Source organism: Pseudomonas sp. GNP013 (assembly GCF_054343995.1).
The window spans coordinates 1,372,870-1,485,649 of the sequence record NZ_JBTGUT010000001.1 but is presented as its reverse complement, the minus strand read 5'-3'; the positions used below and the strand labels follow the sequence as shown (position 1 = coordinate 1,485,649).

107 protein-coding genes, 9 tRNA genes and 5 pseudogenes (2 of these 121 running past the window's edge) are annotated in these 112,780 nt (G+C 60.6%); 42 read left to right on the top strand and 79 right to left on the bottom strand.

The genetic code is table 11. The features are described 5' to 3' along the window. On the bottom strand, positions 1–808 hold the beginning of the coding sequence (gene thrS / locus ACXX81_RS06835) for a threonine--tRNA ligase (RefSeq protein WP_209983090.1). Its footprint begins 1,115 nt before the window's first position; 808 of the gene's 1,923 nt are visible here — the first part of the coding sequence; the start codon lies at positions 806–808; its stop codon lies beyond the left edge, outside the window. Positions 809–1,174: 366 nt separating this feature from the next. Here thrS and ACXX81_RS06830 point away from each other — a divergent pair, with 366 nt between their 5' ends. Together ACXX81_RS06830 and ACXX81_RS06825 are read left to right on the top strand one after the other, a co-directional pair. Next, a complete protein-coding gene (locus tag ACXX81_RS06830; protein WP_209983093.1) occupies positions 1,175–1,489 on the top strand; it encodes a hypothetical protein in 315 nt (104 codons plus the stop codon). A gap of 289 nt (positions 1,490–1,778) precedes the next feature. After that, the gene (locus tag ACXX81_RS06825) at positions 1,779–1,991 is read left to right on the top strand and encodes a cold-shock protein (protein ID WP_003234260.1); all 213 of its coding nucleotides are present in this window, start codon (positions 1,779–1,781) and stop codon (positions 1,989–1,991) included. A 73-nt stretch (positions 1,992–2,064) separates the two neighbouring features. On the opposite strand, the gene ACXX81_RS06820 is transcribed toward ACXX81_RS06825, so the two are convergent. Continuing rightward, entirely contained in the window at positions 2,065–2,385 is a 321-nt protein-coding gene (locus ACXX81_RS06820) for an I78 family peptidase inhibitor (RefSeq protein WP_231423051.1), read from the bottom strand. 143 nt (positions 2,386–2,528) lie between these two features. Further along, positions 2,529–2,837, bottom strand: a complete 309-nt coding sequence (locus ACXX81_RS06815) for a hypothetical protein (protein WP_209983096.1) — start codon at positions 2,835–2,837, stop codon at positions 2,529–2,531. A gap of 171 nt (positions 2,838–3,008) precedes the next feature. Between ACXX81_RS06815 and ACXX81_RS06810 the strand changes: the two genes are divergently transcribed. After that, the gene (locus ACXX81_RS06810) at positions 3,009–3,221 is read left to right on the top strand and encodes a hypothetical protein (protein WP_209983098.1); all 213 of its coding nucleotides are present in this window, start codon (positions 3,009–3,011) and stop codon (positions 3,219–3,221) included. A gap of 31 nt (positions 3,222–3,252) precedes the next feature. On the opposite strand, the gene ACXX81_RS06805 is transcribed toward ACXX81_RS06810, so the two are convergent. From ACXX81_RS06805 to ACXX81_RS06775, 7 genes are read right to left on the bottom strand one after another with little or no spacing between them, the layout of a single operon-like run. Then, complete coding sequence (locus ACXX81_RS06805; RefSeq protein WP_209983100.1) at positions 3,253–4,281, bottom strand: nucleoside hydrolase; 1,029 nt, start codon at positions 4,279–4,281, stop codon at positions 3,253–3,255. Between the two features lie 26 nt (positions 4,282–4,307). After that, positions 4,308–4,712 carry a D-ribose pyranase gene (gene rbsD, locus ACXX81_RS06800; protein ID WP_209983102.1) on the bottom strand — a complete coding sequence of 135 codons (405 nt, stop codon included), beginning with the start codon at positions 4,710–4,712 and terminating at the stop codon, positions 4,308–4,310. Then, positions 4,709–5,626 carry a ribokinase gene (gene rbsK / locus ACXX81_RS06795; RefSeq protein WP_209983104.1) on the bottom strand — a complete coding sequence of 306 codons (918 nt, stop codon included), beginning with the start codon at positions 5,624–5,626 and terminating at the stop codon, positions 4,709–4,711. Before rbsK ends, rbsD begins: the two co-directional genes overlap by 4 nt. A gap of 23 nt (positions 5,627–5,649) precedes the next feature. Next, on the bottom strand, positions 5,650–6,672 hold the full coding sequence (locus tag ACXX81_RS06790) for a LacI family DNA-binding transcriptional regulator (RefSeq protein WP_209983106.1): 1,023 nt from the start codon (positions 6,670–6,672) through the stop codon (positions 5,650–5,652). Positions 6,673–6,675: 3 nt separating this feature from the next. Further along, entirely contained in the window at positions 6,676–7,653 is a 978-nt protein-coding gene (locus ACXX81_RS06785) for an ABC transporter permease (protein WP_003234269.1), read from the bottom strand. Then, positions 7,650–9,203 carry a sugar ABC transporter ATP-binding protein gene (locus ACXX81_RS06780; protein WP_209983109.1) on the bottom strand — a complete coding sequence of 518 codons (1,554 nt, stop codon included), beginning with the start codon at positions 9,201–9,203 and terminating at the stop codon, positions 7,650–7,652. The genes ACXX81_RS06785 and ACXX81_RS06780 overlap by 4 nt, the downstream gene beginning before the upstream one ends. A gap of 57 nt (positions 9,204–9,260) precedes the next feature. After that, complete coding sequence (locus tag ACXX81_RS06775) at positions 9,261–10,220, bottom strand: sugar ABC transporter substrate-binding protein (RefSeq protein WP_209983111.1); 960 nt, start codon at positions 10,218–10,220, stop codon at positions 9,261–9,263. A 492-nt stretch (positions 10,221–10,712) separates the two neighbouring features. Here ACXX81_RS06775 and ACXX81_RS06770 point away from each other — a divergent pair, with 492 nt between their 5' ends. The 3 genes from ACXX81_RS06770 to ACXX81_RS06760 all read left to right on the top strand — a co-directional run bounded on the left by ACXX81_RS06770 (position 10,713) and on the right by ACXX81_RS06760 (position 12,897). Then, a complete protein-coding gene (locus tag ACXX81_RS06770; RefSeq protein ID WP_458571394.1) occupies positions 10,713–11,801 on the top strand; it encodes an asparaginase in 1,089 nt (362 codons plus the stop codon). Between the two features lie 150 nt (positions 11,802–11,951). After that, positions 11,952–12,203 (top strand): DUF1654 domain-containing protein, encoded by a 252-nt coding sequence (locus ACXX81_RS06765; RefSeq protein WP_209983113.1) that lies wholly within the window; start codon positions 11,952–11,954, stop codon positions 12,201–12,203. A 4-nt stretch (positions 12,204–12,207) separates the two neighbouring features. Beyond that, the gene (locus ACXX81_RS06760; RefSeq protein WP_209983115.1) at positions 12,208–12,897 is read left to right on the top strand and encodes an endonuclease; all 690 of its coding nucleotides are present in this window, start codon (positions 12,208–12,210) and stop codon (positions 12,895–12,897) included. 28 nt (positions 12,898–12,925) lie between these two features. On the opposite strand, the gene ACXX81_RS06755 is transcribed toward ACXX81_RS06760, so the two are convergent. Beyond that, positions 12,926–13,306: an SPOR domain-containing protein gene (locus ACXX81_RS06755; RefSeq protein WP_209983117.1), complete on the bottom strand. Its 381-nt coding sequence runs from the start codon at positions 13,304–13,306 to the stop codon at positions 12,926–12,928. A gap of 246 nt (positions 13,307–13,552) precedes the next feature. Between ACXX81_RS06755 and csrA the strand changes: the two genes are divergently transcribed. From csrA to ACXX81_RS06740, 3 genes are all read left to right on the top strand, one after another. Beyond that, positions 13,553–13,747 carry a carbon storage regulator CsrA gene (csrA, locus tag ACXX81_RS06750; protein WP_209983119.1) on the top strand — a complete coding sequence of 65 codons (195 nt, stop codon included), beginning with the start codon at positions 13,553–13,555 and terminating at the stop codon, positions 13,745–13,747. Positions 13,748–13,945: 198 nt separating this feature from the next. Beyond that, complete coding sequence (locus ACXX81_RS06745) at positions 13,946–14,200, top strand: hypothetical protein (protein WP_209983121.1); 255 nt, start codon at positions 13,946–13,948, stop codon at positions 14,198–14,200. Positions 14,201–14,283: 83 nt separating this feature from the next. Further along, positions 14,284–14,580 carry a DUF1652 domain-containing protein gene (locus ACXX81_RS06740; RefSeq protein ID WP_322214058.1) on the top strand — a complete coding sequence of 99 codons (297 nt, stop codon included), beginning with the start codon at positions 14,284–14,286 and terminating at the stop codon, positions 14,578–14,580. Between the two features lie 19 nt (positions 14,581–14,599). On the opposite strand, the gene ACXX81_RS06735 is transcribed toward ACXX81_RS06740, so the two are convergent. After that, positions 14,600–15,277, bottom strand: a complete 678-nt coding sequence (locus ACXX81_RS06735; protein WP_209983125.1) for an HAD family hydrolase — start codon at positions 15,275–15,277, stop codon at positions 14,600–14,602. Between the two features lie 198 nt (positions 15,278–15,475). Here ACXX81_RS06735 and ACXX81_RS06730 point away from each other — a divergent pair, with 198 nt between their 5' ends. The 4 genes from ACXX81_RS06730 (at position 15,476) to ACXX81_RS06715 (ending at position 18,304) form a co-directional block, all read left to right on the top strand. Then, a complete protein-coding gene (locus ACXX81_RS06730) occupies positions 15,476–15,736 on the top strand; it encodes a DUF2790 domain-containing protein (RefSeq protein ID WP_209983127.1) in 261 nt (86 codons plus the stop codon). A 42-nt stretch (positions 15,737–15,778) separates the two neighbouring features. Beyond that, a complete protein-coding gene (locus ACXX81_RS06725; protein WP_209983129.1) occupies positions 15,779–16,450 on the top strand; it encodes a heavy metal response regulator transcription factor in 672 nt (223 codons plus the stop codon). Continuing rightward, positions 16,447–17,844 carry a heavy metal sensor histidine kinase gene (locus ACXX81_RS06720; RefSeq protein ID WP_458571393.1) on the top strand — a complete coding sequence of 466 codons (1,398 nt, stop codon included), beginning with the start codon at positions 16,447–16,449 and terminating at the stop codon, positions 17,842–17,844. Before ACXX81_RS06725 ends, ACXX81_RS06720 begins: the two co-directional genes overlap by 4 nt. Positions 17,845–18,058: 214 nt before the next feature. Beyond that, a complete protein-coding gene (locus tag ACXX81_RS06715; RefSeq protein ID WP_209983132.1) occupies positions 18,059–18,304 on the top strand; it encodes a hypothetical protein in 246 nt (81 codons plus the stop codon). 62 nt (positions 18,305–18,366) lie between these two features. Here the strand turns inward: ACXX81_RS06715 and ACXX81_RS06710 are convergent, their stop codons facing one another. Further along, positions 18,367–18,792, bottom strand: a complete 426-nt coding sequence (locus tag ACXX81_RS06710) for a GNAT family N-acetyltransferase (protein WP_458571392.1) — start codon at positions 18,790–18,792, stop codon at positions 18,367–18,369. Between the two features lie 492 nt (positions 18,793–19,284). On the opposite strand from ACXX81_RS06710, the gene ACXX81_RS06705 reads away from it, so the two are divergent. Next, on the top strand, positions 19,285–19,707 hold the full coding sequence (locus ACXX81_RS06705) for a hypothetical protein (RefSeq protein WP_458571391.1): 423 nt from the start codon (positions 19,285–19,287) through the stop codon (positions 19,705–19,707). Positions 19,708–19,825: 118 nt separating this feature from the next. Here ACXX81_RS06705 and ACXX81_RS06700 read toward each other — a convergent pair. After that, positions 19,826–19,902 (bottom strand) — tRNA-Val (locus ACXX81_RS06700). A gap of 184 nt (positions 19,903–20,086) precedes the next feature. Between ACXX81_RS06700 and ACXX81_RS06695 the strand changes: the two genes are divergently transcribed. Then, on the top strand, positions 20,087–21,370 hold the full coding sequence (locus ACXX81_RS06695) for an NAD(P)/FAD-dependent oxidoreductase (RefSeq protein ID WP_209983159.1): 1,284 nt from the start codon (positions 20,087–20,089) through the stop codon (positions 21,368–21,370). Between the two features lie 232 nt (positions 21,371–21,602). Here ACXX81_RS06695 and ACXX81_RS06690 read toward each other — a convergent pair. From ACXX81_RS06690 to leuC, 19 genes are all read right to left on the bottom strand, one after another. Further along, positions 21,603–21,679 (bottom strand) — tRNA-Asp (locus ACXX81_RS06690). Positions 21,680–21,785: 106 nt separating this feature from the next. After that, positions 21,786–21,862 (bottom strand) — tRNA-Asp (locus ACXX81_RS06685). Positions 21,863–21,917: 55 nt separating this feature from the next. Continuing rightward, positions 21,918–21,993 (bottom strand) — tRNA-Val (locus ACXX81_RS06680). Between the two features lie 106 nt (positions 21,994–22,099). Continuing rightward, the gene (locus ACXX81_RS06675; RefSeq protein ID WP_373460628.1) at positions 22,100–22,852 is read right to left on the bottom strand and encodes an SDR family oxidoreductase; all 753 of its coding nucleotides are present in this window, start codon (positions 22,850–22,852) and stop codon (positions 22,100–22,102) included. A 23-nt stretch (positions 22,853–22,875) separates the two neighbouring features. Continuing rightward, positions 22,876–24,087: an O-succinylhomoserine sulfhydrylase gene (locus tag ACXX81_RS06670; RefSeq protein ID WP_231423059.1), complete on the bottom strand. Its 1,212-nt coding sequence runs from the start codon at positions 24,085–24,087 to the stop codon at positions 22,876–22,878. A 69-nt stretch (positions 24,088–24,156) separates the two neighbouring features. After that, positions 24,157–25,662 carry an amidophosphoribosyltransferase gene (purF, locus tag ACXX81_RS06665; RefSeq protein ID WP_003234313.1) on the bottom strand — a complete coding sequence of 502 codons (1,506 nt, stop codon included), beginning with the start codon at positions 25,660–25,662 and terminating at the stop codon, positions 24,157–24,159. A gap of 41 nt (positions 25,663–25,703) precedes the next feature. Continuing rightward, positions 25,704–26,261 (bottom strand): CvpA family protein, encoded by a 558-nt coding sequence (locus tag ACXX81_RS06660; RefSeq protein ID WP_003234314.1) that lies wholly within the window; start codon positions 26,259–26,261, stop codon positions 25,704–25,706. A 248-nt stretch (positions 26,262–26,509) separates the two neighbouring features. Next, the gene (locus ACXX81_RS06655; RefSeq protein WP_231423060.1) at positions 26,510–27,163 is read right to left on the bottom strand and encodes an SPOR domain-containing protein; all 654 of its coding nucleotides are present in this window, start codon (positions 27,161–27,163) and stop codon (positions 26,510–26,512) included. Next, entirely contained in the window at positions 27,147–28,454 is a 1,308-nt protein-coding gene (folC, locus tag ACXX81_RS06650) for a bifunctional tetrahydrofolate synthase/dihydrofolate synthase (protein WP_231423061.1), read from the bottom strand. Before folC ends, ACXX81_RS06655 begins: the two co-directional genes overlap by 17 nt. Then, positions 28,451–29,371 (bottom strand): acetyl-CoA carboxylase, carboxyltransferase subunit beta, encoded by a 921-nt coding sequence (accD, locus tag ACXX81_RS06645; protein ID WP_003234319.1) that lies wholly within the window; start codon positions 29,369–29,371, stop codon positions 28,451–28,453. The genes folC and accD overlap by 4 nt, the downstream gene beginning before the upstream one ends. 245 nt (positions 29,372–29,616) lie before the next feature. Beyond that, positions 29,617–30,237 (bottom strand): phosphoribosylanthranilate isomerase, encoded by a 621-nt coding sequence (locus ACXX81_RS06640; protein WP_209983169.1) that lies wholly within the window; start codon positions 30,235–30,237, stop codon positions 29,617–29,619. Between the two features lie 64 nt (positions 30,238–30,301). Continuing rightward, positions 30,302–31,126 carry a tRNA pseudouridine(38-40) synthase TruA gene (gene truA / locus ACXX81_RS06635; protein WP_209990423.1) on the bottom strand — a complete coding sequence of 275 codons (825 nt, stop codon included), beginning with the start codon at positions 31,124–31,126 and terminating at the stop codon, positions 30,302–30,304. A 168-nt stretch (positions 31,127–31,294) separates the two neighbouring features. Then, a complete protein-coding gene (locus tag ACXX81_RS06630; protein WP_458571390.1) occupies positions 31,295–33,853 on the bottom strand; it encodes a FimV/HubP family polar landmark protein in 2,559 nt (852 codons plus the stop codon). A 161-nt stretch (positions 33,854–34,014) separates the two neighbouring features. Beyond that, complete coding sequence (locus ACXX81_RS06625; protein WP_209983176.1) at positions 34,015–35,025, bottom strand: aspartate-semialdehyde dehydrogenase; 1,011 nt, start codon at positions 35,023–35,025, stop codon at positions 34,015–34,017. A 239-nt stretch (positions 35,026–35,264) separates the two neighbouring features. Further along, complete coding sequence (gene asd, locus ACXX81_RS06620) at positions 35,265–36,377, bottom strand: aspartate-semialdehyde dehydrogenase (protein ID WP_458571389.1); 1,113 nt, start codon at positions 36,375–36,377, stop codon at positions 35,265–35,267. 64 nt (positions 36,378–36,441) lie between these two features. Then, positions 36,442–37,524: a 3-isopropylmalate dehydrogenase gene (leuB, locus tag ACXX81_RS06615; protein ID WP_209983178.1), complete on the bottom strand. Its 1,083-nt coding sequence runs from the start codon at positions 37,522–37,524 to the stop codon at positions 36,442–36,444. Between the two features lie 52 nt (positions 37,525–37,576). Next, positions 37,577–38,341 carry a class I SAM-dependent methyltransferase gene (locus ACXX81_RS06610; RefSeq protein WP_209983180.1) on the bottom strand — a complete coding sequence of 255 codons (765 nt, stop codon included), beginning with the start codon at positions 38,339–38,341 and terminating at the stop codon, positions 37,577–37,579. A gap of 129 nt (positions 38,342–38,470) precedes the next feature. Next, positions 38,471–39,115: a 3-isopropylmalate dehydratase small subunit gene (gene leuD / locus ACXX81_RS06605; RefSeq protein WP_209983181.1), complete on the bottom strand. Its 645-nt coding sequence runs from the start codon at positions 39,113–39,115 to the stop codon at positions 38,471–38,473. Between the two features lie 10 nt (positions 39,116–39,125). Beyond that, positions 39,126–40,544, bottom strand: coding sequence for a 3-isopropylmalate dehydratase large subunit (gene leuC, locus ACXX81_RS06600; RefSeq protein ID WP_209983183.1), 1,419 nt, complete (start codon positions 40,542–40,544; stop codon positions 39,126–39,128). Between the two features lie 140 nt (positions 40,545–40,684). Here leuC and ACXX81_RS06595 point away from each other — a divergent pair, with 140 nt between their 5' ends. Then, a complete protein-coding gene (locus ACXX81_RS06595; RefSeq protein ID WP_209983185.1) occupies positions 40,685–41,575 on the top strand; it encodes a LysR family transcriptional regulator in 891 nt (296 codons plus the stop codon). Between the two features lie 66 nt (positions 41,576–41,641). Continuing rightward, a complete protein-coding gene (locus ACXX81_RS06590; protein ID WP_458571388.1) occupies positions 41,642–43,759 on the top strand; it encodes a putative bifunctional diguanylate cyclase/phosphodiesterase in 2,118 nt (705 codons plus the stop codon). 10 nt (positions 43,760–43,769) lie between these two features. On the opposite strand, the gene ACXX81_RS06585 is transcribed toward ACXX81_RS06590, so the two are convergent. From ACXX81_RS06585 to uvrB, 11 genes are all read right to left on the bottom strand, one after another. Next, positions 43,770–44,618: a hypothetical protein gene (locus ACXX81_RS06585; protein WP_458571387.1), complete on the bottom strand. Its 849-nt coding sequence runs from the start codon at positions 44,616–44,618 to the stop codon at positions 43,770–43,772. Positions 44,619–44,730: 112 nt separating this feature from the next. Next, positions 44,731–45,876, bottom strand: coding sequence for a hypothetical protein (locus ACXX81_RS06580; RefSeq protein WP_458571386.1), 1,146 nt, complete (start codon positions 45,874–45,876; stop codon positions 44,731–44,733). 436 nt (positions 45,877–46,312) lie between these two features. Next, entirely contained in the window at positions 46,313–47,272 is a 960-nt protein-coding gene (locus ACXX81_RS06575; RefSeq protein ID WP_209983192.1) for a tRNA dihydrouridine synthase, read from the bottom strand. Positions 47,273–47,327: 55 nt separating this feature from the next. Beyond that, positions 47,328–47,762: an acyl-CoA thioesterase gene (locus ACXX81_RS06570; RefSeq protein ID WP_231423067.1), complete on the bottom strand. Its 435-nt coding sequence runs from the start codon at positions 47,760–47,762 to the stop codon at positions 47,328–47,330. A 38-nt stretch (positions 47,763–47,800) separates the two neighbouring features. Next, entirely contained in the window at positions 47,801–48,340 is a 540-nt protein-coding gene (locus tag ACXX81_RS06565) for a TetR/AcrR family transcriptional regulator (RefSeq protein ID WP_209983197.1), read from the bottom strand. A 180-nt stretch (positions 48,341–48,520) separates the two neighbouring features. Next, positions 48,521–48,596 (bottom strand) — tRNA-Glu (locus tag ACXX81_RS06560). A 79-nt stretch (positions 48,597–48,675) separates the two neighbouring features. Continuing rightward, a tRNA-Ala gene (locus ACXX81_RS06555) sits at positions 48,676–48,751 on the bottom strand. A 49-nt stretch (positions 48,752–48,800) separates the two neighbouring features. Beyond that, positions 48,801–48,876 (bottom strand) — tRNA-Glu (locus tag ACXX81_RS06550). A 78-nt stretch (positions 48,877–48,954) separates the two neighbouring features. Continuing rightward, positions 48,955–49,030: transfer RNA gene (locus ACXX81_RS06545), tRNA-Ala, on the bottom strand. Positions 49,031–49,177: 147 nt separating this feature from the next. Continuing rightward, positions 49,178–50,659, bottom strand: coding sequence for a glutamate--tRNA ligase (gene gltX / locus ACXX81_RS06540; RefSeq protein ID WP_231423068.1), 1,482 nt, complete (start codon positions 50,657–50,659; stop codon positions 49,178–49,180). 395 nt (positions 50,660–51,054) lie between these two features. Next, the gene (gene uvrB, locus ACXX81_RS06535; protein ID WP_003234351.1) at positions 51,055–53,070 is read right to left on the bottom strand and encodes an excinuclease ABC subunit UvrB; all 2,016 of its coding nucleotides are present in this window, start codon (positions 53,068–53,070) and stop codon (positions 51,055–51,057) included. A 364-nt stretch (positions 53,071–53,434) separates the two neighbouring features. Here uvrB and ACXX81_RS06530 point away from each other — a divergent pair, with 364 nt between their 5' ends. Together ACXX81_RS06530 and ACXX81_RS06525 are read left to right on the top strand one after the other, a co-directional pair. Then, positions 53,435–54,631 carry an amino acid aminotransferase gene (locus tag ACXX81_RS06530; RefSeq protein WP_209983201.1) on the top strand — a complete coding sequence of 399 codons (1,197 nt, stop codon included), beginning with the start codon at positions 53,435–53,437 and terminating at the stop codon, positions 54,629–54,631. Between the two features lie 99 nt (positions 54,632–54,730). Further along, positions 54,731–54,946, top strand: coding sequence for a hypothetical protein (locus tag ACXX81_RS06525; RefSeq protein WP_015372505.1), 216 nt, complete (start codon positions 54,731–54,733; stop codon positions 54,944–54,946). 203 nt (positions 54,947–55,149) lie between these two features. Here the strand turns inward: ACXX81_RS06525 and ptrR are convergent, their stop codons facing one another. Further along, positions 55,150–56,013, bottom strand: coding sequence for a putrescine utilization regulator PtrR (ptrR, locus tag ACXX81_RS06520; RefSeq protein ID WP_209983203.1), 864 nt, complete (start codon positions 56,011–56,013; stop codon positions 55,150–55,152). Positions 56,014–56,115: 102 nt separating this feature from the next. Between ptrR and ACXX81_RS06515 the strand changes: the two genes are divergently transcribed. Next, positions 56,116–57,507, top strand: coding sequence for an aldehyde dehydrogenase family protein (locus ACXX81_RS06515; RefSeq protein WP_458571385.1), 1,392 nt, complete (start codon positions 56,116–56,118; stop codon positions 57,505–57,507). Between the two features lie 12 nt (positions 57,508–57,519). On the opposite strand, the gene ACXX81_RS06510 is transcribed toward ACXX81_RS06515, so the two are convergent. Together ACXX81_RS06510 and ACXX81_RS06505 are read right to left on the bottom strand one after the other, a co-directional pair. Further along, on the bottom strand, positions 57,520–57,825 hold the full coding sequence (locus ACXX81_RS06510) for a protealysin inhibitor emfourin (RefSeq protein ID WP_209983207.1): 306 nt from the start codon (positions 57,823–57,825) through the stop codon (positions 57,520–57,522). Between the two features lie 28 nt (positions 57,826–57,853). Beyond that, positions 57,854–58,915: a M4 family metallopeptidase gene (locus tag ACXX81_RS06505; protein WP_209983210.1), complete on the bottom strand. Its 1,062-nt coding sequence runs from the start codon at positions 58,913–58,915 to the stop codon at positions 57,854–57,856. 133 nt (positions 58,916–59,048) lie between these two features. On the opposite strand from ACXX81_RS06505, the gene ACXX81_RS06500 reads away from it, so the two are divergent. From ACXX81_RS06500 to ACXX81_RS06485, 4 genes are all read left to right on the top strand, one after another. Then, positions 59,049–59,978 carry a DNA/RNA non-specific endonuclease gene (locus tag ACXX81_RS06500; protein ID WP_458571384.1) on the top strand — a complete coding sequence of 310 codons (930 nt, stop codon included), beginning with the start codon at positions 59,049–59,051 and terminating at the stop codon, positions 59,976–59,978. Positions 59,979–60,308: 330 nt separating this feature from the next. Then, positions 60,309–61,322, top strand: coding sequence for an ABC transporter substrate-binding protein (locus ACXX81_RS06495; RefSeq protein ID WP_458571383.1), 1,014 nt, complete (start codon positions 60,309–60,311; stop codon positions 61,320–61,322). Further along, the gene (locus tag ACXX81_RS06490) at positions 61,319–62,323 is read left to right on the top strand and encodes a FecCD family ABC transporter permease (protein ID WP_057008049.1); all 1,005 of its coding nucleotides are present in this window, start codon (positions 61,319–61,321) and stop codon (positions 62,321–62,323) included. Before ACXX81_RS06495 ends, ACXX81_RS06490 begins: the two co-directional genes overlap by 4 nt. Further along, positions 62,320–63,084 carry an ABC transporter ATP-binding protein gene (locus tag ACXX81_RS06485; RefSeq protein ID WP_458571382.1) on the top strand — a complete coding sequence of 255 codons (765 nt, stop codon included), beginning with the start codon at positions 62,320–62,322 and terminating at the stop codon, positions 63,082–63,084. The genes ACXX81_RS06490 and ACXX81_RS06485 overlap by 4 nt, the downstream gene beginning before the upstream one ends. Here ACXX81_RS06485 and ACXX81_RS06480 read toward each other — a convergent pair. The 5 genes and pseudogenes from ACXX81_RS06480 to ACXX81_RS06460 all read right to left on the bottom strand — a co-directional run. Beyond that, complete coding sequence (locus ACXX81_RS06480) at positions 63,076–66,900, bottom strand: response regulator (protein WP_458571381.1); 3,825 nt, start codon at positions 66,898–66,900, stop codon at positions 63,076–63,078. The genes ACXX81_RS06485 and ACXX81_RS06480 overlap by 9 nt on opposite strands. A gap of 196 nt (positions 66,901–67,096) precedes the next feature. Beyond that, a complete protein-coding gene (locus ACXX81_RS06475) occupies positions 67,097–67,321 on the bottom strand; it encodes a hypothetical protein (protein WP_209983223.1) in 225 nt (74 codons plus the stop codon). 208 nt (positions 67,322–67,529) lie between these two features. After that, positions 67,530–68,456 (bottom strand): alpha/beta hydrolase, encoded by a 927-nt coding sequence (locus ACXX81_RS06470; protein ID WP_458571380.1) that lies wholly within the window; start codon positions 68,454–68,456, stop codon positions 67,530–67,532. Then, the gene (gene tspO, locus ACXX81_RS06465) at positions 68,456–68,896 is read right to left on the bottom strand and encodes a tryptophan-rich sensory protein TspO (protein ID WP_003234380.1); all 441 of its coding nucleotides are present in this window, start codon (positions 68,894–68,896) and stop codon (positions 68,456–68,458) included. Before tspO ends, ACXX81_RS06470 begins: the two co-directional genes overlap by 1 nt. Before the next feature lie 153 nt (positions 68,897–69,049). Further along, positions 69,050–69,193 (bottom strand): annotated as a pseudogene (locus ACXX81_RS06460) (GFA family protein); the annotation flags it as partial. A 206-nt stretch (positions 69,194–69,399) separates the two neighbouring features. On the opposite strand from ACXX81_RS06460, the gene ACXX81_RS06455 reads away from it, so the two are divergent. After that, positions 69,400–69,843: a GNAT family N-acetyltransferase gene (locus ACXX81_RS06455; protein ID WP_458571379.1), complete on the top strand. Its 444-nt coding sequence runs from the start codon at positions 69,400–69,402 to the stop codon at positions 69,841–69,843. An 84-nt stretch (positions 69,844–69,927) separates the two neighbouring features. Beyond that, a pseudogene (locus ACXX81_RS06450) lies at positions 69,928–70,014 on the top strand (magnesium chelatase subunit ChlI family protein); the annotation flags it as partial. Between the two features lie 24 nt (positions 70,015–70,038). Here ACXX81_RS06450 and ACXX81_RS06445 read toward each other — a convergent pair. The 3 genes and pseudogenes from ACXX81_RS06445 to ACXX81_RS06435 all read right to left on the bottom strand — a co-directional run bounded on the left by ACXX81_RS06445 (position 70,039) and on the right by ACXX81_RS06435 (position 72,825). Next, positions 70,039–71,253, bottom strand: coding sequence for an aldose 1-epimerase family protein (locus ACXX81_RS06445; protein WP_458571378.1), 1,215 nt, complete (start codon positions 71,251–71,253; stop codon positions 70,039–70,041). Between the two features lie 224 nt (positions 71,254–71,477). Next, positions 71,478–71,816 (bottom strand): annotated as a pseudogene (locus ACXX81_RS06440) (isochorismatase family protein); the annotation flags it as partial. Between the two features lie 58 nt (positions 71,817–71,874). Continuing rightward, positions 71,875–72,825 carry an AraC family transcriptional regulator gene (locus ACXX81_RS06435; RefSeq protein ID WP_458571377.1) on the bottom strand — a complete coding sequence of 317 codons (951 nt, stop codon included), beginning with the start codon at positions 72,823–72,825 and terminating at the stop codon, positions 71,875–71,877. 257 nt (positions 72,826–73,082) lie between these two features. Between ACXX81_RS06435 and ACXX81_RS06430 the strand changes: the two genes are divergently transcribed. Then, the gene (locus ACXX81_RS06430) at positions 73,083–73,466 is read left to right on the top strand and encodes a RidA family protein (RefSeq protein WP_458571376.1); all 384 of its coding nucleotides are present in this window, start codon (positions 73,083–73,085) and stop codon (positions 73,464–73,466) included. Between the two features lie 211 nt (positions 73,467–73,677). On the opposite strand, the gene ACXX81_RS06425 is transcribed toward ACXX81_RS06430, so the two are convergent. Next, positions 73,678–74,196 (bottom strand): nucleotidyltransferase family protein, encoded by a 519-nt coding sequence (locus ACXX81_RS06425; RefSeq protein WP_458572568.1) that lies wholly within the window; start codon positions 74,194–74,196, stop codon positions 73,678–73,680. Between the two features lie 375 nt (positions 74,197–74,571). Here ACXX81_RS06425 and ACXX81_RS06420 point away from each other — a divergent pair, with 375 nt between their 5' ends. Beyond that, complete coding sequence (locus ACXX81_RS06420; RefSeq protein WP_338477923.1) at positions 74,572–74,808, top strand: DUF6124 family protein; 237 nt, start codon at positions 74,572–74,574, stop codon at positions 74,806–74,808. Positions 74,809–74,861: 53 nt separating this feature from the next. Here ACXX81_RS06420 and ACXX81_RS06415 read toward each other — a convergent pair whose 3' ends face one another. The 3 genes from ACXX81_RS06415 to ACXX81_RS06405 all read right to left on the bottom strand — a co-directional run bounded on the left by ACXX81_RS06415 (position 74,862) and on the right by ACXX81_RS06405 (position 75,885). Beyond that, positions 74,862–75,161, bottom strand: coding sequence for a 7(1) septoil knot domain-containing protein (locus ACXX81_RS06415; RefSeq protein ID WP_209983238.1), 300 nt, complete (start codon positions 75,159–75,161; stop codon positions 74,862–74,864). 70 nt (positions 75,162–75,231) lie between these two features. Further along, complete coding sequence (locus tag ACXX81_RS06410; RefSeq protein WP_057008200.1) at positions 75,232–75,465, bottom strand: hypothetical protein; 234 nt, start codon at positions 75,463–75,465, stop codon at positions 75,232–75,234. 120 nt (positions 75,466–75,585) lie between these two features. Continuing rightward, entirely contained in the window at positions 75,586–75,885 is a 300-nt protein-coding gene (locus ACXX81_RS06405) for a hypothetical protein (protein ID WP_003234402.1), read from the bottom strand. A 405-nt stretch (positions 75,886–76,290) separates the two neighbouring features. On the opposite strand from ACXX81_RS06405, the gene ACXX81_RS06400 reads away from it, so the two are divergent. The 6 genes from ACXX81_RS06400 (at position 76,291) to ACXX81_RS06375 (ending at position 81,628) form a co-directional block, all read left to right on the top strand. Continuing rightward, positions 76,291–76,575 carry a DUF3892 domain-containing protein gene (locus ACXX81_RS06400; RefSeq protein ID WP_458571375.1) on the top strand — a complete coding sequence of 95 codons (285 nt, stop codon included), beginning with the start codon at positions 76,291–76,293 and terminating at the stop codon, positions 76,573–76,575. 695 nt (positions 76,576–77,270) lie between these two features. Next, positions 77,271–77,867 carry a hypothetical protein gene (locus tag ACXX81_RS06395; protein WP_458571374.1) on the top strand — a complete coding sequence of 199 codons (597 nt, stop codon included), beginning with the start codon at positions 77,271–77,273 and terminating at the stop codon, positions 77,865–77,867. Between the two features lie 199 nt (positions 77,868–78,066). Then, positions 78,067–78,444 carry an Ltp family lipoprotein gene (locus ACXX81_RS06390; RefSeq protein ID WP_458571373.1) on the top strand — a complete coding sequence of 126 codons (378 nt, stop codon included), beginning with the start codon at positions 78,067–78,069 and terminating at the stop codon, positions 78,442–78,444. A gap of 542 nt (positions 78,445–78,986) precedes the next feature. Beyond that, positions 78,987–79,703: a hypothetical protein gene (locus tag ACXX81_RS06385; protein ID WP_458571372.1), complete on the top strand. Its 717-nt coding sequence runs from the start codon at positions 78,987–78,989 to the stop codon at positions 79,701–79,703. A 216-nt stretch (positions 79,704–79,919) separates the two neighbouring features. Further along, positions 79,920–80,804 (top strand): hypothetical protein, encoded by an 885-nt coding sequence (locus tag ACXX81_RS06380; protein WP_458571371.1) that lies wholly within the window; start codon positions 79,920–79,922, stop codon positions 80,802–80,804. Between the two features lie 182 nt (positions 80,805–80,986). After that, complete coding sequence (locus ACXX81_RS06375) at positions 80,987–81,628, top strand: GIY-YIG nuclease family protein (RefSeq protein ID WP_245229003.1); 642 nt, start codon at positions 80,987–80,989, stop codon at positions 81,626–81,628. Positions 81,629–81,716: 88 nt separating this feature from the next. Here ACXX81_RS06375 and ACXX81_RS06370 read toward each other — a convergent pair whose 3' ends face one another. After that, positions 81,717–82,862: a PDDEXK-like family protein gene (locus ACXX81_RS06370; RefSeq protein ID WP_458571370.1), complete on the bottom strand. Its 1,146-nt coding sequence runs from the start codon at positions 82,860–82,862 to the stop codon at positions 81,717–81,719. A 537-nt stretch (positions 82,863–83,399) separates the two neighbouring features. Continuing rightward, positions 83,400–83,906, bottom strand: a complete 507-nt coding sequence (msrA, locus tag ACXX81_RS06365) for a peptide-methionine (S)-S-oxide reductase MsrA (RefSeq protein WP_458571369.1) — start codon at positions 83,904–83,906, stop codon at positions 83,400–83,402. A gap of 180 nt (positions 83,907–84,086) precedes the next feature. Here msrA and ACXX81_RS06360 point away from each other — a divergent pair. The 3 genes and pseudogenes from ACXX81_RS06360 to ACXX81_RS06350 all read left to right on the top strand — a co-directional run. After that, positions 84,087–85,097, top strand: a pseudogene (locus ACXX81_RS06360) (PAS domain-containing protein); the annotation flags it as partial. Between the two features lie 78 nt (positions 85,098–85,175). Continuing rightward, positions 85,176–85,382: pseudogene (locus tag ACXX81_RS06355) on the top strand (methyl-accepting chemotaxis protein); the annotation flags it as partial. A gap of 239 nt (positions 85,383–85,621) precedes the next feature. Continuing rightward, positions 85,622–87,244 carry a methyl-accepting chemotaxis protein gene (locus tag ACXX81_RS06350; RefSeq protein WP_231423088.1) on the top strand — a complete coding sequence of 541 codons (1,623 nt, stop codon included), beginning with the start codon at positions 85,622–85,624 and terminating at the stop codon, positions 87,242–87,244. A 506-nt stretch (positions 87,245–87,750) separates the two neighbouring features. On the opposite strand, the gene gbdR is transcribed toward ACXX81_RS06350, so the two are convergent. The 3 genes from gbdR to ACXX81_RS06335 all read right to left on the bottom strand — a co-directional run bounded on the left by gbdR (position 87,751) and on the right by ACXX81_RS06335 (position 91,134). Beyond that, positions 87,751–88,836, bottom strand: coding sequence for a choline metabolism transcriptional regulator GbdR (gbdR, locus tag ACXX81_RS06345; RefSeq protein WP_458571368.1), 1,086 nt, complete (start codon positions 88,834–88,836; stop codon positions 87,751–87,753). Positions 88,837–88,859: 23 nt separating this feature from the next. Further along, the gene (locus ACXX81_RS06340) at positions 88,860–90,266 is read right to left on the bottom strand and encodes an amino acid permease (protein ID WP_231423094.1); all 1,407 of its coding nucleotides are present in this window, start codon (positions 90,264–90,266) and stop codon (positions 88,860–88,862) included. 136 nt (positions 90,267–90,402) lie between these two features. Next, positions 90,403–91,134, bottom strand: coding sequence for a BPL-N domain-containing protein (locus ACXX81_RS06335; RefSeq protein ID WP_209983260.1), 732 nt, complete (start codon positions 91,132–91,134; stop codon positions 90,403–90,405). Positions 91,135–91,290: 156 nt separating this feature from the next. Here ACXX81_RS06335 and ACXX81_RS06330 point away from each other — a divergent pair, with 156 nt between their 5' ends. Next, complete coding sequence (locus ACXX81_RS06330; protein WP_209983262.1) at positions 91,291–91,917, top strand: glutathione S-transferase family protein; 627 nt, start codon at positions 91,291–91,293, stop codon at positions 91,915–91,917. A 307-nt stretch (positions 91,918–92,224) separates the two neighbouring features. On the opposite strand, the gene ACXX81_RS06325 is transcribed toward ACXX81_RS06330, so the two are convergent. The 4 genes from ACXX81_RS06325 to ACXX81_RS06310 all read right to left on the bottom strand — a co-directional run bounded on the left by ACXX81_RS06325 (position 92,225) and on the right by ACXX81_RS06310 (position 97,463). Continuing rightward, on the bottom strand, positions 92,225–93,961 hold the full coding sequence (locus ACXX81_RS06325; protein ID WP_458571367.1) for an OPT family oligopeptide transporter: 1,737 nt from the start codon (positions 93,959–93,961) through the stop codon (positions 92,225–92,227). A 75-nt stretch (positions 93,962–94,036) separates the two neighbouring features. Next, positions 94,037–96,094 (bottom strand): methyl-accepting chemotaxis protein, encoded by a 2,058-nt coding sequence (locus ACXX81_RS06320; protein WP_209983266.1) that lies wholly within the window; start codon positions 96,092–96,094, stop codon positions 94,037–94,039. Between the two features lie 267 nt (positions 96,095–96,361). After that, on the bottom strand, positions 96,362–97,057 hold the full coding sequence (locus ACXX81_RS06315) for a tRNA (adenine(22)-N(1))-methyltransferase (protein ID WP_458571366.1): 696 nt from the start codon (positions 97,055–97,057) through the stop codon (positions 96,362–96,364). 16 nt (positions 97,058–97,073) lie between these two features. Then, a complete protein-coding gene (locus ACXX81_RS06310; RefSeq protein WP_322214115.1) occupies positions 97,074–97,463 on the bottom strand; it encodes an addiction module antidote protein in 390 nt (129 codons plus the stop codon). 340 nt (positions 97,464–97,803) lie between these two features. Between ACXX81_RS06310 and ACXX81_RS06305 the strand changes: the two genes are divergently transcribed. Then, on the top strand, positions 97,804–97,965 hold the full coding sequence (locus ACXX81_RS06305; RefSeq protein ID WP_209983274.1) for a DUF2986 domain-containing protein: 162 nt from the start codon (positions 97,804–97,806) through the stop codon (positions 97,963–97,965). A gap of 1 nt (position 97,966) precedes the next feature. Here the strand turns inward: ACXX81_RS06305 and ACXX81_RS06300 are convergent, their stop codons facing one another. The 4 genes from ACXX81_RS06300 to ACXX81_RS06285 all read right to left on the bottom strand — a co-directional run bounded on the left by ACXX81_RS06300 (position 97,967) and on the right by ACXX81_RS06285 (position 101,223). Continuing rightward, complete coding sequence (locus ACXX81_RS06300) at positions 97,967–99,178, bottom strand: YeeE/YedE family protein (protein WP_458571365.1); 1,212 nt, start codon at positions 99,176–99,178, stop codon at positions 97,967–97,969. A gap of 90 nt (positions 99,179–99,268) precedes the next feature. After that, on the bottom strand, positions 99,269–100,063 hold the full coding sequence (locus ACXX81_RS06295; protein ID WP_458571364.1) for a DNA/RNA non-specific endonuclease: 795 nt from the start codon (positions 100,061–100,063) through the stop codon (positions 99,269–99,271). Positions 100,064–100,190: 127 nt separating this feature from the next. Continuing rightward, positions 100,191–100,266: transfer RNA gene (locus tag ACXX81_RS06290), tRNA-Asn, on the bottom strand. A gap of 60 nt (positions 100,267–100,326) precedes the next feature. Beyond that, positions 100,327–101,223, bottom strand: coding sequence for a LysR family transcriptional regulator (locus ACXX81_RS06285; protein ID WP_209983280.1), 897 nt, complete (start codon positions 101,221–101,223; stop codon positions 100,327–100,329). Between the two features lie 98 nt (positions 101,224–101,321). Here ACXX81_RS06285 and lldD point away from each other — a divergent pair, with 98 nt between their 5' ends. Both lldD and ACXX81_RS06275 read left to right on the top strand, forming a co-directional pair. Beyond that, the gene (lldD, locus tag ACXX81_RS06280; protein WP_458571363.1) at positions 101,322–102,479 is read left to right on the top strand and encodes an FMN-dependent L-lactate dehydrogenase LldD; all 1,158 of its coding nucleotides are present in this window, start codon (positions 101,322–101,324) and stop codon (positions 102,477–102,479) included. A 167-nt stretch (positions 102,480–102,646) separates the two neighbouring features. Further along, positions 102,647–103,573 (top strand): GGDEF domain-containing protein, encoded by a 927-nt coding sequence (locus ACXX81_RS06275; protein ID WP_231423100.1) that lies wholly within the window; start codon positions 102,647–102,649, stop codon positions 103,571–103,573. Between the two features lie 21 nt (positions 103,574–103,594). On the opposite strand, the gene ACXX81_RS06270 is transcribed toward ACXX81_RS06275, so the two are convergent. From ACXX81_RS06270 to ACXX81_RS06240, 7 genes are all read right to left on the bottom strand, one after another. Then, complete coding sequence (locus ACXX81_RS06270; RefSeq protein ID WP_422396112.1) at positions 103,595–104,362, bottom strand: iron-containing redox enzyme family protein; 768 nt, start codon at positions 104,360–104,362, stop codon at positions 103,595–103,597. A gap of 78 nt (positions 104,363–104,440) precedes the next feature. After that, positions 104,441–106,903 (bottom strand): EAL domain-containing protein, encoded by a 2,463-nt coding sequence (locus tag ACXX81_RS06265; RefSeq protein ID WP_209983290.1) that lies wholly within the window; start codon positions 106,901–106,903, stop codon positions 104,441–104,443. A 71-nt stretch (positions 106,904–106,974) separates the two neighbouring features. After that, positions 106,975–108,768, bottom strand: a complete 1,794-nt coding sequence (locus tag ACXX81_RS06260; RefSeq protein WP_458572567.1) for an ABC transporter ATP-binding protein — start codon at positions 108,766–108,768, stop codon at positions 106,975–106,977. 1 nt (position 108,769) lies between these two features. Then, positions 108,770–109,405: a DsbA family protein gene (locus ACXX81_RS06255; protein WP_209983292.1), complete on the bottom strand. Its 636-nt coding sequence runs from the start codon at positions 109,403–109,405 to the stop codon at positions 108,770–108,772. 3 nt (positions 109,406–109,408) lie between these two features. Then, on the bottom strand, positions 109,409–110,350 hold the full coding sequence (trhO, locus tag ACXX81_RS06250) for an oxygen-dependent tRNA uridine(34) hydroxylase TrhO (RefSeq protein WP_209983293.1): 942 nt from the start codon (positions 110,348–110,350) through the stop codon (positions 109,409–109,411). Positions 110,351–110,538: 188 nt separating this feature from the next. After that, positions 110,539–110,832, bottom strand: a complete 294-nt coding sequence (locus tag ACXX81_RS06245) for a BolA family protein (protein ID WP_209983295.1) — start codon at positions 110,830–110,832, stop codon at positions 110,539–110,541. A 6-nt stretch (positions 110,833–110,838) separates the two neighbouring features. After that, entirely contained in the window at positions 110,839–111,357 is a 519-nt protein-coding gene (locus tag ACXX81_RS06240; RefSeq protein ID WP_003236690.1) for a DUF2059 domain-containing protein, read from the bottom strand. Between the two features lie 192 nt (positions 111,358–111,549). On the opposite strand from ACXX81_RS06240, the gene ACXX81_RS06235 reads away from it, so the two are divergent. Beyond that, positions 111,550–112,780, top strand: the 5' portion of a protein-coding gene (locus ACXX81_RS06235; RefSeq protein ID WP_209983297.1) for a class II fumarate hydratase. Its footprint extends 158 nt past the window's final position; 1,231 of the gene's 1,389 nt are visible here — the first part of the coding sequence; it begins with the start codon at positions 111,550–111,552; the stop codon falls past the right edge of the window.

Sequence of the window (112,780 nt, the reverse complement as noted above, 5' to 3'; positions counted from 1 at the left end):
AGCCGTTCGGATGCCAGAACACCATGCCCGGTGCTTCTTCCTGCAGGTGGAACAGGTTCAGGCGCTTGCCGATCTTGCGGTGATCGCGCTTCTCGGCTTCCTCGATGCGCTGGATGTAGGCGGCCAGCTGCTTCTTGTCAGCCCAGGCCGTGCCGTAGATCCGCTGCAACTGCTCATTTTTTGCGTCGCCGCGCCAGTAGGCACCGGACAGCTTGGTCAACTTGAACGACTTGAGAAAGCGCGTGTTCGGCACGTGCGGGCCACGGCACATGTCGACATATTCTTCGTGGTAATACAGGCCCATGGCCTGCTCGTCCGGCATGTCTTCCACCAGACGCAGCTTGTAGTCTTCGCCGCGGGCGGTGAACACATCGATCACTTCAGCGCGCGGCGTGACCTTCTTGATCACGTCGTAGTCCTTCTCGATCAGCGCGTGCATGCGCTGCTCGATGGCCGCCAGGTCATCCGGCGTAAAAGGACGCTCGTAGGCGATATCGTAATAGAAGCCTTCATCGATGACCGGCCCGATCACCATCTTCGCGGTTGGATACAGTTGCTTGACCGCATGGCCAATCAAATGCGCGCAGGAGTGGCGAATAATCTCCAGCCCCTCCTGGTCCTTGGGCGTGATGATCTGCAGGCTCGCGTCGCCAGTGATCAGGTCACTGGCGTCCACGAGTTTGCCGTCGACCTTGCCGGCCACGGTGGCCTTGGCCAGGCCCGCGCCGATGGATGCGGCGACCTCGGCTACGGAAACCGAATGATCGAATGAACGTTGACTGCCGTCGGGTAGAGTAATAGTTGGCATGGCGCCTCCTCTCCTAGTGGTGACCCCTACCAAAGGTCACGTGGGTTGGGATGAGCCAGTACAAGATCCAATACCAGGCCGTTCAGTGATGAACGCCTGCCTTACAGCGGCAGGAGCCTTTCGGCCAACCGATAATCGAACCAGAGTGACTGGATTGAGCTGAAAAGAAACATGGCAAGGCGGCCAATGGCACACCCCGAAATAGCCAGGCGACAGATGCTAGCACAGATGAACGGTCATCGCGCCGGCGACGTGTCTGTTAAGGCAGTTTCCAGCCTTTATGGTCGCCAAAGTGAACTTGGGCTATACGACAGGCCTCAAACCCACCGAGAATCGCCGTTCGTCCTCGACCCAAAGGAGCATCCCATGATGCGTTTTACTTCGACCCTCGCTATCGCTGCCACCCTGAGCCTGCTGTCCCTCGGTGCTCAGGCTGCCGCCCCATCAAACTGGCCAGCCGGTGCCCGCGAAGCCTTCGTTCAAGACTGCAGCGCCGCCGCCAGCCAGAACGTGGACGCCAAGACCGCCAAAGATCACTGCGATTGTGGCGCCAACAAGATCAACGCCGAGTTGAGCACTGCCGAAATCAAAGAGCTCATGACCAACCAGAACGCCAGCCCGGAGCTTAAAAACAAAGCCGTGGCCGCTATTTCGTCCTGCAAAGTCGTGAAGAAAAAGTAACAACGAAACGCCTTCAGGCGCCTGTTTTGCTGAAAAAACAGCCTGAAAACTGCCTTTTCTCACAAATTACGCAGCTTTTACGGCTTTTTTTATCAGCTGATATTACTGGCGCAAGCCCCGTAGATCGGGGCTTTCAGCCGATCATTGCGCTAAACGCAACGCTATTGATTAGCAAACAATGCCTTGGGGGGGCTCCCAAGCCGAACATTTCGACTATGATAGCCCGGTGTGCCCAGTTGGCCTGAGCAGCACAGCACTACTGAAAATATAAGTTTCTTGGAGATACACCATGTCTAATCGCCAAACCGGCACCGTTAAATGGTTCAACGATGAAAAAGGCTTCGGCTTCATCACTCCTCAAGGTGGCGGTGACGACCTGTTCGTACACTTCAAAGCTATCGAAAGCGACGGTTTCAAAAGCCTGAAAGAAGGCCAAACCGTTTCCTTCGTGGCTGAGAAAGGCCAAAAGGGTATGCAAGCTGCACAGGTTCGCGGCGAGTAATTCTCCGCTGAGCTAAAAAAACCCCGTCCATGTGACGGGGTTTTTTATGGGCGCTGCAAAAGCCTGGTGAACCTCAGCCGCAATTGACGCGCGTGATGACCAGATTGTCATCGGTATTCAGGTTCAGGCGGTCGGAGCGGTATTCCAGCGTGATCATATCGCTGGGCTTGAGGATTCGAGCGTTCTGCGCACCGGCGCGGGTGCGGGCCTGATCCAGCAACTGCGGCGAGGCTTTCTGGCCAACTGCAAATTCAGCAGCCTTCGACTCACAGCGGGTATGACCGGAATCGGCTACTGCGGCGTCTTTGCCTGGCTCAGAGGCACCCGGGGTGCTGCAACCCGCCAGTGCGAGTGCCGCCAACAAAGAACCGAATGATGCGAGCTTCCAAGGCATGAAGCCTCCTATGAAAAAAGTGGACAGAGATTGTGCGACAGCCGTCAGACCGATTGGTTTCAAGACGTAAAACGTGCGCAGACAAGTCTGCCTGACTCAGCACCGGCATTCGCTCCGTCAATCGTCACCAGATATGAATGCGCTCAGTAGATATCGATGTAGTCAAACGCCGGCACCGGCCAGTTCTGTTTCAACGCGTTGAAAATCTGCATGACCCAGACCTCATCACTGGCGGCCACGTTGCCCACATAACCAGAGCCTTTGGCCCAGGTTTCCAGGCGAAACAGCAGGCCCTCGATCTCGACACCGCCCACAGCCTTGCCGGAGGAAATGTACGCGATCCCTTCTTTGCTCACGCGCAATTGCGTGTGTTCGTCATCGCTGGCACTGGCGAGCAATTGGCGCACCGCCGCCGGCGTCAGGTTATCGGGACTGTTCAAGTCGATCTGCACGCGGTGTTCCCCGTTGATTCAAAGGGAGGACAGTGTCGCACAGCCTTACCTTTTGCCAAGCGCTTCATGCCTAAGTCGCAGTGCCAAATGCTGCGCAAAATGGTTAACTGCGTCCGCAAGAGCCGCGTTCCAGCGCACTGCCCCCGTTTTTCCGACCCGTGAGCCCCGACCATGAGCACCGTTATTCTCCAAGCCGACATCAAAGCCAAATGGCCTCAGGGACAAAGCTCCTACAGCCCCGGAAGCCCGGAAGAATTGGCGATCATTGGTATCGACCTGCTGGTCAAGGAACTGGGCACACAAGCCGCGCAGGCCTTCATCAGCCAGGTATTCGAGAAATACCCGGCTGATCACACAGGGGCGCACGACCCCGAGCGCGAATAAGGCCCGGCCGGCGGGCGCCGACCGGCAAACCTTATTTCAGACGAGACAGACGTTCAGTCAGTAAGTCGAAAAAGCCCTGGGCGTCGCCGTTTTCAACCCAGAATGCATTTTTCGGTTGTTTCAGGCCGTCATACCAATCGACGACTGTCTGGCCGAAGGTCGGACCCTCGCGGCTGTCCACGACCACATTCACCTCACGGCCACTGAACAGCGAAGGCTTGAGCAGGTAGGCAACGACAGTGGCGTCGTGCACCGGACCACCCGGAATACCGTAGTGCTCCATATCGCCCTTGACGTATTCATTGAGAATGTCGCTCACGATTTTGCTGGCGTTGTTGTTGATGTCGGCGATCTTTTTCAGGCGAGCCTCACTGGTCAGCACCTTGTGAGTCACGTCCAGGGGCAGATAGGTCAGCTTGACGCCACTTTTGAGCACGATCTCTGCCGCTATCGGGTCGGCAAACAGGTTGAATTCGGCCACCGGTGTGATGTTGCCACCATTGAAGTGCGCGCCGCCCATCACCACCACTTCCTTGATGCCCTGGGTGATTTCCGGGTCCTGGGTCAATGCCAGCGCCAGGTTGGTCTGCGGGCCGAGCATGGCGATCGTGATGCTGTGTGGCTTGGCAGCACGCAGGGTCTTGATCAGGTAATCCACGGCGTCGCCTTCTGCGAGGCCCTTTTTCGGCTCATGCACGGTGACGCCGGAAATACCTTCCTTACCATGGATGTTCTCGGCATAGATCGGCGTGCGCAGCAGCGGCTTTGGCGCACCGGCATACACCGGGATATCCTCGCGCCCTGCCCACTCACGCGCCAGACGCGCGTTGCGGGAGGTCTTGTCCAGACGCACGTTGCCGGCCACGGTGGTCAGCGCACGAATGCTCAACTCATCCGGCGACGCCATGGCGAACAGCAAGGCCACGACATCGTCGGCACCCGGGTCGGTGTCGATGATCAGGTCGATTTTTTCCGCCGCCTGGGCGCTTGCAGCAGTGAGCGCGGACAAAAGCAGAACACTCCGGAACAGGTTTTTCAGGGTCGGGAGACTACGTTGCATAAAACACTCCTTGTCGTTGGGAAACTCTAGAACGTGACGCCGGACACCAGCGCGATATTGCAATAAGGCTGGCACTCACCGGTGCGCACCACCGCGCGCGCCGAGCGGCTCAGTTGCTTGAACTGATCATGGCTGAGCAGGCGTCGCTCACCCAGCGCGGCCTGCGCGGTCAGGCTGTCGAGGTCGGCCAGCGCAGCCGGCTGCTTGAGCAGAATTTCTTCGGCCAGCACATGGCTCTCCACCTGCATCTCGCTCAGCACGATGCGCAGGGTACTGATGAAATCGGGGATGCCCTGGGTCAGCGCAAGGTCGATCAACTCGACGCCCGGCGGCACCGGCAAACCCGCATCACCGATGACCAGAATGTCACCGTGGCCAAGGGAGGCGATCACACGGGACAGGGCAATATTGAGCAAAGGGGTCTTTTTCATGAGGGCACAAAACCTTGAACGTCGTTTAGCGTGGGAATGGAAGGTTGCGCACCGTCACGCGTGACCGACAACGCCGCAGCAACCTGGCCAAAGCGAATGGCCTGGGTTTCGGTTTTGCCATTGACCAGCGCCGCAGCAAAACCACCGACAAAGGTGTCGCCGGCCGCAGTGGTGTCGACCGCCTTGACCTTCGGCGCCGCCAAGTGCTCGAAGCGCTCGCCATCGGCGAACAATGCCCCCTCGGCGCCCAGGGTAATGATGACCTTGCCTGCACCGGCCTTGATCAGTTGCGTCGCCGCCAGTCTGGCGCTGTCGAGGGAGTCAACGGTCACACCGCTCAGTGCGCTGGCTTCGCTTTCGTTGGGGATCAGGTAATCGATCGAGGCGTACCACTCGGTCGGCAGCGGGCCGCTGGCCGGCGCCGGGTTGAGAATCACTGTCTTGCCCAGCTCGCGGCCACGTTTGAGCGTGTAGCCCACCGTGTCCATCGGCACTTCAAGCTGGCAGACAATCACTTCGCCAGCCTGCAACACGGCATCCACCGCCTGCATCGCGGCAGGCGTCAACTCACCGTTGCTGCCTGCGACAATGACGATCGCGTTCTGGCTGCTGTCATCCACCACGATCAACGCCACCCCGCTGGAGCCGTCCACCGTGCTGACGGCCTGGCAGTCGATACCCTCGACCAGCAGCGCATCGCGCAATTGATCGCCATAGGCGTCAGTGCCCACGCAGCCAATCATGGCCACCTCCGCCCCAAGGCGCGCGGACGCGACGGCCTGGTTGGCGCCCTTGCCGCCCGGCACAGTCGAAAATGACTGACCGATCAGCGTTTCGCCGGCACGCGGCAAGCGACTGGCGCGGGTGACCAGGTCCATGTTCAAACTGCCTACTACCACTACTTTTGCTGGCATACATCAGTACTCGTCAATTCGGTTCAGCGGTATTGCGCGAACGCACCAGCGACCGGCGCCGTCGACTCACGCAACACAATGCTCGGCGTCACGATACGTTGATCGATCGGCAGTTGGGGGGTAGCAATTCGTCGCAGTAACAGTTCGGCCGCCGTTTCGCCCAGCTGCACGATCGATTGCCCGACCGTGGTCAATGCCGGGTAGACGTAGCGGCCCATTTGTATGTCATCAAAACCGATCACCGAGAGCTCGGCCGGCACCCGAATATTGCGTTCCGCGGCTGCACGCAACACGCCGAAACCAATCATGTCGTTGCTGGCGAAAATCGCGCTGGGCGGGTTTCCGGACAACAACTTCACGGCGGCGGCGTAACCGCCGGTGCTGGTGAAATCGCTTTCCTCTGTGCGGCCCGGCGCAACGTCCACCCCTGCCTCGTCGAGCGCACGGTGATAGCCCGCCAGGCGCATTTGCGCGACGCGGGTGTGACTGGGCCCGCCAATGCAGGCGATGTCGCGATGGCCCAGTTCAAGCAAATGCCGAGTCGCGAGGTAAGCGCCCTCTTCGTGGTCAATGCGCACCAGGTCGACATCTATGCCGTCCAGCGCGCGGTCGACAATGACCATGGGGGTGCGCACCGCACTCAGGCCAGCCGCCAGGCCACTGTCGTCGCCGCCTACCGAGGTGACGATCAAGCCGTCGATGCGCTTTTCCAGCAGCACCCGCAGGTAGCTGCGTTGCTTGGCAGCGTTGTCATCGGAGTTGCACAGAATCACGCAATAACCGTTACGTTCGCAGTAATCCTCGATACCGCGGGCCAGCTCGGCGAAGTACGGGTTGAGGCTGTTGGGCACCAGCAGACCGATGGTGGCGGTCGTCTTGGCCTTGAGCGAGCGCGCGACGGCGCTCGGTACGTAGTCGAGCTGTTTGATCGCCGCCTCGACCTTGATGCGCACAGGCTCGCTGACCGGGCGTGTCTTGTTCACCACATGGGACACCGTGGTGTAGGAAATACCCGCAAGCGCTGCCACATCCTTGATCGTTGCCATGGTTCAGCCTCGCCGACTGGCGCGCTGGCTGCGGTAAGTGTCGAGGACCACCGCAATCACGATCACGGCACCGGTGATGATACGTTTGGTGGGTTCCGTGGCACCGATCTGCGCCAGGCCTGCGGCCAGCACCGAAATAATCAACACGCCAAAGAACGTACTGATCACCGAACCGCGCCCGCCCATCAGGCTGGTGCCGCCGATCACTACCGCCGCGATCACTTGCAGCTCCAGGCCGGAACCGGCGTTCGGGTCGGCCGCTTCCAGACGCGATATCTGAAACAACGCCGCCACACCGGCGAGCAGGCCCATCAGGCTGAACACCAGGATCTTATAGGGCTTGGGATTGATACCGGCCAGGCGCACGGCTTCTTCGTTGGTGCCGATGCCGATCAGGTAGCGACCGAAGACCGTGCGGGTCAGCACCAGTTGGGCAACGATGATCACCAGCAAGGCAATGATGAACGACGGCGAAATACCGAAGGCAATCGGGTTCGACAGCCAGGCGAACGAGTCACCAATGTAGGCCGTACGCGAACCGGTCATCTGGTACGCCACGCCGCGTGCCATTTCCAGCACGCCGAGCGACACAATAAAGGACGGAATGCGCCAGGCCACGGTGATCGAACCGGTGATGGTGCCGGCCAATGCGGCACAGCCCATGCCCAGCACAGCGGCCGGCAACACGCTCCAGCCCCAGCTCAGGATAGCCACGCTGACCGCCGACGCGGCCAATGCCAGCACCGAGCCCACCGACAGGTCGATGCCGCCGATGATCAGGATGAAGGTCATGCCCACTGCCAGCACCATCAGGTCGGGGATCTGGTTGGCCAGGGTGCTGAAGGTGTCGTAGGACAGGAAGTGATCGCTGAGTACCGAGAACAGCGCGATCATCGCCAGCAAGGCACCCGCCAGTCCGAGGTAAGTGCCCAGGCCGTAGAAGTTGCCGCCAGTCTTGCCGGGGGAAGTTGTGGTTTTCATGGGGTATCCCTAAGCACTGCGTCGTTGAGCAGCGCATCACGTTTCTGATAGCCGGCAAACGCGGCGGCGAGCAATTCGTCCTGGGTCCAGCTGTCGCGCTCGAAGGTCTCGATCAGGCGACCGGCGGACAGTACGCCGATGCGGTCGCAGATCAGCATCAGCTCGCGCAGGTCACTGGACACCACCACCAGCGCTTTGCCCTGACGGGTCAACTCGCCGAGCAAGGCATAAATGTCGAACTTGGCACCGACGTCGATACCGCGGGTGGGCTCATCGAACAGCATCACCTGGCAGTCGCGCTCCAGCCAGCGGCCGATCACGACTTTCTGCTGATTGCCGCCGGACAGTTCCGAGACCAATTGCGCCGGGCTGGAACTGCGAATTCGCATGGCGTCGATCTGACGCTTGGCCAGGGCGGTTTCATCGCGGCTGTTGACCACCCCGCCGCCGGAAATTTCCGGCATATTGCCCAAGGCGATATTCGCGCTGATCGACTGGGTCAGCAGCAGGCCCTCGCCTTTGCGGTCTTCGGTGATCAGGGCGATACCGTGCCCCACTGCGTCGACCGGCGAGCGAATGCTCACCACCTTTGCCGGCGAACCCAGGGCGACGGTACCGCTGTCGGCCAGGTCTGCACCGAAGATAAGACGCAGCAGTTCAGTGCGGCCGGCGCCGATCAGGCCGGAAATGCCATAGATCTCGCCGGCGCGTACCTCAAAGGACACATCGCGAACCTTGTCCGACCGTGTCAGGCCTTTGACCGTCAAGGCCGGGCCGCCAATGGTGCGCGGGCCCAGGTCAATCTGTTCGCCCAGCTCCCGGCCGACCATCAAGGTGACCAGTTGCTCGCTGTTGTAATTGGCCATCGGTTCGGCACACACCAGCTTGCCATCGCGCAATACCGCAATGCGCTGGGCGACGCGGGCCAGCTCTTCGAGCCGGTGTGAAATATAAATGATCGCCACGCCCCGAGCCTGCAGACGGGTGATCTGTTCAAACAGCATCTCGACTTCTCGGGCCGTGAGCATCGCCGTGGGTTCGTCGAGAATCAGTACGTGGCAGTCGCCGATCAGGTTGCGGGCAATCTCGACCATCTGCTGATGGCCAATACCCAGACTGCCGACCAGCGTGTCCGGGTCGATCGCGTCCAGGCCGACCTGCGCCATGGCTTCAATTGCGGCTTTACGCAGTTGCTTGCGGTTGATCCAGCCACCGTGGCTGGGCAGGTTATGCAGGAACAGGTTCTCGGCCACGGTCAGGGTCGGCAGCAGGTTGAGCTCCTGCATGACCATGCGCACACCCAGCGCCTCGGCCTGGGTACGGCTGCCTGGTTGGTAATCCTGGCCGTTGAACTGCATCTGCCCGGTGGTGGGCGTGACCAGCCCGCCGATGATCTTCGACAAGGTGCTTTTGCCTGCGCCGTTCTCGCCGGTAAGCGCCAGCACTTCCCCGCGATTGAGCGTCAGCGTGATGTCGGACAGCACCGGTTGGGCATAGGTCTTGCCGATACCGCTGACCGAAAGGACAGCCGCCTGGGCGGAAGGTGACATAGGAAAATCTCCAGGCGCCCGCTCAGGACAAGCGGGCGCTGTTGGGTGCTGCCGGGATTACTTCTTGAGGACGAGTTCGACCGGGGTTTCGATCACGCCGTCCTTGGCATCGACTGTTTCACCCTTGACCAGCTTGAGCGCGTTCTGCAGACCGAAAACGGCTTGCTGAGCGGCAGCCTGGTCGGCCGTTGCGAGGACGCGGCCATCCTGCAGCATCGGCTTGATGGCTTCGATATTGTCATAGCCCACCACCAGCACCTTGCCGGCCTTGCCTGCCGCACGAACTGCGGACACAGCACCGAGGGCCATGTTGTCGTTACCGGCCAGCAGCGCCTTGAGGTCCGGGTATTCGCTCAACATGGCCGATGCCACTTTCTGGCCCTGGTCGATTTCCCAGTTGCCCGATTGTGTGGAAACGATCTTCATGCCGGCAGCGTCCATCGCGTCCTTGAAGCCTGCGGTGCGCTGCTGGGCATTGGTGGTGGTCGGTACGCCTTCGATAATGCCGACCTTGTCACCCGAAGCCAGTTGCTTGGCCAGGTAATCACCCACCAGCTTGGCGCCCTTGCGGTTGTCCGGGCCTACGAATGGAATGTTCAGGTTTTTGCTTTTCAGTACGTCCGGGTCGAGACGGTTGTCGATGTTGACGATCTTGATGCCGGCATCGGAGGCTTTCTTCAGCACGGTGACCAGCGCCTTGGAGTCGGCGGGGGCGATAACGATGGCGTTGACCTTGGCGAGGATCATCTGGTTGACGATATCGATCTGGGCGCTGGTGTCGGTCTCGTTCTTGATACCGTTGGTGATCATGTCAAAGTCGGCGGCATGCTCTTTCTGATAGGCCTTGGCGCCCTCCTGCATGGTCACGAAAAATTCGTTGGCGAGAGACTTCATCACCAGGCCGACCTTGGGTTTGGCGGCGGCGTCATCGGCGAATGCAGAGGAGAGAGGCAGAGCAGCGGATGCGGCAGCAAGCACAGCGACAGCGAGAAGACGTGCAGCGAATGGCAGCTTCATGGGTTCACTCCGATCTTATGATTATTGTAAGCAACGCTTGCAACGAAATATCTCGCAAACGTTTGCGTTAATCGAACTATGAGAACCTTGTCGAGATTTGTCAACGCCGGAAAAGTGCCTTTCATTCAACCCTCCAGCACGCGACGTTGCGGTTCGTCTGCTCTGCCCTTTAAACCTCGCCTGCGCCAGCTCGTTCTTTAACACGACAGGCTGCTGCTTGCCCGTCGCTCAGCACACGGCAGCAGACGCCGGGTATTGTCGGACAACCGAACGCGCTATCGCCCAATTGTTCGGAAAGCCGGACAGACGCGCTGTTCCCCAACCCAAAAAGTCAAAAATAGTTGTTTTAAATCAAAAAGTTAATTTATGTCGCCTGGCAAAATCAGGCTGGTACAAATCCTGCTCTTCCCCTGCACCTCGACGCGTTCAGAGACGTCCGAGGGTTCTAGATGAACCTGCAACAGCACTCATCAAAAACCAGAGAGAAAAATAATGAAATCTGCATTGAAAACTTTTGTCCCGGGCGCTTTGGCCCTCCTGCTGCTGTTCCCCGTTGCCGCCCAGGCAAGGGAAGTCGAGACCAACACCAAACTCTCCAACGTAGTGATTCTCGCCACCGGCGGCACCATTGCTGGCGCCGGCGCCAGTGCCGCCAACAGTGCCACCTACCAGGCGGCCAAAGTCGGCATCGAACAACTGATCGCAGGCGTTCCTGAGCTTAGTCAGATTGCCAATGTTCGCGGCGAACAAGTGATGCAAATTGCATCTGAGAGCATCAACAACGACAACCTGTTGCAGCTGGGCCGACGCGTCGCGGAACTGGCCGACAGCAAGGACGTCGACGGCATCGTGATCACCCATGGCACCGACACCCTGGAAGAGACCGCCTACTTCCTCAATCTGGTCGAAAAGACCGACAAACCTATCGTGGTGGTCGGTTCGATGCGTCCAGGCACTGCCATGTCGGCCGATGGCATGCTCAATCTGTACAACGCCGTTGCCGTGGCAAGCAGCAAAGAAGCACGCGGCAAAGGTGTGCTGGTGACGATGAACGACGAAATTCAGTCGGGGCGCGATGTCAGCAAGATGATCAACATCAAGACTGAAGCGTTCAAGAGTCCGTGGGGCCCGCTGGGCATGGTGGTTGAAGGCAAATCCTACTGGTTCCGCCTGCCTGCCAAGCGCCACACCATGGATTCGGAATTCGATATCAAGACCATCAAAAGCCTGCCGGATGTGGAAATTGCCTACGGCTACGGCAACGTGAGCGATACCGCCTACAAGGCCCTGGCTCAGGCCGGCGCCAAAGCCATCATCCACGCTGGCACTGGCAATGGCTCGGTGTCGTCCAAAGTGGTTCCCGCGCTGGTGGAATTGCGCAAGCAGGGCGTGCAGATCATCCGCTCCTCCCACGTCAACGCCGGCGGCATGGTGCTGCGCAACGCCGAACAGCCTGACGACAAATACGATTGGGTTGCCGCCCTGGACCTGAACCCGCAGAAAGCGCGGATTCTGGCGATGGTGGCGCTGACCCGGACCCAGGACAGCAAGGAACTGCAACGGATATTCTGGGAATACTGATTCCTGACACTACCCTGCAGGAGCGAGTTTGCTCGCTCCTGCACCAAGCACCGCAAATTACCGTCAGACGGACCTCTCGGATTTTAAGCAGTTGCGAAATTGCCTACAGTTAAATACTGTATGTGCGTACAGCTTATTAAGGAATACTCCGTGGCAAAGTCCTCTCCCGCCGTTGCAACAGCGCCGGACGCCTATCAGCAACTGGCCGTTCGCGTGCAAAAAATCATCAATTCGACCAATGCGCAAAGAGCCAAGGCAGCTTTGATCTTCCGCCTGCCGGAAGAACCTGAGGATGAATGGGCACGTTTGCTGGAGGAAATCGCGGAAAACGACAACGTCACCCTCGCCTATCGGGATGATGGCGGTGTGCAGATTTTCTGGGTTGTGCCGAAGGAAGATTGATTCAATGAGTGTCCGTTTTATTGCTGTCTGTTGCCTTTTATTCGCTATCACCGCCCACGCCCAGGCACCCCGAACGTTCAGTGAAGCCAAGAAAGTCGCCTGGAAACTCTACGCTCCGCAATCCACCGAGTTCTATTGCGGCTGCAAATACACCGGCAACCGTGTCGACCTGAAAGCCTGCGGTTACATCCCGCGCAAAAATGCCAGTCGCGCCGCACGTATCGAGTGGGAGCACATCGTTCCTGCCTGGCAGATCGGGCATCAGCGCCAGTGCTGGCAAAACGGCGGGCGCAAGAACTGTACGCGCCATGACGCTGTGTTCCAACGCGCCGAGGCGGACCTGCATAACCTGGTGCCGAGTATCGGTGAGGTCAATGGTGATCGTAACAACTTCAGTTTTGGCTGGTTGCCGGTGCAGAACGGGCAATACGGCTCATGCCTGACCCAGGTCGACTTCAAGGCGAAGAAGGTCATGCCACGACCGTCGATTCGCGGCATGATTGCTCGAACCTATTTTTATATGAGTAAACAATACGGGTTGCGCCTGTCGAAGCAGGACCGGCAGCTGTATGAAGCCTGGAACAAGACCTATCCGGTACAAACCTGGGAGCGCCAGCGTAACCAGACCGTTGCCTGTGTAATGGGGCGCGGCAATGCGTTTGTCGGCCCGGTGAACCTGAAAGCCTGCGGCTGAAACTGGGCGGGAGCCCGCCCAATTGGCGTTACTGCGCCGCCTTGTGCTCGATGATTTCCGACACGGTATCGGTTTTCTTGGCGCGGGCCATTTTCTCCGCGAGCAATGCCTGCCTGGCTTCAGCTTCAGCCTTGCTGGCGAACGGCCCGAGCAGCACCTCGTCCTTGCCGTCCACCTTGACGATATAAAAACTGAAACCATGCTCCAGCAACCAGGCTGTCAGGTCGGTGATCGCCTGTAACTTGTGGTCTGGCGGGCCTACGCGCAGGTCCCATTCCTGGGCGGCAATCGCACCGCTCTGCGGTTGGCTCTGGCTCGCGGCAGCTCTGGCCTTGGGCGCCTCGACAGGCTTACCCTCTCCGCAACCGGCCAATGCCACCACCGCCATTGCCATCGCTACTTTACGCACTGCCCTGCTCCTTTAAGGAAAAGAGGCAACTTTATCATCCACTGTCTATTCTGGCCTTCATAAACCTTGGCTTAAACAATGCGAATGATGTATCGCAGACCTGTATGATGCCGCCATGGGAATTAATGTCGCCTCTATGCGTCCTAAAAGAGGCAGTCACAGGGAAGCGCTTAGCAGTAAGCTACACACATCCGACACCTGCCCTGTCTGAAACATGTGTCCTTAAAAGTAATCAAGGAGAAGTCCATGCTGATACTCACCCGCAAAGTTGGTGAAAGCATAAACATCGGTGATGACATTACGATCACCATTCTGGGCGTCAGCGGCCAGCAAGTAAGAATCGGCATCAATGCTCCCAAAGACGTTGCCGTGCATCGTGAAGAGATCTATAAGCGCATCCAGGAAGGCCTTACCGCTCCGGAAAAAAACCAGACGCCTTGAAGCGCACTCAGTAGCCAGCCTTTTCGTTCACTGTCACGGCTGGCGAAGACCCATTCGATTCAATCGCGCTTTTTTCATGCTCCTGCTCTCGTCTTCGCCGAAGATGAAACTGTTCCCATGCCCGGAACTTGTTGCGCGATCCCCAGCCCAACTCCTGATAGTACTCACTACTGCCCAAGCAAACTCGGGAGCCTGTCGATGAGGTATTCCTCAACGAAACGCTTTGCCCTCCATTCCTGGATGATTGTCCTGCTGATCGGACTGGTCTTCGTGGGTGTGGAATTTGGCTTGAGGTTCGAAGTGGCTGGCGCCGATGCCCCTTCGTGGCTGGATCTGGCATTGCTGCTGGGCGCTTATCTATTCGTGTTTTGCCTCAAGCCACTTCAGAAGACAGTGCAACGCAAGTTGTGCCAGCACGCCATTCAACGTGCGCGGCAAAAATCTGCAGGTTGAGAGCTATCTGATCGCCGGTATTTACAGCCATGCAACAGCGCCTATGCTTGGGTTTGCACGGTCAGTAAAGGGCGCTGAAACAGATGGAAACGCTCAATAAATCCCAAATCGAAGCCGCACTGGCAGCCCGTCTGCCCAGCTATCGGATCACCTGCACGCTGCATGCCGATGGCACGCTTTCAGCCATGCTCAGCAGTCCCGAAACCGACCACTTCGCGATTACCGGCATCGTCCGCGCTCACTACAATGGCGAGCAAGCCATTGCCCGTCTTGCCAATGAGATACTCAGAGAAATGGTGCTTTCGCGTCAGGGCATGAAAAACAGCCGGCTGCACACGCCACCCGATCATTCCGACAGTGTGAAAGGCCTAGACCGATAACCGGCTCGACCTTTTCGTATCAACTCGCCAGGCTCCGCAGGTAAAGCAAACCCTCACTGTCACGTTGAACATGAATGTGCTCATAGCCATCGATGCAGGCGTGCGCCGTCACCATTGGCGTGAGGTGGGTCGAGGTCACGACCATCACGTCCGCTCCCGCTGCCTCCCCGGCTCGAATTCCGACCGTCGCATCCTCGAAAACCAGGCAATCCTGGACGGTTACGCCAAGTCGTTGCGCTCCCAATACGTAGCAAGCAGGGTCCGGTTTACCTCGGGCGACATCCTCCGCCGTCACCAGCACAGCCGGCGGGGCAATGCCTGCGGCGTGCAGGCGCCGCAATGCCAACGCTCTGGGCGCGGACGTGACCAGCGCCCATTGATCACCCGGCAGGCCATTGAGGAACTCAACTGCGCCAGGTATCGCCACAACACCGTCGACATCATCGAGTTCGGCCTGGGTTATCCATTGTGCCTCCACGTCGGGATCCACACCGGGCAGCGCCTGGCGCGTGATCGTATCGATTGCACGCGCGCCATGGATCGTCTTCAGGAACGCCGCCACATCCAGACCGTGACGTTCGGCCCAGGTACTCCACACCCGCTCTGCGGCGGCGATGGAGTTAAGCAAGGTCCCGTCCATATCGAACAGAAAGGCGCGGTACGGTCGTGCAGGTAAAGCTGAACCTTGGATGGACACTGCGTGGCTTCCTCTTGAGCTGTAGGCGTAATCGGCCCGATGCAATCTACGGCCCAGCCTGACGCTTGTAAACGTCATCGGCACTGCGGGCCTTTCATTACGAACTTGTCATCGTCCTGTTGGCCGTCTGTTCGGATCGCCTGGTTACTGTGAACTCACTGCCAGGCCCGGCAGCCGACTTCTGAGAGAGGAACCAACATGAAACGATTTGCCGCAGGTTTTGCCGCTTTGCTCGTCACCGCTTCGGTGTTCGCAGCCGAGCCCGCCTCAGATACAAGGGTAATCCACGATAAAACCGGCTTCTTCGTGCATCTGGATATCGCCAGGCAACTGTCGAGCAGCGACACGTATGGCCAGTGCGGCATCGTGCCCGCGCAATTGCGCTACCTCGATCACCAGAACCGCGAACACGTGCTGGACTATAAGGTGCAAGCCATCGGTTGCCCCAGTGAGAATTGATCACGCTAAACTGGCGCCACCTACTGAAACAGGGCAACTCCCATGAACATCCTCGTCGTCGAAGACGAACCCAAGGCCGGTAATTATCTGCTCAACGGCTTGCAGGAACTGGGTTATTCCGTGAGCCTCGCGCGCGATGGTGTGGACGGCTTGCACCAGGCGCTGGAAACGCCGTTCGACGTCATAGTGCTGGATGTGATGATGCCGAAAATGAATGGCTGGGAGGTACTGCGGCGCCTGCGCACGGAAGCGGACACGCCCGTGCTGTTTCTCACCGCCCGCGACGACATCGCAGACCGCATCAAAGGGCTGGAACTGGGCGCCGATGACTACCTGATCAAGCCTTTCTCGTTCGCCGAACTGGTCGCGCGCCTGCGCACGCTGACCCGGCGAGGCCCGAGCCGCGAAGAAGAACAGCTGAACATCGCCGATCTGCAGATAGACGTGCTAAAACGCCGCGTCACCCGCGCCGGCACGCGGATCACCCTGACCAATAAGGAGTTCGCCCTGCTGCACCTGTTTGCCACCCACCCCGGCCAGGTACTGTCGCGCTCGCTGATCGCCTCGCGGGTGTGGGACATGAATTTCGACAGCGACACCAATGTGGTCGACGTGGCCGTGCGGCGCCTGCGTTTGAAAATCGACGACCCTTTCCAGCTCAAACTGATTCACAGCGTGCGTGGCATTGGCTACCGCTTCGATACCCAGCCATGAGCCGCCGCCCTTACTCCCTCACGCTACGCCTGGCGTTGATCTTTGCCCTGCTCGCCTTCGCCCTGTTGACCTCCCTTGGCGTAGCACTTTACCGCGAGCTGGAACAGGAACTGGTGCGCCGCGACGACGCTGCGCTGATATCGCGGGTCGATCAACTGCGCAACCTGCTCAACGACAGCAACACCCTGGACCTGATCCGCACCAAACCGGAGTTGTTCCAGAATATGCTGGGCAATCGCGAATCGGTGCTGAGCATTGCCGCACCAGGGCAAAAACCGCTGCTGCTGGTAAACCCCGCGAACATCGAGCTGCCTCCCGTCAATCCGGTGCCCAAAGACCACATCCTCGCATTGAGCGACGTACAACACCTCCCGGGAATCAATGGCGTACCCTTTTCAACCGTCGCCGCCTCCATCGACTCCGGCGACCTGGGCAGCCTGCAAGTGACCAGCGGGCGCCTGATGACCGAGCGCACCGCCGTGCTCGCCAGTTACCGGTTGAGTGTCTATATCCTGGCCAGTATCGCGGCGCTCATCCTCGCCGTGGTGGGCTACATACTGGTGCGCCGTGGGCTGCTGCCCTTGCGGCGTCTGGCCCGGCATGCGCACGGCATCGGCGTGAGCAACCTGGCCGAACGCCTCGACGGTCGTGGTGCCCCCAGGGAATTGCTGCCAATGATCGAGTCGTTCAATACCATGCTGGAGCGTCTGGCCAAGGGCTTCGTGCAACTGGGCCAGGTGTCCACCGACATGGCCCATGAACTGCGCACACCGATCAACAACCTGCTGGGAGAAACCCAGGTCGCCCTGCAACAGGACCGCAGCATCGAGAGCTACCAGCAACTGCTCGCATCCAATGTCGAAGAGCTGGAACGCCTGGCGCGGATGCTCGACAACATGCTGTTCCTGGCCCGCACCGATCCCGCCAGTGCCCTGCGCCAACGACAGGAATTGAGCGCAGCCGATGAAGTACAGCGCATGGCCGATTACTTCGAGGGCCTGGCCGGTGATGCGGGCATGCGCATTCTGGCCAAGGGCGAAGGCGTGATCTGGGCGGAACCGATGCTGCTGCGACGTGCGCTGGCCAACCTGTGCGCCAACGCCATCAAATATGGCGCGCCCGACTGCGACCTGCTGATCCAGGCGATACCCGACACAGAGGGCGTTCATCTGAAAGTCAGCAACCAGGGCGCGACCATTCCAGCCGAGCATTTGCCACGCTTGTTCGAGCGGTTCTATCGGGTGGACGCGTCTCGAGAACGCTCGGCCCAGTCCAACGGGCTTGGGCTGTCAATTGTGGCGACCATCATGCAGTTGCATAACGGCCGATACAGCGTAAGCAGCGAAGCCGGAGTGACGTCTTTCGAGTTGGTGTTCCCTCGGCGGGAAGACTGAGCGCGACACCGAAACCTCGGTGGTATTTTGCAAAACACTTGCGGTCACCGACCGGTCAAACACCCACTATTCTGATCTCCCAAACGCTATCTCACATTGTTCAAAACACAGGTGTCCGGCTTTGGAGAAGAAACAGTATCAATTCGCAGCAGTAAACACGCTGAACATCCCGGCTCAAGGCGGAGACGGTGGAGGTCATGACGGAGGCTCAGGCATGGAAAAACGCATGGGCCTACTGGAAAAAGGGCTGGCTGAGATGAAAGAAAAACTATTCGCCGTTTCGAGCAGGACTGACGCCATGGAGCAACACTCCACCGCCATCGAAAAGCACTTCGCGACCAAGGCGGACCTGGCAACCACGGAGCTGAATCTCATCAAATGGTACGTCGCGACAGCGTTCGCGATGACGTCACTGGCCTGCGCCATCACCTTCGGCCTTGGCCGGGTTTTGATCACCTGACGCAACCGGCGGCCAGTCAGCTGATTTGACGCGCACGGCGCCGCACGAAGCGGTGCGGCGTTTCAGCGCAGGCGCTTCTGGAAAAAGTGGCGCCGGTGACCCGGCGGGTAATCAATGATCTGGCCCACCTCAGTGAACCCCAACTTGCGATAAAACCCGGGCGCCTGAAAGCTGAACGTGTCCAGCCAGATCCCGGTACAGCCTTTCTGCTGGGCAAGGTCTTCGGCAATACGCATCAAGCGCGTGCCGGTGCCCTGGGTGCGCATCTGATCGGGGATGCTCAGCAGCTCGATGAACAGCCATCCGTAGGAAATTTTTCCGTAGAGCCCGCCCACCACCTCATCAGTGGCAGGATCGCGTAGCAGGATGCCCACGGTTTCAAATGGCATACTGCCTGTGTGACTGAGGTTGTAAGCCCTCAGCGGCTTGAGAATCGCCTCACGCTCCTGCTCCGTTACGTCGAACGACACCTCCATCGCCAGCTCCATTGCCCTCTCCTGCATTCAGTGCAAACACCATTATTACGACTTTAATTTCAAGGCCTATACTCAGCGCAGTAGCGACGCGTTCCCACGCCGGGCTCACGGTGATTCAGCCAAAAAGGTAGCGATCATGTATGCCGGACAAATGAGTGGCATGGCAACAACAAATGGCGAAATACGGTGCCAATTGGTTGCGCAAATTATCTGCCTGTTAGCGGTGGCTTCGCTTTTCTGCTGATTGGGGTTGCCACCTCTACACAGCACTCTAAGCGGCCTGGCAACGCATAGCCCGGTTCAGGGGCCATGCACGAGCTTGCGCCTTCAGTTCGGTCCCTTGTCGACGCCGGTAAAAGCATCAACATCCCTCTCCCGCCATCAAATCGCGACACAAAGACTGTCACGTTAATGCAGGACCCTCCTGGGGCGGGACAGGAGTCGCGCTGAAGTAAGTCGGCCACGGGTCGATTTAATCGGACACCTCATAACCGGGTACTTTTCATGCTGATCAATCTTAATATTCCAGCCTCGGTCCCCACCCCTCCGGCGTCCAAAGACACGACTGATGCCGCGAAAGCTGACAGCCCAGGCAGCCTGACGGTCAGCCTTGACCATGACGCTAAAGGTTCGGCCGGCGTGGGCGGTAGCGATGCGCCGCCGGCCAAGCAAGAGTCGGAAACGATCAAGGAACTGAAAAAACAAATCGAACAGTTGCAAAAGCAGCTCCTGCAGCAACAGCAGGCGCTGCAAAAGGCGCAGTCCAGTAACGAAAACGCAGAGGCAAAGGCCGTCACGATCGCAGCAGCGCAAGTGCAGGTGGCAAGCACATCAGCTGCTTTGCAGACCGTGAGCGCAGCCTTGTTGCAGGCTGTTACCAGTGAGGGCAAGAGCAGTTCGGGCTCGATGGTCAGCACCACCGCTTGATACACAACACGCCCGAGACGACTCTTCGGGCGTTTTGATTGACCCAAATGCAAGACAACAAAAAAGGGCCCACCTCTCGGTGAGCCCTTCCAGACCGCCCAGCAGAGCGGATTTTGTTTGGTAGGCGCGATTGGACTCGAACCAACGACCCCCACCATGTCAAGGTGGTGCTCTAACCAACTGAGCTACGTGCCTGCTGTGAGGCGGCATTCTACGGAATTCCGAAGGTGTGTCAACCTCTTTTTCGCAGCTAACCCCATGAATATGCGAATTTTTTATTTTCGGAACGCACGCCCGTGTTTTCCCGGTGGCTGGCGGGCAATTTTCAACTCAGGTAGGATCGCGGCACTCGTAAAAAATATAAAACAGAGGTTCCAGGATGGCGAACACCCCCTATCCCCAGTCATATTACGCCGCATCCGCCAATGCGGTTCCGCCTCGTCCGATGCTGCAAGGTGAAGTCGAAACCGATGTCTGTGTGATCGGCGCCGGCTATACCGGCCTTTCCAGCGCGCTGTTTCTGCTGGAGAACGGTTTTCGCGTCACGGTGCTGGAGGCCGCCAGAGTGGGATTCGGTGCATCGGGCCGCAATGGTGGGCAGATCGTCAACAGCTACAGCCGCGATATCGACGTGATCGAGCGCAGCGTCGGCCCCAAGCAGGCGCAGTTGCTGGGCGAGATGGCATTCGAGGGCGGCAGGATCATTCGTGAGCGCGTGGCCAAGTATCAGATCCAGTGCGACCTGAAGAACGGCGGCGTATTCGCTGCACTCAACAGCAAGCACATGAGCCACCTCGAGTCGCAGAAACGCCTGTGGGAGCGCTACGGTCATACGCAACTGGAGTTGCTGGACGAGCGCCGCATCCGCGAAGTGGTGGGCTGCGACAACTATGTCGGCGGCCTGCTGGACATGAGCGGCGGGCACATCCATCCGCTCAACCTGGCCCTGGGTGAAGCGGCCGCCGTTGAGTCCCTGGGCGGTACGATCCACGAACAATCTGCCGCTCTGCGTATCGAGCGCGGCGCCAATCCGGTGGTGCATACAGCCGAAGGCAAGGTCAGGGCCAAGTTCATTATTGTCGCGGGCAACGCCTACCTGGGCAACCTGGTGCCGGAGTTGGCCGCCAAGTCGATGCCCTGCGGCACGCAAGTGATCACCACCGCCCCCCTGGGCGATGAATTGGCCAGGAGCCTGTTGCCACAGGACTACTGCGTCGAAGACTGCAACTACCTGCTCGACTACTACCGTCTCACCAGTGACAAGCGTCTGATCTTCGGCGGCGGCGTGGTCTATGGCGCGCGCGACCCGGCGAATATCGAAGCGATCATTCGTCCGAAAATGCTCAAGGCGTTTCCGCAACTCAAGGACGTAAAGATCGACTACGCCTGGACCGGCAACTTCCTGCTGACCCTGTCGCGCCTGCCTCAGGTGGGCCGCCTGGGCGACAACATCTATTACTCCCAAGGCTGCAGCGGCCACGGCGTGACCTACACGCACCTGGCAGGCAAAGTGCTGGCCGAAGCCCTGCGCGGTCAGGCGGAACGCTTTGATGCGTTCGCCGACCTGCCGCACTACCCCTTCCCCGGTGGGCAGATGCTGCGTACACCGTTCGCCGCGCTGGGTGCCTGGTACTACGGGCTGCGGGATAAGCTGGGGTTCTGACATAAAGCGGGAGCCGGTTTACGGCTCCCTCGGCCGACCCGAGTACGCCTTGCAGCCACCTCAGCCCAACTACACGTTTCATCAGGTTGCGCTGTGAGCCCCGCCCGCCGCTCATAACCAAATCGCAGACACAAAAAACCCCGGTCTCTCGACCAGGGTCTTTGCTATCGGATCAAAGCAGCCAATGGCTTTCTTTGCGCTTGAAGGCGTTCAGCGGGCCTTGAAGCAGATATGGCGCAGCGGACGGGACTCGAACCCGCGACCCCCGGCGTGACAGGCCGGTATTCTAACCGACTGAACTACCGCTGCGTATCGCTTGACCGGTTAAGCGTGAAGCCCTCAACCGTCTTTAAACATCTGATCGATCAGCCTAGGCTGTTCAATCTCAAGCCCGACCATTCGAACCTGGAAAATATGGCGCAGCGGACGGGACTCGAACCCGCGACCCCCGGCGTGACAGGCCGGTATTCTAACCGACTGAACTACCGCTGCGCGTCGGTGCAACCTTTAACGTTGCGTCTTGCCCGTAAGCAAAACTCTCAAGAAGTGGTGGGTGATGACGGGATCGAACCGCCGACCCTCTGCTTGTAAGGCAGATGCTCTCCCAGCTGAGCTAATCACCCTTTGCTTCGTTGAGGCCGCGAAATTTACGCAGATAGCAGACCTAAGTCAATAGCCCGCTTGAAGTTTTCCTGAAAAAGACAAAATTGCTTCAAGCGCCAGCTCGCCTCACTCGCTGTAAATCATCTTCTTGCTCATGCCACCATCCACCACGAACTCTTGCCCGGTCACAAACCCGGCCTGACGTGACAGCAACCACGCAACCATCGCCGCTACATCCTCCACAGTGCCCACCCTGCCCCCCGGATGCTGGGCATGATCAGCATCGCTCAGCGGCTCGGCACGCCGCGCCGAGGGATCCCGCGCATCGATCCAGCCGGGGCTCACCGCATTGACCCGCACCTCCGGCCCCAGACTCATCGCCAGGGCGTGGGTCAAGGCCAGCAGGCCGCCCTTGCTCGCCGCATAGGCTTCGGTGTCCGGCTCCGATTGACGGGCGCGGGTGGACGCCAGATTGACGATGGCGCCCCCATGGGCACGCAGGTAAGGCGCGCAATGTTTGGCCAGCAGCATCGGCCCGCTGAGGTTCACCGCCAGCACGCGGTTCCAGTAGGCCAGGTCCAGGCTTTCCAGGGTGATATTGTGCGGATCGGCCACCGCGGCGTTGCACACCAACGCATCCAGACGCCCGAACTGCCCCAGCACTTGCGCAACACCCTGAACCACCTGCTTCTCGTCAGCCACGTCCATGGTGATAAACCAGGCATTGTCGCCGAGCACCCTGGACACCTTGGAGCCACGCTCGCGATCCAGGTCGGCCAACACCACCTGCCAGCCTTCGCTGATCAGCCATGCAGAGATGCCCAGACCAATCCCGCGAGCTGCGCCGGTTACCAGCGCGACACGCCCATTACTGGCCACTGCGACCTCGGTGGACCACTCGATCACAAGGCAGCCAACCCGCGGGCCAGGTCTGCCTGCAAATCAGCCACGTCTTCCAGGCCTACCGCAACACGGATCAGGCTGTCACGAATGCCCGCCGCTTCACGCTCCTGCGGGGCCAGACGGCCGTGGGACGTGGTACCCGGGTGGGTAATGGTGGTCTTGCTGTCACCCAGGTTCGCGGTGATCGAGATCAGACGCGTTGCATCGATAAAGCGCCAGGCGCCCTCTTTGCCGCCCCTCACTTCAAAACTCACCACCGCCCCGAAACCGCGCTGCTGGCGCTGGGCCAATGCGTGTTGCGGGTGGCTCTTGAGGCCGGCGTAGTGCACCTTTTCGATGCCGTCCTGTTGCTCCAGCCACTCGGCCAGGGCCTGGGCATTGGCACAATGGGCCTTCATGCGCAGGCCGAGGGTTTCCAGGCCCTTGAGGAAAATCCACGCGTTGAACGGGCTGAGGGTCGGCCCGGCAGTGCGCAGGAAGCCGACGACTTCCTTCATCTGCTCGCCACGACCGGCCACCACTCCGCCCATGCAGCGGCCCTGGCCGTCAATGAACTTGGTCGCCGAGTGCACGACGATATCGGCACCCAGCTTCAGCGGCTGTTGCAGCGCCGGCGTGCAGAAGCAGTTGTCGACCACCAGCATCGCGCCCTTGGCATGAGCCACTTCGGCCAACGCGGCGATATCCACCAGTTCGGCAAGGGGGTTGGACGGTGACTCGACAAACAGCAACCGGGTATTGGCCTTGATCGCCGCATCCCAGCCGGACACGTCCGCCAGCGGCACGTAGTCCACCTCAATGCCGAAGCGCTTGAAATACTTTTCGAACAGGCTGATGGTCGAACCGAACACACTGCGCGACACCAGCACATGATCGCCGGCGCTGCACAGGCTCATCACCACCGCCAGGATCGCCGCCATGCCGGTGGCCGTGGCCACGGCCTGCTCGGCGCCTTCCAGCGCGGCAATACGCTCTTCGAATGCACGCACGGTCGGGTTGGTGTAGCGCGAATAAACGTTGCCCGGCACTTCGCCGGCAAAACGCGCGGCAGCGTCGGCGGCCGTGCGGAATACGTAGCTGGAGGTGAAGAACATCGGATCACCGTGCTCACCTTCCGGGGTACGGTGCTGGCCGGCGCGCACAGCCAGGGTATCGAAAGCTACGCCGTCGAGGTCGCTGTCCAGCCGACCGGCATCCCATTCCTGACTCATGCTGCGACTCCTTACTCTCGAAATTCTTTATTTAAGATACAAAACCGGCCCCTCAGGGCCGGTGTTTACTCAGTTGTTATACAGATCGATGATCGCGCTGACCGCCTGGGTCTTGACCTTCGACGAGTCGTTACGCGCCTGCTCGATCTTGTTCAGGTAGGCATCGTCGACGTCGCCGGTCACGTACTTGCCGTCAAACACGGCACAGTCGAACTGATCGATCTTGATCTTGCCACCGCCGACGGCCTCGATCAGGTCCGGCAGGTCCTGGTAGATCAGCCAGTCGGCGCCGATCAGATCGGCCACGTCCTGGGTCGAACGGTTGTGAGCGATCAGCTCATGGGCGCTCGGCATGTCGATACCATACACGTTCGGGTAACGCACGGCAGGCGCGGCGGAGCAGAAGTACACGTTCTTCGCACCGGCTTCGCGGGCCATCTGGATGATCTGCTTGCACGTGGTGCCGCGCACGATGGAATCGTCCACCAGCATTACGTTCTTGCCGCGAAACTCCAGCTCGATGGCGTTGAGCTTCTGGCGCACCGATTTCTTGCGCGCAGCCTGGCCGGGCATGATGAAGGTGCGGCCGATGTAGCGGTTCTTCACAAAGCCTTCGCGAAACTTGACGCCCAGGTGGTTGGCCAGCTCCAGGGCGGCGGTGCGGCTGGTGTCCGGAATCGGGATCACCACATCGATATCGTGCTCGGGACGCTCGCGCAGGATCTTGTCGGCCAGCTTCTCGCCCATGCGCAGGCGCGCCTTGTAGACCGAAACGCCATCGATGATTGAGTCCGGACGGGCCAGGTAGACGTGTTCGAAGATGCACGGGGTCAGCTTCGGCGCCACTGCACACTGACGGGTGTGCAGCTTGCCATCTTCGGTGATGTACACCGCTTCGCCCGGCGCGAGGTCGCGTATCAGGGTGAAGCCCAGCACGTCCAGCGACACGCTTTCGGATGCGATCATGTACTCGACGCCTTCGTCGGTGTGACGCTGACCGAACACGATCGGACGGATGCCGTGGGGGTCGCGGAAACCGACGATGCCGTAACCGGTGATCATCGCCACCACGGCGTAACCGCCGACGCAACGGTTGTGCACGTCGATCACAGCGGCAAACACGTCTTCTTCGGTAGGCTGCAGCTTGCCGCGCTGGGCCAGCTCATGGGCGAACACGTTGAGCAGCACTTCCGAATCGGAACTGGTGTTGACGTGGCGCAGGTCGGATTCGTAAATCTCCTTGGCCAACTGTTCAACGTTGGTCAGGTTGCCGTTGTGCGCCAGGGTGATGCCGTACGGCGAGTTGACGTAGAACGGCTGAGCTTCGGCCGACGTCGAGCTGCCGGCAGTCGGGTAGCGCACATGGCCAATGCCCATGTGCCCGACGAGGCGCTGCATGTGACGCTGGTGGAACACGTCACGCACCAGGCCATTGTCCTTGCGCAGGAATAACCGGCCGTCGTGGCTGGTCACAATACCGGCAGCGTCCTGGCCGCGGTGCTGGAGGACGGTTAGCGCGTCATACAGCGCCTGATTCACGTTCGACTTACCGACGATACCGACGATGCCACACATGCGACGCAACCCCTACTTAATGAATCTTGACTGAACCCTGCTTACTGAGGCGTTTTGGCCGGTAAGAGGTGTTCCTTGAACGGAAGATCAGCGGGTACGCTGATTCCGCTGGCCAGCCACTGACTGCTCCACCCCAATATGAGGTTCTTGGACCAGTCTGCAACCAAAAGAAATTTTGGCACGAGCACCGACTCCTGCCACCACGCATCCTGCTGAACCGGTCCCAGGCTCAACAGCCCGACCGCCACCACCACCAACAACGCGCCACGCGCCGCGCCAAAAGCCATGCCGAGAAATCGATCGGTCCCGGAAAGGCCGGTGACGCGTATCAATTCGCCAATAAGGTAATTGACCATTGCCCCCACCAGCAGCGTGGCGATGAACATGATGGCGCAGCCCGCGATGACGCGGGCCGAAGGTGTCTCGATGTAGCCGGCCAGATAAACCGACAGTGAACCCCCGAACATCCAGGCTACGACTCCTGCGATGATCCAGGTCAGCAACGACAGCGCTTCTTTTACGAAGCCGCGGCTCAGACTGATCAAAGCAGAGATGGCGACGATGGCAACAATCGCCCAATCAACCCAGGTAAATGGCACGTTAGAGCCTACGGACGGATAAGGCGGCGAATTTTAGCAGAGCGCCGGGCTGTCGGTAAGCGGTGTTTGCGAGCGCTTTGCAAATCAATGATGTGTAGCGGGCAAAGCCCCTTTCAAGGCCACCGTAAAAAACAATGTGGGAGGGGGCTTGCTCCCGATGGCGGTGTATCAGTCACTGAACAGGCTGACTGCTACATCGTCATCGGGAGCAGGCCCCCTCCCACAGTTGATTGCACTCCAGGCTGAAATCAGCCGCGCTCAGGCTGGAAGCGGGTCACGAACCCCTTCAGGTTCTGCTGACGATCCAGCAAGTCCCGCAGGCGATCCGCCTCGGCGCGCTCGATCAGCGGCCCGATAAACACGCGGTTCTTGCCATCGGCACTGCGGATATAGGCGTTGTAACCCTGGCTACGCAGTTTTTTCTGCAACGCGTCGGCACCTTCGCGATTGCCAAGGCTGGCCACCTGGATCGACCAACTGATCGGCAGGCCATTGGGGTCGATACGACTCTGCCCCACATCCGGCTTGCCCGGCGCTGCCGGTTGCGGTGTGACCGGCTTGGGCGCAGGTGTCGGCGCGGCGGGCTTGGCCGCCACCGCAGGCGCTGGCTTGACCACCGGCACGCTCTGTTGCACGGGCGCGGAAGGCGCTGACGGCGCAGCAGCAGGCTCTTCGACAGGCACCGGCTCGTCTTCGGGCAATGCCTGCGGCTCGGGCACCACCACCGGCTCGACCTGCACCTGAGGCACGGCGGGCGCCTGGGGCGCTGCCGGGGCTTCGACGACTACCTGGCGCTGTTCGTCCTGACGGGAAAACAGCATCGGCAGGAAAATCACCGCCAACGCCACCAGCACCAGAGCTCCGACCATTCGCTGCTTGTATGCGCTATCCAGTAATGCCATGTGCAGCTTCCTCCGTGGGACGCCGGGCCAACCACTCAAGCGCCTCGGCAACACAATAAAATGATCCGAACAACAGAATCTCGTCCTCGGTCGTTGCCACCGCACACTGGGCCTCGAGGGCTGCGGTCAGGCTTGCATACGACGCCACGCGCGCACCAAGGTTCTGCAAGGCCAGTTCCAACTCCGCCGCCGGTCGACTGCGCGGCGTATCCAGCGGCGCAACCGCCCACGCCTGGACACTGTCGAGCAACGGCGCAACCACGCCATCGAGGTCCTTGTCAGCCAACAGACCGAATACGGCGAGTCGTCGCCCCTGCGGCGGCGTGCGCGCCAGGCGCTGCGCCAGGTACTGCGCCGCATGGGGATTGTGCCCCACATCCAGCAGCAGGTTCAGACGCTTGCCCTGCCACTCGACTGCACGACGATCCAGACGCCCCACGACCCTGGTCGCCAATAATGTCGCGGCAATCTGCGCAGCATCCCATGGCAGGTCCAGCAACAGATAGGCCTGCAGCGCAAGCGCGGCATTTTCCATCGGCAGGTTCAACAGCGGCAAATCGTGCAGCTCAACCGTTTTTCCGCGCGCATCGCGCCCGCGCCACTGCCAGTGCTGCTCGCCGATGTCGAGGCTGAATTCGCGACCACGCAGGAAGAACGGGCATTCCAGCTCACGCACCTTGTCGAGCAGGGGTTGCGGCGGATCCAGATCACCGCACAACGCAGGCTTGCCCGCACGGAAGATACCGGCCTTTTCATAGGCCACCGATTCGCGGGTATCGCCCAGGTAGTCGACATGGTCAACGCCAATGCTGGTCACCAGCGCCAGGTCGGCATCCACCACGTTGACCGTGTCCAGACGACCGCCCAGGCCCACTTCCAGCACGACCACATCCAGTTGCGCACGCTCGAACAGCCAGAACGCCGCCAGGGTGCCCATCTCGAAGTAGGTCAGGGAGATTTCGCCACGTCCGGCATCAAGTGCGGCGAACGCTTCACAGAGTTGCTCATCGGTGGCTTCGACCCCGTTGAGCTGCACCCGCTCGTTGTAACGCAGCAGGTGCGGAGAACTGTAGACGCCGACGCTCAGGCCTTGAGCCTGAAGCAGCGCCGCGACAAAGGCGCAGGTCGAGCCTTTGCCGTTGGTGCCGGTCACCGTGATCACACGCGGCGCCGGCCGGCCCAACCCGAGGCGGGTCGCTACCTGTTGCGAGCGCTCCAGGCCCATGTCGATGGCGGACGGATGCAACTGCTCAAGGTAGGCGAGCCATTCGCCCAGGGTACGTTGGGTCATAGGTTTGCAGGCACCGGCGGCACGACGATCGGTTCGATTTTAGGCGCGACGTACACCGGTGTCGGCAGCCCCATCATTTGTGCCAGCAGGTTGCCCAGGCGTGGACGCAGCTCGCCGCGCGGGATAATCAGATCGATTGCACCGTGCTCCAGCAGGAATTCGCTACGCTGGAAGCCTTCCGGCAGCTTTTCGCGCACGGTCTGCTCGATCACGCGCGGGCCGGCAAAGCCGATCAGGGCCTTGGGCTCGCCGACGATCACGTCGCCGAGCATGGCCAGGCTGGCGGAAACACCGCCGTAGACCGGGTCGGTCAGCACGGAGATAAACGGAATGCCTTCTTCACGCAGACGCGCCAGCACCGCGGAGGTCTTGGCCATTTGCATCAGGGAAATCAGGGCTTCCTGCATGCGCGCCCCCCCGGAGGCGGCGAAGCAGATCATCGGGCAACGGTTTTCCAGCGCGTAATTGGCGGCGCGCACAAAACGCTCACCGACGATGGCACCCATGGAACCGCCCATGAAGGAAAATTCAAAGGCCGAGACCACCACCGGCATGCCCAGCAGCTTGCCACTGACGGAAATCAGTGCGTCTTTCTCGCCGGTCTGCTTCTGCGCAGCAGTGAGGCGGTCCTTGTACTTCTTGCCGTCGCGGAACTTGAGACGGTCGACCGGCTCCAGATCAGCGCCCAGTTCGTTACGACCGTCGGCGTCGAGGAAGATGTCGATGCGCGCGCGCGCGCCGATGCGCATGTGGTGATTGCACTTGGGGCAAACGTCCAGGGTCTTTTCCAGCTCCGGGCGGTACAGCACCGCGTCGCAGGAAGGGCACTTGTGCCACAGACCTTCAGGAACCGAGCTTTTCTTCACCTCGGAACGCATGATCGAAGGGATCAGTTTGTCTACTAACCAGTTGCTCATGCTTTCTTTCTCCAGTACCGGTGGCTTGAACACAGCCCCGCGTATGCCCTTGAGCTAAATTCATGTGTGGCGATGACGCGGGCGGGTCGGGGTCAGACGTTCGACCAGCCATTTCCCGTCCGCATCCTCAGCCTTCCAGACAACCTGCCTGTGCAGGGTTGTCACTTCGTTCCCGGCCCTCCCGCAGGCGGCGCCGATGCTGCGTTACACAGTGGTAGTTACTGACGGCGGCAGACTGCCAGCCGTCACATCGCGCGCACGGCCTGCATGAATGCGCGAATCTTGTGGTGATCCTTGATGCCCTTGCTCTGCTCTACTCCGCCGCTCACATCCACGGCATACGGCCGAACCTGTTCGATGGCCGCCGCGACATTGGCGCAGTTCAAGCCACCGGCAAGGATGATCGGCTTGCTCAACCCTCCAGGGATCAGAGACCAGTCGAACGCTTCACCCGTGCCGCCCGGGACGCCTTCGACGTAGGTGTCCAGCAGGATCCCGCGAGCGCCCGCATAAGTGGCACAGGCGGCGGCAATGTCATCACCGGCCTTGACCCGCAGCGCTTTGATATACGGGCGTTGATAGCTTTCGCATTCGTCGGGGCTTTCGTCGCCGTGAAACTGCAGCATATCCAGAGGCACCGCATCGAGGGTCTCGTCAAGCTCGCAGCGGCTGGCATTCACGAACAGCCCCACGGTGGTGACAAACGGTGGCAGCCCGGCAATGATCGCCCGCGCCTGCAACACGTTCACCGCCCGCGGGCTTTTGGCATAGAACACCAGACCAATGGCATCCGCCCCCGCTTCGACTGCCGCCAGCGCGTCTTCCATGCGGGTAATCCCGCAAATCTTGCTGCGAACGGCTGACATGTCTTGGAAACCTCAGGGATTGCACCGAGAAAGTCCCGGATGGTAACAAAAGCTTTTCCGGGCGTCAGCCGCCAAGTTCGCTGAAACCTGTGAGGAAGTGTGGCCCGATGAAGCGCTCCGGCAGCTCGAACTCGTCGCGGTACTCCACGCCCACCAGATATAGACCAAACGGATGGGCCGTCACGCCGCCCGTGCGGCGAACACGGCTTTCCAGCACCTCGCGGGCCCATTCCACCGGACGCTCGCCGGTGCCGATGGTCATCAGAACGCCCGCAATGTTGCGCACCATATGGTGCAGGAACGCCCCGGCGCGAATATCCAGCACGATCATCTTGCCGTGCCGGGTGACGCGCAGGTGGTGGACTTCCTTGATCGGTGACTTGGCCTGGCACTGGCCGGCGCGGAATGCGCTGAAATCATGCACGCCCACCAGATGCTGCGCAGCTTGGGCCATGCGCTCGGCATCCAGCGGACGATGGTTCCAGGTGATTTCCTGATTGAGGTGCGCCGGGCGGATCTGGTCGTTATAGATCACATAGCGGTAACGCCGGGCGATGGCCTTGAAACGCGCATGAAAATGCGCAGGCATGACCTTGGCCCAGGTCACACTGACGTCGTGGGGCAGATTGATATTGGCGCCCATCACCCAAGCCTTCATGGTGCGCTCGGCCTGAGTATCGAAGTGCACCACCTGACCACAGGCGTGCACACCGGCGTCGGTACGCCCGGCGCACATCAGCGACACCGGCGAGTCGGCGACCTTGGACAGGGCATTTTCCAGGGTTTCCTGCACCGTCAACACACCCGACGCCTGACGCTGCCAGCCGCGGTAGCGCGAGCCCTTGTATTCGACGCCGAGGGCGATGCGGTAAAAGCCTGCGGCCGCCATTTCGGCGGCCGCGTTATCTATGTTTGCCAAGAACTGAGAGCCCGATGAGTTGCGCAAAGGCGCGCATTATAAAGGCGACGGACGAAGCCGGGGCGCTTTTGTTCGCAATGGACGCTGATACAAATGTGGGAGGGAGCCCCCACTCCCACACGTCCCCTGCAGCGGGCTTCAGATTCTGCCGAGCATTTCCTTGGCCTCGCTGCGCTGCTCTTCGCTGCCTTCGGTCAGCACTTCGGACAGGATGTCACGTGCGCCATCGGCATCGCCCATGTCGATGTAGGCCTGGGCCAGGTCCAGCTTGGTGGAGACCTCATCGGTGCCCGAGAGGAAGTCGAACTCCGGCTCGTCATCGCCCAGCGCCGCGTCTTCAGCGGTAAAGGTAGGCTCGATCGGCGGATGTTCCAGGCTCTGGGACAGACGATCGAGCTCGGCGTTGACATCATTCAGTTCCGAGGCGAATGCATCCGGCTTGGACGCCGCTGGCGCTTCAGGCTCATCGGCCAGGGACAGGTCGAAGTCTTCCGGCAGCTCGAAGTCATCCACGGCAGTGGGTTTGAGGGGCGGCGGTTCAACGTTCATCGGGTCTTCAAGACCGGAAAGAAAGTCGTCATCGGCCTGGGAGGACGGCGGATCCAGTTGCAGATCGAAGTCCGAGCCTTCATTCGACGTGGCTTGGTCGTTGGTCTGTTGCTTCAACAGCGATTCAAACGTCGGCTGATCGGCGGTCACTACCGCGGGCGAAGCAGCTTCCAGCTCATCCAGGCTAAGGTCGAAATCGTCGGCTGATGCATCGGGCGCGGGCTTTTCTTCGAGCAGGTCCTTGACGTACTGGGCATCGAGCGCCGCAGCCGCAACGGCGGCACTCACGCCCGCCGCGAGGACGGCCATGGCCGGGAAGCGCGATTTGAGCTGTTCGACCTGGGCGTGGTTTTCACCGGTGGCTACCAACTGACGCTCCTGCGTAACGAACCCGTCCTTGTCGTTCTGCAGGCCGTAGACTTCCATCAGCTTCAGGCGCAGGTCGCTGCGCTTGGGATCGCGCTTGATCGCCTGCTCCAGCACATCGGCCGCCTGGTTCAAGTGACCACGGTCGATGTGGGACTGGGCTTGTACCAGCGCACCACTGGCATTGGTCGGGTTTACCGCGGCGGCCAACGGCGAAAGCACCGAAGCCACCGTTGGTACGGCTACCGGCTCGACCACGGGTGCAGGCGCGGGGGCCAGCTTGACACTTGGCGGTGCGACTTCCAGGCCTTCGAAACTGTCCGAGGGCAGGTCACGGTCGATGCTCGACGTGAATTCCGCCTCCTCGGCCAGCGCGCGGGCCATGCGCAGGTGCTTTTCTTCTTCAAGCCGGGCATTGCGATGGCGCGCCCACAGCAGCAGCAACAACAGCACCAGCAAGCCGGCCGCACCGCCAATGACGCCGAGCACGATGGGATTGGTGAGCAGGTCGTTGAACTTGCCTTCGGTGCTGGCAGGTGTTGCCGCCGGCGTGTCCACCTCTGGTGCAGGCGTTGCAGACGCGGGGGCCGCTGGCATGGCAGGGGTTTGAGTCGCAGGCGCTTCAGGCGCTTCAGCCGCTGAATCCGCAGCCGCCGGGTCAGCAGCAGGATCAGCCGCCAACTGCGCCGGCATCGCCGCCGTCGCCGTGGCCGGCTGGCCTTTTTCAGCCTGCAGCCTGGCCAGTTGATCATTCTTCAGTTGAATCAGCTTTTGCAGCTTGTCGAGCTGGCTTTGCAGGTCGGCCGCGCGGCTCTTGAGTTCTTCGTTGTCGCGACGGGTGGTGTCCAGCTGTTCCTGGGTCACGGCCAGTTTCTCGCCCAGGGCCTGGCTGTCGCCGGCGTTGCCCTTGGCGCCCTTGCGCGCGGCTTCGGCGGAGACCAGGCTCAAGGTGTCCTTGGCGTCGGTGGTCGCGGCGGCATTGCCCGCCTGGGTGCGGCGGGTGGCGTCCAGTTGCTGGCGGCCGGCGGGCTGATTGGTCGCACTGCGGCGGCCCTGGCGCCAGGCTTCGTTCTGCGCACGCACCTCGGCAATCGCCTGGGGTTGCGGCAGCGCGGTGCTTTGCGTGGCATCGGGCAGGCGCAGGACCTGACCGGTCTTCAAACGGTTGATGTTGCCATCGATGAAGGCGTCAGGATTCAACGCCTGAATGGCCAGCATGGTCTGCTGCACCGAGCCGCCATTGCGGCTCTTCTGCGCGATTTCCCACAGGGTGTCGCGGGACGTGGTGGTGTGCTGGGCCGAGGAGCGTGCCGCAGCCGGAGCGCTGCCGGCGGGCGCCGACAGACGCGGCGCGGGCGCAGCGGCCGGCGTTGCCTGATCGAACTTGGCCGGGTCGAGCAATACGCTGTAGTCACGCATCAGGCGGCCATTGGGCCACTGCACCTGCAGCAGAAAACGTACGTAGGAATCGGGCAACGGCTTGCTGGAGGTGACCCGCACCACGCTGCGGCCGTTGGGGTTGATCACCGGGGTGAACGTCAGGTCATCGAGAAACGCCTGACGATCCACGCCCGCATCGACAAAGGCCTGGGAGGACGCCAGGCTCGGCGTGATTTCGGCGGCGTTAAGGCCACCGACATCGAGCAATTCGATGTCCACCGACAGCGGCTGGTTCAGCTTGGACTTGAGGGTCATCTCCCCCAGCTGCAGCGCTTGCGCCATACCGGAAGACAGCGCCGAGGCGGCCGCTATTGCTAACACCAGTTTGCGAACTTGAACCATAGCCTCATCCTTTGTCTGAACACTCCCCGGCCTGCGAGAAGGTTGGTAACCGCTGCCATTAGGCATGGCGAGCCGATAGGTTACCGACGCGCTTCTGTGCCGCTTCCGACCAAGCATAGCGCCTGGTTAGAATCAATCTACAAATTGCCGCCAAGTATCTTTTACACAAGGCGTTTTATCAACAACTGCGCCAACTGCACTGCATTCAGGGCTGCGCCCTTGCGTACGTTATCTGACGTCAGCCACATATTTAGTTCCGCAGGGTCGTCCACACCTGCGCGAACGCGCCCTGCATACACCACGTCCTGACCCACCGCATCGCCCACGGCGGTGGGGTAATCCCCCTCCTCCACAAGCTCGATACCCGGCGCGGCTTCGAGTGCGCGGTTGACGGCGGCAAGATCCACCGGCGCCGCCAGTTGCAACGACACCGTGAGGCTGTCGCCAAAGAACACCGGGGCTTGAACGCAGGTGGCGGAAATTTTCAGCGCCGGAGTGTCCAGCACTGCGCGCAGTTCGTGTATCAGACGTTTCTCAAGGTCTGTATGACCTTTCGCATCTGGCTTGCCGACTTGTGCCAACAGGTTGAAGGCCATTTGCCGGTCAAAGAAAGCCGGCTCCAGTGGACGCACGTTCAGCAATTCTGCGGTTTGCCGGGCGAGTTCGCTGACGGCTTCGCGGCCCAGGGCCGACACCGCCAGGTTGGCGGTGACGCTGACGCGCAGGATATCCACCAGGCCGCGCAACGGCGCCAGCACCACGGCGAGGTTAGTCGCCGATGGGCTGGGGCTGCTGACCTGGAACGGTTTTTTCAAGCCTTCCAGCACGTGGGCATTGGCTTCCGGCACCACAGGCGGCGCCTGTTCGGCCGGCAACGCGCCGGAAAGATCGATCACCGCACACCCGGCTGCGATGGCGCGCGGGGCGAAACCCAGGGTCACCGCCGGCCCTGCGGCGAAGAACGCCAACTGCGCCTTGCTGAAATCGAACTCATCGACTTCCCGCACCCGCACGTTCTTGCCACGAAACGGCACCGACGCACCGGCGGAATTGCTGCCCGCCAGCAGATACAGAGTGCCGACCGGGAATGACAGCTCTTCGAGAATCTGCACCAGGGTCTCGCCGACGGTGCCGGTGGCGCCGATCACGGCGATTTCAAAGGTCTGGGTCATGGAGGCTGCCTCGGGCATTGCGGGGGGAGCGGCACTTTACCGGGTGGTTGGGGGTGAGGCAATTGGGCTGGGTCTGGTGGTGAAGCTGATGGCCCTACCGGGAGCAAGCCCCCTCCCCCATTTCGATGTGTGAACACTATTAAATGTGGGAGGGGGCTTGCTCCCGATGAGGCCCGCAAAGCCAATAAAAAACCCCGCGCCTGTCACCAGAGCACGGGGTTTTCAACATCCGACAGCCATCAACGCTCCAGCAGAATCCGCAGCATCCGACGCAGCGGCTCGGCCGCGCCCCACAGCAGTTGGTCGCCCACGGTGAACGCGCCAAGGAACTGGCTGCCCATGTTCAGCTTGCGCAGACGGCCCACCGGTACATTCAGGGTGCCGGTGACCTTGGTCGGGCTCAGCTCCTGCATGCTGATATCACGGTTGTTCGGCACCAGCTTGACCCACGGGTTGTGCTGGCTGATCAGCCCTTCGATATCGGCAATCGGCACGTCCTTGTTCAGCTTGATGGTAAGCGCCTGGCTGTGGCAGCGCATGGCGCCAATGCGCACGCAGATGCCATCCACCGGGATCGGGCTCTTGAAGCGACCGAGGATCTTGTTGGTCTCGGCCTGGGCCTTCCACTCTTCGCGGCTCTGACCGTTCGGCAGCTCCTTGTCGATCCACGGGATCAGGCTGCCGGCCAATGGCACACCGAAGTTCTCGGTCGGGTAAGCCTCGCTGCGCATGGCGTCAGCCACACGGCGGTCAATATCGAGGATCGCGCTGGCCGGGTCGGCCAGTTGATCGGCAACGGCAGCGTGGGTCGCGCCCATCTGCTTGATCAGCTCACGCATGTTCTGCGCGCCGGCGCCGGACGCCGCCTGATAGGTCATGGCACTCATCCATTCGACCAGACCGGCTTCGAACAGGCCACCCAGACCCATCAGCATCAGGCTGACGGTGCAGTTGCCGCCGACGTAGTTTTTGGTGCCGGCGTCCAGTTGCTGGTCGATGACCTTGCGATTGACCGGGTCGAGGATGATCACTGCGTCATCCTGCATCCGCAGGCTCGAGGCGGCGTCGATCCAGTAACCCTGCCAGCCGGCTTCACGCAGCTTGGGGAAGACTTCACTGGTGTAGTCGCCGCCCTGGCAGGTCAGAATCACGTCGAGGGTTTTCAGCTCTTCAATGCTGTAGGCGTCCTTGAGCGGAGCAATATCCTTGTCCACAGACGGCCCTTGGCCACCCACGTTCGAAGTGGTGAAAAACACCGGCTCAATAAGATCGAAATCCTGCTCTTCCAGCATCCGCTGCATGAGCACGGAACCGACCATACCGCGCCAACCGATCAGACCTACACGTTTCATCGCAACTACACCTTGTTCAAAAGTGGGCCGCCTGGCAGCAACAACTGCAAACGGGCCCGAGAGATTACAGATTCCGCAGCGCGGCGACTACTGCGTCGCCCATTTCTTGCGTCCCGACCCGGGTGCAACCCTGCGACCAGATGTCGCCGGTGCGCAAACCCTGGTCCAGCACCAGGCTGACGGCGTTCTCGATAGCGTCCGCCGCGTCGCCCAGGTTGAAGCTGTAACGCAGCATCATCGAAACGGACAAAATGGTCGCCAGCGGGTTGGCAATGCCCTGCCCCGCGATGTCCGGCGCCGAACCGTGACACGGCTCGTACATGCCTTTGTTATTGGTGTCCAGGGACGCTGACGGCAGCATGCCAATGGAGCCGGTGAGCATCGAGGCCTGGTCGGACAGGATGTCGCCGAACAGGTTGTCGGTGACAATCACATCAAACTGCTTGGGCGCGCGCACCAGTTGCATGGCGGCATTGTCGACGTACATGTGGCTCAGTTCGACGTCGGGGTAGTCCTTGGCGACTTCTTCGACGATTTCGCGCCACAGTTGGCTGGAGGCCAGCACGTTGGCCTTGTCCACCGAGCAGACCTTCTTGCCACGCACGCGAGCCATGTCGAACCCGACACGGGCGATACGGCGGATTTCGCTCTCGCTGTATGGCAGCGTGTCGTAGGCCTGGCGCTCGCCATTTTCCAGCTCACGCACGCCCCGTGGCGAGCCGAAGTAAATGCCGCCGGTCAGCTCACGCACGATGAGGATATCCAGGCCCGCCACCACTTCCGGCTTGAGGCTCGAAGCGTCGGCCAGTTGCGGATAGAGGATCGCCGGGCGCAGGTTGCCGAACAGGCCCAGTTGCGCGCGGATCTTCAGCAGGCCGCGCTCGGGGCGGATGTCGCGTTCGATCTTGTCCCACTTGGGCCCACCCACGGCGCCGAGCAGCACGGCGTCGGCCGCACGGGCGCGGTCCAGGGTTTCGTCGGCCAGCGGCACGCCGTGCTTGTCGATGGCCGCGCCGCCGATCACGTCGTGGCTCAGTTCGAAGCCCAGGCTGTACTTGCTGTTGGCCAATTCCAGCACCTTGACCGCTTCGGCCATGATTTCCGGACCGATACCGTCGCCAGGGAGAATCAGAATCTGCTTGCTCATGGGTTCCTCATTTCATCAAGCGACCCGCCCGCAGGCAGGTCGGGAAAATTGATCAGCGTTCGGCCCACACCACCAGCACATCGGTGCTGAAGGTGCCATCGGCCTGAATCTCGAAGTAATCGCGCACTTCCTGGCCCATCGCCTGTTGCAGCTCAAGGATGGCCGCACGCAAGGCCGGCGGCGTGCGCATGCGCTCCACCCAGGAGGTGTATTCCAGGCGCAGACGCTGACGGCTGCTGCTGCGTACATGCAAACCGGCTTCGCTGAGCTGGCGCATCCACTCGGCGGCCGAGTAATCACGCACATGGCTGGTGTCGCGCAGCACTTCGACGGTTTGCAGGTAAGTGTCCAGCAACGGACTGCCCGGCGACAACACGTCGACGAACGCCGCTACCCCGCCCGGCTTGAGTACGCGGCGCACTTCGCGCAGGGCCAGGCCGAGGTCGCTCCAGTGGTGAGCCGAATAGCGGCTGAACACGAAGTCGAACTCGCCATCGGCGAAGGACAGACGTTCGGCGGCGCCATGGACGGTGCTGATATTGGTAAAACCACGGTCCTGCGCGGCGGCGGCCACCACGTCGAGCATCTGCTGGGACAGGTCGTAGGCCACCACGTCTTTAACCAGCGGCGCAACGTGAAAGCTCACATGCCCGGCGCCGCAGCCCAGGTCCAGCAGGCGTGCATCGCCTTGCCCAGCCAGTTCGGCCTGCAGCAGTGCAAATTCGCTGCCCTGGGCGTGCACGGCACTGCTCAGGTAGGCCGAGGCCTGCTCGCCGAATTGTTTTTGCACGACTTGGGTGTGGGCGGTCTGGGTCATGGGGACTGTCCTTGGGTGTTGTGGTGTTAACACTGGCCTCATCGGGAGCAAGCCCCCTCCCACAGGGGAACACATTCCACCTGTGGGAGGGGGCTTGCTCCCGATGACGGCGGCCCTGCCTACATCAATTCAGGCATCACGAAACAACCAGGGCTGGCTCGCCCGATGCTTGCTCTCAAATGCCGCAATCGCATCGCCGTCCTGCAAGGTCAGGCCGATATCGTCCAGGCCATTGATCAGGCAGTGCTTGCGGAACGCGTCCACCTCAAAGTGGTACACCTTGCCATCCGGACGAGTCACCGTCTGTGCCGCCAGGTCGACAGTCAACTGGTAACCCTCTTCGGCTTCCACCTGCTTGAACAGCTCGTCCACTTCGGCATCGGTGAGGATGATCGGCAGCAGCCCGTTCTTGAAGCTGTTGTTGAAGAAGATGTCGGCGTAGCTCGGCGCGATGATGCTGCGAAAGCCATATTCTTCCAGGGCCCACGGCGCGTGTTCACGGCTGGAGCCGCAACCGAAATTTTCCCGCGCCAGCAACACGCTGGCGCCCTGGTAACGCTCGGCGTTGAGCACGAAATCCTTGTTCAGCGGGCGCTTGGAGTTGTCCTGATAGGCATAGCCCACATCCAGGTAGCGCCACTCGTCGAACAGGTTGGGGCCGAAACCGGTGCGTTTGATCGACTTCAGGAACTGCTTGGGAATGATCTGGTCGGTGTCCACGTTGGCACGGTCCAACGGCGCGACCAGACCGGTGTGTTGGGTAAAAGCTCTCATCAGGAATTCCTCAGATCAATTCGCGAACGTCGATGAAACGACCGTTGACGGCGGCCGCAGCGGCCATGGCCGGGCTGACCAGGTGAGTACGCCCGCCGGCGCCCTGACGGCCTTCGAAGTTACGGTTGGAGGTGGACGCGCAATGCTCGCCCGACTCAAGACGGTCCGGGTTCATCGCCAGGCACATCGAGCAGCCCGGCTCACGCCATTCGAAACCGGCTTCGAGGAAGATCTTGTCGAGGCCTTCGGCTTCGGCTTGCGCCTTGACCAGCCCCGAGCCCGGCACCACGATCGCTTGCTTGATGGTCGAAGCCACCTTGCGGCCCTTGGCGATCACCGCCGCCGCGCGCAGGTCTTCGATGCGCGAGTTGGTGCAGGAGCCGATGAATACGCGATCCAATTGAATGTCGGTAATCGCCTGGTTGGCTTTGAGGCCCATGTACTTCAAGGCGCGCTCGATGGAACCGCGCTTGACCAGGTCGGTTTCCTGCGCCGGGTCCGGCACGTTCTGGTCGACGGCCAGGACCATTTCCGGCGAGGTGCCCCAACTGACTTGCGGCTTGATCTGCGTGGCGTCCAGCTCGACCACGGTGTCGAACACCGCATCGGCGTCGGAGACCAGATCTTTCCAGGCCTCGACCGCAGCGTCCCAATCGGCGCCTTGTGGCGCAAACGGACGTCCCTTGACGTACTCGACGGTTTTCTCATCCGCCGCCACCATGCCTACACGGGCACCGGCTTCGATGGACATGTTGCAGATGGTCATGCGGCCTTCGATGGACAGGTCGCGAATCGCGCTGCCGGCGAACTCGATGGCGTGGCCGTTACCGCCGGCGGTGCCGATCTTGCCGATCACGGCGAGCACGATGTCCTTGGCAGTCACGCCGAACGGCAACGTGCCTTCGACGCGCACCAGCATGTTCTTCATTTTTTTGGCGACCAGGCACTGAGTGGCGAACACGTGCTCCACCTCGGACGTGCCGATGCCATGGGCCAGGGCACCGAACGCGCCGTGGGTGGACGTGTGGGAGTCACCGCAGACCACGGTCATGCCCGGCAAGGTCGCGCCCTGCTCCGGGCCGATCACGTGGACGATGCCCTGGCGCACGTCATTCATCTTGAATTCGGTGATGCCGTATTCGTCGCAATAGTCGTCGAGGGTCTGCACCTGCAGGCGCGACACGGTGTCGGCAATTGCGTCGATGCCACCCTTGCGTTCCGGGGTGGTCGGCACGTTGTGGTCGGGAGTGGCGATGATCGAGTCGACGCGCCAGGGCTTGCGCCCGGCCAGTCGCAGGCCTTCGAACGCTTGGGGCGAGGTCACTTCATGGATGATGTGACGGTCGATGTAGATCAGCGACGATCCATCATCGCGACGTTTCACTTCATGGGAATCCCAAAGCTTGTCGTACAGCGTTTTGCCGGCCATCAGTCGGTCCTCATCAGCGGTGCATCTTTATGCCGGGCTTTTCAATAACCCTTTGGCTTGTGAGGCTGATGGTATGGCGCTACATTAAATAACTCAAATTCATAATTTTTATGCTTTGGATTACCAACTGGAATACCATTATGGACCTGGCCAACCTCAATGCCTTTATTGCCATCGCCGAGAGCGGCAGCTTTTCCGGTGCCGGCGAACGCCTGCACCTGACCCAACCGGCCATCAGCAAACGCATTGCCGGCCTGGAACAGCAATTGAACGTACGGCTGTTCGACCGCCTGGGCCGCGAGGTAGGCCTCACCGAGGCGGGCCGGGCCTTGCTGCCGCGCGCCTATCAGATCCTCAATGTGCTGGATGACACCCGCCGCGCGCTCACCAACCTCACCGGCGAAGTCAGCGGGCGCCTCACCCTGGCCACCAGTCACCACATCGGCCTGCATCGCCTGCCACCGATCCTGCGCGCCTTTACCCGGGAATACCCCCACGTCGCGCTGGATATTCAGTTCCTCGATTCGGAAGTGGCCTACGAAGAAATCCTCCACGGCCGCGCCGAAGTGGCCGTGATCACCCTGGCGCCCGCGCCCCATCACCTGGTGCGCGCCACGCCGGTGTGGGATGACCCGCTGGACTTTGTGGTGGCGCCGGAACACAGCCTGACCGGCAACGCCCGCGTGAGCCTGGCCGATATCGCACGGCATCCGGCGGTTTTTCCCGGCGGCAATACCTTTACCCATCATATTGTCAGCAAGCTGTTCGGCGCCCAGGGCCTCACGCCCAACATCGCGATGAGCACCAATTACCTGGAAACCATCAAGATGATGGTCTCCATCGGCCTGGCCTGGAGCGTGCTGCCGCGTACCATGCTCGATGATCAGGTGACAAGCATCGCTTTGCCGGGCATACAGCTCAGTCGCCAGCTAGGCTATATCGTGCACACCGAAAGGACGCTGTCGAACGCTGCACGAGCCTTCATGAGCCTGCTGGATGCACAGGTCGATCTGCCAGGGATACCGGCATAACACCGTGCGGCCGTGGGCCTTGAACAAAACCGCGCTGTCTGCCCATCGAGCCAAGGCCCTTTGATAATGCACACCCCTGTCAACCCCGAGCACAACACTGCCGAGCAGGCGCTCAAGGACAGCCAGGAGCGCCTCGACCTGGCGCTGGAATCGGCGCAACTGGGCACCTGGGACTGGCACATTCCCACCGGCATGCTCTACGGCTCGGCCCGCGCCGCTCAACTGCATGGCTTGCCGCCCGAACCCTTCCATGAGCCTTTCGAGGCATTTTTCGAGGGCATGCCCGATTCCGATCGCGACAACATGCGCAGCGCCTACCGCACTCTGCGCAAGGGCCCGGCCGGCAATTACCAGCTGATTTACCGCGTGCCTCTGGAAGACGGCAGCGTGCGCTACCTGGAAAGCCGCGCCCGGCTGTATCGCGACGAACACGGCGCCCCGCTGCGCATGGCCGGCACCCTGCTGGACATCACCGACCAGGTCGAGCGCGAACAACGGCTCATTGCCTCCGAAGAAAAATTCGCCAGCGTATTTCATGCCAGTCCCAACGCGATTTCCATCACCGAACGCGACACGGGCCGGTATGTCGAGGTCAATGACGGCTTTTGCCGCCTGACCGGCTATCGCGCCGAGGAGGCCATCGGCCTCACGCTGTACCAGATCGGCATCTGGGCAGATGAAAACCAGCGCTCGGCGTTATTGGCCGAACTCGCGATCAAGGGCCGCATTCATCACCTGGAAATGCTCTGGCACAACCGGCGTGGCGAAGTGCTGTCGGTGGAGGTCTCGGTAGAACCGATTACCCTCAATGAAACCCCGTGCCTGCTGTTGACCGCGCGGGACGTGAGCCTGCTGAAAAACGCCCAGGCGCAGATCCGCCACCTGGCCTACCACGACCCACTCACCAACCTGCCCAACCGCGCGCTGCTGATGGACCGTCTGAGCCAGCAGATTGCCCTGCTCAAGCGCCATGACCTGCGTGGCGCCCTGCTGTTTCTCGACCTCGACCATTTCAAGCACATCAATGATTCCCTAGGACACCCGGTGGGCGACACCGTGCTGAAAATGATCACCGCGCGCCTGGAAGCCAGCGTGCGCATGGAGGACACCGTCGCGCGCCTGGGTGGCGATGAGTTCGTGGTGCTGCTCAGTGGCCTGCAAGGTTCACGCACAGAGGTCAGCCGGCAGGTGCAGGACCTCGCCGAGACGTTGCGCCACTTGCTCTCGGAGCCGATGTTCCTGGACGGCCACCGCCTGCAGGTCACACCGAGCATTGGCGTGGCGTTGATTCCCGACCATGGCTCGACCCCGACCGACCTGCTCAAGCGCGCCGACATTGCGCTGTACCGCGCCAAGGACTCGGGGCGCAACACCACGCAGATGTTTCACGACAGCATGCAGAAAGCCGCCAGCGAACGCCTGCGCATGGAAACCGACCTGCGCCTGGCGCTCTCGCGCGGCGAGTTCAGCGTGCATTACCAGCCCCAGGTGGATGCGCGCGGCAGCCACATCGTCGGTGCCGAGGCCCTGGTGCGCTGGCAGCATCCGCAACTGGGCGCGCAGTCGCCGGCCGAATTTATCAAGGTACTGGAAGACAGCGGTCTGATCCTGGAGGTGGGCACCTGGATTCTTGATGAGGCCTGCGCAGGTTTTGCGCAATTGATCGCCGACGGCCTGGTGGACCCGCTGAATTTCAGCCTGTGCGTGAACATCAGCCCACGGCAGTTTCGCCAGAACGACTTTGTGGAACGGGTGGAGCACAGCCTCAAACAGCATGCATTGCCGTTCAGCCTGCTGAAACTGGAAATCACCGAAGGCATCGTGATCCAGAACCTGGACGACACGGTGCTGAAGATGCGCCGCCTGAAAAAGCTCGGCGTGAGCTTTGCCATGGATGACTTCGGCACCGGCTATTCGTCATTGACCTACCTCAAGCGCCTGCCGGTGGATGCGCTGAAAATCGACCAGTCGTTCGTGCGCGATGCAACCCACGACCCCAACGACGCCGAGATCATCCGCGCGATCGTGGCGATGGCGCGCAGCCTGAACCTGGAGGTGATCGCCGAGGGCGTGGAAACCCTGGAACAGCTGGCGTTCCTGCAAGGCCTGGGCTGTCACCTGTATCAGGGTTACCTGCACAGCCGGCCGCTGCCCATCGAGCGGTTCAGGACGCTGCTGATGTAGCGCGCGGCGCTCACACCAGGGCGACCGCTTCGCCCTCCCTCGGCCCGCCGCCCCTGCGGCCCCACAGTTCTTCATGTCCGCCAATCACCGCAACCGAATGGGCGTCGGTGTTGATCATGCCCAACTGGCCGCAGGCCAAGGCCGCGACTGAGGTTTTTCTCACATAACGGCTCAAACCCAGGCGTTTGAGCGCCTCGCCGGTTTCCTGCTCGTCTTCGCCATCGTTGAGGCTGTTGATGGCCGCGCTGAAGCTGGCGCCCGCCGTGCCGTCGTTGTTTTGCTCCTGCGCGCGCTTGGCGCTGACGGCAAACAGAAAGTTGGCATCCTTGAGCATTCCGGCATCCGCGCCTTTGAAACGTGCTTCGCGAGCGGCTTGTGACAACTCCTGATTGGACACACTGAGCGTATGGCCGTCCCGCAGCGTCACGTCATAGCCGCGCGGCGCTCTCTGAACCCTTTCGAAAATACTTACGGGGCTCTGACCGAACCGGGCCATGGCCACCTTGATCGCTGCCACCGTGACGCAGTTGCCCTGATTGCTCTGGCGAAAACCGCGCCATATATCATCGGGCTGTTCGCCAACGGCTTTTGTGGACACGTGCAGGGGGCTTTCCACGCTTGCGCTGACACCCCGCCATTGGTTCACCACCGTCCTGAAGAGGCTCGCCAGGTGCAGGCCGTTACCGGCAAGCCGGCAACACTCGCGGTGGCGTTGTACGAACGCCCATGAAGGCTCGGGATAAACGTAACGCTGATGGACGTGCTCAGGCGTGTGGCGCACAGCGCTGCACACGCCCGTAACCGCCCGGTAATACTCATCCCTGAAACCTGCTGCACATGTATTGAAGATTGAAAACATGACCCCCCCTTGAACGCGTCTCCCCGACTGCATGGGCAGTCGGGGAGTCTTGGTCAGCCATTAGCTAGTGAAGATGTCTGCGAGGCTGTATCGACATAGCCCGCCGACGGTCTCAGCCAAAACGTCCAAAGATCGGATGTCCAGCGGCTGGAGCAGGCGACCTGATACCTGGGCGGACCTTGATCTCGCTGTCAGCCTCTGCGGTGGTCTCCCGCTCAGCGTCCTTGTGCACGGCCGTTGTGTGCTCATGCTCATGCCCTTGCACCGCCTTTGCTGCGGTCGTCGTTTGCGCCCCTGCGTCCAGCGCGGTATCGACCTTTCCTTCTGCGTCCGCCTTCATCTCGGCCTCCGTTTTGAACGCACTCGGCGTCGCTGCAAGGGTTTTCGCCTCAGCGCGTAACGGGTTCGCGGCCCTGGTTTCGGTGATCAAGGCAGCGCCATCGGGCTCACCGACCTTTGCCTCGTCGATAATCAATCGTGGCTTGATCGACGAGGCTGTACTCGACCCGTCATGGGAAGTCACCTTGACCTGAATGCCGGCAGCCAGGCTGATTCTGTACTGTTTGCCGCTCTCGGGCGTCAAGTTCACTTGGGTGCTGCCATCGGGCATGACCGTCACCTTCGCATCACCATCGGCCGAAACATCCAGCGACGCGTCTTTTTCAATGCCTTGCGCTACCGGTGCAGGGCTGTCAGTACGTGCGCTTAGCTGCACGCCTTGCTCGGCGCCAAGCTTGACTTTTACCGCTTGCTCTTGGTTCTTGGGCAGCACTTGGGTGTCAGCATCTTTCAGGTCGATCTGTAAACCGCCATCAGCGCCAAGCTTCACCTGAGCGCCAGTCTCGGCCCTTGCAGGCTTGGATTGGGTGTCAGCATCTTTCAAGCTCACTTGCACATTACCTTCAGCACCCGCTTTCATCTGGACATCGGATTTCACCAACGTTACCGGCGGACTCTGCACATCAACCGGCAACTTGGAACTGCCGCCCCAGCCCGATAGAAAGTTGCGCATTGCTTTCAGGACCAGTTCGAACATTTCCAACATTTTTTCCAGGGCATCGGCACTCACGGTCACTTGCTTGGCGCCGCCCTCGACAGTGTCGAGACGCGGCGCCATGTTGCTTTTTGGAACAAACCCGAGGTTATTGACCGGCTTTTCCATCGCTTGCGTTATCTGCGCAGCCGTGTCGCCTTTCGCATTAACATCCGACTTGAAACCCGCAACATTATTCATCGATATAGTAGACATCTGATTCATCTCATTCCTGGGGTGACGCCGCCGGCGCAGTCATCATTTAACACCGGCAACGATAGATTGGGCTGCAAGTAAACATCATCACTTCGCAGTCCCTACTTTCGTGGGGCGCGGCGATATTGAGTTCCAGAAATCCGCGATCACATAAGGAAAACAAAATCAAAAATCAGACTTTACCCCGTTTTGTCCCAGGAAAATCAGAGTGTTGGCCGGTGCAAACGGCGCTTGCACAGATATATAAAGTAATAAGCAGACCACACTTTAAACTCATGAAATCATTAAGCCCTTCCCTCGGCTGACGCCCATGTTAATACGCGCGCGCGATTCCCGCCGCCGCGCCAACATCAATCAACTGCCGAACACTACGTTTAGACGATCAAAAAAAAGGAGCGCCCATGGCACCCCTGATTTAGTGTTTAAAAACGTTATGAATATGAACTTAATCGTTCAGTGCAGGTTGCACACCGATCAACTCCGCGACCTTGTCCAATGCGGTCTCGCGGCGCAAGGCGTGGAACAACTCCACCGCCTGCGGATAGTTGCGCGTCAGCATCGCCAGCCACTGCTTCAAGCGACCGGGTGCCTGCTTTTCCGTCAACTGCGCCACCGACTGCCTCCAGAAGTCATGGAGCATCGGCTGCATCTGCGCCCATGTCATCTCCACCACGTCCTCACCGGCACGTGCGGCCGCAATCTGCCGCGCCAGGTCGGGCCGTGCGACCAGACCACGGCCCAGCATGATGTGTTCGGCGCCACTGATTTCGCGGCAACGCTTCCAGTCTTCAACGCTCCAGATATCGCCATTGGCAAACACCGGCACCTTGACCACGTCCTGCACTCGCGGGATCCACTCCCAATGGGCCGGCGGCTTGTAGCCGTCGGTCTTGGTGCGCGCATGCACCACGATATGCGCCGCGCCGCCCTCGGCCAGCGCGGTGGCACACACCAGCGCGCCATCCGGGCTGTCGAAGCCCAGGCGCATCTTGGCGGTCACCGGGATATGCGCCGGGACGGCGCGGCGCACGTGCTCGACAATCCGGTTGAGCAGCTCCGGCTCCTTGAGCAGCACCGCACCACCGCGTGACTTGTTGACCGTCTTGGCCGGGCAGCCGAAGTTCAAGTCGATCACCTGCGAGCCCAGCTCACAGGCCAAGACGGCGTTTTCCGCGAGGCACACCGGGTCCGAACCGAGCAACTGCACACGCAGCGGCACACCCGCAGCGGTCCGGGCACCTTGCAGCAGTTCAGGGGCGAGCTTGTGGAAATAGGCCGGGGTGAGCAGGCGGTCGTTGACGCGGATGAACTCGGTCACGCACCAGTCGATCCCGCCGACGCGGGTCAGCACGTCACGCAGGATGTTGTCGACCAACCCCTCCATGGGCGCCAGGGCAATTTGCATGGAAAACACTCAACAAAAATCGTGGCGCAGTTTACTGGGTTTCCTGCGGGAAACGTTAACCCCCGGTCAGCGCAGGGCCGTAACCGTCGAGAAACTCACTGGGCATGCGCTTTGGCTTGCCGCTGGACAGCTCGATACACACGAAGGTGGTTTGCGCGCGCAACAGGGTGACACCGTCACGCGGGCGCATCAGTTGAAAGCGGCGAGTCATCTTCAGGCGCTGGTCCCAGTCGACGATCCAGGTGGCCAGTTGCAGCTCATCGCCTTCGTAGCCGGCCGCCAGGTAGTCGATCTCATGGCGCACCACGGCCATGGCACGGTCCAGGCGGCGATACTCGGTGAGGTCCAGCCCCAGACGCTGTGAGTGCCGCCAGGCGCAGCGTTCCAGCCAGGATACGTACACCGCGTTATTGGCGTGCCCCAGGCCGTCGATGTCCTCGGGACCGACCTGCAGATCGATGATGAACGGCGTTGCCAGATCCCAGCCCATGCCTTGCTCCTGTCGTTTGATGTCGGCGCGGCAGTGTATCAACGCACCGCCGACTTCGCTGCGCGCAACACGCGATCCGACAATTCGCCAGGTCCAAGGGCGCGCGCAAGTGACAAGCCGCCGATCATCAAGGCCATGCCCGCCAGGGCCTTGTCGGTGTCTTCGGGGCTGGCGGCCAGTTGAGCGGCCATCAGCTCCGTGTGCTCATTGAGCGCCTGACGGAATTCATCCGGCAGGCGGCCCATCTCGCCCACGGTGGCCGGTAGCGGGCAGGCTTGCGTGGTGGAGTCGCGATGCTTGCGCGACAGGTAGAAGGCCGCCGCCAGGCCGCGACGCTCTTCGCCACTGAGTTGGGCATCGATGTCCTGAATCGCCGCGCGACGCCTGGCCAGCAACGCGGTAAAGGCCTCCAGCATCAACGCGTCCTTGCTTTCGAAGTGCGCGTAGAAACCACCGACGGTCAGCCCCGCCGCCGCCATGACTTCGCCCACACTCGGCTCGGCCGGGCCGCGCTGGATCAGCGCGGCGCTGGCGGCCTGCAGAATGCGTTCGCGGGTTTGCGCTTTTTTATCGCTCATCAAAGGGCTCCGTCGTTCATGGGCCGGATATTATTATCATGATAATACTTGGCAGGCGAGCGATGCGACGGCAGGTTGGAATGGGAGAAGGGATCAGCAGCGATTGGCCAAACGCCAGACAAACAAAAGGGCCATTCAATAATTGAATGACCCTTAAAAATCCCGCAGAGCGGGTAATCGTGGCGTCCCCTAGGGGACTCGAACCCCTGTTACCGCCGTGAAAGGGCGGTGTCCTAGGCCACTAGACGAAGGGGACACAAACCTTCTGTACAACTGATCAGCGCTGAGTGCTGATCGATTCAAGGCCGGTGTGGCCAGACCTTGAACCTGTAGATTGGTGGAGCTAAACGGGATCGAACCGTTGACCTCTTGCATGCCATGCAAGCGCTCTCCCAGCTGAGCTATAGCCCCGATTTTTCGCCTGGCGGCGCAGCAGATCTTGCGAACTGCTTGTTGAAACTGGCGTCCCCTAGGGGACTCGAACCCCTGTTACCGCCGTGAAAGGGCGGTGTCCTAGGCCACTAGACGAAGGGGACAAAACCTTCTGTACAACTGATCAGCGCTGAGAGCTGATCGACTCAAGGCCGGTGTGGCCAGACCTTGAACCTGTAAATTGGTGGAGCTAAACGGGATCGAACCGTTGACCTCTTGCATGCCATGCAAGCGCTCTCCCAGCTGAGCTATAGCCCCTCATCGGTGAGGACGGGGCGAATCTTAATGGCGGTTTGGAAGTGTGTCAAATTTATTTTCAACAATTTCCAAAGTTTTTTGCCGGGATAACAATCACTTACCAACGAAACCCCGGAAAGCCGGGGTTTCGTCACTGCCACAGAGGACTTAGCCGATAGCGCCCAGCAGCTTTTCCCATTCCTTGTTTTCTTTCTTGGAAACACCACCCAGCAAATCAAGCGCTTGGCGCAGGCGGAAGCGGGTGAGATCCGGTCCGAGAATTTCCATCGCATCGAGCACCGACACCGAGCTGGCCTGCCCGGTGATCGCAGCGAACATCAGCGGCATGGCATCGCGCAGCTTCAATTCCAGGGACTCGACCACCGCCTGAATCGTCGCAGTGATCGCGTCCTTCTCCCACTGGCGCAGGCTTTCGAGCTTCCACAGAATCAGCTGCATCAACTGGCGCACCTGGTCGCCCGACAGCTTCTTGGATTCGAACAGCTTCGCGTCCGGGTTCACGCCTCCGGCAAAGAAGAAGCTGGCCAACGGAGCGACCTGGCTGAAGGTCTCCACCCTGCCCTGCACCAGCGGCGCGATCTTCATCAGGTACTCAGGGTTCAACGCCCACTGCTGCACGCGGCTGGCGAATGCTTCCACCGGCAAGTCACGCAGCCACTGGCCGTTGAGCCAGGACAGTTTTTCGATATCGAAGATCGGCCCGCCCAGCGATACGCGGGACAGGTCGAAGTTGTCGACCATTTCCTGCAGCGAGAACTTCTCGCGCTCGTCCGGCATCGACCAGCCCATGCGGCCCAGGTAGTTGAGCATCGCTTCAGGCATGAAGCCCATGCGCTCGTAGAACGTCACCGAGGTCGGGTTCTTGCGCTTGGACAGCTTGCTCTTGTCCGGGTTACGCAGCAGCGGCATGTAGCACAACTGCGGCTGCTCCCAGCCGAAGTATTCATAAAGCAGGATCAGTTTCGGCGCCGACGGCAGCCATTCTTCGCCGCGCAGCACGTGGGTGATGCCCATCAGGTGGTCATCGACCACGTTGGCGAGGAAGTACGTCGGCAGACCGTCGGTCTTCATCAGCACCTGCATGTCCATGCGGTCCCACGGGATCTCGACGTCACCGCGCAGCATGTCCGGCACCACGCACACGCCTTCGCTCGGCACCTTCATGCGGATCACGTGCGGCTCACCGGCGGCCAGGCGGCGGGCCACTTCTTCTTTCGAAAGCAACAACGCGCGGCCGTCGTAGCGCGGGGTTTCGCCACGGGCCTGTTGCTCGGCGCGCATCTGGTCCAACTCTTCAGCGGTGCAGAAGCATGGGAACGCATGGCCCATGTCGACCAGCTGCTGAGTGTATTGCTGGTAAATATCGCTACGCTCGCTCTGCCGATACGGGCCGTGCGGGCCCCCAACGTCCGGACCTTCGGCCCAGGTGATACCGAGCCAGCGCAAGGCATCGAAAATCTGCTGTTCCGACTCGCGGGTGGAGCGCAGTTGGTCGGTGTCTTCGATCCGCAGGATGAATTCACCGCCGTGCTGCTTGGCAAAGCAGTAATTGAACAAGGCGATGTAAGCAGTGCCGACGTGGGGATCGCCGGTAGGCGATGGCGCGATGCGCGTGCGGACGGTGGTCATGGCAGGTCTCGAATGGGCGATATAACTGAAAATTGAAACAAGGGGCGAATGGTAACAGCCTGGGTGATATCTGGAAAACCGAGGCGCGGCTATCGGGGGCAAGCCCCCTCCCACATTTGACCGTGTTCACACATCAAGGTGGGAGGGGGGCTTGCCCTAATGCCGTTCAGTTAAGGAAAATGTGTGGGCTAATTGTGGCGAGCGGGCTTGCCCCGCGTTGGGGTGCGAAGCGCCCCCCATCGAGCAAAACGCGGTGTACCTGATACGGCTCAGCGCCTGGCTTTGGGGCTGCTGCGCAGCCCAACGCCGGACAAGCCTGCTCGCCACAGGGAATCTGCGCTTAACTGAACGGCATTAGGGCAAGCCCCCGATGAGGCCGGCACAACCACTACAAATCAAACAGCCAGCAACCGCTCGCGCAACTTGCCAATCTCATCGCGCGTCTGCGCCGCCGCTTCGAACTCAAGATCGCGCGCCAACTGGTACATCTTCTCTTCCAACTGGCGAATCCGCTTGGTGATCTCACTCGGCGAGCGCAATTCGTTCTCGTACTTGGCGCTTTCCTCGGCGGCCTTGGCCATGCCCTTGCGCTTCTTGCTGCGCGAGCCCGGCACGGTGGCGCCTTCCATGATGTCGGCGACGTCCTTGAACACGCCTTTGGGGGTAATGCCGTGCTCGAGGTTGAAGGCAATCTGCTTTTCACGGCGCCGCTCGGTCTCGCCAATCGCGCGCTCCATGGAACCGGTGATGCGGTCCGCATAGAGGATCGCCCGGCCATTGAGGTTACGCGCCGCGCGGCCGATGGTCTGGATCAGCGAACGTTCGGAGCGCAGGAAGCCCTCCTTGTCCGCATCCAGAATCGCCACCAGCGACACTTCCGGCATGTCCAGGCCTTCGCGCAGCAGGTTGATGCCCACCAGCACATCAAAGGTACCCAGGCGCAGGTCGCGGATGATCTCCACCCGCTCCACCGTGTCGATGTCCGAGTGCAGGTATCGCACGCGCACGCCGTGGTCGGCCAGGTAGTCGGTGAGGTCCTCGGACATGCGCTTGGTCAGCGTGGTCACCAGCACCCGCTCTTCCAGCGCCACGCGCTTGTTGATCTCCGACAGCAGGTCATCGACCTGGGTCAGCGCCGGGCGGATTTCGATCTGCGGGTCGACCAGGCCGGTCGGTCGCACCACCTGCTCGATCACCCGGCCCGCATGCTCGGCCTCATAATTGCCCGGCGTGGCCGACACAAAAATGGTCTGCGGGCTGATCGCCTCCCACTCGTCAAACCGCATCGGCCGGTTGTCCAGCGCCGATGGCAGGCGGAAACCGTACTCCACCAGGGTTTCCTTGCGCGAGCGGTCGCCCTTATACATCGCGCCCACCTGCGGCACGCTGACGTGGGACTCGTCGATCACCAGCAAAGCGTCCGGCGGCAGGTAGTCGTACAGCGTCGGCGGCGGCGCGCCGGAGTCACGGCCCGACAGGTAGCGTGAGTAGTTTTCGATGCCGTTGCAGTAGCCCAGCTCCAGGATCATCTCCAGGTCGAAGCGGGTGCGCTGCTCCAGGCGCTGGGCTTCCACCAGCTTGTTGTTGGCACGCAGGTATTCCAGGCGCTCGGCCAGCTCGACCTTGATGCCTTCGATGGCGCCCATCAGGGTTTCCCGGGGCGTTACATAGTGGCTCTTGGGGTAAAAGGTGAAGCGCGGCAGCTTGCGGATCACCTCGCCGGTCAACGGGTCGAAGGCCGACAGGCTTTCGACTTCATCGTCGAACAGCTCGATGCGGATGGCTTCCAGGTCCGATTCGGCCGGGTAGATGTCGATCACATCGCCACGCACGCGGAAGGTGGCGCGGGCAAAATCCATGTCGTTGCGGGTGTACTGCAGGCTTGCCAGGCGACGCAGCAATTCGCGCTGGTCGAGTTTGTCGCCACGGTCGACGTGCAGCACCATCTTCAGATAGGTTTCCGGGCTGCCCAGGCCGTAGATGCACGACACGGTGGTGACGATGATCGCGTCCTTGCGCTCCAGCAACGCCTTGGTCGCCGACAGGCGCATCTGCTCGATATGGTCGTTGATCGACGCATCCTTCTCGATGAAGGTGTCGGACGAGGGCACATAAGCCTCGGGCTGGTAGTAGTCGTAGTAGGAGACGAAATACTCCACCGCGTTGTTCGGGAAGAACGCCTTGAACTCACCGTACAGCTGCGCGGCCAGGGTCTTGTTCGGCGCCAGCACCAGGGTCGGGCGGTTGATCTGCGCGATCACGTTGGCAATGCTGAAGGTCTTGCCCGAACCGGTCACCCCGAGCAGCGTCTGGTGCGCCAGGCCGGCCTCGATGCCTTCGACCATCTGGCGAATGGCTTCAGGCTGGTCGCCGGCCGGTTCAAAGCGGGTGACGAGCTGGAAATCAGACATAACGTACCTCTTTCAGTCACCCCGGGCCTGTGGCCGCCAAGGACGAATAGCTCAGCAACCCGCGAATACGCTTCGCTGGTTGCAGGAAAAAATCATGATAGCTGTAGAAGTGGTGGCGAAGGCGATGGGTTTCAAGGCACTTGTCCTACATAGCGCCTGTATGGCCCCTGCACAGCCCCGGCCTGTTGAATGCCAATAAGACTAACGGTCGGCGCCTCAACCGAAAAACTTGGCCGAAAAGCCGTTTCAACGGTCGCCCTCGGCCGTGCGGGCCTCTATACTAGCTCCCCGTTTGTGCACCGCTCTAGTGCCTCCGGCCGGAGCGCGACACGTCCCTCCCTTCCCCCCATAGAGCTGCCGCAAAATGAGCCTGTTCTCCGCTGTCGAAATGGCACCACGCGATCCAATCCTGGGCCTCAACGAAGCATTCAACGCCGACACACGAACCACCAAGGTCAACCTTGGCGTGGGCGTTTACTGCAACGAGGAGGGGAAGATTCCACTCTTGCGTGCCGTTGCCGAAGCGGAAGCAATACGCGTGGCGCAACACGCGGCCCGTGGCTACTTGCCGATTGACGGGATCGCTGCCTATGACAAGGCCGTGCAAACCCTGTTGTTCGGTGACGCGTCGCCCCTGCTGAGCGCCGGCCGCGTGGTCACAGTGCAGGCCGTCGGCGGTACCGGCGCGCTGAAAATCGGCGCTGACTTCCTCAAGCAGTTGCTGCCAGACGCCGTCGTCGCCATCAGCGACCCGAGCTGGGAAAACCACCGCGCGCTGTTCGAAACCGCCGGTTTCCCGGTCCACAACTATCGCTACTACGACGCAGCCACCCACGACGTCAACCGCGCCGGCCTGCTCGAAGACCTCAACGCCCTGCCGCCACAATCCATCGTGGTGCTGCACGCCTGCTGCCACAACCCGACCGGGGTCGACCTCAGCCCGGCCGACTGGCAGGACGTGCTGGACGTGGTCAAGGCTAAAAACCTCGTGCCGTTCCTCGACATGGCGTACCAGGGTTTCGGCGACGGCATCCACGAAGACGCGGCTGCGGTGCGCCTGTTCGCCGAATCGGGGCTGACCTTCTTTGTGTCCAGCTCGTTCTCCAAGTCGTTCTCCCTGTACGGCGAACGGGTGGGCGCGCTGTCGATCGTCAGCGAATCCGCGGAAGAAAGCGCGCGCATCCTGTCCCAGGTCAAGCGCGTGATCCGCACCAACTACTCCAACCCGCCGACCCACGGCGCCGCCATCGTCGCAGCCGTGCTGAACAACCCTGAGCTGCGCGCCCAGTGGGAAGCCGAGCTGGCTGAAATGCGCCTGCGCATCCGTGGCATGCGCGAGCAGATGGTCGCCGAACTGGCCAAAGCTGCACCGGGCCACGACTTCAGCTTCGTCGGCCGCCAGCGCGGGATGTTCTCCTACTCCGGCCTGAGCGTGGCGCAAGTCACGCGCCTGCGCAGCGAGTTTGGCATCTACGCGCTGGACACCGGGCGCATCTGCGTAGCGGCGTTGAACCAATCGAACATTGGCGCCGTCACAAAAGCGATCGTCCAGGTGCTGTAAGCCGGCGGTCGTGATGAAAAAGGGGAAACCGATGGTTTCCCCTTTTTCGTGTGCAGCCCCTAGACTGAACCCCGACTGCCCTTTTGCTGTGAGAGCCCTATGAGAAACGACGACCTGGACCTTGACCTGCGCGCCGACCGCGACGAACTGCACGACTTCACCCCGCGCGCGCCGCACGCCAAGCGCCAGAAGAGCCTGGTGCTGCAAGTGGCGCTCGGCGTGTTCCTCGGTGGCCTGGCGCTGTGGCTGGTGCAACTGGGCGCAACGGCGATCATGGCCAAACTGGCCATGGGCACCTTTCAATTCGGCGGCTGATCACCAGCCCAGGCGAACTGGACCCTCTGTGGCGAGCGGGCTTGTCGTGGCGAGCGGGCTTGCCCCGCGTTGGGGTGCGAAGCGCCCCCAATCAAGCAAAACGCGGTGTACCTGATACGGCTCAGCGCCTGGCTTTGGGGCTGCTGCGCAGCCCAACGCAGGACAAGCCTGCTCGCCACAGGGATGGGCTTGCCTGAAATAGCTCAGATTGCGCGTTCCTCCAGTAACCGCACGAAGCTGTTCAGGCTCTGAGACACGGTGCCGCGTCGCCAGATCAGCCAGGTGTTGAGCATGCGAAACCCGTCTGCCAGTGGCCATACGCTCACCGCCGCAAACCCCGGCATGCTTTCCAGCATGCTGCGCGGCATCAGCGCCAGGCCCGCACCGGCGCTGACGCAGGCCAGCATGCCGTGGTACGACTCCATCTCGAAGATCTTGCCCGGCACCGCGCCATCGTGTGAGAACCAGCGCTCAAAGTGGTGCCGGTAGGAACAGTTCGAACGAAACGTATAGATATTCTCGCCATTCACGTCCCGCCCCCGGCTGATCGGCGCATGGTGCAGCGGCGCGATCACCACCATTTCCTCTTCGAACACCGCCACGCCTTCAAGGGTCGCGTGCAGCACCGGCCCATCGACGAACGCCGCCGCCAGCCGGCCGGACAGCACCCCTTCGATCATCGTGCCCGACGGCCCGGTGCTCAGGTCCAGCTCGACCTTGGCGTACTTCTGGTTATAGGCCGCAAGCAACGCCGGGATACGCACCGCCGCCGTGCTTTCCAGCGAGCCCAGCGCAAACGCACCCTGGGGCTCCTCCCCCGCCACCGTCGCCCGGGCCTCCTGCACCAGATCAAGGATGCGCCGCGCGTAGCCAAGGAAATTCCAGCCGGCCGGCGACAGGCGCAGGCGGCTCTTCTCGCGGATAAACAACGCCACGCCCAGGTCCTGCTCCAGTTGCTTGATGCGGGTGGTCAGGTTCGACGGCACGCGATGAATCAACTGCGCGGCCGCGCTGATACTGCCCTGCTCGGCCACGGCCTTGAAAATTTCCAGCTGCACCAGATCCACACCATTCTCCAATCGTGAACGTATTGCTTAATATTATTCACTTTCAAGAAAACATACAGCCCCGTAGGCTGGCGTCATTCACTCATTCAGCCGGACGGTGCCATGAACGCGATTTCCTCCAACACTCACGCCCTGTCGATCAATCCCGCCAATGGCGAAACCATCGGCAGCTACCCGTACGAAACCCAGGCGCAACTGGATGCCGCGCTCGACCGTGCTACTGCCGCCTTCCGCACCTGGCGCCGCCAGCCTGTGAGCCAGCGCGCCGAATTGCTGCTGGCCCTGGCCCGCGCCCTGCGTGAGCAAGCCGAAACCATGGCGCAGATGATCACCCGGGAAATGGGCAAACCCATCGCCCAGGCCCGCGCCGAAATCGAAAAATGTGCGCTGATGACCGAGTGGTACGCCGCCCACGGCCCGGCCATGCTCGCCGCGGAACCGACCCTGGTCGACAACGGCAGCGCGCGCATCGAGTACCGCCCGCTGGGCCCTATCCTTGCGGTGATGCCGTGGAACTTCCCGGTGTGGCAAGTGCTGCGCGGCGCCGTGCCGAGCCTGCTGGCCGGCAATACCTACGTGCTCAAACACGCACCGAACGTCACGGGCAGCGCCTACCTGATCCAGCAGGCGTTGCGCACAGCCGGCTTCGCCGAGGGCTTGTTCGAAGTGATTAACGTAACCCAGGACGGCGTGTCCAAGGCCATTGCCGACCCGCGCATCGCTGCTGTCACCCTCACCGGCAGCGTGCGCGCCGGCATGGCCATCGGCTCCCAGGCCGGTGCTGCGCTGAAAAAATGCGTGCTGGAACTGGGCGGCTCCGACCCTTTCATCGTGCTCAACGACGCCGACCTCGACGCCGCCGTGCAAGCCGCCCTCATCGGCCGCTTCCAGAACAGCGGCCAGGTTTGCGCCGCCGCCAAGCGCCTGATCATCGAAGAGGGCGTGGTTCAGGCCTTCACCGAAAAATTCCTCGACGCCAGCCGTGCACTGGTGATGGGCGACCCGACATCCGCCACCACCTACATCGGCCCCATGGCACGCTTCGACCTGCGCGACGAGCTGCACGGCCAGGTCCAGGCCACGCTCGCACAAGGTGCAACCCTGCTGCTGGGCGGCCATAAAATCGACGGCGCCGGCAACTACTACGCGCCGACCGTCCTGGCCGACGTCACCGACCAGATGACCTCATTCAAACAGGAACTGTTCGGCCCGGTGGCCTCGATCATCACAGCCCGCGACGCCGAGCATGCCGTGGCGCTGGCCAACGACAGCGAGTTCGGCCTCACAGCCAGCATCTTCACCCGCGACGCGGTCAAGGCACAGGCGATCACCGACGAGCTGGAAACCGGCGGCGTGTTCGTCAACGCGTTCAGCGTCTCCGACCCCCGCGTAGCGTTTGGCGGGGTGAAGAAAAGCGGGTTCGGCCGCGAGCTGTCGCACTTTGGCGTGCGCGAGTTCTGCAACGCACAGACCGTGTGGCTGGATCGCAAGTAACCGCACATCACCTCAAGATCGGCTGTGGCGCCTCACACACTGCACCAGCCCATCCAGCGCCTGGGACTTGACCGGCGCGAGCACGCACACCGTGTGCTCGCGCTCGCCCTCCGTGACGGTCAGGGTGTAATGCACCTGGCCCGGCTTGCCGGGCTCCGGCGCATTGCTTTGCGGCAACTTGAAGAAGTCCGACGCCTGGATCAGTTGGCGCAGCTCCTGCTGATCCGGCTCGGGCAGCGCATCCAGCTCGACGCTGCGAGGTTTGGCCAGGCCCGGAAAAAATGCCGGGCCGCCGTTTTCCTTGATCGAAATTCGCATGGCTGTTCCTCACCGCCCAGGCGGTTTGTCAGACGTTGATACCCACCGCTTTCCAGCCTGCCTTGACGGCCTTCTGCTCGTCCTTGTTGGCGCCGTACAGGCGACCGGCCACATCATAGGTGATGCGCGCAAAACGCAGAAACCCCGAGTTCGGCCGCAGCCGTGCGTCGCGCAAGGCGTCGTACCAGATGCGACCGGCACGCTCCCAGGCAAACCCGCCGATCTTCGTCGCGACCTGATAGAACGCATGGTTGGGAATACCGGAATTGATGTGCACGCCGCCGTTGTCATCATAGGTATGCACAAAGTCATCCATATGCCCGGGCTGCGGGTCCTTGCCCAACAGGGCGTCATCAAACGCGGTGCCCGGCGCTTTCATCGAGCGCAGCGCCGTGCCCTTGATCTTTTTGGTGAACAGCCCCTTGCCGATCAACCAGTCGGCGTCCTCGGCCTTCTGCTTCAACGCGTACTGCTTGATCAGCGAGCCGAACACGTCCGACAGCGACTCGTTCAACGCACCGGACTGGTTGAAGTACATCAGCTTGGCTTCGTCCTCGGTGACGCCGTGGGCCAACTCATGGCCGATCACGTCGAGCGCAATGGTGAAGCGGTTGAACAACTGCTGATCGCCATCGCCGAACACCATCTGGGTCGAGTTCCAGAATGCATTGTTATAGGCCTGGCCAAAGTGAACCGTGGCGTCCAGCGCCATGCCGGAATCGTCGATGGAGTTGCGGTCGAACACCTCGTCGAAAAAATCGAAGGTCGCGCCCAGGCCGTCGTAGGCCTCGTCCACTGCCGCATCGCCGCTGGCGGGCTGCCCTTCACTGCGGATCAGCTTGCCCGGCAGGGTGTCGGTGCCATCGGCGCTGTAGATGGAACGGCGTTTTTCTGCGGCCATGGCCAGGGCCATGTGCGCGGTGCCCTTGGCGGGCACGGCAAGCATGCGCAGCGAGCGGAACGTGCTGTCCTTGGCGCGCGTGCGCAGTGCGATTTCGCGTTGGGCTTTATCGCCGTGGCGCGCGATCTGATCGAGCATGTACGGCGGGATCAGGCAGAAGATCGGGTTGCGGGGATGGCGAATACACATAAGCTGGCTCCCTTTTGACGTGTGATGAACTCCGAATAACCGTTTCAGGATAGTCCCGCCGACGGAAACTGGCCTAAATTGTCATGAACCTGTGTTGCAGTAATGTTTATTCCAGGCCCGCAAGGAGCAGTCCATGCCACCCCGCACCCGCAAAATCGACCTGTCACACCGTCCCCGCCTTGGCGATCTGCGCCCGCTGGTCACGGCCAGCCCTTCCCTGCTGCAGGCGCGGGCGGCAACACCGCGCATCACTGCCGCCAAGGACCTGAAAAACCGCACCGGCTATGCCGAGGACTTTCTTGGCGGCTTCGAAGTGCCCTGGCCCACGGTTGACCAGGCCCTGGCCGATGATCTGCAGCCAAAGCGCCTGGACTACACGCATTTTTCCATCACGATGTCGCGCTCCAGGCGCCTGGCCTTCTACGTCGGCGTCAATATCGACGGCGCGCAACACGTGGACATCGTGCGCAGCAACGACACCTGGGCCTACGACGGCCGCTTGCCCGTCGACGCCCAGGTCGGTGAGGAGCTCTACGCCGGCAATGGCCTGGACCGTGGCCACCTGGTGCGACGCCAGGATCCCAACTGGGGCGCCGAGGCCGCCACCGCCAACGTCGACACCTTCCATTTCACCAACTGCTCGCCGCAGATGAGCGGCTTCAACCAGAAGACCTGGCTGGAACTCGAAGACTATATCCTCGACAACACCCAGCGCTGGAAAGCCCGGGCCACGGTGTTTACCGGCCCGGTGTTCGGCGAAGACGACCGCCTTTACCGGGGCATCCGGATTCCCAAGGCCTTCTGGAAAGTCGTCGCCTACCTCAGCGACGATGGCAAGCCCTCAGCCAGCGCGTACATGATCGACCAGAGCCGCGAACTGGGCCAGCTCGACCTGGTGTTCGGCCAGTTGCGGACCTACCAGCGCAGCGTGCTTCAGATAGAACAGCTGACCGGCGTTCGCTTCGGCAACCTGGCCGATTACGACGGCTTCAGCAACGAAGAGCGCGCCACAGGCACGCGCATTGAAGCGCTGATTCGCGGCCCGGAAGATATTCGTTTGTGATGCACCGCCGATAGCGCACCTGCCCTGTGGCCAGCAGGCTTGCCCCGTGGCGAGCAGGCTTGCCCTGCGTTGGGCTGCGCAGCAGCCCCAAAACCAGGCGCTGAGCCGTATCAGGTACACCGCGTTTTGCTTGATTGGGGGCGCTTCGCACCCCAACGCAGGGCAAGCCTGCTCGCCACAGGGCAAGCCTGCTGGCCACAATGGAAGCGGTCTGCTGTTGAGAGCAGCCCCGCATCTTCCCGCCCACCCCGCCATGCACTACCATACCGCGCCGTTTCCCGGACGGGACTCATTGGGGTTTCGCCAACGGTTCAAACGGAGATTGCCCCCATGCTGCCACGCGTTACCGCCTTGATGATCGGCCTCGGGCTGTCCGTTGCAGAGGCCCACGCCGCGCCGACCCACTACCCGCTGACCCTGGAAAACTGCGGCAGCCACATCAGCTTCGCCCAGGCCCCCGCACGCAGCGTGACCATCGGCCAGGCCGCCACCGAAATGCTTTATGCCCTGGGCGTCGGTGACAAAGTAGTCGGCACCTCGCTGTGGTTCAACAACGTGCTGGCGCAGTACAAAACCCTCAACGATGGCATCGAGCGCCTGGCCAACAACGAGCCGAGCTTCGAATCCGTCATCGCCAAGCGCCCGCAGCTGGTGGCCGCCGAGCTGGAATGGGTGGTCGGCGCACAAGGCGTGGTAGGCACCCGCGAGCAGTTTCATGAACTGAACATCCCCACCTACCTGCTGCCGTCGGACTGCGAAGGCAAGGACAACCTGGTGGGCGCCGACGGCACGCGGCTGGAGCCGTTTCGCATCGACACGATCTACAAGAGCATCAGTCAGTTGGCCGAGATCTTCGACGTGCAGGCGCGCGGTCAACAGCTCAACGACGAACTCAAGGCACGCCTGGACAAATCCGTCGCCACCGCGCAAGGCAAGGGCTTGAAGCAGGCCAGCGCGCTGGTGTGGTTCTCCAGCGCCGAGATGGCCAGCGATCCCTACGTGGCCGGCCACAAGGGCATCCCCGAATTCATGCTGCACACCCTGGGCCTGTCCAACGTGGTGCAGTCCGATGAAGAGTGGCCCGCCGTCGGCTGGGAAACCATCGCCAAGGCCAACCCGACCTTTCTGGTGATCGCACGCATGGACCGGCGCCGCTACCCCGCCGACGACCATCAACAGAAACTTGCCTTCCTGCGCAGCGACCCGGTGACCCGCAACATGGACGCCGTCAAACACAACCGTATCATCGTCCTCGACGCCCTGGCGCTGCAGGCCAGCATTCGCATGTTCGACGGCCTGGAACAACTGGCCGGCGCCATCGACGGCTACGACCTGCCCCAATGATGCGCACCCTGCTCGCCCTCACGTTGCTGCTGATCGCCCTGCTCGCCGGGGTGGCCATCGGCGAAACCGCCATCGCACCGCAGGTGGTGCTCAAGGTGTTGGCCAATAAACTGTGGGCGGCCGGCTACGTGCTCGACCCCATCGACGAGGGCGTGGTGTGGAACTACCGCCTCACCCGCGCGCTGGTGGCCGCCGCCTGCGGGGCCGGGCTGGCGACCTGCGGGGTGATCCTGCAGTCGTTGCTGCGCAACCCGTTGGCCGACCCGTACCTGCTAGGCATCAGCGCCGGCGCCTCCACCGGCGCGGTGCTGGTCGCCCTGATCGGCGTGGGCGGCGGGCTGATTTCACTGTCGGCGGGGGCATTCGTCGGCGCCATGGCCGCCTTCGCGCTGGTGACCCTGCTCGCGCGGGCCAGTGGCTCGGCGCGCGGCACTGGGCAGATCATCCTCGCGGGCATCGCCGGTTCCCAGCTGTTCAATGCGCTCACCGCGTTCCTGATCACTAAATCGGCCAGCTCCGAACAGGCGCGCGGCATCATGTTCTGGCTGCTCGGCAACCTCAGTGGCGTGCGCTGGCCATCGGTGTGGCTGGCCGTGCCGGTGGCGGTCGCCGGCCTGATCGTGTGCCTGTGGCACCGCCGCGCGCTGGATGCGTTTACCTTCGGCAGCGACTCGGCGGCCTCCCTCGGCATTCCGGTGCGCCGCGTGCAATGCGTGCTGGTGGGCTGCGCCGCGCTGGTGACGGCGGTGATGGTATCGATTGTCGGCGCCATCGGCTTTGTCGGCCTGGTGATTCCCCACGCCGTGCGCCTGCTGCTCGGCACCGCGCATTCGCGGCTGCTGCCGGCCAGCGCTCTGGGCGGCGCGCTGTTTCTGATCGCGGCGGACGTGCTCTCGCGCAGCCTGATCAAGGGCCAGGTGATTCCGGTCGGAGTAGTCACCGCACTGGTCGGCGCACCGGTGTTCGCGTTGATCCTGATCGGCCGGAGAAACGCGCGATGAGCGTATTGAGTTGCAGCGGCCTGGGCTTCAGGGTGCGCGATGCGCAGTTGCTGCACGATATTCACCTGGAGGTGCAGGCGGGGGAAACCCTGGGCATCGTCGGGCCGAACGGCTCCGGCAAATCCACCCTGCTCAAGCTGCTGGCCGGCCTGCGCACGCCCGCCAGCGGCGACGTGCGCCTGGGCGGCAAGCGTCTGGGCAGCTTGTCGCGCCGCGTCATTGCGCAACAACTGGCGGTGGTGGAACAACAGGCCGACACCGACGACGCCATCGGCGTGTTCGACGCCGTGGCCCTGGGCCGCACGCCCTGGCTGTCGGCGCTGAGCCCCTGGTCCCACGAGGACGAGGCCATCGTGCACCAGGCCCTGCACGACGTGGACGCCACCCACCTCAGCCAGCGTGCCTGGCGCAGCCTCTCCGGCGGCGAGCGCCAGCGCGTGCATATCGCCCGTGCGCTGGCGCAACGGCCACAGATTCTGCTGCTGGATGAGCCGACCAATCACCTCGACATCCAGCACCAACTGACGATCCTCAAAGGCGTGCAGGCGTTACCGGTGACCACCCTGATTGCCTTGCACGACCTCAACCAGGCGCTGACCTGCGACCGCCTCGCCGTGCTGGATCGCGGACGGCTGGTAGCGCTGGGCAAACCGCTGGAGGTGCTCATGCCACAGCGGTTGCAGGACACCTTCGGCGTGCAGGGCCATTACCTGACCGACCCGTTCGACGGCGCGCAGATCCTGCGCCTGCGCTCAAGCTGAACCCTGCTTGACACAGGCCTTGCGCAAAATCTGCAGCAATTGGTGAATGGAATACGGCTTGTGCAGCAAGTCGAAGCCGTGGGTGCCTTGCTGCGCCAGCACATGGCTGTAGCCACTGGTAAGCACAATCGGCAACGCCGGCCACAACTGCTGGATCTCCTTGGCCAGTTCCAGGCCATTCATGCCCGGCATCATCACGTCCGAAAACACCACGTCGAAATCCTCGGCGGCGTCGGTCAGACACTTGAGTGCCTGCTCGGCATTCACCGCCCAGGTCGCCTGATAGCCCAGCTCCTCCAGCGCCTGGGTGGCGAAGGTGCCGACTTCGATATTGTCTTCCACCACCAGCACGCGGCCGCCCTGCCCGTCGGTGAGGAGCGCCGGCTCCAGCGGCACATCGGGCTCCAGTGGTTGCGCGGTGACCCGGGGCAGATACAGGGTAAAGGTCGAGCCCTGACCGAGTTCAGTACTCACCCGCACTTCGCCGCCCGATTGCTTGGCAAAGCCGAACACCTGGCTGAGGCCAAGCCCGGTGCCCTGCCCCACATTCTTGGTGGTGAAGAACGGCTCGAAAATCCGCTCCAGATGCTCCGGCCGAATGCCGCTGCCGGTGTCGCGCATGGCGATTGCAACAAAGTCGCCTTGCACCTGCGGCTGGCCGCGCAGCGCAGGGAGGGTGTCGACTGCCGCCACGGCGATGGTCAAACGGCCAACGCCCTTCATCGCATCCCGCGCGTTGACCGCCACATTCACCAGCGCCGAGTCGAACTGGCTGGAGTCGGCGTACACACAACAGTCCTGGGGCGCCAGGTCGGTGCTGATCTGGATATGGGCGCCGCACAAAGATTCCATCATTTCCACCAGCGAGGTCACGCTCTGGCTGACGTCGAAGGTCTGCGGCTTCAACGCCTGTCGGCGTGCGAAGGCGAGCAGTTGCCCGGTAAGACGCGCCGCGCGATTGACCGTGTCGGAGATGGCCGCCAGGTAACGGCTGCGCCGCACCTCGGGCAATTCCGGGCGTTCCAGCAGGTCAAGGGACGAGCGAATCACCGTCAACAGGTTGTTGAAGTCGTGGGCCACGCCGCCGGTGAGCTGGCCCAGCGCCTCGAGCTTCTGCGCCTGGCGCAGTTGTTCTTCAGCCTTGCTGCGCTCTTCCATGGCCTCGGTGATGCGCTGCTCCAGGGTTTCGTTGAGCGCCTGCATGCCCAGCTCGACGCGTTTTTGATCGGTGATGTCCTGCACCAGGCCGAACAGTTTCAGGGTGCGGCCCTGAGCATCGAGCTGCGGCGTGCTGCGCGCGAGGATCCAGCGCACCTGCTGGTCCTCGGCGCGGCGGATACGGCACTGGAAATCCCAGCCGGTGCCCTGCTCGGCCGCCCGCTTGAACGACGCCTCCACATCGGGCCGGTCCTCGGGCAACACGTGAGACATGAAGGTGTCGATGCCCCAGTGCTCGACCCGCGCGCTGTGGCCGAAAATCTGGTCATGCCGGGCAGCGCGCACCGAGCTGTCGGCACCAATGTCCAGCTCCCATTCACCGATCTGCCCAGCGTCGATGGCCAGGCGCAGCCGCGCTTCACTTTCGCGCAACGCGGCCTCGCGCCGATTGCGCGCACGGGCCAACTGCGAGGTGACGCGCGCGATCAGGTCGCGCGCTGAAAACGGTTTGATCAGGTAGTCATCGGCGCCCGCCGCCAGGCCTTCGGCGCGAGCCTCTTCGCCGGCGCGGGCCGACAGCAGAATCACCGGGGTCGCCTGCAGGCGCGCGTCCTCACGCACCGCGCGCAACAGGCCAAAGCCATCGAGCACCGGCATCATCACGTCGGTAAGAATCAACTGCGGCAAGCGCTCGCGCGCAACCTCCAGTGCCGCCTGGCCATCGGTCGCCGTCTCCACGCGCAGGCCTTCGGCTTGCAGCAGGCGGGCGACATAGGCGCGCATGTCGGCGTTGTCATCGGCCAGCAGCACGCATTCTTCAAACGGTTCGGCGTCAGGCTCATCCTGCACCTGCGGCGCCGGCGCGTCGGGCAACCAGCCCATAGCTTCCTCGACAAAGGCGCTGACGTTGGTAGTGGAACCGTGCAGCAGCGCCGGGCTGTGCAGCGGTTTGGGCACATGGCGGCGGCCCAGCGGCAAGGTGATGGTGAAGGTGCTGCCCACTCCGACTTCACTGTTCACCGAAAGCCTGCCGCCCTGCAGGCGCACCAGCTCATCCACCAGCGCCAGGCCAATACCCGAACCTTCGAACGAGCGGCCGGCGGGGTTGTCGATCCGGTGGAAACGCTCGAACAGGCGCGGCAGTTCATCGGCCGCAATGCCGGTGCCGGTGTCAGTGACACAAACCTGGGCACTCGCGCCATCGGCGCCGGGTTCGACGCTGACCCGAATCTGCCCGGCCAGGGTGAACTTGAAGGCGTTGGAAATCAGGTTCAGCACCACCTTTTCCCACATGTCCCGGTCGACGTAGGCCGTGTCTGGCAATGGCGTGGTATCGATGATCAGCGCCAGACCCGCACGCTCGCAGGCCGAGCGAAAATTGGAGGCGAGGTCGGCGGTCAATTCGGGCAGGTCCACCGGTTCGTAGGATGCCTGGGCGCGACCGGCCTCGATGCGCGAAAACTCCAGTAGCGAATTGACCAGCTTGAGCAGGCGCTGGCCGTTGCGATAGGCCAGAGTCACGCGCTCGCGCTCATCGGCAGGCAACGCGTCGCCCAGGGCCAGCGATTGCTCCAGCGGCCCGAGCATCAGGGTCAGCGGCGTGCGGAATTCATGACTGATATTGGTAAAGAAGGTGGTCTTGGCCTGGTCGATGGCAGCCAGGGCATCGGCGCGCTGACGTTCGTAGGCCCGCGCCCGCACGGTGGCCAGCGCCGCCGAGAGCGCGGCGCCCAACAGCTCGAAAAAGCCGCGGTAAATATCATTCATCGGCAGGCGCGGCGAGGCACCGGCCACCAGCAACAGCGGCGTCTGCGTATCGTCGGGCACCACCAGCGGCAACACGAAAGCCGTGAGCGGCGATTCCGGGTACGGCCCGCAGTCAATGCCGGCGAACAATGCCTCAATGTCGTCCATCTGCAGCGTGCGCTTTTGCGCGCACGCCGCGCCCAGCGGCCATGGCGCGGTGTCATCCAGGCTGATCCAGGCCGGGGATGCGGCGGTATCTGCGCCAATGCCGACGTGCTGCACCAGGCGGTAGCCGTCGGCTTCCCGCGCGTAAAACAGCAGGAAGGGAATATCGAAGTTGAACGTCGCCAGTGTCTCGACCGTCAGCGCGATCAGCTGAGGCAAATCCTCGGCAACCGCCAGCCGGCCAGTCAGGTCACGCAGCGCACGGGTGCGGCGCTCGGCCAGGATGGTCACGGTGGTTTCGGTCACCGGGTGAAACAGCCCGCCGATACCGCCGGTTTCATCGCGGATGGGCGAGGTGGAAAAGGTGAAGAAGGTCTCTTCCAGGTAACCGTTGCGCGTGAGGAACATGCGCTGGTTTTCGAGAAAACTGGTTTCCCCTGCCAGCGCCCGCGTGAACGGCTCGCCGATGGCCGGCCAGGCGCTGGCCCAGGTCACGTGGTAACCCTCGCCCAGCGCGCGCGGGTGCGACTCGCCACACAACACCTTGTAGCCGTCGTTGTAGATCTGCGTGTTCTCCGGACCCCAGATGATATTGATCGGGAAGTTCGACGCCAGGCACAGGCTGACGGTGGTGCGCAGGCTCTGCGGCCAGTGCTCGATCGGACCCAGCGGCGTTGCCGACCAATCCCTGGACTGGATCAGGGAGGCCAGCTCGCCGCCCCCCGACAAGAAGGAATGCGTAATCACGGGATTGAACCACCAGCAGATTTAAGGGCGCGTAGTAGTCAGTCTGACCGCCGCCGACAGAAATCCTCCCATGGCCAGGTCAAGCATTTATTGGCCGCTGCACGTGCGTGGTTTGCCACAGCGGATCGTCTTCGATATCAACGACTGCAAAGCCCTGGCGCAGCCAGAAATCACTCACCGGCTTGGATGCGCGGACTCATGCCACCTGGATCCGGGTGATGCCGACGATGGCGGCTTGCGCGAGGATCTGTTCAGGCGTGGCATCGGCGGGCGGCAGGATCAGGCTGTTCTCGGCGTCGCCCAGGTGCAGGGCCAGCAGGTGCAGGGCAGCGTCGTGATCGGGGAGTTCGGGTTGGTTGAGTTCGAAGGTGTGGGTGCGGGACTGGTTGTTGAAGAGGTAGGTGACGGTGTATTCGCGCATCGCAGTGTCCTTTGGCGGGTGGAGGGCGGTATGAATGTGGGAGGGGGCTTGCTCCCGATGGCTGAATGTCAGTCAGTTTATTTGCAGCTGCCCCACTGCCATCGGGAGCAAGCCCCCTCCCACCGTTTGATCTCCATTTATCTGATAGATATCACACTGGTTTTGATCTATTTGCTTTGCTCTGGCTTTTGATTCTTGGGCGCTCCTTTCAACCACGCTCGTCGTGAATGCAGGTGGTAATCCACCGCCGGCTATAAACCAACACACCCTCCGCCATCGCCACCGGAAAATGGATAAACCCATGGGCAGATTCCGGCAGAAGATGGGTCTCAGCCCCCGGCCAACGTTCAGCCATCTGCAGCGTGTCATCCTTCAGCGGATCCAGTTCCCCGACGAACATCAACACCGGCGGCATCCCGTCGAAGTCACCATACAGCGGCGACAATGGCGCCTGCCGGCGTTCTTCATCATTCAATCCCGGCGTCAGCAGGCGCAGCGCGTCGACCATTCCCGGGCCGTCCAGCAGCAAGGTGTCCGGCCCGGCGGTGCGCACGCTCGGCGTGCCGGTCAAATCGTAAACCCCGTAATACAACACCGCCGCGCTTACACGCTTGAGCAGATCAGGCCATTGCTTGAGCGTCAGCAAGGTCGCGGCCGCCAAATGCCCACCGGCCGACTCACCGACGACAAACACCGGCAAGCCTGCAAACTCATCGGCCGTCAGCAGCCACCGCGCGGCGGCGAGGCAGTCGTCCATCAGCCCCTCAACCGGCGTGTCGACCGCCAGCCGATAATCCACCGACACCACCGTCACATCGCACGCCCGCACCATGCCCAGGTTCAGCGCGTCGTCCATCTGCGCATTGCCGATCACCCAGCCGCCACCGTGGATATCCAGCACCACTCCCTTGGGCGTGCCGGATGGCCGCAAAATGCGCACCGGCACGCCATTCACAACCCTGCTCTCAGCCGGCGTTGCGCGCTTGATCTTCTGACTGACGCGCAACAGCGCCTGAATCAGACGCGGGGTGACGCGGTTGCGGATCTTGAAGCGCGGCATCCACGCGAGCTTTTGGTTGAAGCGGCGCATCTGGGCGAGTTCGGCCTCGGAGGCGGGCCAGTGTTTATGGGCCATTAACGGTTATTCCGCAAAATCGAAAAATTCAACGCCGCCGCCACACACAGCCACGCCAGGTAAGGGAACAGCATCAAGCCGGTGATCAAGTCCAGGCGTACCGCGAACACCACCATCGCCGCCACGGTGAGCCACAGCAACACAATAATCACCATGCCCGCAAACAACCGATGGGCGCCGAAAAACACCGGCGTCCACAGCGTATTCAACGCAATCTGCGCCGCCCACAGCGCCAGCACCAGCTCACTGCCCGGGATCAGGCTGAGGCGATAACCGGCCCAGGCGAGCAATAGATAGATAATCGTCCAGGCGACCGGGAACAGCCAATTGGGAGGGGTAAAACTGGGTTTGACGAGGGATTCGTACCAGGCACCCGGCTTGAAAATCACACCGGTACTGGCCGCAGCGGCGCAGGCGAGCAGGAAGATAAAAAAGGTCATGGACGATCCTTGATCTGGAAGGGTTCCCACCTTGGACGGGCAGTACGGGGTTAAAAGTTCATCGCCGAGACAAGGATCATTCCTACACGTCGTGCGGGAATGAAGCGCGAAAACACATCGCCATAGAGAAGGGGCTCGCTTGAGCCTACCTTATATTCGCAGCGCGCTACGCGGAACGCTGCCGTACGAAGCAAATGCGGCGCCATGAGCTTTGCGACACTGGCTGCAATGACAATGACTGACGGCTTCAGGTGTGGTGGATAGCTCATAACTGACGGCCGAAGATTCCTGGCCGATTCGTAAGCTTGAATCCCTTTAATGATGGCTGCCTTGCCAGCCCTCCAAACCTCTGCGACGTCGTTGTTACGCACCGTCCAATCGCGCTTGAACGATCTACTAGTTCACCTGTGATATCCAGCAGTCGCTTAGCGGCGTGGTTCGCGAGTTTGCGAAAGACCAAGCGCGCCATATCATGCAGTTTCGTTCAATCACGGACTAATGGAATGGCAATACGACTAAGGCAAGCAAGTGTGACTGATATCCCGGCTATCTACCGAGGCGAGGAAAGCTATATTCGGTGTTGGGAACCTGAGCATGAAATTACGTGGCGCTTGCAACTGGAGCGGCACCTGACGCGCTGGGTGGAAAATTTCGAACGGTTTACAATCGCGCTCATGGGTGACCACTTCGCGGGATACTCGCTTTGGACGCCTGATCAAGACCACGCAGAACTTAGCACTATCCACGTAGTGGCAGACCATAGGCGTAGCGGCGTAGGAATGGCACTTCTGGGGGCGTATGCGCTGGACGCGGCAGCGCAGGGATTCAGTCAATTGCGTTTAAGTGTACGGCCTGATAACCCTGCAAAATTGATGTACCAAAAAGCGGGTTTTCTGTGTACCGGGACAGGGGCACACGACTACCTTACCTATGAGCGCCACGCTTGATAGTCACGCCGATGAAGCCAGCTTCTGGCCGTTTTCTGCCTGAGGTGATCGGCTGAAAACGACCAAGAGCGGACAGTGACCGAATCTTTGCGAGCAGCCCATCGATTGCTCAAGGTCGCGCGCTCACTGGCGGATCTTGAACACGCCGACGTGATCAGACGCGACTATTTACGGCCGAAAATGCTCCATCTGGTGTCACTCCTTGGTCAGATCAACCAACGGCGTCTGCCGCACCTCAGTCTCCCGCCCATCCTGAATCTCGCTCACCTGCTTCAAGGCCTTATCCACCGCCGCCTTGTCCGCCAACAAGCTGTAGCTGATGCGGAACTGCTTGTGTTCCTTGGGCCCAATTGTCGGTACCAGGTTCAGTGGCCGCTGATAACGGCGGTTGTAGGAAAAACTCGTCCCCGGCTCCAGCCCCGTGACATAGCCCTGGCCTTGGGTATCGGTGTTTTTCCACAGGGAAAACACGGGCAGTGTCTGAGTATTGAAGCCCACCGAAACGCCCAGGCTGCCAGCCTTGTTATGCAACACGGTCAACGTATCGCCCTTGGCGTCAGCATACGGCACCACGTTGTAAACCGTTTCGTCGTAGTCCCTGGTCGGTGCGCGGTAGGTTTGCCAGTCGGGCAGCTCGCCCTTGGCCTTGTCGTTGAAAGGCGACACCTGTTTCACCGGCGCGGCGAAACGAGCGCCCTGCTCCAGGAACGGGGTGCTGAAGTTGCTGTGATACAGCGCCTGGTATTCCTTCGGATAGTCGCCGTTGTTGGTCAGGGTGTCGTTGAGGGCAAACGCGACGCTGCCGGGTTCGGTGACCAGTTCGGTCGCGACCGAGAAGTCGACCTTCTTGAACGCCTGTTCTTTCAGTTCACCGCGCAGGGTGATGGCGTACGGTGGTTTTTCATCGATGTGCAGCGTGACTTTATTCGCAGGAATGTTGGCGGCCCGACCGTGCAGGGTCAGCAGTTCGCCGTTGTCGACACCGGGATGGCCGACCCATTCGTATCCGCAGCGGGTGACCAGCTCATTGAAACCTTCCAGCCAGCCCAGGCCACCGCGGCCATTGAGTTCGATGAAGGACGGATTGACCACTTCCTTGACCGGCGAATCCCAGCCCATGCGTACATTGCCAACCGAGGCCTGCAAGACGTTCATTCCGCGAGTCGGCACTACCGAGAGTTTCATCGTGCCGTTATCGATGTCGACAATGCTGACGCCCTCCTGCCGACCGCCGTGCAAGGTGCGCAGGGTAACGCTGAAGGGTTTGTCGGTTTTTAGTCCGAGTTGCTGACTGGTGATCTGCCAGCTCTGGGCGGCTTTGTCGGTGTCGAGCAGAACGTAATCCCAGGCCATGGCGTGGGAGGCAGCGGACAGCGTGCTGATGGCAACAAAAAGTTTGAGCGGGGTCATGGCGGCGGCCTTTCTTGGAGTTGTGCCATTTTTATAAACCGGGTGAAACGTTTCAGCAAGCTTAAAAAGAAATCCAGCGCCGGCCAACGTCAGGTAGATTTGAGACAAATCGGAAACTTGAGTCCATGCCATCGCTGATTGGCCGATTACAGTCTGTCGCGAAGGACTCGATTGACCCACTGTTGAAAGATCGACCCAATCTCGAGCCGATCTATCTATGCCGATTAGAAACACCAGTCCTCAGCGTGAATGACACGGCAGAACGGTCCCGCCAAGGTTGCATTGTGATGAGCGACAATATTTTCGGCCGTCAATGCAGGGGTGTCAGTGCAGGTGTGACCATCGGCGATCAGCACTGTATCGAATCCAAGATCTCGTGCGGCGCGACAGGTGCTGTCGACACAGTACTGGGTCTTCATTCCGGCAATAACTACGCCCAGTGATCCACAAGCCTTTAACCGATCGGCCAAGTCAGTAGAAGCGAATGCATTGGGTCGGCTTTTTTCGAAGATCACTTCGTCGCCTTGCAACAGCAGTTCCTGCACCAAGTGCGTCAGTGGGCTTCGTTAGGGGAAGCGTAGATAGGCTCGCGAGGCACTGGCTGTCGCGGGAGCGGTTGATTTATGAGCGCGAGGATCGCCCCACCCCCGTTTCGAGTGACGACTGCCTACCCGTCCTTATTGTTACGACATTCTTTCTAGGCGGTTCACCAAACAGCCGTTTATATTCTCGACTGAATTGATTGGCACTTTCGTAACCCACCATTAACGCCGCTTGAATGACATCGCAATTTTCAACCAGCATCAAGCGCTGCGCCTCATCTAGACGCAAACGTTTCTGATATTGAAGGGGACTGAGCGTTGTGACTTCTTTAAAGTGTTTATATAAGGTCGAAGACGCCATATTCAGTGTTGCAGCCAATTTATCTACCTGCAACGCTTCCCGGTAATTCTCCCGCAACCACAGGATAGCTTGATTAATTTTATTACTTTGAGAACCCACTGAATTCAGTAGGCGAAGCTGGTGCCCAAAGGGCGTTGCGAGCAATCGATAGTGAATTTCTTGATATATCAACGCGCCCAGTGTCTTCGCCTGCTCTGGTTGGTCGAGTAATTCAATCATTCGTAAAAAGGCATCGAGCAATTCCTGGGTGAGTTCTTGCACTGCGGCGCCAACTGCAGTGTCGGTGTTATATTCAATTGGCGGTGGAGTTTTAGCGGCCAACGCGGCCATCAAATGCCTGTCAAGGTCCAAGGACATCGACAGGTAAGGCATTTCCGGGGTTGCTTCCAAGAGGCAACTGGTGACTGGCATGTTCACGCCGGCGATAAAGCACGTGTGTTCTCCGAATGATATATCGTTGATACCAATACGAACCCATTTCTTCCCCTGTACAGCGACGATCAGTATCGGATTGTAGAAATGGGGCTTTGCCGTGTCTGAATGGTCATAGCGATGCAGCGCAAACCCCTCTATAGGCGTTGGGAACCGGCCCGCCTCAGGAAGAAAGCCAAGTAATATTTCCCTGAGCGCCACGCGACCCTCTTCAGCGGCATAACGATAATTCTTCACCTACTAATACCTCCTGCGCAAGAATATCGGGGCGCGACCTATCTTTACACGCTGCCAAAGGGATTATGACATACGTACGCGAGCCTGAAATATTGCGAGATTCAACACATAGAGAAACAGGCATTAACCGTAGAGAAACGTGACTACTGTCTGTTGCCGGTTTTTGAGAGCATAGCCAACTCGGAAAAATCCTGAGTAATCACTTGATTTTAGGCACCTCAAGATCAACCACGCACTAAACATTCGGACGCGCAACTATGCCAAGCAATAAAATCGAACGTAAAATTTATGATGCACTTCCTCCCGTCGTGGGCCCCTATTCGCATTCGGTGAAAAATGGCAATACCCTGTACCTGTCAGGCTTCACAGCGTTTGGAACTGATGCTCAAGGGCTGAGCCTTGAAAAACAGGCCAATGCTATTTTGGAGCAGATTAAAGCGGTTGCCGCCGAAGAGGGCTCCGGTATGTCTTCACTCTTGAAAGTGACTATATTCATCACCGACTTCAGCCAAGCCGGGGAGCTGCGTAAGGTGTTGGGTCAGCATTATGAAGGGCACTTCCCTGCCAGCTCTCTGGTCGAAGTTTCAAAGTTGTTTTCCCCGGAACTGAATATCGAAATTGAAGCCATTTTCGGGGTGTAACGGGCTATTAGAGCAGTGTGCAAACCTCCCAAAAAACGGCCATGGAAAAGACGGCGGAAATGGCGAGCAGGCTTGTCCTGCGTTGGGCTGCGCAGCAGCCCCAAAGCCAGGCGCTGAGCCGTATCAGGTACACCGCGTTTTGCTCGATTGGGGGCGCTTCGCACCCCAACGCGGGGCAAGCCCGCTCGCCACAACATAATAGAGATCGGCATCAAACAATCCTCAGCCAGGGCCACCGCGCCTGATAACTCTGCGCCTTAGCCTCAAACAACGCCCGCTCCGGATGCAGCGGGTTGATCCGCAAAATCCCCTGCTCCACATCCGCCAACCCATACGGCGCATACACCTCGCCCGTCGCCACCTCCAGCGCCACGCACGTGCCGGCCACCAGATACCGATCAACCCCCTGCCGCGCCGAGTGCAGTTGCAAATACGGCCGGCCAAACCGCTGGGCATACCAGAGATGAACCCGCGCCTGATTGCGTACCTCGACATTCACCCCCAGGTCCGCGAACAGCGCGTTCGCCTTCTGGATCACCACGTCCTCAGCCTCGTAGGACAGGTCCGTATCGAAGTAAAAAACGTCGTAGTCCTTCACCCCATGATCCGCCGGCAGATTCGCCTGATGATTCCACACCGCCTGAAACAGGCACCCCGCCGTCAGCAGGCATTGGTCCACCCCAAGCGCCGGCAGGCGCGCGGTGATTTCAGCGTTGAGCGGGTTGGCCATGGCCAGTGTGATAAATGCGTCAGTGCTCAACGTCACGGTTAACGCTCCTGAAGGCAAAATCCGAATCCCCCGCAACGCCTTGCTCCCTTGCCTACACGTGCGTCAGAATCCGCCGGCTTGTGCACTGGGTAGGCCGTCTCTAAGGTGGCTCGGTCGCTGAATCTCTCGGTGATCGGGTTTAGTAGCCTGAATTGTGGGTATCTTCAAGTGCATAAGTTTCATCAGCAAGACATTGCGTCTTTGCTTGATGGTAGCTGTGCGTAGGGCGCTTTCGGGCGCGCCGGCTTTGGATATCCACCGGTCTACTAACCTGCGTACAGCTGCCCCCCTTTCGTTTAGTAGCGGCAAGGTGGCGGCCCAATCCAGGATATCCATATGTTTAAAATCACTCCGGATTCAAACCTCTTCACCGTCGCCCCCAACGCCAGCACCGAAACCCTCATCACCAACAGTTACGAAACCTTCACCTCAGTCAGCACCCTGCTGCTCGACCTGTCCGAAGACCTGAACGGCAAACACCGCGACATCGCCCTGGCGATCCACCAACTGAGCGAACTGGGCGTACTCCTCACCGCCAAGCTGCTCGACCGTGAAGCGCCCTGCCCTGGCTGATCAGCAACCCGCCCGACAAGCCGTCGCAGGCGACCTGCAACGGCTTGCCGCGATCAATTGACCCCAGGCCAGCTCTCGACATATTCAATAGTGAAGTCCGGATAGGAATCGACAATCTGGATCTTGTAGTCGGGGTAGCTGTCGACGGTTTGCCATTTGCCGACAGAGTCCGGCCAGGAAACCACCTTCTTCACCTTAAGGTCGGGGTATTGATTCACCACCTTCACCTTGTAGTCGGGATAGCTGTCCACGAACTGGATCTTGCCGTAAATCTTCGACACATCGACCGTCGTACCGGCGTGAGCGCAAAAAGTGCAGGTCAACAACAGCGAAGCAAGGGCAGCTTTGAACATGAGCATTTCATCCTGAAAAATTGAGGCATCCAGTCTATCTAAAGCCGCGCGGGCCGTGCCGCGAAAACGCCTATCCCTTCAACTCACCCGCCCGATTGCTGGCGGCGTCGTCATACGCCACATACAACGACTCGGCGATCTGGCTTTTGATCGCTTTGGTCGACTCCAGCCCCAAAACAAACCCTTCAGCCTTGCCGCCTGCGCGGTTGAGTTCTTCGTGGGTGGAGGCGCCAGTGATAGCGTCGAGCAGCTTGGCCGCGTGAGGGCCTACGCCTTTGGGGAGGGAGATTTGGTCGATGGTCATCGCAATGCCTTTATAGAAAATGAACGGAAGCGCAGTGAACCACTGCCAGGCCGCCATGGTAGACCGGTTTGCACCGTTGAGGGCTGCTTTCGCCCCCTATCGCCCGCAGCGCCACAGCGACTATTGACGAGTGTCCGCCTCCTCGGCCGGATAAAACTCGCCCTCCTTGCCCATTTTTTCCAGCCGCTCGCGCACGATCACCTCAACGTGGGCCACTGCGGCCTGATCATCAGGGTCGACCAACTGCAGGCACAGGCGTCGAACATTCTGATCGTGAGTACCCTCGCTTAGCATTTCGTGAGTGAAAACCGCCTCGCCACGCCACAGGCACAGCTCGGTATGCGTACCGCCGAGCCATATTTCGTTGATTGATCTGAGGTCGGTGGTCGCCAGTTGGTCCACGGTGATTGTCTTGTCCATTGCGCTGTACCTTACCGATGATTGGGTGTCGGTAGACTTGCGGGGGTAGCGGGTCGTTCCCGCGGTTGGGGGTTTGAGTGTGGCGGTGGTGGTGAGTCATGGGGCGTATGACGTCCAAGCGAACGTCATTCTGGATGGCGTTGAATCTGGAGAATGGCCGTGACGGATTCCTTTTCAGGCAGAGCTAGGGGCTACAAAGGCTGAGAGGGGCGCTGGGAAGGGGGCTCTAATCGGCCGATTACAGCCCTTCGTGAGAGGCAGCAATCGGCCAGGAGCTGACACTCCATTTGTCGGTGAAACTAACGGCGATCCAAAGGATTATTGACTAAGGCATCATCGGGCCAGTACAAAGGTGGGGGGCTGTCAGTTCTTTTTATAAAGTTCAACCATGAAAAGGAAATCAAAATGACCGACGTTCAAGTAACGTGCATTAACAAACCCAATGTAAATAGTTCCCATGAACACATCACTCATCTAGGCAATCCAGCAAATCAATGGCGCTGGACTCGCGAGCAAGTGATTGCCAGTATTGATGCTGGTACAAACACTTTCTATGTGATCGATCCGGTTAGTCGTGCCCGTGTAAATATTGGTGTCGTACGAGAATCTGGTCGTGCTCCGTATTTGCGTACTTATGCAGATAGCAAATGGAATAATAACTTGTTGTCGCTCAATCAGTGCCCCATCTGATTCAGCGCTGAGCTGTCACTATTTTTTTAGATATATTTTATTAACAGCTTTTGGCCGATTGCTGCCCTTCAGGTGTTTTAATATTGCCCATCAAGAAGCTCGCTTGGGCCTAGCTTGAGGCGTCCATGGCCGGGGACTTATGAACGTTTTATCAATGCAGCAACGAGTTCGAGGAAAAGATCATGAGCAGTGAAAAAAACGAGCACAAAATTACTCTGCCCCCCCGGCTCTCGATTTCGGCGACAGGCTGGTCCGTATGACTTAGATACCGGCCGTCCGTGTTACGCCGTCCAGGTAATCGCGCCGGATGAGCAGGCGAGACGCCAGGTCGAGGACAACTCACAGATCATGGGCACTCCAGGCAAGCACTTTTATGTGTGGGATATCAAGAACGGCTCGACTTGGCCTATTTTCCTGACCCTGACAGTGGATGGAGTGACGGTAGGCAAGGACAACGACTGACAAACTGTTCGAGGAAACCGAAGCATGGAGCCCCATCATACGTTGATAGCTTTAGGTTTGATTATCGCCGCGATAATTGCGGCGAATACTTCAGCCTGCAATCCACCGGCACATACAGCATCCTCGACTCAGCAAGCGAAGCAGATCTGCGATGAAGTTTACGATGACAGCGAGGACGCTAGCGGATACGGCGATTGCGTCAACTCAGCAAAGCGAAACCTCGAGAATACTAATTGACGGAAAAAGGAAACTCCGCATTGAGATATCTCATCGTTTTTAGCGTCACCGTGCTCTTGGCCGGCTGTGGTCAGGAATCCAACCCAGCAGCTGTACTTCGCCTTGCTCCGATCACACCCGGTGCCATTCCCGAAAAGATCGGCGGCTGCGGGGAAGGTTGTAAGAAACTGGACAAGTTTGCTAAGTGGCAACCGCTGCTCGCTCCGCTGGTTGAAATGCACCGCAGGCAGGAGAAGTGCTCTTCAGTTGAGTATGCGATGCCCGATACCGACTCTGACCCAGTGGATCCGAAGTTTTATGTACAGTGCAAAGAAGTGAGAAGCGGCCAGCTTTACAACACCTTCTACACTCGGACACAGATCGAGATGGGCACGCCGGCTACGAGTGAGCCGGTTTCCCGTGCGTATGCTGAACCTCTTTGTGCAGGCCAATTGGCTGAGAAACTGCCCGGCGCTACAATTGCCAACCAAGGCTTTTACGAAGCTCCGAACGGCTCAGTACGTCTAACCTATGACTTAACGGTAAATGGCGTCGACAAGAAGGCGGCTTGTCTAGTTAGCCACGAGTCTGTTGAGTTCAACGTCGTCCGATAGCTCAGTAATTAAGGAAAAAATGACTCTCGCAATAAACGTGATTCTTGGCTTATCGCCGCAGCTGCAGGCACTTATTGACCAGGTGAAAGCCGAGGAAATTAGCTCAGTCCCCTCAAAGGGACGTGTCATGTAAAGTTGAGCCGTAAGACAAGAATTTTAAGGCCGTTAGAGACGCTACATGGGTTCTGGAGATATTCCGATGAATTTTTTGAAAGTAATATTGGCTGTCACTTTTTTTGCTGCTGCTCCCTCATGGGCTGGAGATTTGACTGGACCTCAAAATAATGCAGTCAGATCAGCGAAGCAGTATCTCAGCATGACGGGCTTCTCACGGAATGGGCTTATTCATCAGCTTTCATCTGATGCTGGAGAGGGTTTCGACGTCTCTGACGCTACGATAGCAGTGGACAGCATGAACATTGATTGGAACCAGCAGGCGGTGAAGTCTGCGAAGCAGTATCTCAATATGATGGGCTTCTCGTGCAAAGGCCTCATTAAGCAACTTTCCTCGAGTGCTGGAGAAAAATACACTGTGGACCAAGCAACCTACGGGGCAAAACATGCAGATGGTTGCTGAAAAACGGCGTGCTTTAAATCGCCCCTAGTTTCGTAGACGCCATCAAGCTACAAGGAAGGGTTGCTAACCCTGCATAATTGTCCGCTTCTGGCCGAAAGCAGCCGTTTACGACCGACAGCTAACAACCCATAGCAGCCTCTAACTTTCATGCTTCCCCCTATTCAGTGACTAACTTAGCATTCCAATCAAGGCTCAATTAGGTAGATCACACCCTATTGCAAGTCTCTCAGAGTGCCTTCTGATTTGTCGGACCTATGAAGGAGCGCGGCACCAACAAGGGAGCCTCATCCCACTCAACAATCGATCCCAGCGGCAACTGGCCAGCCTATGCCGAGTGCGCGAATGGCACCTCAATCAAGCGGCTCGTGCGCTCTATAAGAGTCAGGAAGCAGGAAGCCGATTCCTACGTCCGGTGGTCGACCGGTATATATGGCCCATCGGAAAGTCGTTCAGTAATGTCAGAAATCCTAGGTAAAATGATCCGAGTCTTGTGTATGATACAATGTTATATACCGTCAGCGCTTCGCCTAATGAGGGAATGTATGTCTGAGCCTGGAAAGCAGTTTGTTCACGTGCTGATGAGGCTAGTGAATGAGTGTGGATGTATACATGGCGATCAAGATCGGGGAATCGAGCATCTTGCGAGCCCCTTTTTTTCGATAGATTCTGATCCACGGTTGGAGACAGAAGACAATAAAATTGCGCTGTACGGTATGCAAAGTGCGCTCATGAAAGGTGCTGAGAAGCGCTACGGGAAATTTGAAGGAAACAGAATTTTCCCTCGACCGTTCTATATGCAAGATGAGCGGGAAAGGAACTCTAGGATCATGGGCCTATTGGAAGACCATGATTTCGGCATTAAAATTGGAATGATGTTTGATACCTGGGAACGTGCCTTTTATCAGGTGTGCCACGAGACGATTCATCTTCTAAACCCAGTAACAGCCCCTATTGGTCAGCCTATTATTGCCGCCACGCTGGATGAAGGCGTTGCAGTAAAGTTTGCCGAGGAGATGTACGCTGAATATATTGCGGGCTATTGCTCTATGCGTTATTTGGATAGTCCGCTACAGACGCCCGGCAACAAATATGAGCAGGCTTACAATGCTACCAGAAAGATTCCAGATGCTACCTTAAGAACTATTCGGTCGGAATTTGGTGGTTTTCCCCAAGCGCATGATGCAAAAAAATTGCTAGACATGGCAGGCGAATACATTACCGAGAATGAAGCAAAGTTGCTGAGTTCAAACTTTCAGTAGGTCATGTTTGAGAATCGGCGGTCGCGAAACATTCTGATAGTTTGAAACTTAACATTTATAGTCCAAGCTTAACCGGCGCCTCGCCTGTGAGCATTGCTGTTCCCCATGCGGTGCTTAACGGGTTATGGCACCAGTTTGGCGATCTCCGCTCGGATATCACACTTTAATGCCAGCGTCTTCGATGATAATATTGTTTTTGTCAGGCCTAGAGGAAATATGAAAAATAAATTACCAACGGCGCTAGAGTTAAAAGGCAGTTACTTGCTATTTGCTGAGTTTGTTTTTGATACTCTAAAGGATATTGACATTAAAAAAGGGAATCTGGTTCTCGCGGCGGTGAACTCTCAGATTGCCCTTGAGCTTTTCTTGAAGTACTTGTTTACGGCGAAAGGTAAGGTGCTAGAGATTCAGAAGCATAAAGCGGGTAAGCCCATTGAGGATTTTAAAGGTTTTAATGAGATCTTAAATTATTTCTACTCTTCTAAGTCTTGGTCTTTTGGAAATAAAAAAGAGTTTATAGAGTTGATGCAGGCTAGAAACTCTATAGTTCACAGAGGGCAGAGATCTGAATGGGATCCTGAGCTGGCGAAAATAATCGTTAAAACCAATTTTTTTATCCATGTTACTGCGTATGAGGAGTTGGGGGAGATACTGATGAGGCAACATCTGATTCCGCCGAAAGTATCGAGTGTCGACGTTTGGCGAAGTGGGGCTGAGGCATTTTGCTCTGAGCTTTCTGAGGTTTGGGATGTTTATCCGATTATTTGCAGTCGTTGCCATTCTCGCTCTGTCATAAGTAGTGAGCTGTTTGTGCTAGAAGAGGGGCAGGACGTTGATTGTATTGTCTGCTTATGTTGTCTTAGCTCTATAAATATCGAGCATGAAGCGAGGTTGATGGAGTGTAATGTGTGCTTCGAGAAAACATATCTGATTGATGCCTGGAATCAGCAACACCACCAATTGCATCCCGCCAAATGCACTGAATGCGACGCGGACGCTTGGGTTCGGAAGTGCGCGAGCTGTGAAGACTTTTATCATCCTGCGGAAGAAGATTTTATAAAGGATGGCAAATACTATTGCTCGGAGTTGTGTCAAAGCTGATGATCCACAGATTAATTGCCAAGATTGTTAGTTCCTATCGAATGACCGCTTCTGGCCGATTGCTGCCCTTGACCTACGTCAACTCCGGTTCAGAACACGCCATTCTGCGGTCTCACAGGCTATGCTCCCTACCTCAACACCACTAGCACATCAACGGAACGCAACATTATTTAGGATTGAAGATGCAGACCGAACTCAGTTTCACCGATGTAGTACGCGAGATTCTTCGCCAGCATCCTGAAGGTCTCACACCCCAGCAAATCCGAGAGATCGTTAAGGTTGAGTACCCCCTGTACGTCGGCACCCCAAGCCATTTGAAAAACGTTGCTGCCGGCAATTACAAGGACGTTGACCACGCTGTTCTGGCCCGAATATATCTGGCCTGCCGAGGCGCCTCAGACATTACTGCAGATAAAAGCCAAAGACCTCACCTGATGACTCTTCTGCCGGATTCGGGATCAGTCGAAATCAAGGATGATGAGTTCATCGAGGGTGAGGATCTCGCCAAGCTGGAGGCTGATATCGGCACGTTGTACGTGCTCTCCACCGGGCTCTATACCGCTGATCAAATCGAGATAGTCAAGATTGGGATCACCACCGGTCCGGTCGAAAAGCGCATTACCCAGCTTTACACGACGGGTGTGCCCTTTCGCTTCAAAATCGTAAGTCAGCTTGAAACCACAAACTATTCAAAGCTTGAGCAGGCCTTGCATTGCCTTTTCGATAAGTATCGGATCAATAAGTCCCGAGAGTTTTTCACAGCGCATTGCCTGAAGTTTTTGCCAGACCTAATCGCCGTCCACCGGAGTATTGAGACGAGCTAAGGAGGCAAGTTTTTCTGGCCAGGAGAGGCCGTTTATTTACCCGGTTCTAACCGTCCGCTTCTGGCCGCTGTTGAAGAAATTTTTCAGCTTAACCCTCCATCCCATACAACGCCCGCGCCTCCCCCCACAACCCATACACATCATCCGCCATCCGCTCCACCGCCTGCGCTCTTTTCACCGGCTCGTTCAACACCATCAAATCCTCATCACTCGGATTCTTCATATTAAGCTCAGTGGTATACCGCCAAAGCAAACCACCGCTGCCGACGCCGTTATTCACCACTTTCTGCGTCAACGTCGTCAGCCAGGCATGCGCAGTCGGGTGGGATAGCGCATCGCAGTAATAGCCGCAATAAAACCGGTGATCGAGTTCGATATATACCGAGCCCGGCACAAATCCCAAGTCGTAATAAAGACCGTACCAGCGATTATCCCGAGTGGCACTGTAGTAGCGGTCGACCACCTCCGCCGTCGGCGCGTCAGAGGGTTTGGGCAACTCGGGGTATTTTTCTTTGATGCATTGGGCAAGTGCTTGCCAGAATTCCAGTTGCAGGTCTTTCAGGGTTTCGACGAACGCTTTTTGCAGGTCGCGTACCACCAGCAGGTTGTTGTTTTGGCGCAGTGTCTGTTTGAGCGCGTCCATGTAGGCGTGTCCCTGGTTCTGGAAGGTCAGTGTTGCGACGAGGTCGATGTATTGCAGCAGGCTTTCGCGCACGCCGGCTTCGCGGATAACCCATTGCTGGCATTGCTCCAGCCACGGCAGGATGTCGTTGGCGTAGCTGATTCGCTGATAGTCAATGCCCAGGCAACTGCGCCGGTCGGCGTCGCGGCCGTCCAGGGTGAGGTAGAGCGGTGGGTAGGTCTGGCAGCCTTCGCCTTGAAGGGTTTGCAGGTAGCGGTGAAGCTGCGCGTCTTGATCTGCGGCGTAGAGCTTGTTTTCGATGATGACTGCCTGACGCTTGCTGTTGCGGATCAGGATGTCGACATTGCGGTACTCGACCTCGACCGTCACCTCGGTGCAGTCGAAACCTTCGATGTTCAACGCGGCCAACAACAATTGCAGCAGCTTGGTGCCGGCTCCGTGGGCGCCTTGAGGATTGAGCAAAAAGGCCAGGTAGCGAGAGTGCAGGCGCACTTCATCGGAGCTGCTGCGCAGCAGGGTGAACAGGTTGAACGCCGGAGGGCGGTGCAGTTCGGCGCGCAGTAATGCGGCGCGGTGGATCAAGGGTTGCAAGGTTCATTTCCTTATGAGGGCAAGTCCAGGCGGTGATTGTATTGCGCCAGTACTTATCGTGCACGCTTGCATTTTTCGTTGCCAAGAGAATCAACTCATAATCCTGCCCCACCTGTGGGGTGAAACGAAAGGTTTGCTGGCAGCTATAGGAATAGCCGGCAGAAACGTCGCTTTCACTCTGGAAGTTAATGGTTAAAGGCTTGTCGGCTCAGCACTTTCAGCTCGGTGTGCGCCAACTCCAGCGATTGCACATGGCGGTTATGCCGTTCAGTTAAGCGCAGATCCCCTGTTGGAGCGAGCAAGTCGAATCGTCGCACCGCAGCTCTTATCAAACATAAAATAACTTATTGATTTTAAACCTGAAGTTTCAGGCAGCCACGTTCCTGTGGCGAGCGGGCTTGCCCCGCGTTGGGCTGCGCAGCAGCCCCAAAATCATGTTCTGCGTAGTGTCAGGTACACCGCGTTTTCTTTGATTGGGGGCGCTTCGCGCCCCAACGCGGGGCAAGCCCGCTCACCACAATGCTGGCTGGCATCGGGTCAGGCGCGCTTCGGCAACTTCCAGCCCGCCCGCACAAAGTGACACGTGTACCCATCAGGAATCCGCTCCAGGTAATCCTGATGCTCCGGCTCGGCCTCCCAAAATTCCCTCGCCGGTTCAATCTCGGTCACCACCGGCCCCGGCCATAGCTTCGATGCATCAACATCAGCAACGGTGTCTTCGGCCACCTCACGCTGGGCTTCGCTCAGGTAGTAAATCGCCGAACGGTAGCTTGGCCCCAGGTCGTTGCCCTGGCGGTTGGGCGTGCTGGGGTCGTGGATCTGGAAGAAGAACTCCAGAATCTGCCGATACGTGATCACCGCCGGATCAAACACGATCTCGATCGCTTCCGCATGGTCGCCATGGTTGCGATAGGTGGCATTGGGCACGTCGCCGCCGGTGTAACCGACGCGTGTTTGCAGCACGCCGGGGTAGCGTCGCAGCAGGTCCTGCATGCCCCAGAAGCAGCCGCCGGCGAGGATGGCGGTTTCGGTGTGGTTGGTCATGGTTTGCCCTCACGCTGAATGGATATGCAGGTAGTTATGGGGCTGTGCCCGCCAATAGCAAGTCAACGCGTCAAACACCGATGCAAAACCAAAATAAATGTACAGTTTCTCAATAACCTGTCGACATAGATGGCAAGGTGCCATGGATGAGGCCCGCATCACTTATTGAGCCTTTACGCTATGTCCATCTTTGCCTTTCTACACCGTGACCGTCGCGCCCTGCACCAACTGACAGCGGCGATCAAAAGCGGCCAGCAGCCTCATATCGATCGCCGCACAACCGCCCCAGCGGTGCTTGATGCGCTGGCCGTGCTTGAATCATCCAGCCGTGAAGCGCAATCGCGCATCACCCAGCTCGAAAACGAACTCGAATCTGCCCGTGAATTGCTGCGCGAGTCGGCCGCCTCCGCCCAGGCCTCCGAAATCCGCTTCGACCTGGTCAACCGCGCCTCCAGCGAGGGCCTCTGGGACATGGAGGTGGTGGCGGGCGACCCGATCAATCCGAAGAACCGTTTCTGGTGGTCGCCGCAATTTCGCAGCCTGCTCGGTTTCTCTGACGAGCGTGATTTTCCAAACGTGTTGTCCAGTTGGGCCGATCGCCTGCATCCGCAGGACAAGCAGGCGACGCTCGATGCCTTTGCGCGGCATCTGAACGACAAGTCGGGAAGCACGCCGTACAACGTGAACAATCGGTTGGCGATGAAGGACGGTTCCTACCGCTGGTTTCACGCCCAGGGTGAAACGCTGCGCGATGAGCGCGGCACGCCGATCCGTGTGGCCGGTGCGTTGCGCGATATTCATGATCAGCTGCAGCGCGATCAGGAACACGACGTGATCATCACCCGCTTCGAGCTGGCCCGGGAGATGCTTTCCGACGGTTTGTGGGACATGGAAGTGATTGCCGGCGACCCGGTGAACCCGAAGAATCCCTTCTGGTGGTCGCCTCAGTTTCGACGCCTGCTGGGTTTTGAGACGGTGCAGGAGTTTCCCGATGTGCTGGACAGCTGGGCCTCCCGGCTGCACCCGGATGACAAGGAGCGCAGCCTGAATGCGTTTGGCGCGCACTTGAATGACAAGTCCGGGCAAACGCCGTTTGATATCGAATACCGGTTGAAGATGAAGCGTGGCGAATACCGCTGGTTCCGCGCGCGCGGCCAGACACGCCGCGATCCGCAGGGTGCGCCACTGCGGGTGGTGGGCGCGCTGGTGGATGTGCACTTGCAGCATGAACAGCAAGCGTTGCGCGCGGCGGAGGGCGAGCACCAGCGCACGCTGGAAACCAACATTGCGCAGTTGTCGCAGATTGTCGGGACGATCCAGAGCATCGCCAGCCAGACCAACCTGCTGGCACTGAATGCCGCGATTGAGGCGGCGCGTGCCGGCGAGGCCGGGCGTGGTTTCGCAGTGGTGGCCGACGAGGTGCGCAAGCTGGCAACGCGCACCACTGAAGCCACCGAACAGGCGGCCGGGATGATTGCTCGGTAAATCGCCCATTTCAGGCGCCTCTCCCGCTGCGGCGAGAGGCGCTTGTTGAATCAATGAACAAGACGTAAAAAAAGCAAAAAAGTAGCGAACTATCCCCCCCTTTGCAGGCCGCCTCTAAAGTTAACAACAGCACGGCCGATAGTTAATTACGGAGCGCTTAATCCCTGCCCGAAACACACAACAATCCCACTATATATGCCATGGATAGGCTCGTTTCAGGACCGAACATCATGTTCAGCAAACTAAGCATTTCGCAAAAACTTTATGCAAGTTTTACGGCAGTCGTTGTACTGATCGGTTTATTGGTGGGGAGCGCGTATAGAGGCTTCGAAACTGTAGAAGATGCTACAAATAGTAACGTGCACACTTATGAAGTATTAAGCGCCGCACAATTGGCGCTGGAACAGTTGATCAACATCGAAACCGGTATGCGCGGTTTCGTCATCGCGTCCAAGGACAACTTTCTGGAACCGTTGGTAGCCGGTGAAAAACGCTTTTTAGAGAAGCTGGAGTTGCTCAAACGCCTGACGGCGGATAACCCGGCGCAGCAGCAACGCCTGGCCAGTCTGGGCGACACGCAAAAGCGCTGGCTTGCCGAAGACATCGACCCGATCATCGCCCTGCGCAGAAGCCTCACCGCAAGCAAACTGCCCGATGACGAACTGGACGCGCGCATCACCGCCGGCGCAGACAAGGCCAAGATGGACAGCATGCGTGCGACCCTGGCTGAAATCACCGCCACCGAAACCGCCCTGCTGGCGCAAAGAAGCCAGGAAATGATCGATGCCAAGCACATGGCGCTGATGATCCTGATCGTGGGCGGCATCTTGTCGGCTGCGTTGTCGTTGATCCTCGCCACCTCCCTGGGCCGTAGCACTACTCGGCGCCTGCAACTGGCGATTGATGCCGCTACCGCAATTGCCAACGGCAAGCTGGATACGGTGATCGACACCAGCAGCCATGACGAGTTGCCCAAAGCCTTCGACCGCATGCAGAAACGCCTGCGGGAAATGATTCAACAGATCAGCGAAGCGGCCAACCAGTTGGTGGTGTCGGTGCAGCAGATTTCCGGCGCGTCGGAGCAACTGTCCGGTGCGATTCAGGAGCAGTCGACCTCGGCCTCGATGATGGCCGCCACCATTGAAGAACTGACCGTGAGCATCCATCACGTCTCGGAAAACGCCGACGAGGCGCACCAGCTTGCCAGCCGTTCGGGCGAGCAATCCAAGGACGGCGCGCGGGTCATCGAAAATACGCTGGCGAGCATGAACGGCATTGCCAAAACCGTGCAGCACTCCTCCACTCAGGTGGCAGGGTTGGGCCAGCACTCCGAACAGATTTCCTCGATCATCAGCGTGATTCAGGGCATTGCCGACCAGACCAACCTGCTGGCGCTCAACGCCGCCATCGAAGCGGCCCGGGCCGGCGAGCAAGGGCGCGGGTTTGCCGTGGTGGCCGATGAGGTGCGCCTGCTGGCGCAGAACACCGGCAAGTCGACCAAGGAAATCGCGATCATGATCGAGAAAATCCAGGCCGGCGTACGCGAAACCGTCGAAAGCATGCGCGGTGGCGTGCTCGAAGTGAGCCAGGGCGTGGAAACGGCGGGTACCGCCGGTGCGGCCATCGTCGAAATTCGCGAAAGCTCGGAGAAAGTGTTGCAGGTGGTCGATCAGATCTCCTTCGCCTTGCGTGAGCAGACCATGGCCAGCCAGGACGTTGCGCGCAACGTTGAGCGCTCGGCGCAGATGGCAGAAATGAACAACGTGTCGGTGCAGGAGTTACTCAAAACCAGCGGCGGCCTGAAGAACCTGGCCACCAGCCTTCAGCATGAAGTGAGCAAGTTCCAGTTGTAACCCACAGGCTGCGGGGCTGAGCTCGGCGCACGCTGAACGAAGCCCGCCCCGTTGCAGTCGGAGAAATATCCTTTCCGGCAAAGAACCTGGCTCATGCCTCTGAAAACCGCAGCCCTCGCGTCCCTCCTCTCAATGGCGGCCAGCACGGCGATCACCCCTGTGGGAGCTGTCAAGCTTCAGCGAGGCTGCGATGCAGGCGACTCAGTCCGGCAGGTTCACCGCAGCGATCCCATCGCAGCCTCGCTGGGGCTCGACAGCTCCCACATTTGATTGGGGTCGGTCTTGTGGCGAGCGGGCTTGCCCCGCGTTGGGGTGCGCAGCGCCCCCAATCAAGGAAAACGCGGTGTACCTGATACGGCTCAGCGTCTGGTTTTGGGTCTGCTGCGCAGCCCAACGCAGGACGAGCCTGCTCGCCACAGGGAATCTGCGCTTAACTGAACGGCATTAGGGCTTGCCCGCTCGCCACAACCAGCTCGCTAGCCACGCAGATTCCAGCGTGGTGATCATCAGCGCCGTTGAATGCGCACGCTGGCGAAGGTCGGTTCGTCGCGTGCCTGTTCCAGGGTGCTTCTGGGGGTTGCCGGCGCGGAAGCGTGCAGCGGGGGCGGTGAGGCGAGTGGCGGGTGCAGGCGCATGTCGGCGCGTTCGTCGCTGGGGGCAACGCCGAAAAAATCGCGGTAGCACTTGGAAAAATGCGGCGTCGACACGAAGCCGCAGATCACCCCCAGTTCGACAATCGACAGGGATGTCTGCATCAGCAGTTGCCGCGCGCGGGTCAGGCGCAGTTTGAGGTAGTACCGCGACGGCGTGCAAAACAGATAACGCTGAAACATGCGCTCCAATTGGCGCCGCGAGACCTGCACGTAGGCCGCCAGGTCGTCCAGTTCGATGGGTTCTTCCAGGTTGGCTTCCATCAGCGCGACCACCTCCTGCAGCTTCGGCTGCTGCGTACCGAGCAGGTGTTTGAGGGGGACGCGCTGCTGGTCGCGTTCATTGCGAATGCGCTCGTACACGAACATCTGCGAGATCGCCGCCGAGAGTTCATGGCCATGATCGCGACTGATCAGGTGCAGCATCATGTCCAGCGGCGCGGTGCCGCCGGAGCTGGTGAAACGGTTGCCATCAAGGCTGAACACGCTGGTGCTCACCGTAACGCGGGCAAAGGCTTCCTGCATCGAGGCCATCAGCTCCCAATGCACGCTGCACTGGAAGCCGTCGAGCAGCCCCGCCAGGGCCAGCGCCCAACTGCCGGTGCACACCTCGCCCAATCGCCGGCAATGCAGACGCGCCTGGTTGCGCAGCCAGGCGATATGCTCGGCGGTCACGGCCTGTTGAATGCCGATGCCGCCGCACACCACCACCACATCGAGGCTGAGCGGGTCGCGGGTGGACGCATCCGGCGTGACCGCCACGCCATCGCTGGCCCACACCGGCTGGCCGTTGAGGCTCAGGGTCTGCCAGCGGTACAGCTCCTCGCCGGCCAGTTGATTGGCCATGCGCAACGGCTCGACCGCGCAGGACAGGGAAATCAGGGTGAACTGGTCCAGCAGCAAAAAGCCGATGGTCTGGCAGGCCGGCGCATCAGGTGCCATGGCAGTCACTCCCCAGCGGCTGATCAGGACTGCTCCAGCGCCACCGGCGTGACCGCCGACCCGTGCTGGCGCGCGGTGATCAGGCCGATAAACGAAATCACCAGCGCCAGGCCAATGGTCGACGACACTTCCAGGCGGTGGTCCGGCGTCACCATCATCACCCCCAGCGCCAGGCAGATGAACACAATCACCAGGTAGGTAAGCCAGGGAAACAGCCACATGCGAAAGGTCAGCTCAACGTTCTGCCGCAGCAGCAAACGGCGCATGCGCAATTGCGAAACCGCGATCACCAGGTACACCAGCAGCGCGATGGCGCCGGAGCTTGCCAGCAGAAACTGGAACAGCCCGGCCGGCATGAAATAGCTCAGCAGCGTGATGCCCGCACCGATGATGGTGCTCGCGATCACCGCCGCCCGGGGCACGCCCGCCGCCGAGGTGGCTTTGAGCGCACGCGGCGCATCGCCGCGTTTGCCCAGGGAAAACAGCATCCGAGAAGAGATGTAAATCGAGGAGTTCATGCAACTGGCCACGGCGATCAGCACCACCAGGTCGACCATGAATTTGGCGTTGGGGATATTCATCAACTCCAGCGCACGCTGATAAGAGCCCACGGAGGCCAGCAGCGGATCGTTCCACGGCACCACCGAAATCACGATGGAGATCGACAGCAGATAGAACACGCCAATGCGCCAGATCACCGAGCGCGTGGCCTTGGCGATGTTCTGCGCCGGATTGCTCGATTCGGCGGCGGCGATGGTCACCGCTTCCGTACCGATAAAGCTGAACATGATGGTGATAAACGCACCCACCACCGCCGACAGGCCATTGGGCGCAAAACCGCCGTGTTCCTGCATCAGGCGGCTCAGGCCGCTGGCTTCGCGGTGCGGAATCCAGCCCATCAGCACGCTGAAGCCCAGGCCGATAAAGCCGACGATGGCGATCACTTTGGCCATGGCGAACCAGAATTCGAACTCGCCGTACTTGGCCACACTGAACAGGTTGGTGATCACCAGCAGGATGATCGACAGCAGCGCGAACAGCCAGGCGTCCACCTGCGGGAACCACTGGTTGAGCACATGTCCGGCGGCCAGCGCTTCGATCGGGATCACCAGCACCCAGAACCACCAGTACAACCAGCCGATAGTGAACCCGGCCCAGGGGCCGATAGCCTGGTCGGCATAGGTGGAGAACGAGCCGGTGTCAGGCCGCGCCACCGCCATTTCGCCAAGCATGCGCATCACCAGCACCACCAGCAACCCGGAGGCCAGGTACGCCAGCAACACCGCGGGCCCGGCGGCCGCGATGGCATGCCCGGAACCGACAAACAGCCCGGCGCCGATGATGCCGGCAATCGACAGCATGGTCACATGGCGTGGCTTGAAGCCCTGCGCCAACTGACCGCTGGAATCCTTGGAGTTGAGGTTAATCATTGTTTTTGTTGTGCTCTGCGACCCAATTGCGCACCACCATACGGGCGCAGAGCCAGGCGAAAAGGCCTGAGTACGTCACGATCGTGCCTGATGTCGACATGCACAAAAGCGCAGGCCGCCCGTGACGCTGGCGGCGTTACTCCTGAACGCTGCGGATCAACGCACCGAACAGGTCGCCACGGGGCATTTTGTCCAGCGGGATATCGGCGTTCTCGAACCACTCGCGCCCGGCTTCCGGGTGCGGGCCACTGAGTACCACCACGCCCTTTTTATAGGTGTAGCGCGCGGCCGCGACGTCGCCATTGTGGTAGGTCGCGAGGGTCTGGTAAGGCGTGGCTGCGGTGGATGTGGGGAAGTACGGCCCGTCCTGATAGAACACGTAGTCCGGCTTGCCGGCCCAGGTGACGCGCACCGCTGCGTCGTCGATGCCGCTGACTTCAAAGCCTGGACGACCGGCTTCGGTGTCGATGGCGTCGGGGATCAGGCCGAGGTTGTTGTCGTCCGCCAGATAGGCGCCCATGCACAGGCCCAGGTAGCGGCCGCCCTTGGCCACATAGTTGCGGATAGCCTCGGCGCGCTCGTCGCCCAGGCTGTCGAGCGCGCCGGGAATGTCCTGGCCGCCGCCTGGCTGCACGTAGAGGTCGTAACGCGCGAGGGTTTGCGCGGTGATGTCGATGTCCTCGTCCGCGCCGACGAAGTCGACCTGGTAGCCGGGGTTGAGGCGCAGCAGGGCTCTTTTCACATTTTCCGAGCAGTCATCGCACCCTGCCGGGCCCCGGTAGATGGCGACATGGGTGATCGGCGCGGCGGCGTACGCCTGGAAGGCGGCGAAGGCAAGGAAGGTGGCGACAACGGCGTGCAGTTTCATGGTGGCGGGTTCTTCACAGATTGGGGGCACGCGCATAGCCTAAAGCGAATGGCCGCTTAAAAAAGTTAACAGTTGTAAACGCCCTGGGCGATCCCGGGGCACTCTGCGGCCCTGTGACAGTCCATTCCTGCACACCCCCCTACTCTGGAGCCGTCCATGATCACCGTCCATCACCTCAACAATTCACGTTCCCAGCGCATCCTGTGGCTGCTGGAAGAGCTTGGCCTGCCGTACGAGATCAAGCGTTACCAGCGCGACCCGAAAACCAACCTGGCGCCGCCGGAGCTCAAGGCAATCAATGCGCTGGGCAAGTCGCCGGTGATCGAGGACGGTGGCAACGTGGTGATCGAGTCCGGCGCCATTGTCGACTACCTCATCCGCCGCCACGGCGCCGGCCGCCTGCAACCGGACGCCGGCAGTGCCAGCTACGATCAGTACGTGCAATGGCTGCACTTTGCCGAAGGTTCGGCCATGTTGCCGCTGATGCTTAATTTGTATGTGGGCCGCCTGGGTGAAGCGGGCGCGCCGCTGCATCCGCGTATCGAGTCGGAAGTGGCCAATTACCTGGGGTATCTGGATAACGCCCTGGCAAACTCGCCCTACCTGCTGGGGGATGAGTTGAGCGGCGCGGATATCCAGATGAGTTTTATCGGCGAAATCGCCAAGGCCCAGGGCAAGTTGCAGGCTTACCCCAACCTGGCGGCGTGGGTGCAGCGCTTCCAGGCGCGGCCGGCGTATCGCAAGGCGGTGGAGCAAGGTGGCGAGTATGCGTTCGCCAAGTGAGGCGTAGAGCCGGTCCGTTGTAGCAAGCGGACTTGCCCTAATGCCAGTCAGTTAAGCGCAGCTCCCCTGTGGCGAGCAGGCTTGTCCTGCGTTGGGCTGCGCAGCAGCCCCCAAAGCCAGGCGCTGAGCCGTATCAGGTACACCGCGTTTTGCTCGATTGGGGGCGCTTCGCACCCCAACGCGGGGCAAGCCCGCTCGCCACAATAAGCCCACACATTTTCCTTAACTGAACGGCATTAGGGCAAGCCCGCTCGCCACAGGAATGGGATTGGCTGAAATATCTCACGCCCACATCGGATCTGCCGGCTTAGCGAAACATCTGCCACAACGACGCCCCGACGCCGGTGATGCTCTCACCGGCAATCAACCCCGCTGCTGCCGTGATCGCAAAGCGCTGCGTCACACTCGGCCAGCGCAGGCTGACCAGCCAGGTGAGCACCGCGCCCAGCGCCATCATCAACGACACCGAGGCCGGCAGCACAAACGCCAGGCCCAGGGCGGCGGCACTCGGCAGGTAGCGCGCGCGATGGGCCGGCAAGGTGCTGTCGAGCACGCCCAGCAGCACGCCGATCAGGCCGGCGATGCCGATCGCCCAGCGAATACTCGGCGACAGTGAATCCAGGCCATGGGTGAGGGTTTGCGCCACGGCTTTCCAGGTGGCCACGGCCGGTGCCGGCCACTCCTCGGTGAGCAGCATGCCCTGCGGATCGGGGATCAGCGCCAGGTACGCAAACACGCCGACGATGCTGCCGACGAAGATCCCGAGGATCTGCGCAATCATCTGCTTGCGTGGCGTCGCCCCAATCGCCTTGCCCACCTTGAAGTCGTTCATCAGGTCGGTGCACTGCCCGGCCGAACCACCGGCGGTGTTGGCGCTCATCAGGTTGATCGGCACCTGCCCCGGCGCGACGATGCCGAAACTCAACTGGGACAATTGCCCGATCGCCCCGATCGGCGGAATGCCGGTGGCGCCCACCACCCGCGCCGCCACGGCCGCCAGGCAAATCGCCAGGGGGATGGTCAGCAGGGCCATGCCCAGGTTGATGCCGAACAGCAGCGCCTGCAGGCTCACCACCAGGATGATCGACAGCACGAAACCCACCGCCGGCCCGGGCCTGGGCAGGGTCCAGGGCGTACCGCCGCCGGCCTTGCTCGAGGCATGCAACGCCCACAGGCGGATCGCCAGCGAGGCCAGGGTCGAGCACACCATCAGGCTCACGCCCGGCCACAGCAGCCATTCCACCAGCACGGCGAACTGCGGGCCACGGCTGCCCTCGGGCAGGCTCACCAGATGCTGCGCCAGCAACCACGGCCCCAGCCCGCCCCAGGCGAGCAGCGCACCGAGCAACAGGGTCAGGCCCACGCGCAAGCCGATGATGCCGCCAAAGCCGAGCAGCAACAGCGAAGGGTCGGCGGTAAATGTGAGGCGTTCGAGCTGCACGCTCGGCGACCAGCGCGGGAACGCCCACATGAAGGTATCCACCCACTTGACCAGCCCGGACAGCAACGCCGCGCCAAGCAGCACTTTCAAGCGTATCGCGGCTTCGCGGCCGTGGTTGTAGATGTGCAGTAAGGTCTCCAGGGTGGCCATGCCTTCGGGAAACTTCAGCGCCTTGTCATTGAGCAACGAAGGCCGCAGGTACCAGGCAATCCAGATGCCCAGAAAGCTCACCGAAAACACCCAGGCGATCATCGGAATCGGGTCCAGTTGGTGGCCGGTGAGCAAGGTGTAGGCCGGGATCGGCGCCACCAGCCCGCCGGAAATGATCGACGCCGCCGCCGAGGCGACGGTCTGGTTGATATTGCTCTCGTGCAGCGTCCACGGCAGTGCCGTGCTGGAGCGCCTGGCCAGGCCTTGCCAGATCGCGTAACCGACCAGCAAGGCGATGATTGACATGTTGAATGACCAGCCGATCTTCAGGCCGGCGTAGACATTGGAGGGGGTCAACAGGATGCCGAGCACGACTCCGGTAATGACCGCGCGCGGGCTGAGTTCACGTTCGACGGGGCCGTGCAAAGGGGATGTTGGCGGGGTTGAAGGCATGCGGATTCCTTTCGGCAAGGGCACAGGGCGACTTAACAAGTGAGCCCCGTAACCCTCGAAGGTTCATCCGCAGCCTCAGCCCAGGCGGAACCGCGCGGTGTTGTCGCTCAAGGCGCGGCTGCCTCTGCTCAAGGTATCCGCCGCCTGGTTCACCGCCCGTGCACCGTCGAGCAAGCGCCCGGCCGCCTGGTCCACCTGCTGGATATTGCCGCTCACTTCATCTGCGGTGGTGGCTTGTTCTTCCACTGCAGCCGCGATCTGCGCCAGGGTGTCGGTGACGTTCTGCACCGCGCCGGCGATTTCACCCAGGCGCGTGCCCAGGCCGGTGACCGACTCGGCGTCGGTGAGGGCCTGCTCGCAGGCGGCGCCCATCAGGCTGACGGCCTGGCTGACCGTGGCGCGCAGGCTGTCCACCGTGTTGGCGATCTGCGCGGTGGAGGCCTGGGTGCGTTGCGACAGGCTGCGCACTTCATCGGCTACCACGGCAAAGCCCCTGCCCTGCTCCCCTGCGCGCGCGGCTTCGATGGCCGCATTGAGCGCCAGCAGGTTGGTCTGTTCGGCGATGCCGCGAATGGTGTCGACCACCGACTGAATCTGCTGGCCCTGCTGGCTCACCTGCTCCAGCGCGTTGGCGGTGTCGGTGAGGCGCTGGTTGAGTTGCTGGATGCTGGCGGTGGTGCGCTGGCTGTCGCGGCTGCTGTCTTCGGCGATGCGCCGGGTCTGCTGGGCGCTGCCGGATGCCTGTTCGCAGCTTCTGGCCACGCCCATCGACGTGGCCGCCAGTTGGGTGGCAGCGGCGGCGATCTGGCTGATCTGGTGCTGCTGGTCTTCAACCTCGTTGAGGGTACTGCCCGACTGGGCATTGAGGGTCAGCACCGCCGAACCGAGCTGCTGGGTCTCGTGGTTGACGCCGAGCAGGCTGGTGCGCAACTGCGCCACGGCAACGTTGAGCGCGGCGCTGATGGCGGCCAGTTCGTCACGGCCTTGCACCGCCACTTCCACGCACAGGTTGCCGTCGCGCAACGACTCGGCCAGCGTGGTGATACCGCTGGCACTGCGTTGAATCGAGGCCTGCAGGCACATGAACAGGTACAGCGCCGCCAGGGCCAGCAGGCTGAACGTGGCCGCCACCGGCACGAATTGCTGCAGGGAACGGGCGTGGTAATAGTTCAGGCGCGCGTCCAGCGAGTTCAGCGACTGGTTGCGCAGCGCGCCGAGGCCGCCGAGCATGGCGTCGACACTGCGGTCGAAGGCGGCGCTGTCGAGCTTGATGGTGCCGCCGAACACGCCGTCGTCGAGGATTTTGAGTTCGCTGTCGAGCAGTTGCAGGCTGTTATCGTACTGCGCGCTCCACGCCTCGAGACCGGCATAGGGCTTGGCCTTGAGCGAGGCGGCGGCCTTGACCAACTGGTCCCGCGCGTCGCCGATGCGGCTACGCAGGTCGCGCATCTGCAAGCGGCTTTGCAGGGTGAACTGCCCGGACGCGATGGACGACTGCCCCACACTGGCCATGCGCCCAACGCGCTCGATCAAGTCCGGCGTCTGCTGGGTGGAGATCTGCATCAACAGGTAGGTTTCCAGCCACGGGTCGAGGATCAGGCCGGTGTCGAGGGCGATTTGCTCGCGCAGGCCTTGCATCGCGGTCAGCGCCGAAGTGAAGCGGTCGTAGCCGTCCGGCCACCAGCCGACGGTGCGCAGGGATTGCGTGTCCATGCCTTTGACCGTCGCTTGCAACGCCGTAAACCGGGCCAGGGTTTCGGCGCTGGCCTGCTGGGCAGCGAGCGTGTCGCCCAGGGCTTGCAGGCTCTGCTGGATCATGGGGTTAAAGGCATCGACCTTGTCCATCGCCGCTTTGGCTGCCGGGGTGGGTTCGCGCAGCAGGTCCACCGCTTTCCACCGCGCGGCCAGGTTGCGCTGGGCGGTGAGTTGGCTGTCGAGGGAGTCCATGGCCAACAGTTGCTGAACGCCGGACTTTTCGCTGGAAATCACCGCACTTTTCTCGCGGTAGTCCGCCGCGATCATCCACAGGCTGCCGACCAGCGGCAGCATGAACAGGAGGAATAGAATCTGAAACTTGCGCGCAAAACCGAAGCGCCCGAGCAGGCGCATACCGGGTGATAACAGACTGTGCATTGCCGACAACTCCTGGAACAACCCACACCGTGCACGGCGAGGCGAAGCCTTGAAACGACTAACGGCAAAATGCCATGTCATTGATTGGGCTGGCACAAGCAAGATATGGGCCGCTGGCCACAGGCCCGGAATTGGCGGTGTGGCGAGGAGCCGCCCCGTGGGAGGTGCGCAAAATTGGGGCGAAAGCACTCAGTGTGTGGCGCACACTGTAACCGGGCACCGGATTGGTGCGGCGCCCTGTGGGAATGCGCTGATCATGGCGAGGTGTTACGCCAGCAAGGCGGTGATCCATCGCACCTGCCGTTGAAGTGCTTGCAGCCTGTGTTCCGGGCCCCCTTGCAACGCTCGCTCGAAGCCTGCGAGGGTGCGCTGCTTCAGGCACAACAGACGCTGCCACTTGGCGAAAAATACCGGGCTGCGCGCCTGCAGGTTCAGCGGGCCGAAGTACAGTTGTTCGGGCGTATAGGCGACCGGCCCAGTACGTTCGGCAACGATGATTTCGTAGTAGAAACGGTTCTCGTGCAGCAGTTCCTCGTGGAGGATTCGGTAGCGGTTGTCCATCAGCCACCGACGCAGCGGTTGCTCACCGCCATTGGGCTGCAGGATCAGGCGTTCCTGGCCGGTGAGACGTGCCTTGCCAGCGTCGAGAATGTCGCGAATCGTCTCCCCGCCCATGCCGCACAGGCTGATGGCGGTAATCCCGTCATCCGGTTCGATGGCCGCCAGCCCACTGGCCAGGCGCACCCTGATCAGCGGCTCCAGCCCCTTCTCACGGACACTGCGCTCGGCCACCCGAAAGGGCGTCTCGGCCACCTCCCCTGCCACCGCGGCCGTGATCACCCCGCGATGCACCAACGCCACCGGCAGGTAACCGTGATCGGAACCGATGTCCGCCAGGCGCGCCCCCGCCGGCACCTGCGCCGCCACGCGCTCAAGGCGCCGGGATAATGTGTGTTCGTTCAACTGTGGGTCCTTTGGATCATGAATCGCCGGCGACGGCCTGTTTGGCCCGTACCGTTTTTTGACTGGCAGGTGCAGCCATTGGCCGCACCGTCAGCTCGACGCCCAGCGCCGCCATCAATTTCTGGACAGTCTCATAGCGCGTTTTGCTACCGCCCTTCAGGGTTTTATACAGACTCTCTCGGTTCACCCCGGCTGCCTCTGCCACCTTGCTCACGCCCAACGCTTTAGCGACCTCGGCCAGCGCCTTCATCAGCAACTGCGGGTCATTGGCCTGCATGCTGTGCGCCAGGTAAGCACTGATGGATTCCGGGCTGTCGAGGAAGCGCGAAGCTTCATAGGTGCGGGTGCCGGTAGTGTCCAGGTCGAGGATCGGCATGTCCTCTGGCTTGAATTTTGACTCGCTCATCTCACTGACCTCTCAGGGCATCAAGAATCTCTTTTGCCCGTTTGATTTCGAGCCATGTATCGAACTCTGGCGTCCTGCCGATCAAATTGGTCACAGTATCAGTTGTAGCCTATCGGCTACTCCTTGCCAATGCTAGTGGATTTTAGATGCCGGTGCGTACCGGTCAAAAAAACCTAGTCCAGCCCGTGTAGTGGCTGCTTATCGATTCTATTAACGCTTGTTTCCAGGTTGGATCGCGTCGCGCAATCAAGCCAGGTAAACCACTTGAGCCCGACCAGCCAGCGGTCATGCCAACTCAAACTGCTATCATCCGCGCCTGCACACATCCGGACTGGAAACCATGAACCGTCAAAAGAAACTGCAGCAACTTTTCAAGGCGAAGGCGAAGAAGGCCAATGCCAAATTGGCGCCTAAAAGCAAAGACAAATACATCAGCAAGGCCGAGCGGGAAAGGCTGGCGAACGAAGCGGATCAAACACCCGGGCTTTCCCCGCAGAGCTGATTCAGCAACCGTTCAACGCCACCGGCGGCCTTTCACCTGCGAAGAAAAACGGCCGCAGGCGCACACCCACGCCGTTGCCGATAAACGCCGCCACCAGCCACACCCAGCCATGCAGGCTGCCCGAGGCAATGCCGCTGAAGTACGCGCCGATGTTGCAGCCGTAGGCCAGGCGCGAGCCGTAGCCGAGCAGCAGCCCGCCGATCACTGCGGCTATCAGCGAACGCGCGGGGATTTTCAGGCTGGGGGCGAAGCGTCCGGCCAGGCCTGCGGCCAGCAGCGCGCCGAGAACGATGCCGATGTCCATCACGCTGGTGATGTCTTCCCATACCGGCGCGGCCAGGGCCTTGGCATTGCCGGGCATCTGCCAGAACGCCCAGCCGGACACGTCCACCCCCAACCCGCTCGCCACCTTGGCGCCCCACAGCGCGAACGCTGAGGTGATGCCCCACGGCCGACCGGCCAGGGCCAGGGTGGCGTAGTTGAGCAGCGCCAGGCCAATCGCGCCCCACACCAGCGGCCACGGCCCGCGCAGAAAGCGGCGCAGCCCCTGGTGCTCGCTTGTCACGCCTTCTTCAAGCTGGCCATGCCGGGCTTTTTCCAGGCGCACGGTCAGCAACGCAATCGCCGCAAACACCACCAGGCTCAGGACCAATGCTGGTACTACGCCAAAACTCTTGACGATGGACATCGCCGGGAACGCCGGCAGCGCAAACCACCAATCCACATGGTGCGTGGCGATCAGCGAACCACAGATAAAGAACAACAGTGTCACCAGCATGCGCGCATTGCCGCCGCCCACGGTGAACAAGGTGCCCGACGCGCAGCCGCCCCCCAGTTGCATGCCGATGCCGAAGATAAAGGCGCCAAATACCACCGACACCCCGGCCGGCGCCACCAGCCCCACCACCGGCTGGCCAAACAGCGTGCCCGCGCCCAGCGCCGGGAAAAACAGCAGCACCGCCACCGCCAGCATCACCATCTGCGCACGCAGCCCGGCACCGCGCCGGTCCTTGATGAACACGCGCCACGCCGAGGTGAAACCGAAGGCGGCGTGGTAGAGGGTCAGGCCCAGGGCAGCGCCGACCACCAGCAACAGCACCTGGCGCGCGCCGACCGTGTTTTGCAGGAACAGCGCGCCGACGACCAGCAGGATAAAGGCCAGCAGCGGCGCGACTGGCTTGCGCGTGGGCGCCAGCGAAAGGGAGGTGCTCATGGAGATCTCGTTTGACGTTGATTGCAGGACGGTCAGTATGCCGTTTTTTCGTAACAGCCGGCTCACCCGCTCCTACAGTGGGACGCTCGATCAGCCACGGCCTATCGAACCGCTCACCGGCAGATTGCCCAACAACTTCAGCCCGGTGGTTTTCACGAAGCTGTCGTAATCCATCGGCCGTTGAATGCGGGTTTCCGAATTAGGCAGCACATAGGCCCAGGCACGTTTGGAAGCGGCGTCATACACCAGTTTGAACAGCCGCGTCGGCACCCACACCTTATTGCGGCCAATGGTGCCGTAACCCGCGTCGAACAACGGCCCGGTGAACACAAACACATCGCCGCCCGCGCGCGCGGCGAACTTGCGCACATCGGACTCGACCTTGCTCCAGATCTTGCGGTTGTTGGTGGGGTCTTGCGGCACCATGTTCGACAGCGCGAACGACTGCGCCATGGCATGCGCGTCTGGCGCGTCGGCGGCCGGCGACTGGTGGCCGCGGTCCACCGCAGGGTGCTGGGCATGGTAGTCACTCAGCTCCGCGCGACCGCCTTTGGGAATGCGTGGGTCGGCGTAGAACTGGTTGGTACGCTCTTCGCCTTTCGCAGCTTTCAACAAGGCGGCGTTGAGGCGTTCGACCACCACCAGCGGCGTCTTGCTGGTTTGCGAGTAGAGCACGGCAAAGTTATCGGAACACAGCGCCAGCGGTTTCAGGCTGGCGGGTACGGTAGCGGTGTTGATCGGTGCGGCCGGGAACAGGTCGGCGCAGCTGTCAAAGGACAGGCGCTTTTCGTCTTTCGAGTAGAGGGCCGACAGGTTGCGGGCGTGGGCGACAGGCGCAAGCAAAACCAGGGCAGACAAGGCAGCGGCAATAATACGTAAGTGCATGTTTCATATCTTGAAAGTGGGGGCCTGTTGACCGCCCTTTTTCACTTTAGTGCCTGCCCGGCCTGGTCTGTTACCTTCGGCAAATCCCAGGCAAAAAAAAGCCTGCATCGCTGCAGGCTTTTCTATCTGGCTCCACGACCTGGACTCGAACCAGGGACCCAATGATTAACAGTCATTTGCTCTACCAACTGAGCTATCGCGGAATGCGCCGTATGTTACTGATTAAAAAGAAGAAGTCAACCCTGCCCTGCTGACTGCCAGGTTTAAAGCGGATGGCCTGCAGAAAGCTGCTGCTCCTCGGCCAGATCCAGCCAGGCCCGCGCCGCCGGCGGCAGGTGTGCGCTGCTGCGCCAGGCCAGGGCGATGTGCCAGTCGGTGTGCGGTTCGTCCAGGGGGATCAGGGCAATGCCGGCGTGCTGGTGCTTGAGCGCGAGCATGCGCGGCAGGAAGGCGACACCGAGGCCGGCGGCGACCAGATCGACGATGAAGTCGATCTGTGCGCTGCGCGCGGTGACCTTGGGTGTCACACCCCTGCGCTCGCAGGCGGCGAGGATCTTGGCGTTCAGCGCGAAGCCGGCTTCAAAGAGGATGAACGGTGAGTCGGCCAGATCCGTGAAGTCGATGCGGCTGCGCAGCGCCAGAGGATGGCTGACCGGCAAGACGGCGATCAAGGGTTCATTGCGTACGGGCTGATAGTCGAAGCCTTCATCCACGGGCAACAGCAGTGCCGCGAGGTCGACCTCACCGGCTTGCAGGCATTCGCGCAGTTTCTTGCTGCCGTATTCGGTCAGCTCGATCTCGATGTCCGGGTAGCGGCTGCGGTAAATCGCAAACATGCTCGCAAACAGCAGGCCGCAGCCCACCGGCGGCAAGCCGATGCGCAATACGCCGCGTTTGAGGCCGCGCAGGTCGTGGATTTCGGCCACAAGGTTGGCGTGTTCGGCGAGCAGCGCCAGCGCGTGGCGGTAGGTCATTTCGCCGGCGGCGGTAAGCTCGTTTCGGTGACCCAGACGATTGAGCAACGGCATGCCCAATTCCTCTTCCAGGGTCTTGACCGCCTTGCTTACGGTGGACTGGGTGAGGGACACCACCTCGGCCGCCTGGGAGAACCCTCCCTGGCGCACCACCTCAACAAAGGCGCGCAATGTGCGCAGGTTCATCGGCATTCCTTTTGCGACTTGGCTGTAGTGATAAAAGTTGTTTTTATCATGCCAGATCTTTGCCTATGGTTAACGCATCCTGCCGGAGACACTGCCCAATGATCATCTCGTCCGCTTCCGATTACCGCGCCGCCGCCAAGCGAAAGTTGCCGCGCTTTTTGTTCGACTACATCGACGGCGGCGCCTACGCCGAACACACCTTGCGCGCCAACTGCTCGGACTTGACCGACATCGGCCTGCGCCAGCGGGTGCTGCGCAACGTCGACAACCTGAGTCTCAGCACCTCGTTGTTCGGCCAGGAACATACCTTGCCGGTGATCCTGAGTCCGGTGGGGCTGACCGGCATGTTCGCGCGGCGCGGTGAAGTGCAGGCGGCCAGGGCGGCGGCCAACAAGGGCATTCCCTTTTGCCTGTCGACGGTGTCGGTGTGTTCGATTGAGGAAGTGGCGTCGCAAAGCTCGCAGCCCCTCTGGTTTCAGTTGTATGTGCTCAAGGACCGCGGCTTCATGCGCAACGCGCTGGAGCGCGCGCAGGCTGCCGGCGTGACCACTCTGGTGTTTACCGTCGACATGCCGACGCCCGGTGCACGCTACCGCGACGCGCACTCGGGCATGTCCGGGCCGTACGCCGCTCAGCGCAGGCTGTTGCAGGCCATCACCAAGCCGCAGTGGGCGTTCGATGTGGGGTTGATGGGCCGCCCCCACGACCTCGGCAACATTTCAACGTATCTGGGCAAACCTACGCACCTGGAAGATTACATGGGCTGGCTGGCCAACAACTTCGACCCCTCGATCAGTTGGAAAGACCTGGAATGGATCCGCGACGTCTGGAAGGGCCCGATGATTATCAAGGGCATCCTCGACCCGCAGGATGCGAGGGACGCAGTGAGTTTCGGCGCGGACGGCATCGTGGTGTCCAACCATGGCGGGCGGCAGCTCGATGGCGTGCTGTCCACCGCCAGGGCGCTGCCGCCCATTGCCGACGCGGTGGGCGATGAGCTGACCGTGCTGGTGGATTCGGGCATTCGCTCCGGTCTCGACGTGGTGCGCATGCTGGCCCTGGGTGCCAAGGCCTGCCTGCTGGGGCGCGCCACTGCCTATGCGCTGGCTGCCGATGGCCAGCAGGGCGTGGAAAACCTGCTGGACATCTTCGCCAGGGAAATGCGCGTGGCCATGACACTGACCGGCGTGACGTCGATTGAGCAGATTGATCACAACATCCTGGTGCATCAGCCAAATAACCGGCGTGACACTTAGGCGGGCGTTTGCGCCCGTAGAAACCGCCATTGATTTGTAAGGTGTTTTTTTTAATTAAACGAATTGGCATGAATCTCGCTCTAACACTTCCCAAGCAGGGCAAGTAATGGCACCCGACACGCTGACTTAGCCTGTAAGACGTTCAAGTGCTGAGAGGCCGATTGCTGATGAAAACACCTACCCAGATCCACGCAATCGACTTCGACAGCGCCAAATTGCAACGCCTGGGTTTCGGTCAGCCCTCGCCGCTGCCGCACCGCCCCGTAACGCTGGCTCAGTTACGCCAGCAACTGGGGCAGCATCTGCAAACCAGCCTGGAGCCGGAGCGCATCCTGGGTCTGTTCTTTCGCGAAATCCAGCGACTGGTGCCCCTCGACGCGATGGTTTATCGCCATCAGGCCAGCGACCTGCGACTTGAGTTCGGCCAGCGCGGCCATCACTCGGTGAGTTACACCCTCAGCCACGAGGGCGAACCTCTGGGCGAACTGGTGCTGCGCCGCAACCAGCGCCTGGCCGAGGAAGAGCTGGGGCAGCTCGAATCACTGCTGTCCACCCTGCTCTACCCAATGCGCAATGCCCTGCTTTATCGCACGGCCACCCGCAGCGCGCTGCGCGACCCGCTGACCCAGACGGGCAACCGCATCGCCATGGACCAGACCCTGCAGCGCGAAATCGACATGGCGCGCCGGCATTTGAACCCATTGTCGCTGCTGATGCTGGACATCGATCACTTCAAGCACATCAATGACACCCATGGCCACAGCGCCGGCGACCACGTGCTGCGCGCAGTGGCGGCGTCGATCAAGGGCCAGTTGCGTAATGTGGACATGGTGTTCAGGTATGGCGGGGAAGAATTTCTGATCCTGCTCTCCAACACCAGCCGGGAGGCGGCGGCGATGGTCGGCGAGCGACTGCGCCAGGCGGCACAGGCCGAGAATTATTGGGCGGACGATACCCGCATCGATCTGACGGTGAGCCTGGGTTGCTCCACCTTGCTGGCGGCCGAATCCGCCGAGAGCCTGCTGCGTCGCGCCGACAACGCCTTGTATGTCGCCAAGCGTGAAGGTCGCAACCGTCTGGCAATGGCGGGGTAAGCCCCCGCCACTGGGTTTACATCATGCTTCGCTGGCCACGCGTACCGGCCGTTCTCGGGCGGCCACGGGCGCTGTTTCTCTCTCCAGACGCATGCAGCTTTCCAGGAACAGGTACATGTAGTCGTAGCTCTTGCACACGGCCTGGCGCAGTTCTTCCTGCAGGGCTCTGGTCGGGTTCATGCCGGCCAGGGTGCAAATGATCTCCAGCGCTTCCCATGGGTGAGCATCGTCGTACTGGGCATGCATCTTCAACCACTTCATCGCCCGCTTGCGGTCTTCCTCAGGGAAGGCCGCCGCATACACGCCGGTTGAACACACCACGGCCGACCACTCCCCGGTCGCCCCCTCGATCGCATAGTTGGTGGCGGCAATCGCGACGATCAACGCATCGGACGAACTGGTGTGCCAGCACCAATGGCTCAGTGCGTGCAGCTCCGGCGGTACGTTTTGCGCCTGCAGTTCTTCAAGGCTGACGCCATGGGCACGGGCCCAATGAACCCAATAGTCGGCGTGGTTGAGTTCCACACGAATATTGCGCATCAGCCAACGTCGCGCCATATCCTCCCCAGGATGGCGCGCGAACTTGGTTTTGGTGAGGTTTTGTGCCATGTACAAGGCAAACTGTTCCACCACAGGCCAGCCACCGATCAGGTAGTGGCGCATGGTTTTGGCGCTGAGCGTATTGTCGCGCATGCGCTGGTACAGTTCGTGTTCGACAACCCGGCGCTTGCTCTCGCTACAGTCCTGGATCAGTTGTTGCGCCCAGGCTGGGTAACTCGAGGCTTCCATAAGCGGGCCGGTTCGGTTGAATGTGTCGATCACTGTAGGGCTCCTTTTTAAGTGTGATTGTACAGACCAGCAAATGTTTCAGCGGAATGTGCCGGGCGCCTTGAATAACAATGGCTGCGGCCGCGCGGGTCGGCACTGCAGGCTATCGAAGGTAAACAATTGCGGGCGTTCAATCAGGTAGCCCTGAGCGTAATCCACACCAATCTCCAGTAACGCCTGTTCGATTTGGGGTGTCTCTACAAACTCGGCAATTGTGCGCTTACCCATGACATGGCCGATATGGTTGATCACTTCAACCATGGCACGGTTAATCGGGTCGTCCAGCATATCCTTTACGAAACTTCCATCGATCTTCAGGAAGTCTACAGGTAAATGTTTCAGATAAGCGAATGAGGACATTCCGGCGCAAAAGTCGTCGAGGGAGAAGTGGCAACCTAAGGCTTTGAGTTCATTAATAAAGCGAATTGCACTGCCCAAATTGGCGATAGCACTTGTCTCGGTTATTTCAAAACAAATCATTTCCGGTGGAATACTGTAAGTGTTGAATTTCTCACGTAAAAAGCCGAGAAAATCATCATCGCCAATGGTGATGCCTGACAGATTGATCGCACACATCGCCATGGGCCGGCCCGGGCGCTCATGCAGGCAGCGGGCGATAATCTTGAACACGTTTTCCACCACCCAGCGATCCAGAGACGTCATCAGCCCATAACGCTCGGCCGCCGGAATAAAACTGTCCGGCAGAATGATGCGGCCGGTTTCATCGTGCAGGCGCAACAGGATTTCAATGTGGCCACTGCCACCCTCCGTTTGCCCCAGCGGCGAAATTTCCTGGGCGTACAGGCAAAAACGGTCTTCTTCCAGTGCCATGTGCAAACGCTGTACCCAGGCCATTTCACCAAAGCGCATGGACAGCTCGGAATCGTCGGCATGGTAGACCTGCACGCGGTTGCGGCCTTTTTCCTTGGCCATGTAGCAAGCCATGTCGGCCGTGCGCAGCGAGGTTTCCAGGGTGGTCGGCGTGCTGGTGATATGCACCAGGCCGATGCTCACGGTGGTCATGAACGGCCGGCCCTTCCAAACGAAATGCAGGCTTTGCACCGTATGGCGCAGGCTTTCGGCGATCTTTTCCGCCACCGGCACCGGGCAGTTCTCCAGCAGGATGCCGAACTCGTCGCCGCCCAGCCGTGCCAGGGTGTCATCTTCGCGCAGGTCCGATTGCAACAACGCGCAGATATGCCGCAGCAGTTCGTCACCTGCCGCGTGCCCGCAGGTGTCATTGACCAGCTTGAACTGATCCAGGTCGAGGAACATCAGCGCATGCCGGGCATTGGGCTGGCGCCCCGCCTGCTGCAACACCTGCTCCAGGCGGTGCTCGAATTCGCGCCGATTGGCCAGACCGGTCAAGGCATCGTGAGTCGCCTGCCAGGACAGGTTGGCGATGTATTGACGCTCCTGAGTCATGTCATGCAGCACCAGCACCGCGCCACTGATCTTGCCTGCGCTGCGGATCGGCGCCCCCACCAGCGTCACCGAAACAGTGCTGCCGTCCAGGCGCTGGATCAGCGTTGAATGGTCACTGCCGCCACTGAGCTGACCTTTGATGATGTGTTCGATCAGGGTGAAGCCATCGGACTCGGCATCTTCGTCCAGCAACTTGAACAGCGCCGCCAGCGGCAAACCCTGGGCCTGGGCCGAGGTCCAGTGGGTCAGCGCTTCGGCAGCCGGGTTCAGGTAAGTGATCGCGCCGTCGACATCAGTGGTGATGACGCCGTCACCGATTGACTCCAGGGTGATCTGCGCGCGCTCCCTCTCGAGTTGCAGCGCATCGGCAAACGCGTGGCGCTGGGTCAGCAGTTTGTGCGTGCGCAGCAGCGCCAGTGCGATCAAAACCAGGGCGGTGGCCAGGTTGGTGATCACCAGCAGCCGCAGAATCATCCGCGACCCCTCGCCCAAGGCATCGCTGAAGGCCATGGCTGCCGGCGTCACGCCATCGTTGATCGCAAAAATATGCGCCTTCCAGCGCCGCACATCCCGCTCGCTGACCTGGCCGCTGTTGATCGCGCCGTGCATCGAGCGGGCCAGGTCATCCAGTTGCACCAGGTAGCCGTCGCCCACCGTCCACAGCTCGATGGCTTTTTCCAGGTAGCTGAAATGGCGAAAGTTGAGGTACAGCCAGATCAGGCTGGACACATCGTCCGGGTGATTCCCCCCCTTGAGGATGCCCTGGCGCGCGGCCTCGGTGTCCGGCACGGGCTGGTCGAGCGCGATGCGCAGTTCATGCCCGCCCTGGGGCACGGCGATGGCTTGCTGGTACTTGAGATAGGTGGCCGCGTCGCGGTTATCGGCGTAGAGCGTGAGGTAATAGATGGCGTCCTTCTGGCCCTTGGACCACAAGCTTTCACCCGCCACATAGCCACGCACCGCCGACAGCACGTACAGACTGAGACAGCCCAACAGTGCCTGAAACAGTACGACGGCAATGAAGGGCCAGACAATGCCCAGCAGCCGTGGCGTTCCTAGAGTCCGCTTTTGCTTCATGAAGTCCCTTGCACATGCACAGCTGGGTAAGCGCACGAAAATCTGCTTCCGATAGCTCAGCCTAGGCCAAATCAACGCACTTGTTGCAGGTGCCCGTAAAGTTTGGCGTAAAGCCCGCCATCGGCGATCAACTGCTGGTGGTCGCCATCTTCGGCAATGTGACCGCCATCGAAGACCAAAACTCGATCGGCCTGCTTCACCGCCGACAGACGGTGGGCGATGATCAGTGTAGTACGGCCGCTGAGAAACCGCGCCAATGCCTGATGCAGGTTGTACTCGGTGGCCGCATCCAGCGCCGAGGTGGCCTCGTCGAGTATCACCACCTTGGGTTCGGCCAGCACCATGCGCGCAATCGCCAGCCGCTGGCGCTGCCCGCCGGAAAAGCGCACACCGGAGCGCCCCACCACACTGTCCAGGCCCAGAGGCAGAGCCTTGACGGTCACATCCAGTTGAGCGATTTCCAGGGCCTGCCAGCAGGCCTCATCGCTGCGTTCACGGCCCATGGTCAGGTTGGCGCGCACCGTGTCGTTGAACAGCGCCGGATGCTGCAGCACCACCGCCACGTTTTCGCGGATGGTCTCAAGGCCGATGGCCTGCTGGGTTGCACCGCCGAACCGGATGCTGCCGGCTTGCGCCGTGTACAACCCGAGCAGCAGTTGCACCAGGGTACTTTTGCCGCCGCCGCTGGCCCCCACAATCGCGACCTTCTCACCAGGCGCGATGGTCAGGTTCAACTGGTTCAGCACCCGCTCTTCGCCATAGCCGAAATCCAGGCCGCGCACGTCGATACCGACGGTCTCGCGCCCGCTGAACGGGTCTTCGCCACCGGCATACTGCGGCTCGTCGGCACGCGCCAGCAGCTCGTTGATCCGTGTCAGCGCACCGCCCGCCGCGTAGTAGGCGTATTGCAGGTTCAGCAACTGTTCCACCGGGCCGATCATGAACCACAGGTAGCTGAACACGGCGAGCATCTGGCCGATGGACAGATCGGAAAACAGCACCGTGAGCATCGCCGCCGCGCGGAAAATGTCGATACCGAACTGGAACAACAGGCCACTGGCGCGGCTGGAGGCATCGGTTTTCCATTGTGAATGGATGGCGTAGTCACGCACTTCCCGGGCACGCTCGCCCAGGCGTCCGAGAAAGAAGCCCTGGCGATTGCCGGCGCGCACTTCCTGGATGGCGTCCAGGGTTTCGGTGAGCGCCTGGGTGAAGCGCGAGGTGCTGTCGTTTTCCAGCTTCTTGAGGTGCTTGACGCGCTTGCCCAACTGCACCGTGAAGTAGATCACCAGCGGGTTGAACAGCAGAATCAACAGCGCCAGCTGCCAATGCATCCACACCAGAATCGCCGAGGTGCCCACCAGCGTCAGCATCGCCACCAGAAAGCGGCTGAGGGTTTCGCCGACGAATTTGTCCAGCGTATCCAGGTCGGTGACCAGGTGCGTGGTCACGGTGCCGCTGCCCAGGCTTTCGTATTCGCCGAGGGAGATGCGCTTGAGCCGTTCGATCAGGCGCACGCGGATGCGGTACACGATGTCCTTGGCCAACCGCGCAAACAGGCGCGCCTGCACCACGTTGAACACCAGCGCGCCACAGCGCAGGGTCAGGGTGACCAGCAGCATCAGGCCGATATAGCCAGCGGCTTTTTGCCAACCCAGGGGCAGCGCGTGGTTCATCACCTTGAGCGCGGCATCGCCGCTGCCCAGCAGCACTTCGTCGACCAGCAGCGGCAGCAGCAGGGGAATCGGCACGCTGCACAGGGTCGCCAGCACGGCCACGCCATTGGCGATCCACAGGGATTTTTTGTGACGCAAGGCCAGGCGGCGAATTTCCGCCCAGGTCAGGCGGTCGATGCGGGCGGGCAGCTCAGGCACTGGCCGCTCGCTCAAGCCATCGGCTCAACAACGGCGAAAGCTCGGACAATGGCTGGTAGCCGTTGGTCAGCAAGGCCAGTTGGCCATCGCGCTCGGCCAGCAGCGTCGGGAAACCGGCGATGCCCAGGTCCTGCACCCAGCTGAAATCCGCCGCCGTCGCCGCATGCTGCTCGGCACGGTCGAAGGCACCGGCAAATTCGATGCGCGGGATGCCCGCCTGTTCGGCCAATTCAACCAGTACGCTGGCCAGAGTCACATCGCGGCCCTCGACATAAAACGCGCGCTGGATCAGCCCCAGCAGGATCCACGCGCAATCCGGCGCCAGGCTGCGCGCGGTGACGATGGCGCGGCAGGCAGGTTCGGTGTCGTAGACAAAGCCGTCGGGCAAGGCCCCTTCGCGCTTGAACGGCTGGCCGGTGGCGTCGGTGACAGCCTGCCAGTGTTCAAGGATGTAGCGTCGGGTGGTCGGCTCCAGCGCCGCGCCGCTGCCGGTACGCAGGCCGCCCACCACCAGGTGCACGTCCACGCCGGCCGCCTGGGCCTGCTCAACCAGTGCCTGCGCCACCGGGGCAAAGCCCCAGCACCAGGAACACATCGGGTCCATCACATAGAGCAGGCGCGCGGACATGGGTCAGGCCTCGGAAGGGGTTTGCTTGTAGTTGAAGCCAATTGGGTGCGGCAGGTTGCGGGCCTTGGCCAGCTCGATCTGCTTCTGCCGGTCGATGGCGCTGCGACGGGTTTTCTCCGGCAGCTTATCCCAGCAATGCGGGCAACTGATGCCGGCCACATAGTGCTCGGACGCACGGTCCTCGACGCTGACCGGTGTGCGGCAGGCGTGACACTGATCGTAGTCGCCCTCGCTGAGGTCATGGCGCACGGTCACCCGGTTGTCGAACACAAAGCAGTCGCCTTGCCATTTGGTTTCTGCCTGCGGCACTTCCTCGAGGTACTTGAGGATGCCGCCCTTGAGGTGATAGACCTCATCGAAGCCCTCGCTGAGCATGAAGCTGGAGGCCTTCTCGCAGCGAATGCCGCCGGTGCAGAACATCGCGACCTTCTTGTGTACGGCCGGGTCGAAGTGGGCCTTGATGTAGTCGGGAAACTCGCGAAAGCTGGTGGTCTTCGGGTCGATCGCGCCTTCGAAGGTGCCGATGGACACTTCGTAGTCGTTGCGGGTGTCGATCAACAGCACCTCGGGGTCGCTGATCAGCGCATTCCAGTCCTGCGGTTCAACGTAGGTGCCGACCTTTTTGTTCGGGTCGACGCCTTCCACGCCCAGGGTCACGATCTCTTTCTTGAGCTTGACCTTGGTGCGGTAGAACGGCTGGTCGTCGCAGTAGGACTCTTTGTGGTCAATGTCGACCATGCGCGGGTCTTTCTTCAACCAGGCCATCAGGCCGTCAATGCCTTCGCGGCTGCCGGACACGGTGCCGTTGATGCCTTCTTCGGCAATCAGCAGGGTGCCCTTGATGCCGTTGTCGACCATTGCCTGCAGCAGTGGCTCGCGCAGGGCGACGTAATCTTCGAGGGTGACGAACTTGTACAGTGCCGCCACGACGATGGGGTGGGTCATGGGTGTTCTCTCCAGGTGGCTACCCTCGTAAGGGGTGAACCGGATAACGGCAGTTGCGAGTTTTTAGCCGCAAGCTGCAAGTAAAAGCAAAAAAAACGCGCCGACTGGGCGGCGCGTTGGGGATTGTAGCAAGAAGGCAGCTGCGAGGGCTCTAATCTTGTCGCTGGCAGCTGACACTTGTGGCTGCCTCAATGCCCTCCGGCGCAGGTCGGCGAGGCCGGGGCTGCGTCGATTTTCGCCCATTCATCAGGCGTGTAGGTATGCAGCGCCAACGCATGAAACTCGCTCATCAGGTCCCCCAGGGTGGCGTAGACCGTCTGGTGGCGCTTGACGCGGTTGAGCCCCTCGAACTGCTGGCTGACCAGCACGGCCTTGAAGTGGGTCTGCAACCCACGGCTGTGCATATGGCTTTCATCCAGCACGCTCAGGTGTTGCGGGCTCAGGGCGGCGAGCGCGGTTTCGATACGCTGTTGCATGGTCATTCCTGCTTACTTCTTCTTGGCCGGTGCGGCGGCTTTTGGCGTCAGCTCGTTGGTCATGTCTTCCAACAGCTTGTTCACTACCGGCACGGCGCTTTCCAGTTTGGCCTGGGTCATCTGAGCCGATTGCTGGGTCAGTTGCGGCATTTTTTCCAGGACCTTCTTGCCCAGCGGCGACTGGTAGAACGCAACCAGGTCCTTGAGCTCGGACTCGCTGAAATTGGTGGTGTAGAGCTTGACCATATCCGGTTTCAGCTTCGGCCAGCCGATGGCCTGATCGAGCGCGGCGTTGGCCTTGGCCTGGTAGCTGTCCAGTACGGACTGCTTGGCGGCAGGCGCCTTGGTCTGTTCGAAACGCTGGGCGAACATTTGTTGCACTTGCATGTACACCGGGGTTCCCAGCTTGTCGGCATGGGCCAGGGTAAGAAAGGCTTCGGCACTGGCGTTGTGGCTGGCGGTATCGGCAAAAACCTGGCCGCTGGCGCAAACCAGAGCAACCGCGGTACAGATGGCACGAAGACGAGTCATCGAGTTTCCTTTTCTACAGGCGAGGTAAGACCCCAAGGGCGACCATTCTGCGCCTAAAAAACCTCGCGGCTCAACCCCAGGCCTTGTCGGACAAGGATCAGCGCCGCTTTAATCCGATGAAAAGTCTTTTATGGAACCCCCCTGCCCCATCACGGCCTAAACTGCGCTGACTGACTTCAAGGAGAGTGCCCGATGAGCCGTATCGAAACCGACAGCCTGGGAGACGTTCACGTCCCGGATGACGCTTACTGGGGCGCCCAGACCCAACGTTCGCTGGTGAATTTCGCCATTGGCGAGCAACGCATGCCGCTGGCAGTGCTGCACGCCCTGGCCCTGATCAAGAAAGCCGCCGCGCGCGTCAACGACCGCAACGGCGACCTGCCCGCCGACATCGCCCGCCTGATCGAACAGGCCGCCGACGAAGTGCTCGCCGGTACTCATGACGACCAGTTCCCGCTGGTGGTATGGCAGACCGGCAGTGGCACCCAGAGCAACATGAACGCCAACGAAGTGATCGCCGGACGCGCCAACGAACTGGCGGGCAACAACCGCGGCGGCAAGAGCCCGGTGCATCCCAACGACCATGTGAACCGCTCACAAAGCTCCAACGACTGCTTCCCCACCGCCATGAGCATCGCCACCGTAAAAGCGGTGCACGAACAATTGCTGCCGGCGATCACCGTATTGTCCGGCGGCCTGGCGGAGCTGGCGGCGCGGCACATGAAGCTGGTCAAGACCGGCCGCACCCACATGATGGACGCCACGCCGATCACCTTCGGCCAGGAACTCTCGGCCTTCATCGCCCAGCTCGACTATGCCGAACGCGCCATCCGCAGCGCCCTGCCCGCCGTGTGCGAGCTGGCCCAGGGCGGCACTGCCGTCGGCACCGGACTCAACTCGCCCCACGGTTTTGGCGAAGCGATCGCCGCCGAGCTGGCTGCCCTTTCCGGCTTGCCGTTCGTGACCGCGCCGAACAAATTCGCAGCCCTCTCCGGCCACGAACCGCTGGTGACCCTGCACGGCGCGCTGAAAACCCTGGCTGTGGCCCTGATGAAGATCGCCAACGACCTGCGCCTGCTCGGCTCCGGCCCCCGCGCCGGCCTGGCCGAAGTCAAACTGCCGGCCAACGAACCCGGCAGCTCGATCATGCCCGGCAAGGTCAACCCCACCCAATGCGAAGCCCTGTCGATGCTGGCCTGCCAGGTGCTGGGCAACGACGTCACCATCGGCATCGCCGCCAGCCAGGGCCACCTGCAGCTCAACGTGTACAAGCCGGTGATCATCCACAACCTGCTCGAATCCATCCGCCTGCTGGCCGACGGCTGCAACAACTTCCAGGAACACTGCATCGCAGGTCTTGAACCGGACGCCGAACAAATGGCCGAACACCTGGAACGCGGCCTGATGCTCGTCACCGCGTTGA

Bases quoted from the DNA above. Each gene is read 5' to 3' on its own strand.
- ACXX81_RS06830 (WP_209983093.1), top strand. From the start codon at position 1,175: ATGATGCGTTTTACTTCGACCCTCGCTATCGCTGCCACCCTGAGCCTG.
- ACXX81_RS06825 (WP_003234260.1), top strand. From the start codon at position 1,779: ATGTCTAATCGCCAAACCGGCACCGTTAAATGGTTCAACGATGAAAAA.
- ACXX81_RS06820 (WP_231423051.1), bottom strand. From the start codon at position 2,385: ATGCCTTGGAAGCTCGCATCATTCGGTTCTTTGTTGGCGGCACTCGCA.
- ACXX81_RS06810 (WP_209983098.1), top strand. From the start codon at position 3,009: ATGAGCACCGTTATTCTCCAAGCCGACATCAAAGCCAAATGGCCTCAG.
- ACXX81_RS06805 (WP_209983100.1), bottom strand. From the start codon at position 4,281: ATGCAACGTAGTCTCCCGACCCTGAAAAACCTGTTCCGGAGTGTTCTG.
- rbsD (WP_209983102.1), bottom strand. From the start codon at position 4,712: ATGAAAAAGACCCCTTTGCTCAATATTGCCCTGTCCCGTGTGATCGCC.
- rbsK (WP_209983104.1), bottom strand. From the start codon at position 5,626: ATGCCAGCAAAAGTAGTGGTAGTAGGCAGTTTGAACATGGACCTGGTC.
- ACXX81_RS06790 (WP_209983106.1), bottom strand. From the start codon at position 6,672: ATGGCAACGATCAAGGATGTGGCAGCGCTTGCGGGTATTTCCTACACC.
- ACXX81_RS06785 (WP_003234269.1), bottom strand. From the start codon at position 7,653: ATGAAAACCACAACTTCCCCCGGCAAGACTGGCGGCAACTTCTACGGC.
- ACXX81_RS06780 (WP_209983109.1), bottom strand. From the start codon at position 9,203: ATGTCACCTTCCGCCCAGGCGGCTGTCCTTTCGGTCAGCGGTATCGGC.
- ACXX81_RS06775 (WP_209983111.1), bottom strand. From the start codon at position 10,220: ATGAAGCTGCCATTCGCTGCACGTCTTCTCGCTGTCGCTGTGCTTGCT.
- ACXX81_RS06770 (WP_458571394.1), top strand. From the start codon at position 10,713: ATGAAATCTGCATTGAAAACTTTTGTCCCGGGCGCTTTGGCCCTCCTG.
- ACXX81_RS06760 (WP_209983115.1), top strand. From the start codon at position 12,208: ATGAGTGTCCGTTTTATTGCTGTCTGTTGCCTTTTATTCGCTATCACC.
- csrA (WP_209983119.1), top strand. From the start codon at position 13,553: ATGCTGATACTCACCCGCAAAGTTGGTGAAAGCATAAACATCGGTGAT.
- ACXX81_RS06745 (WP_209983121.1), top strand. From the start codon at position 13,946: ATGAGGTATTCCTCAACGAAACGCTTTGCCCTCCATTCCTGGATGATT.
- ACXX81_RS06740 (WP_322214058.1), top strand. From the start codon at position 14,284: ATGGAAACGCTCAATAAATCCCAAATCGAAGCCGCACTGGCAGCCCGT.
- ACXX81_RS06730 (WP_209983127.1), top strand. From the start codon at position 15,476: ATGAAACGATTTGCCGCAGGTTTTGCCGCTTTGCTCGTCACCGCTTCG.
- ACXX81_RS06725 (WP_209983129.1), top strand. From the start codon at position 15,779: ATGAACATCCTCGTCGTCGAAGACGAACCCAAGGCCGGTAATTATCTG.
- ACXX81_RS06720 (WP_458571393.1), top strand. From the start codon at position 16,447: ATGAGCCGCCGCCCTTACTCCCTCACGCTACGCCTGGCGTTGATCTTT.
- ACXX81_RS06715 (WP_209983132.1), top strand. From the start codon at position 18,059: ATGGAAAAACGCATGGGCCTACTGGAAAAAGGGCTGGCTGAGATGAAA.
- ACXX81_RS06710 (WP_458571392.1), bottom strand. From the start codon at position 18,792: ATGGAGCTGGCGATGGAGGTGTCGTTCGACGTAACGGAGCAGGAGCGT.
- ACXX81_RS06705 (WP_458571391.1), top strand. From the start codon at position 19,285: ATGCTGATCAATCTTAATATTCCAGCCTCGGTCCCCACCCCTCCGGCG.
- ACXX81_RS06695 (WP_209983159.1), top strand. From the start codon at position 20,087: ATGGCGAACACCCCCTATCCCCAGTCATATTACGCCGCATCCGCCAAT.
- ACXX81_RS06670 (WP_231423059.1), bottom strand. From the start codon at position 24,087: ATGAGTCAGGAATGGGATGCCGGTCGGCTGGACAGCGACCTCGACGGC.
- purF (WP_003234313.1), bottom strand. From the start codon at position 25,662: ATGTGTGGCATCGTCGGTATCGTCGGTAAGTCGAACGTGAATCAGGCG.
- ACXX81_RS06655 (WP_231423060.1), bottom strand. From the start codon at position 27,163: ATGGCATTACTGGATAGCGCATACAAGCAGCGAATGGTCGGAGCTCTG.
- folC (WP_231423061.1), bottom strand. From the start codon at position 28,454: ATGACCCAACGTACCCTGGGCGAATGGCTCGCCTACCTTGAGCAGTTG.
- accD (WP_003234319.1), bottom strand. From the start codon at position 29,371: ATGAGCAACTGGTTAGTAGACAAACTGATCCCTTCGATCATGCGTTCC.
- ACXX81_RS06640 (WP_209983169.1), bottom strand. From the start codon at position 30,237: ATGTCAGCCGTTCGCAGCAAGATTTGCGGGATTACCCGCATGGAAGAC.
- truA (WP_209990423.1), bottom strand. From the start codon at position 31,126: ATGGCGGCCGCAGGCTTTTACCGCATCGCCCTCGGCGTCGAATACAAG.
- ACXX81_RS06630 (WP_458571390.1), bottom strand. From the start codon at position 33,853: ATGGTTCAAGTTCGCAAACTGGTGTTAGCAATAGCGGCCGCCTCGGCG.
- ACXX81_RS06625 (WP_209983176.1), bottom strand. From the start codon at position 35,025: ATGACCCAGACCTTTGAAATCGCCGTGATCGGCGCCACCGGCACCGTC.
- asd (WP_458571389.1), bottom strand. From the start codon at position 36,377: ATGAAACGTGTAGGTCTGATCGGTTGGCGCGGTATGGTCGGTTCCGTG.
- leuB (WP_209983178.1), bottom strand. From the start codon at position 37,524: ATGAGCAAGCAGATTCTGATTCTCCCTGGCGACGGTATCGGTCCGGAA.
- ACXX81_RS06610 (WP_209983180.1), bottom strand. From the start codon at position 38,341: ATGACCCAGACCGCCCACACCCAAGTCGTGCAAAAACAATTCGGCGAG.
- leuD (WP_209983181.1), bottom strand. From the start codon at position 39,115: ATGAGAGCTTTTACCCAACACACCGGTCTGGTCGCGCCGTTGGACCGT.
- leuC (WP_209983183.1), bottom strand. From the start codon at position 40,544: ATGGCCGGCAAAACGCTGTACGACAAGCTTTGGGATTCCCATGAAGTG.
- ACXX81_RS06595 (WP_209983185.1), top strand. From the start codon at position 40,685: ATGGACCTGGCCAACCTCAATGCCTTTATTGCCATCGCCGAGAGCGGC.
- ACXX81_RS06590 (WP_458571388.1), top strand. From the start codon at position 41,642: ATGCACACCCCTGTCAACCCCGAGCACAACACTGCCGAGCAGGCGCTC.
- ACXX81_RS06585 (WP_458571387.1), bottom strand. From the start codon at position 44,618: ATGTTTTCAATCTTCAATACATGTGCAGCAGGTTTCAGGGATGAGTAT.
- ACXX81_RS06580 (WP_458571386.1), bottom strand. From the start codon at position 45,876: ATGAATCAGATGTCTACTATATCGATGAATAATGTTGCGGGTTTCAAG.
- ACXX81_RS06575 (WP_209983192.1), bottom strand. From the start codon at position 47,272: ATGCAAATTGCCCTGGCGCCCATGGAGGGGTTGGTCGACAACATCCTG.
- ACXX81_RS06570 (WP_231423067.1), bottom strand. From the start codon at position 47,762: ATGGGCTGGGATCTGGCAACGCCGTTCATCATCGATCTGCAGGTCGGT.
- ACXX81_RS06565 (WP_209983197.1), bottom strand. From the start codon at position 48,340: ATGAGCGATAAAAAAGCGCAAACCCGCGAACGCATTCTGCAGGCCGCC.
- gltX (WP_231423068.1), bottom strand. From the start codon at position 50,659: ATGACCACCGTCCGCACGCGCATCGCGCCATCGCCTACCGGCGATCCC.
- uvrB (WP_003234351.1), bottom strand. From the start codon at position 53,070: ATGTCTGATTTCCAGCTCGTCACCCGCTTTGAACCGGCCGGCGACCAG.
- ACXX81_RS06530 (WP_209983201.1), top strand. From the start codon at position 53,435: ATGAGCCTGTTCTCCGCTGTCGAAATGGCACCACGCGATCCAATCCTG.
- ACXX81_RS06525 (WP_015372505.1), top strand. From the start codon at position 54,731: ATGAGAAACGACGACCTGGACCTTGACCTGCGCGCCGACCGCGACGAA.
- ACXX81_RS06515 (WP_458571385.1), top strand. From the start codon at position 56,116: ATGAACGCGATTTCCTCCAACACTCACGCCCTGTCGATCAATCCCGCC.
- ACXX81_RS06510 (WP_209983207.1), bottom strand. From the start codon at position 57,825: ATGCGAATTTCGATCAAGGAAAACGGCGGCCCGGCATTTTTTCCGGGC.
- ACXX81_RS06505 (WP_209983210.1), bottom strand. From the start codon at position 58,915: ATGTGTATTCGCCATCCCCGCAACCCGATCTTCTGCCTGATCCCGCCG.
- ACXX81_RS06500 (WP_458571384.1), top strand. From the start codon at position 59,049: ATGCCACCCCGCACCCGCAAAATCGACCTGTCACACCGTCCCCGCCTT.
- ACXX81_RS06495 (WP_458571383.1), top strand. From the start codon at position 60,309: ATGCTGCCACGCGTTACCGCCTTGATGATCGGCCTCGGGCTGTCCGTT.
- ACXX81_RS06490 (WP_057008049.1), top strand. From the start codon at position 61,319: ATGATGCGCACCCTGCTCGCCCTCACGTTGCTGCTGATCGCCCTGCTC.
- ACXX81_RS06485 (WP_458571382.1), top strand. From the start codon at position 62,320: ATGAGCGTATTGAGTTGCAGCGGCCTGGGCTTCAGGGTGCGCGATGCG.
- ACXX81_RS06475 (WP_209983223.1), bottom strand. From the start codon at position 67,321: ATGCGCGAATACACCGTCACCTACCTCTTCAACAACCAGTCCCGCACC.
- ACXX81_RS06470 (WP_458571380.1), bottom strand. From the start codon at position 68,456: ATGGCCCATAAACACTGGCCCGCCTCCGAGGCCGAACTCGCCCAGATG.
- tspO (WP_003234380.1), bottom strand. From the start codon at position 68,896: ATGACCTTTTTTATCTTCCTGCTCGCCTGCGCCGCTGCGGCCAGTACC.
- ACXX81_RS06455 (WP_458571379.1), top strand. From the start codon at position 69,400: ATGGCAATACGACTAAGGCAAGCAAGTGTGACTGATATCCCGGCTATC.
- ACXX81_RS06445 (WP_458571378.1), bottom strand. From the start codon at position 71,253: ATGACCCCGCTCAAACTTTTTGTTGCCATCAGCACGCTGTCCGCTGCC.
- ACXX81_RS06430 (WP_458571376.1), top strand. From the start codon at position 73,083: ATGCCAAGCAATAAAATCGAACGTAAAATTTATGATGCACTTCCTCCC.
- ACXX81_RS06425 (WP_458572568.1), bottom strand. From the start codon at position 74,196: ATGGCCAACCCGCTCAACGCTGAAATCACCGCGCGCCTGCCGGCGCTT.
- ACXX81_RS06420 (WP_338477923.1), top strand. From the start codon at position 74,572: ATGTTTAAAATCACTCCGGATTCAAACCTCTTCACCGTCGCCCCCAAC.
- ACXX81_RS06415 (WP_209983238.1), bottom strand. From the start codon at position 75,161: ATGTTCAAAGCTGCCCTTGCTTCGCTGTTGTTGACCTGCACTTTTTGC.
- ACXX81_RS06410 (WP_057008200.1), bottom strand. From the start codon at position 75,465: ATGACCATCGACCAAATCTCCCTCCCCAAAGGCGTAGGCCCTCACGCG.
- ACXX81_RS06405 (WP_003234402.1), bottom strand. From the start codon at position 75,885: ATGGACAAGACAATCACCGTGGACCAACTGGCGACCACCGACCTCAGA.
- ACXX81_RS06400 (WP_458571375.1), top strand. From the start codon at position 76,291: ATGACCGACGTTCAAGTAACGTGCATTAACAAACCCAATGTAAATAGT.
- ACXX81_RS06390 (WP_458571373.1), top strand. From the start codon at position 78,067: ATGAATTTTTTGAAAGTAATATTGGCTGTCACTTTTTTTGCTGCTGCT.
- ACXX81_RS06385 (WP_458571372.1), top strand. From the start codon at position 78,987: ATGTCTGAGCCTGGAAAGCAGTTTGTTCACGTGCTGATGAGGCTAGTG.
- ACXX81_RS06380 (WP_458571371.1), top strand. From the start codon at position 79,920: ATGAAAAATAAATTACCAACGGCGCTAGAGTTAAAAGGCAGTTACTTG.
- ACXX81_RS06375 (WP_245229003.1), top strand. From the start codon at position 80,987: ATGCAGACCGAACTCAGTTTCACCGATGTAGTACGCGAGATTCTTCGC.
- msrA (WP_458571369.1), bottom strand. From the start codon at position 83,906: ATGACCAACCACACCGAAACCGCCATCCTCGCCGGCGGCTGCTTCTGG.
- ACXX81_RS06350 (WP_231423088.1), top strand. From the start codon at position 85,622: ATGTTCAGCAAACTAAGCATTTCGCAAAAACTTTATGCAAGTTTTACG.
- gbdR (WP_458571368.1), bottom strand. From the start codon at position 88,836: ATGGCACCTGATGCGCCGGCCTGCCAGACCATCGGCTTTTTGCTGCTG.
- ACXX81_RS06340 (WP_231423094.1), bottom strand. From the start codon at position 90,266: ATGATTAACCTCAACTCCAAGGATTCCAGCGGTCAGTTGGCGCAGGGC.
- ACXX81_RS06335 (WP_209983260.1), bottom strand. From the start codon at position 91,134: ATGAAACTGCACGCCGTTGTCGCCACCTTCCTTGCCTTCGCCGCCTTC.
- ACXX81_RS06330 (WP_209983262.1), top strand. From the start codon at position 91,291: ATGATCACCGTCCATCACCTCAACAATTCACGTTCCCAGCGCATCCTG.
- ACXX81_RS06325 (WP_458571367.1), bottom strand. From the start codon at position 93,961: ATGCCTTCAACCCCGCCAACATCCCCTTTGCACGGCCCCGTCGAACGT.
- ACXX81_RS06320 (WP_209983266.1), bottom strand. From the start codon at position 96,094: ATGCACAGTCTGTTATCACCCGGTATGCGCCTGCTCGGGCGCTTCGGT.
- ACXX81_RS06310 (WP_322214115.1), bottom strand. From the start codon at position 97,463: ATGAGCGAGTCAAAATTCAAGCCAGAGGACATGCCGATCCTCGACCTG.
- ACXX81_RS06305 (WP_209983274.1), top strand. From the start codon at position 97,804: ATGAACCGTCAAAAGAAACTGCAGCAACTTTTCAAGGCGAAGGCGAAG.
- ACXX81_RS06300 (WP_458571365.1), bottom strand. From the start codon at position 99,178: ATGAGCACCTCCCTTTCGCTGGCGCCCACGCGCAAGCCAGTCGCGCCG.
- ACXX81_RS06295 (WP_458571364.1), bottom strand. From the start codon at position 100,063: ATGCACTTACGTATTATTGCCGCTGCCTTGTCTGCCCTGGTTTTGCTT.
- ACXX81_RS06285 (WP_209983280.1), bottom strand. From the start codon at position 101,223: ATGAACCTGCGCACATTGCGCGCCTTTGTTGAGGTGGTGCGCCAGGGA.
- lldD (WP_458571363.1), top strand. From the start codon at position 101,322: ATGATCATCTCGTCCGCTTCCGATTACCGCGCCGCCGCCAAGCGAAAG.
- ACXX81_RS06275 (WP_231423100.1), top strand. From the start codon at position 102,647: ATGAAAACACCTACCCAGATCCACGCAATCGACTTCGACAGCGCCAAA.
- ACXX81_RS06270 (WP_422396112.1), bottom strand. From the start codon at position 104,362: ATGGAAGCCTCGAGTTACCCAGCCTGGGCGCAACAACTGATCCAGGAC.
- ACXX81_RS06265 (WP_209983290.1), bottom strand. From the start codon at position 106,903: ATGAAGCAAAAGCGGACTCTAGGAACGCCACGGCTGCTGGGCATTGTC.
- ACXX81_RS06255 (WP_209983292.1), bottom strand. From the start codon at position 109,405: ATGTCCGCGCGCCTGCTCTATGTGATGGACCCGATGTGTTCCTGGTGC.
- trhO (WP_209983293.1), bottom strand. From the start codon at position 110,350: ATGACCCACCCCATCGTCGTGGCGGCACTGTACAAGTTCGTCACCCTC.
- ACXX81_RS06245 (WP_209983295.1), bottom strand. From the start codon at position 110,832: ATGACCATGCAACAGCGTATCGAAACCGCGCTCGCCGCCCTGAGCCCG.
- ACXX81_RS06240 (WP_003236690.1), bottom strand. From the start codon at position 111,357: ATGACTCGTCTTCGTGCCATCTGTACCGCGGTTGCTCTGGTTTGCGCC.